The organism is Rhizobium sp. T1470, from assembly GCF_042140505.1.
In the GTDB taxonomy this organism is placed as follows: Bacteria; Pseudomonadota; Alphaproteobacteria; order Rhizobiales; family Rhizobiaceae; genus Rhizobium; species Rhizobium favelukesii.
Window position 1 is genome coordinate 4,078,203 of the sequence record NZ_CP148091.1, and the last position, 113,539, is coordinate 4,191,741.

Sequence of the window (113,539 nt, forward strand, 5' to 3'; positions counted from 1 at the left end):
AGCCGCATCATTCTCACCGGAAAAGCTCGTCGTCGCCAGGATTTCGACCGACGGATCGTAGTGCAGGTAGTATTGTTCTGACCGATAGTCGAAATCGGGAATACCCTCCATCACAGGGTCATGCTGGCGCGTGACGTTGACGCGAAAATCGATGATGTTGCCGGGATGGGCGACCCAGGTCACGCCGGAAACATAGCGGAACGGAGCACTCTCTTTGAACGAGGTCGCAAGCGCGCCGTGATGCCCGCCGAGGCCGAGACCGCCGCGCACGGCCTCCACCAACGCATTGGCATGCGCCTTCTCGATCTTCTGGCCAGTGATAACAGGTACCAGCAGATCGGCGGTCGCGATCGCTGCTGAGCCGAAGATGCCAAGGTCGCCGGTCACCTCGACGGCAAAGCCATCCTCCTGCAACAGTTCCCCGACGCGGTGCGCGCACGCTTCAGGCTCGTGGCCGCTCCAACCGCCCCAGACGATGATCGCTTTGCGCATGCGCACCTCCCTTACCGAACGTACTGGGCCGCCGAAAATGGCCAACTCTTCCTTACGACAAGACTGCCGGCATAAGCCAGTGCGAGCCTTTGCCGATCACATTTTCTGGCGGCGGTCGGAAGACGGAACTTTTCCAACCGACACGGCGTTTGTTTGACGGAAAAAGAGGAGTGCTTGCCATGCGCATAAAACTGACGGTGCTTGCATTCGCATATCTCATTGTCAGCGGCCTGCTGCTCGCAACCGCCTATAAGTCGACGGGACCGATCACCACGCCAAAGACAGACAGGGTCGCAGGTTCGACCTTCCTGATGGAACGCTTCGCCGGCTGATCGGATAACTACGCCACCCGAATATCATTGCGCACAGGCTTCCCCCCGGCGATAGCCTGCGCAACCGCTGTTGCGCGTTCGATTTCAGGCGCGGTTGCCACAACGCCTGTCAGCACAACGGCATGGTCCTCAACCATCACCTTCACATCCGCCGCATCGATGCCGCCTGCCACCGCCAGAGCATTCGCCACGGCCTCCTCGAGCGAAGCATCCTCGTCGCCTGTTTCCGGATCAAAGGGTTCGCCAAAGAAGGTTGGTTGCTTGAAAACCATTGCACTTCCTCCTGTTTCGACTTCAACAAAACGCGGCGATCGCCAGTTGGTTTCGCGCAGGGTCATCGAACCTGATCTGCGAAAGCAGCGAACGCCTAGCCAGCTGCCGGATTTCTGCTGCGCGGCACACTTGCCGCTCATTTCAATCCCCTGTACAGCCAGAGCCAATGCAAGAGTTTTGGCGAAATCACCGATGATGGCACGCGAACGTGCGCCCAGGCGCCTCAGTATTTTTGGCTCAACCGGCTCGATCGGACAAAATACGCTCGACGTTATCGAGCAACTGGGCGGACGGGACGGCTATGAGATCTCGGTCGTAACCGGCAACGAAAACGTCCAGCTTCTGGCGCAGCAGGCCAAGTCGGCGGGCGCCAAGCTTGCGGTCACGGCTAGCGAGGACAAATATCACTCGCTGAAGGACGAACTCTCAGGCAGCGGCATCGCGGTGGCCGCCGGCGTGTCCGGCCTGGCGGAAGCTGCCGACCTCGATGCGGATTGGGTGATGGCCGCCATCGTCGGCACGGCCGGACTGGCGCCGACACTGGCTGCCGCCCGCAAGGGCGCCACGATCGCGCTCGCCAACAAGGAATGTCTGGTTTCGGCTGGCGATCTTTTCGTCGATGCCGTGGCGAAGGGCGGCGGACGACTGATCCCCGTCGACAGCGAACACAGCGCAATCTTTCAGTCTCTTGACGAGGACCAGCGGCATGCGGTCGAACGGATCATCCTAACGGCGTCCGGCGGTCCGTTCCGCACCTGGTCGCGCGCCGACATGGCGAATGTGACGGCAGCTACAGCGCGCGCGCACCCCAACTGGTCGATGGGACTGAAGATCTCGGTCGGAAGTGCCTCGATGTTCAACAAAGCGCTGGAGATGATCGAGGCAAAGCATCTCTTCGGTGTTCGCCCGGACCAGATCGAAGTGATCGTTCACCCGCAGTCGATCGTCCACTCCATGGTCGGCTACACGGATGGATCGATCATAGCTCAGCTCGGCAGCCCCGACATGAGGACGGCGATCGGCTATGCACTCGACTACCCGCGCCGGCCGACGCTGAACGTCGAGCGGCTGGATTTTGCCAAGCTCTCGCGCCTGGACTTCGAGGCCCCTGATGAAGAGCGCTTCCCGGCGCTAAGATTGGCGCGTACCGCGCTGGAACGCGGCGGCCTGCAGGGTGCCGTCATGAACGCGGCTGAGGAAATTGCCTTTCACGCCTTCGTCGAGGAACGGATCGGTTTCCTGATGATGGCCGATATTGCCGAAGCGGTCATGGACAAGATGATCAAAACGGGCGAAGCGCGGACGATGGACGACGTGTTTGCTGCCGATGCCGAAGCCCGAAGGCTCGCTGCGGAACTGATCGCTCTTAGCGAAAAGGCCGCCTGACGGCGGCCAATCTTTTCGCAAACCAAGAGCGGCGTTAAGCAACGTGCCGGGCGAGCGCGCAGCGCGACCAGAGCGCATGCAGCGCATCCACGAGATGCTCGATGTCGGCATCGCTGTGGAGCGGCGTCGGGGTGATGCGCAGGCGCTCGGTCTTCTTCGGCACCGTCGGGTAGTTGATCGGCTGCACATAGACACCGCAATTGTCGAGCAGCAGGTCGGAGATCCACTTGCACTTTGCCGCATCGCCAACCATGACCGGAACGATATGGCTTGGGTTTGGCATGTGCGGGATGCCGCGCTGATCGAGCAGCGCCCGCAGCTTGCGGACACGATCCTGGTGACGCCCACGCTCGAAGGGACTGACCTTCAGATGCTGGATCGAGGCGACCGCACCGGCCGCCAGTGCCGGCGGCAGCGCCGTCGTGAAGATGAAGCCCGATGCGAAGGAACGAATGAAATCGCAAAGCGCCGTCGAGGCAGCGATGTAGCCGCCCATGACGCCGAAGGCCTTGCCGAGCGTGCCTTCGATCACCGTCAGACGATCCATCAGGCTTTCGCGCTCGGCAATGCCGCCGCCGCGCGGTCCGTACATGCCAACGGCATGCACTTCGTCGAGATAGGTCATGGCGCCGTACTTGTCGGCCAGGTCGCAGATTTCCTTGATCGGGGCGATGTCGCCATCCATCGAATAGACGGATTCAAACGCGATCAGCTTCGGCGCCTTCGGGTCGGCGGCCGCCAGCTTGGCTTCCAGATCGTGGATGTCGTTGTGCTTCCAGATCACCTTCTCGCACTTGGCATAGCGGATGCCTTCGATCATCGAGGCATGGTTCAGCGCGTCGGAGAAGATGATCAGGCCGGGGATCTTGGCGCCGAGCGTGCCGAGTGCCGCCCAGTTGGACACATAGCCAGACGTGAAGATCAGCGAGGCTTCCTTGCCGTGAAGATCGGCAAGCTCGCGCTCGAGCAGAACGTGGTAGTGGGTGGTGCCAGAGATATTCCGGGTGCCTCCCGCACCCGCGCCACAGTGATCGATGGCATTCTTCATCGCCTCGATCACCTTCGGGTTCTGGCCCATGCCGAGATAGTCGTTGGAGCACCAGACCGTCACTTCTTTCGGACCGTCTACCGTATGGCGCGTGGCGCGCGGAAAGCTGCCGCGGTGACGCTCAAGATCGGCAAAAACGCGATAACGGCCTTCGCTGCGAAGCCCGTCCAACTCGTTTTTAAAGAACGCTTCGAAATCCATCATCTGCTCCAGTTTCGTGCGGGCGTTTGTTGCCAACAGACGCGCGCACGTCAACCCTTTGCCCTCGCTTTACCATCAACTGCGGCAAAAGGCCCATAGTCTTGAATTATTTTAATTAGAAATTGTCTGTTTTGGCCAGACGCAGCGAAAATCGCGAGGCAGAGCTGCCTCGCGATCGGGTGGGTTTCGTCAGCCTGCCACGGCAACGGCACGCTTGGCCATCACTTTGATCAGGTTGGCGCGGTATTCCGCACTGGCATGCAAGTCCGACATCAGCCGAGCAGGGTTGACATCGATGCCAGCGACAGAGCCGGAGGACCAGTTCGCGCTGAGCGCGGTTTCCATGGCCGTCTCGCGAAAGACGCCGTTGGATCCAGCCCCGGTGACGGCAACCCGCACGCCGCCGGCACCTTTGGCAACGAAGACCCCCGTCATCGCATAACGCGATGCCGGATTTGGAAACTTCGAGTAGCCGGCTTTGTCGGGCGCATCGAAACTGATCGCAGTCAGCAGTTCGCCATCCTCCAATGCCGTCTCGAAAAGACCGGTGAAGAAGTCGTCAGCGGCGATCTCGCGCTTGTTGGTGAGGATGCGCGCATTCAGCGCCAGCATCGCCGACGGGTAGTCCGCCGCAGGGTCATTGTTGGCGATCGAACCGCCGATTGTGCCCATGTGGCGGACATGCGGATCGCCGATCATGCCGGCGAGGTCGCAGATCGCGGGACAGACCGCGCGCAGAGCCGCCGACGCAGCGACTTCGGCATGCGGCGTGGCCGCCCCGATGGTCACCTTGCGACCATCGATCCTGATGCCCTGCATCGCGGGAATATGCCTGAGATCGACAAGGTCGCTCGGCGCCGCGAGGCGTTGCTTCATCGTTGGGATCAGTGTCATGCCGCCGGCAACGTATTTGCCTTCCGATGTTCCCGAAATCATCCTGACGGCTTCATCGACCGAGGATGCGCGGTGATAGTTGGTCTGATACATCGTCGTTCCTCCTCAATGAGCCGCGCGCGCTGCCATCCACACCTTCTGCGGGGTGGCGGGCATCGTCAGCATGTTGTTGCCGATGGCATCGGTGATGGCATTGATGAGTGCCGGCGGAGACCCGATCGCGCCGGCCTCGCCGCATCCCTTGATGCCGAGCGGATTGCTCGGGGATGGCGTCACCTGATGCGAGACCTTGAACGAGGGCAGATCGTCGGCGCGCGGCATGGCATAGTCCATGAAGCTCGCCGTCAGAAGCTGGCCGTTTTCGTCATAATGGACGGCCTCGAGCAGAGCCTGACCGATACCTTGTGCGATACCGCCATGCACCTGGCCTTCGACGATCATCGGGTTGATGATGTTGCCGAAATCATCTGCCGCAACGAACTGGATGATCTCGGTCTTGCCCGTTTCGGGATCGACCTCGACTTCGCAGATGTAACAGCCCGCCGGGAACGTGAAATTCGACGGGTCGTAGAAGGCGGTCTCCTTCAACCCGGGTTCCATGCCGCCCGGCAGATTGTGCGCGGTGTAGGCGGCGAGCGTCACCTGGAACCAGGGAAGGCTCTTATCGGTACCGGCAACCTTCAGCTCGCCGTTCTCGATGACGATATCGCCCTCGTCGGCTTCCATCAGATGGGCGGCAATCTTTTTGGCCTTGGCTTCGACCTTGTCCAGCGCCTTGACCACCGCAGACATACCGACGGCGCCTGAGCGTGAGCCATAGGTGCCCATGCCCATCTGCACCTTGTCGGTATCTCCATGCACGATCGACACGCTCTCGAGCGGAACGCCGAGACGGTCCGAAACGAGCTGGGCGAAGGTCGTCTCGTGGCCCTGCCCGTGGCTGTGCGACCCGGTGAGCACTTCTATCGTGCCGACCGCATTGACCCGCACCTCCGCAGATTCCCACAGGCCGACGCCTGCGCCAAGCGAGCCGACCGCCTGCGAGGGGGCGATGCCGCATGCTTCGATGTAGCAGCTCATGCCGAAACCGCGCTTCATGCCGCGGTTCGCCGCTTCGGCCTTGCGCGCCTGGAAACCGTTCCAGTCGGCCGCCTGCATGGCGGCATTGAGCGATGCTTCGTAGTCACCCGCGTCGTAATTCATGATCACGGGTGTCTGATGCGGGAAGGAGCGTATGAAGTTCTTCCGCCGCAGCTCGGCCGGCGAAATGCCGAGTTCGCGCGCTGCCGTTTCCATCGTCCGCTCGAGCAGGTAGGTGGCCTCCGGGCGACCGGCGCCGCGATAGGCATCAACCGGCGCGGTGTTGGTGTAGACCGTGCGCACATTGGCGTGGATGGCCGGGATATCGTACTGGCCCGACAGCAACGTCGCGTAGAGATAGGTCGGAACCGCCGACGAGAAGAGCGACATATAGGCGCCGAGATTGCAGATGGTGTCGACCTTCAGCCCGATGATGCGGTTTTCGCTGTCAAAGGCCATTGTCACCTTCGAGACGTGGTCGCGGCCATGTGCGTCCGTCAGGAAGGCTTCCGTGCGATCGGAATTCCATTTCACCGGCACACCCGTCTTCTTGGAAGCCCAGAGACAAACGATCTCTTCGGGATAGATGTAGATCTTCGATCCAAAGCCGCCGCCGACGTCCGGTGCGATCACCCGCAGCTTGTTCTCGGGCGCGACGTTGTAGAAGGCGCTCATCACGAGACGGGCGACGTGCGGGTTCTGGCTCGTCGTATAGCAGGTGTAATGATCTTCAGCGGCGTCGTAGATACCGAGCGCAGCGCGCGGTTCCATCGGATTGGGCGACAGGCGGTTGTTGTGAATCTCGATCTCGGTGACGTGTGCCGCTTCGGAAACCGCCTTGTCGGTTGCGGCTGCGTCGCCAAGTTCCCAGTCGAAAATCAGATTATTCTGAGCTTCCGGGTGAATCTGGGGTGCGCCTGATTTCAGCGCGTCGACCGCTTCGACGACAACCGGCAATTCCTCGTAGTCAATCACGACGGCTTCTGCCGCGTCCCGCGCCTCGGCAAGCGAATCCGCGACCACCACTGCGACGGCATCGCCGACGTAGCGGACGGTCTCTGTCGCAAGCGGGCGCCAGGCGCCCATCTTCATCGGCGAACCATCCTTCGAATGGATCATCCAGCCGCAGATGAGGTTGCCGATTCCGTCGGCGAGCAACTCTTTGCCGTCGAGCACGTCGATGACGCCCGGCATCGCCTTTGCCGAGGCTGCATCAATCCCCCCGATTTTGGCGTGTGCATATGGACTGCGGATGAAATAGGCGAATTTCATGCCCGGCACGACCATGTCGTCCGTGTAACGGCCCTTGCCGGTCAGGAACCGCTTGTCTTCCTTTCGCGCAACGCGTGCACCAATTCCTTCAACACCCATAATGTCCTCCCAATGGGGTTTCGGGCCTGGCATTCCGCCAAAGACAATCGTGTTCGGCAGTCAGCCAGACAATTCCTGAGAGCTATTCGGCCGCCTGCTTGGCAGCGCCATGCATCTGCTCGTTGGCAGACAGGACGGCTTTGACGATGTTGTGGTAGCCGGTGCATCGACAGATATTGCCGTCGAGCTCATGGCGAACCGTCTTCTCGTCCAGGTGACCGCTGTGGCGCGCAATCATGTCGACGGCCGTCATCACCATGCCCGGCGTGCAGAAGCCGCATTGCAGGCCGTGATGCTCCTTGAAGGCAGCCTGAACCGGATGCAGTTCACCGTTGGTGGCGAGCCCCTCGATGGTGGTGATCGTCGAACCCGACGCCTGGACGGCAAGGATCGAGCAGCTCTTCACCGACTTGCCATCCATGTGAACGACACAGGCACCGCATTGATTGGTATCACAGCCGACGTGCGTTCCCGTCAGACCGAGTTTTTCGCGAATAAAATGGACAAGAAGCGTACGCTCTTCACAGTCGCCGCTGACTGCCCGGCCGTTCACCGTCAGTTTCACTTTCGCCATGATTTCCTCCTCGCGCCTCCTCCAGGCACGAGCGGTATCATTTGACGTTTTCGCTTTGGGATCAACCACTACTTTAGGGAGGCTCATTAAATTCGGCGTGTTCGGTTGCGCCGAATTTGGGCGAACGTTGCAACAGCAATTGTGTGAAAAGCGAGCATCGAAAACCAGCGCTGCTTTTTTTGCGCCACAGTTTGACGACTAGCATGACAAAAACAAGAATCAGGGACGGCCAGCGCTCTTTGAGAGCGACCAACCTAGGAGAAGAATTTGATAAAGAAGATTGTCGCATTCGCCTTGATCGGCCTGTCGATCGCAAGCTGCACGCCAACCCAGCAGGGCGCTGGCATCGGCGCAGCATCTGGGGCCGTGATCGGCGGGGTGGTCACCGGCAATGTGCGTGGAGCTGCCGTCGGTGCAGCGATCGGCGGTGTTTCTGGCGCCCTCATCGGCCGCGTCGCTGAGCAGCCAGGACAGTGCTACTATCGCGACCAGTATGGTCGACGTTACATCGACGATTGCCGCGGCGGCTATTGAGGCCCGAGCAAAATCATCTCGAAATCCTGGGTTCGCAGCCCAGGATTTCTCATTTTTTCCACCATTTCAGCGGCTAAGCGATTTAAAACGGTACACGCCGAAGAAATTTGCCGCTAAGGTTGCCGCCGGCCGGGGGGCACGAAGCTTAATTCCAATGTAACCAAAAGCGGCGGATGCAAATTAGAGGGAAGGCACCGAAACCGGGTATAGCGTATCGGCGCGCAGGCACCATGTTGGTGATCGCGGCTGCATTTGCGTTTTCGCCGGCTCTCATCTCAGAGGCTTTCGCCTTCAAGCTTTTCGGCATCACTTTGTGGGGCAAGGATGACGAATCGGCCAGCGATCAGGTGCCCGACCCGGTTCGCTACAACGTGACTCTGACGACCGACGCGGACGATCCCGATCTCAAGGAAGCACTCGAAAACAGTTCCCGCCTGGTGGGTGACAAGGACCGACCTGTTTCCGGTGATCTTGGCGTCGTCGTCAAGGCAAGGGACGATCGCGACCGACTGATCGCCGCCCTCTTCGAGAAGGCCCGCTACGGCGGCGTGGTGACGATCAGGGTCGATGGCCGAGATATAGACACCCTTCCACCCAATCCGACCTTCAATCGCTCGCGCCCGATCCCGGTGACGGTCAGTGTGGCGGCAGGCCCCGTCTTCAAGGTCCATGAGGTGCAATTCGGCGGCGACGCCGCGCGACGCGATCCGGCAGATTACGATCTTGCTCCAGGTGAGACGGCCGGTTCGCTGACGATCATCAAGGCTGGCGACAAGATCGTCGAGCAGCTGAAAAGCGAAGGCCGCCCGCTGGCGACGTTGACGACCCGCAAAGTCATAGCCGACCACAGGACGAACACGGTCGACATCGTGCTCGCCGCCGAGGGTGGTCCGGTCGCGCCGATCGGCGACGTCGGCGTCGCGGGTGAGAAAACCGTTCGACCGGGCTTCATCCAGCGCTATTCCCGGTTGAACAAGGGCGAGCAGTATTCGCCGGAGGCATTGAAGAAAGCCGGTGAACGACTGCGCGCATTGGGCGTCTTCTCGAGCGTCACCATTCATGAGGCAGACGCTCTGGCGCCGGACGGAACATTGCCGATGACGATCGAAGTATCGGAGGGCAAGCAGCGCTACCTCGGCGTTGGCGCCCAGTATTCGACAACCGACGGCTTCGGCGTCAACGGCTACTGGGGTCATCGCAATCTCTTCGGAGAGGCCGAAGCGCTGCGCGTCGAAGGGTCCGTGGGCCGATTGGGCGAAACGACCAATATCGGCGATCTCGACTATTCAGCCGGCGTCACCTTCACCAAACCTGGCGCGTTCTTGCCGGCCGCGACGTTACGGGCCAGTATCCTTGCCAAAACCGAGAACCCGGACGCCTACACTGCAAAGCTCGTCACTGCCTCCCTCGGCCTTTCCTACGAGCTGTCAGATCTGGATACGATCACCGGCGCCGGCGAAGTCAGCTGGGAACGGGACGACGATGCCTTCGGCAACAACAGCTACCTGACCTTCGCGCTGCCCTTTCAGTACGATCGCGACGCCCGCGACAACAAGTTCGATCCGACCGAAGGCTATCGGGCGACGCTCAAGGCAACGCCAAGCTACGAGGCCTATAACGGGACCTTCTTCTCCGGTTTCGAGGGCTCGATCACCGGATATCAGGGCCTGGGGGCGGAGGACCGCATCGTTCTTGCCGGCAAGCTTTCCGCAGGTTTTCTCCTCGGAGCAGACGATCTCCAGAACATTCCCGCCACACGCCGTTTCTTTGCCGGCGGTGGTGGCTCGGTTCGCGGCTACGGCTACCAGGAGATCTCGCCTCGCAACGCTGACAATGAAGAGACCGGTGGCGCCTCTTACGTCACTGCCTCGTTCGAGACCCGGGTAAAGGTCACCGATACGATCGGCATCGTGCCCTTCATCGATGTCGGGACGGTTTCAGCCGACATAGCACCGGACTTTTCCGACATTCGGGCCGGTGCGGGTATCGGCATCCGCTATGCGACACCATTTGGTCCGCTGCGGCTTGATTTTGCCGTACCGCTGAACAAGTACGAGGATGGCACGGATTACGGCATCTATGCCGGCATCGGACAGTCATTCTAACATACTCGCAGCTCACTGCGCTCGTGCGCCTTGAGCCGCCATAGAAACGGAGTAATGTCCGCGACCATGCAGACACTGGCGAAAATCTTGAACTGGATCGTGCGGCTGCTCGGTTTTTCCATCGGCGCCCTCCTGGTCCTGCTTGCCATCGCCATCGGTGTCTTCGGCTTCACGTCTTTCGGCGCACGCATCGTCACCGACAGGGTCGCCTCGAGCCTCTCAAACCGGGATATGACCATCAAGGTTCAGGACCCCGAGGGGCTGCTGACTGGCGGACTACGCGCCAGCCAGATCGTGCTCTCCGACACCAAGGGCGTCTTCGCACAGGTCGACGGCCTTGCCATAAGTTGGAATCCCCTAGCGCTCTTCACCGGCAGGTTCCACGCCAGAAGCGTCGAAGCTGCGGCAATCCACGTCCTTCGGCAACCGGTGCGCACGCTCCCGTCGCGTCCGGCCGCAGCAGGCGAAGCCGACAGCGGCTTTTCACTGCCGCTCAAGATCGACATCGACAAGATCGCCTTGCCGGAAATCAACCTTGCCCAGCCTCTGATCGGGCGGGCCTTCTCGCTTGCCGCGGACGGCAGCGTGCGCGCCGACAACGAAGGTGGGAACGCATCGATCAACGTCCACCGTCACGATGCTCCGGATGCAAAGCTGATCGCCGATGTCGCTTTCATGCCGGATCGCAATCAGTTGCGACTGAAGGCAAAACTGACGGAACCGAAGGGCGGACTGCTCGCAGGTGTCCTGGCGCTGCCCGGCAACCCGGCTGTGGAAATCAGCCTGACGGGTGACGGACCGATCTCGGACTGGCGAGGCCAGTTGCAGGCCGCTCTCGACGGACAGCAACGCGCCTCGATCGAGGCGCACCACACCCTGACACCTGAGAGCCTTCACCACCTTGACCTCAAGGGCGGCGGCGACCTTAACTCACTGTTGCCGGCTGCCTTCCGCCCGCTCTTTGCGGGGCAGACGAACATCGACGTCGCCGCGAACTTCGATAACAAGGGCAAGATCGACATCCAGACCGGCAATCTGGCAACCGGCGCCGTTGTTATCGCCGCATCAGGCACCTTGGATCCGAAGGGCAAGAACAGCCTGAACGCCAATCTTTTGGGAACGTCGGGACCGGTTGATTTCCGTTGGCCGCTGGCCGAGGGTGAAGTCCGCTTCCTGATCTCCGGCGTCAATCTTTCGTTGACCGGCGATGCCAAGGCCTCTCGCCTCAACGCCAGCGCCTCGCTCGATTCCGCCGTGCTGCCGCAGGCGACGATGGGCAACGTGAAGCTGACAGCAAAGAGCGACAACTTCAACCTCTCCGGCCGCTCGGGAAGCGTTCAGATTACGCTCGCCGCAGGTGACACATCGTTCGTCAATCCCGACATCAACCGGGCAATCCAAGGCCCCGTCACGATCACGCTGCCGCTGCAGATCTCGCCGGATGCGCTTGGCTTCAATGGCGCCACAATCGAAAGCGCCGCTGCCAACGCAAGCCTCAACGGTTCCTATAAATTGAGTGCCAGTTCGTTGACCGGTAACGTCAAGCTGACCGTCCAACCGGCGGCGCTGCCGCCTGCGGTCGCAACGCGTTTCAATTCGCCGATCGTGATCGAGAGTCAGGTTGCGGGAACGGTTCCCTCGAAATTCAACATGTCGAATCTCTCCATCAAATCCAACGCTCTGGAGGCCACAGGAGGAGTGCTGCTCGATGATGACACGCTCGATGCCAATCTCTCCGGTCGCGTCCCAAATGTTCAGGCGCTGCTTGAAAGCGCGACAGGCGAGCTAACCTACCAGCTGAGCGCAAAAGGCAATGTCTCGGCTCTTGCGGTGGCGGCTGATATCAAGGGCCCGTCACTCGTGATGGCCGGCCGGCCGGTCAGGCAACTCGAGGTCAACCTTTCCGCAACAGCGGACCCGAAGGCGCCACGGGCCGAAATCACGGCCAAGGGCACGATCGATGACCATCCAATCAATGTCAGCACTGCTGTTCAGGTCGTGGATGGAAAAGTGCAGCTTCCATCGATCGCTGGCGACGTCGGCAACAACCGCCTGACGGGCCACGTCGAACTGTCGGCGGCTTTCCAGCCGACCGGAGAGGTGACCTTTGATTTCCCCGATCTCGGCCTTCTTGCGGCGCTCGGTGGACAGAAGGCGGAGGGCGACCTCAACGGTTCGATCGATATTGCCAACGACAACGGCAAGATCGCCCTTAAGGTCGTCGCATCTGGCAGCGGCCTGAAGCGCGATACGTTTGCCGTGGTCAGACCAGACATCAACGTCGCGGTCACCGACCTCCAGGCTTTTGCCGCGACCGGCACGATCAAGGCGGACGAGCTTGCTTCCGGGCCAAACAAGGCGCAAGGCCTGGCGCTGAGTTTCACGCAGCAACAGAACCGGACGAACTTCGATCTCAGCGCCACCTATGATGCCAATCCCTTGGTCGCGTCAGGCAATGTCGAGGTGAATGCCGGCACGACGCTGCTTCGCCTCGACCGCTTGTCGGCGAAGCCGCGCAGCATCCTCGTAGAACTTGCGTCGCCGTCGGAGGTATCGATCAGTGGCGGCACCGTGACGCTGAGCGCCGTGGAACTGAAGGCCGGCGACGGCTCGGTTCACGTCAGCGGTTCGGCCGGCGAAACTCTTGATATCAAGGCCGACATACGCAATCTGCCCGCAAGCCTTGCCAATAGTTTCGTCCCAAAGCTCGATGCCGCCGGCACGATCTCCGGCAAGGTCGCCGTGACCGGCACACCGGCAGCGCCGATTGCCAACTTTGACCTGGATTGGAAGGACGCGGCCACCAGTCAGACAAAGGGCGCCGGCCTTTCGCCACTGGCGATCGATGCAAACGGGAAATTCGCCGACAACACGCTCGACTTTGAAGCCAACGCCAGCGGCAAGGGCGGCGTATCGCTGAAGGCCGGTGGCAGTGTCGTGACCGGCCCGACTGCCCAGTCGCTGAACGTCGACGCCAATATCGTCAACATCCCGGCCGGATTGGCGAACGCATTTGTTCCGGATCTTGATGCCGAAGGTTCGATCTCGGGCAATGTCACAGCCGCCGGAAAGCTGCCGGCGCCTGCGCTCGACTTCAAACTGAATTGGAAGAACGCCGCAACAAGCCAGACCAGAAGTGCCAAGCTCTCATCGCTTGGTGTAACGGTGAACGGCAACCTCAAAGACAATATTCTCAGCTTCGATGCCAACGCGCGCGCTAGTGGCGGCATGTCGCTAAAAGCCGCTGGCAACTACGTCGTGACAGGCGCCGACGCCCAGACGCTGAAGCTGGATGGGCAGCTCGCCAACATTCCGGCTGCTCTTGCCAACAGCTTCGTCCCGAATCTCACCGCCGAGGGCGTGATATCGGGAACCGTATCGGCTTCCGGCAAATTGCCGAGGCCCACCGCAACCTTCGATCTTACGTGGAAGGATGCAGCAACCAGCCACACCAAGGCGGCCCGCCTTTCCGGGATCAGCTTGACGGCAAAGGGCAGCTTCGCAGATGAAAAGTTGACCGTCCAGAGCGACCTTGCGGCGAACGGCGGCGTGGCACTGAACGTCTCCGGCAACGTCTCGCTGGCGGGAACGAAAATCGAGAACCTCACGGCAGATGCGACGATACACAACGTTCCCGCGAGCCTGGCAAACGCCTTCGTTCCAAACCTCGGCGCCAGCGGCACGATCGCCGGCACGGCCTCCGCTTCCGGAACGCTGCAACAGCCGACGGTAAGCTTCGACCTCACCTGGACGGACCTCGCAACCACGCAGACGAAGGCGGCACGCCTCTCTGCCCTCGCACTCGGTGCAAAGGGCACATTCGCCAACAACACACTGGACTTCGAGACCAATCTCGACGGCGATGGCGGCTCCGCCCTGAAGGCGAAGGGAAAGGTTACGGTTGAAGGAACGGTCGTGAAGGGCCTGCAGGCGGATGCGACGCTGAGCAACCTTCCCGCCGCGTTGGTCAACAATTTCATGCCGGATCTCGGTGCCGAAGGAACGATCTCGGGGACGGCGACCGCGTCCGGCTCGCTCCCGGTTCCTGCTGTCGACTTCAAGCTCGACTGGAACAATGCCGGAACCCGTCAGACCAAGGCTGCCGGCCTTTCGAACCTCCGGCTGAACGCGGCCGGCAAACTCGCCGACAACAAGATCTCGTTTGACGCGACGCTGAACAGCAGTCGCAATACGCTGCTGAAGGCAAAGGGAACGGCCAATCTGCAAGGCGCCAGCGTCCAAGGTCTCTCGGTCGACGCCGACATTTCGGATCTGCCTGCAAGCCTCGCCAATGGCTTCGTCCCGAACCTCGGCGCCGAAGGAACGATATCAGGCACGGCGAAGACGTCAGGGACGCCGACCAATCCGATCATCGATTTTAAGCTCGACTGGAAAGACGCCGCAACGAAGCAGACGAGGGCATCCGGCATCCGGCCGCTTTCGGCAAACGCGAGCGGGAAGCTTGCGGACGGCAGGCTCGACTTTACAACGAATTTGAGCGGTAGCGGCGTGTCGATGAAGGCCGGTGGCAACTTCGTCATCGCTGGGCAGAATGCCCAATCGCTCGCGGTCGATGCCGACATCTCCAGCCTGCCTGCCGGCCTTGCCAACGCGTTCGTGCCTGGACTGGCCGCCGAGGGCAACATTTCGGGCTCGGTCAAGGCATCAGGCAAGCTGCCTTTGCCCGCGGTCGACTTCAATCTTGACTGGAGGGGTGCCGCCACCAGCCAGACCAGAAGCGCCGGGCTTTCGCCCTTAACCATCGCCGCAAACGGAAGACTGAAAGACGATCGCTTGACGATCGACACCAATCTGGCCGGCGATAGCGGCCTCTCCCTGAGAGGCGGCGGCAGCGTCACAGTCACAGGCAATCGCGCGCTGGACATGCGCTTTTCCGGCAATCTGCCATTTTCCGTGCTCGGCACGCAGCTTGCCGCCCAGGGCTTCGTCGCCGACGGCACGGCCAATCTCAATCTGCAGATCAGCGGAACCGCCGCGGCACCGTCCGTCAACGGTACGGTGACGACCAGCGGCGCAAGGGTCGTCGATGTCCGCCGCAACCTTGCGATCAACAATCTGACGGCAGATATCCGCTTCACCGGCAACGAGGCCGTGATCTCGCGCCTTACCGGTCAACTCGCCAGCGGCGGCAGCGTCTCGGCGTCCGGTAGCGTCGGGATCCAGCCGGCTTCCAACTTCCCTGCCAACATCGACGTCAAGCTCGACAGGGCCGTCTATGTCGATGGGACGCTCGTAGTAGCAACCGTCGACGGGACGCTCGGTTTGCGTGGTCCGCTGCTCGCGAACCCCACCCTGAATGGCAGGCTGCGGCTGGAGAGAGCATCGATCACCGTCCCCGAGAGACTGCCAACCTCGCTGCGAGAAATCGACATCAGGCACGTCAACGCCCCGAAGGCGGTTCTCTCGCAGCTCCGAGACGAGACACAACAGGGCGCGCGCGCGAAATCCAACACCATCAATCTCGATCTTCAACTGGATGCTCCCTCACAGATCTTCGTGCGTGGTCGCGGTATCGATGCCGAACTCGGCGGCAGCGTCACGATCAGGGGAACGGCGGCAGAGCCGATCGTTTCGGGCGGCTTCACCATGCGGCGCGGTCGCCTGACGATTTTGAACCGGCGCCTCGATTTCACCAACAGAAGCCGTATCACCTTTGCCGGCGATCTCACGCCTGCCCTTGAGATGGAAGCCAGCTCGACCTCGGGCTCCACGACGCTGACCGTCGATGTAACCGGGCTCGCAACCGATCCCTCGATCACTTTCTCTTCGTCACCCGCACTGCCGCAAGACGAGGTTCTGGCGCAACTGATCTTCGGACAGTCGATGTCGAGGCTGTCGCCGGTCCAGATCGCTCAGCTCGCCGATGCCATCAGTCAGCTGGCCGGCGGTCGTTCCGGGTCACTGTTCCAGGGCCTGCGTAACCAGCTTGGCGTAGACGATTTCGACATCAGTACCGATGCCAAGGGCCGCACCAACGTCAGCGTCGGCCGCTATCTCAACGACCGGACCTATTTCGAACTGCAGCAGACCACCGGCAAGGGCGGCGCGAAGGCGATTATCAATCTCGATGTCGGCCGCGGTGTGAAGCTGCGCGCCGGCGCGGGCGGCGACGGCGCCGGGGAAGCCGGCATCGTTTACGAGCACGAATACTAGAAGCTGGCCTTCCTGGTCTTCAGCAGGATGTTGGTTTCTGTCGTATTGATGCCATTGATCAGCCGGATGCGGCGCAGCGTTTCGTCGAAGGAGACGAGATCGCGGTCCTCAAGTTCGGCAATGAAATCCCATTTCCCGTTGGTGCTGTGCAACGCACGCACCTGCGGCAGACCGCGAAGCTGATCGGCGACCTTGTCCGCAAGCTTGCCCAGCACCTCGATCATGACGATCGCGCGCACGCCGGCGGCGCGGGTTTCATGGCCGGTGCGGACGGTGAATGCAGCAATGGTGCCGTTGGCAACCAGCCGGTCGATGCGCGCCGCGACCGTCGCACGGGATGCACCGGTCATTGCCGCCAGCGAAGAAACCGGGATGCGCGCATTGTGCCGCAAAGCACTGAGAAGTTCCTGATCAAGATCGTCCATGGCTTTCACTTTGTCAAAATGCGCTTATCAAACTGATCGATGATAGCGCATTATTGGCACTTTTTCATCTATTTGTCGCCGTGCCGATATTTCAATATGTCTTCCGAAACGCAAGCTGGAGAAAAAGCATGCAGCCACAGGCAAGATCGGTCACGCTCATCGGAGCACCGCTGGAAGAGGGTTCGGGACGCAGAGGCGCCGCCATGGGGCCGACTGCGCTTCGCATTGCAGGCGTCGATCAGACGCTGGTCGATCTTGGTTATGATGTGGTCGATGCCGGCGACGTGCATGTCGTTCCGGCACGCGACCTGCCGAACCATCCGAAGGCGCACAATCTGCGCATCATAGGCGCATTTACCCGCGCGCTCGAGGCAGGTGTCTACGAAGCGGCCGCCGCCGGCCGCTTTCCGCTGATCCTCGGCGGCGATCACAGCCTGTCGATGGGCACCGTATCCGGCATGGCGCGCTACGCGGCCCAGCAAGGCCGGCCGCTCTTCGTTCTCTGGCTCGACGCTCATTCGGATTTCAACACGCCCGCCACGTCGCCCTCCGGCAACATCCATGGCATGCCGGTCGCCTATTTCTGCGGCCAAGCCGAACTTGCCGAGATCCTGCCCAAGGAACGTCCCCTGGTTGATCCGCGCAACGTCTTCCAGGTCGGGATCCGGTCGGTCGATGCGCCGGAGCGCGAGCACATCAAGGAGCATGGGATCAATGTCTTTGACATGCGCTGGCTCGACGAACAGGGCGTCGCGGCAACGATGCGTCAGATCCTTGGCATCGTCTCCGATGCAAACGGCCTGCTGCACGTAAGCCTTGATGTCGATTTCCTCGATCCGGAGATCGCGCCCGGCGTCGGCACGACGGTGCCCGGCGGCGCGACCTTCCGTGAAGCGCATCTCATCATGGAAATGCTCTGCGATAGCGGTCTCGTCTCCTCACTCGATCTCGTAGAACTCAACCCCTTCCTCGACGACCGCGGCAAGAGCGCCCGGATCCTGGTGGAGCTGACGGCAAGCCTCTTCGGCCGTCGCATCTTCGACCGCCCGACCCGCGCCGCCTGAGGAGAGTCGACATGAGCAATTCCAAGAACCTGATCGATACCGAACAGCGCCTCGGCGCGCACAACTACAAGCCGCTCGACGTCGTATTGACCCGGGGCGAAGGCGTCTATGTCTGGGATACCGACGGCAAGCGGTATCTGGACTGCCTGTCGGCCTATTCGGCTGTGAACCAGGGGCATTGCCATCCGAAGATCCTGGCCGCCATGGTTGAGCAGGCGGGCAAGCTGACGCTCACCTCGCGCGCCTTCCGCAACGACCAGCTCGCCCATCTCTATGAAGAACTGGCAGCGCTGACTGGCTCGCACAAGATCCTGCCGATGAACTCGGGCGCCGAAGCCGTCGAGACCGCGATCAAGGCCGTGCGCAAGTGGGGCTACGAAGTGAAAGGCGTGCCGGAAGGCAAGGCCGAGATCATCGTTTGCGCCGACAATTTTCACGGCCGGACGCTGAGCATCATCAGCTTCTCGACGGACCCCGATGCACGCACCGGCTTTGGGCCCTATACGCCTGGTTTCCGGACGGTTCCATTCGGCGATGCCGACGCATTCGCGGCCGCCATCAATGAGAACACGGTCGCAGCGCTGATCGAGCCGATCCAGGGCGAAGCAGGCGTCATCATCCCGCAAACCGGTTACTTCAAGCGCGTGCGCGAACTCTGCACCGACAACAAGGTGACGCTGATCCTCGACAAAATCCAGACCGGCCTCGGCCGCACCGGCAAACTACTTGCAGAAGAGCACGAGGGGATCGAGGCCGACGTGACGCTGATCGGCAAGGCGCTATCCGGCGGTTTCTATCCGGTCTCCGCCGTGCTCTCCAATTCCGAGGTGCTCGGTGTCCTGAAGCCCGGCCAGCACGGCTCGACGTTCGGCGGCAATCCGCTTGCCTGCGCGGTGGCGCGCGCGGCATTGAGGGTGCTGACGGAGGAAGGCATGATCGAGAACGCAGCCGTCATGGGCGACTATTTCCTGGAGGGGCTGCGCTCCATCCGTTCCAACATCGTCAAGAACGTGCGCGGTCGCGGGCTGATGATGGCAGTCGAGCTCGTGCCGGAAGCCGGCGGCGCCCGCCAATATTGCTATACGCTCAAGGATCGCGGCCTGCTTGCCAAGGACACGCACGAGAACACGATCCGCCTCGCCCCGCCGCTGGTCATCACCAAGAGCCAGGTCGACTGGGCCGTGGAGCAGATCGAAAAGACCCTTGCCTGAGGCGACAAACGGATAGGACTGCGGAAGCGGCATCCTGGCGTTTCCGCCGGAGTTGCTGGCGATTGTGGGGTCATTCGGCTCTGCGCCTAGCCAAAAGTCAGCTGCCTCAATTTAGATTTGGGCAACACTCTTCCATTAAGGTCTGGAGCAACCGTATCGATACTCCTCCTCGGGAAGAGCACGCGCGGTTTGAAGGCAAAGTCCATCCGCGCCAATGGTGGCGCGGTTGCTTCTGCCCTGGCTTTCGACGGTTGGGACAATACTCATGGCTACGATCAATTCCACGAACTTCAGCGGCGATATGCTGGAGATCATTGCCTTCAGACTGCACGATCAGGAATTCTGCGTTAAGACGACGACGATCCGCGAAATCCGCGGCTGGGCACCGTCGACGCCAATCCCGCATGCACCGGCGGACGTCATCGGTGTCATGAACCTGCGAGGCTCGGTGATCCCGATCATCGACCTCGCCTTCAAGCTCGGCATGAAAAGCACGGTCGCCAACGAGCGCAGCGCCATCGTCGTGGCCGAAGTCCACAACATGGTCATCGGCATGCTGGTCGATCGCGTCTCGGACATCCTCACGATCTCCTCCAGCCAGGTGCAGCCGGTCCCGGAAGTCACGGCTTCCTTCGACCGCGCATACTGCGAGGGCATCATCGCCTCCGAAAACGGTATGATCTGCTTCCTCAACCTCGCCAAGATGTTCAAGGAAGGCGAAACCGACGACTTGGCCGCCTAACGCCGGGCCAACTGATGCTAAAAAGCCGCCTTCTATGGTTAATGCAGTTCACTTAGGTTTGCTTACGGCTCTTATCGGGTATCTGGCAGGCAGTTTTTTGACGACACGGGGGCATGATCGCCCCCGTTTTTCTGTCAGCAGCAAGTCTGCCAATCTGTTTCTCAATCTGGTGAGGTGGGCGGGGATTTTGCCGGGTGCTTCGATCGCCATCCATCCCCATTCGTGACGCAGGTAATGCAGGGCTGTGATAAAGCTTAGTCGGGTTGGCTCGACTTGGGCTTCGGTCGCGACCTCTGCCATTTCGAGCCGCACCAGATTGTAGGCCAGCAACGCGCCCCAGACCTCCTGATAGACAGTCTCCGGCGTGCCGCTTCGCAGGGTCAGTTCGCTACCGAGAAGCTCCTGCTTGAGTTCGCGATAACTTGTCTCGATGCGCCATCGCTCTTCATACTGATGGACGATTTCGCTTGCCGGATAAGTTTGTCTGTCCATCAGCGATGTCAACAATATGCGCTTTTTGCCATGGCTGGTGGTCGTCTCGATGGCCCTGACCTCCCAGAAGGCCGGCAAGTCCGGTTCTGCCTGCCGCGCCTGGGGCGAGACCTTCATGCGCACCCGATAATCGGTGGGGTGCGGATCCAGTCGTTCCCATGTGCTGTTGGCTTTGGCCGGAATCAGCCAGTGACGCTCATGTCCCTTCGTCTGCAATTGCAAGAGAAGGCTGGCACTGAAGAAGCCCTTGTCGAAGACCGTCAGCGAATGGTCCGGAACCCGGTCGAGCAGGCTTTTGGCATAGAGCATCTCGTTTGTGCCATAGGCTCCGAACACCGCATCACGCACCAGATGCGTCGCCAGCGCCGTCAGCGTCAGCAGCCGCAATTGCGGATAGCTTGCGACAACACCAGACGCGTAGGCCTGCGCTCCAAAATGCGCCCGGTTCTCCGGGCTGTCGGACGTCCGCAGCGTGCTGCCGTCCACGGCATAACGACAAAGACCCCGCCAGGCACGCCCGGATTGGTGGCGTTCATCCCAGCATGATGCACTCATTGCAAACAACTGCGCCAACGGTGCCTGACCCAAGCGCTGCCGTGCCTGTGTCAACGCGCTCTTGGCAATATCCGCGTTGACCTCATCGGGCAAAACCAGATCAAGATGGGCCACCACCTCCGGGATCGACTGATGACGATAAAGGGCCAACGCAATCACCAGCCAGACGACCTGCTCGGCTGGCAGCTTGCGCTTGCGGATGCTCGCCTTGCCTGTCGTGGCGAGAGCCTGAGCGATCCAGTCCGGGTCGATCGCCTGCGAAAGAGCCGATAATTCGGCCGAATGTCCAAGGGTGCGTGACATCACAAACAAAAACAGGATGGGAAAACGAATCCCCATCCTGAACCATCAAACTTGCCCGCAGCTCACTAAGTGAACTGCATTACCCTTCTATGGTGGCTTTTTTGTTGATGGATATAATCGTCGGAAATCCGTGGCGGCTCCAGACTGGCCAGGCAGCGTCGTGGATGTCGGTTGACCATCGGTGGCCGACCCCGGATGCAACCGATTTGCCCGGTTCGACAGACTTCGGCAATGCAGCGGAAGTCGGACCCCGAGACCCACCAAAAACTCTTGTCGCTATCGAGACATGTCTGCGACGCTAGCGCCCATGCCACCGAAGTCTTAGTGAGGCACGCTCGCTACAGGCTCCGGCCGCTTGATCAGCGGTGCTGCGCTGACAACGAGTGGGTTGAGACCGTGGCCTTCCCTCTCCATGATCTCGAACAGCTGACGCCGCATCCGCGGCTCCCAGAACTTGTTGATATGCGTCGCCACACCTTCCGCAGCTTCGTTCTCCGGCTGGCTCTTGAAGAACGTCGCGATCTGGTTGGCCATGTAGACGAGTTTGGACTGCGTATCATGCGACATCGGAGATGGTTCCCGGCTGAATGCGCTGCGGATGCGTGAAAATCTCGAAATCCTCGCCACGCACCAAGGCGACGAGGGTCATTCCCGCCTCATCGGCCGTGCGAATTGCAAGGGCGGTCGGCGCGGAGATGGCAACGAGGACGGAAGTGCCGAGGATTGCCGCCTTCTGCACCATCTCGACGGACAGGCGGCTGGTAACAGCGACAATGCCGTCGGCTCCGGATTGCCCTTGACCAATAACCGCGCCACAAAGCTTGTCGAGCGCATTGTGCCGGCCCACATCCTCGCGCACCCCAACCAGCCCCTTGCCCGGCAGGTAGAAACCAGCTCCGTGCACGGCGCGCGTCTCGCGATGCAGCGGCTGCGCTCCGTTCAACAGCAAAACGGCCTCGACGATGTCGCGACAGGTCACATTGAGCCACACCGCAGCCACATCCGGAACCTTGCGAACGGCCTGTTCGATCGACTCGATCCCGCAGAGCCCGCATCCGACCGGACCTGCCATGCTGCGGCGGCGTGCCGTCAGCGCAGCGGCGACCTCGTCGACGAGCGCGATCTGCACATCGATGCCTTTCTCACCATCGACGATCTCGATTGCCGCGATCTGCCCGACATCGGAAATGATCCCTTCCGTCAGGCTGAAGCCGACCGCGAAATCCTCGAGATCATCCGGCGTTCCCATCATCACCGCATGGGTGCTGCCGCCATAGGAAAAGGCGATCGGCACCTCCTCCGGAACGATTCGCACGCCGGACGTCACGACGCCGCCGCTGCGGGCGGTGCGCTTCACGGCAATGCGGGCCGGACGATCGATCATCACTCAGCGGGCTCCAGCTTGCCGACGATTCGCCGGCTCTGGCGCGACTGCTCGTCGTAGACGCGCTGCCAGTCGGTCGGACCGTTGGAGGGTGAAACCTGCACGGCTGTCACCTTGTATTCCGGGCAGTTCGTCGCCCAGTCGGAGAAATCGGTGGTGATGACGTTCGCCTGCGTGTCCGGGTGATGGAAGGTCGTGTAAACGACGCCAGGCGCGACGCGGTCGGTGATCAGCGCACGCAGCGCCGTGTCGCCCGAGCGGCTCATCAGCTTCACCCAATCGCCGTCGCGGATGCCGCGCTGTTCGGCGTCATGCGCATGGATCTCCAACCGGTCTTCCGAATGCCAGACGACGTTTTCCGTGCGGCGCGTCTGAGCGCCCACGTTATACTGGCTGAGAATGCGCCCGGTCGTCAGCAGCAGCGGGAAGCGCGGTCCCGTTCGCTCGTCTGTCGCGACATATTCCGTCCGGATGAACTTGCCTTTGCCGCGCACGAAGCCATCGACATGCATGATCGGCGAACCCTGCGGATGAGCCTCGTTGCAGGGCCACTGCACGGAGCCCATCGTGTCGAGATAGTCGTAGGAGACGAGCGCGAAGCTCGGCGTCGTCGCTGCGATTTCGTCCATGATCTCGGAGGGATGGTTGTAGTTCCAGGCAAGCCCCATGGCCTGCGCCATCTTCTGGGTGACCTCCCAGTCGGCGTAGCCGTTCTTCGGACTCATGACCTTGCGCACCCGGTTGATGCGGCGCTCGGCATTGGTGAAGGTGCCGTCCTTTTCGAGGAAGCTGGATCCGGGCAGGAAGACATGCGCGTAATTCGCCGTCTCGTTCAGGAAGAGATCGTGGACCACGACGCATTCCATCGCGGCAAGACCCGCCGCAACATGCTTGGTGTCTGGATCAGACTGCAGGATATCCTCGCCCTGGACGTAGAGCCCCTTGAAGGTGCCATCGACCGCCGCATCCAGCATGTTCGGAATGCGCAAACCCGGCTCATTGCTGATCTTGACGCCCCAGAGCTTCTCGAAGATGTCGCGTGTCGCGTCGTCGGAGATGTGGCGATAGCCGGGCAGTTCATGCGGGAACGAGCCCATGTCGCACGAACCCTGCACATTGTTCTGGCCGCGCAGCGGGTTCACGCCGACGCCGGGCCGCCCGATATTGCCGGTGACCATGGCAAGGTTGGCGATCGCCATGACCGTCGTCGAGCCCTGGCTATGTTCGGTGACGCCGAGACCGTAGTAGATCGCGCCATTGCCGCCTGTCGCATAGAGACGCGCCGCACCACGCACCAGATCGGCCGGAACGCCGGTGAACTTCTCCGAGGCTTCCGGGCTGTGATGCGGCTCGGCAACGAAGCTTGCCCAGTCCTCGAACTCGGACCAGTCGCAACGCTCGCGGATGAAGGCCTCGTTGAACAAGCCCTCGGTCACGATCACATGCGCAAGCGACGTCAGGATCGCGACGTTCGTGCCGGGCTTCAGCGGCAGATGATAGGACGCCTCGACATGCGGCGAGCGCACGATATCGGTGCGGCGCGGATCGATGACGATGAGCTTGGCGCCTTGCCGCAACCGCTTTTTCAAGCGCGAGGCGAAGACCGGATGCCCGTCGGTCGGATTGGCGCCGATGATGACAACGACATCGCTCTGCTCGATGCTATCGAAGTTCTGGGTGCCCGCCGAGGTGCCGAAGGCCTGGCCGAGACCATAGCCGGTCGGCGAATGGCAGACGCGGGCGCAGGTATCGACGTTGTTGTTGCGGAAGCCGGCGCGCACCAGTTTCTGCACGAGATAGGTTTCCTCATTCGTGCAACGCGACGAGGTGATGCCGCCGACGGAATCGCGGCCATACTGAAACTGGATGCGGCGGAACTCGGAGGCGACATGCGCGAAGGCCTCGTCCCAGGTGACCTCGCGCCATGGATCGGTGATCTTGTCGCGGATCATCGGATTGAGGATGCGATCCTTGTGGCTGGAATAGCCATAGGCGAAGCGGCCTTTGACGCAGGAGTGACCGCGGTTTGCCTGCCCGTCCTTCCACGGCACCATGCGCACCAGTTCTTCACCGCGCATCTCGGCCTTGAAGGAGCAGCCGACGCCACAATAAGCGCAGGTGGTGACAACGGAATGCTCCGGCTGGCCGATCTCGATCACCGACTTCTCAGTCAGCGTCGCCGTCGGGCAGGCCTGGACGCAGGCGCCGCAAGAAACGCATTCCGACGACACGAAATCCTCATGCATGCCGGCCGAAACACGAGAATCGAAACCCCGGCCTTCGATGGTCAGCGCAAAGGTGCCCTGCACCTCCTCGCAGGCGCGCACACAGCGCGAGCAGACGATGCACTTCGCCGGATCGAAGGTGAAATAGGGATTGGATTCGTCCTTCGGCGCCCACTTGAGATTGAGGTCGCCGTTGTTGCGCGCAGTGACGTGATTGTCGCCATCATAGCCGTAGCGCACGTCGCGAAGACCGACCGCGCCGGCCATGTCCTGCAACTCGCAATCGCCATTGGCCGCACAGGTCAGACAGTCGAGCGGGTGATCGGAGATGTAGAGCTCCATTACCCCACGGCGGACATCCTTCAGTCGGTTGGTTTGCGTCGAGACCACCATATCAGGCGCAACGGGCGTCGTGCAGGACGCCGGCATGCCGGCGCGCCCCTGCACTTCCACCAGACAGAGCCGGCAGGAGCCGAAGGCTTCCATCATGTCGGTGGCGCAGAGCTTCGGGATCTCGATGCCGGCATCCATCGACGCGCGCATGATGGAGGTCCCCTCGGGCACCGTCACCTGATTGCCATCGATGGTGAGCGTCACCATGGTTTCGGAGGTCGAGGCCGGCGTGCCGTAATCGGTTTCGTGGACGAGAGGCATAGTCTTACTCCGCCGCTTCGATGAGAGGTGTGGGAACGAAGTCTTCGGGGAAGTGTGTCATGGCGCTCATGACGGGATAGGGCGTAAAGCCCCCGAGCGCGCAGAGCGACCCGAATTTCATGGTGTTGCAGAGATCGGCGAGCAGCACACGGTTCTTCTCCGGCTCGATGCCACGCGCGATCTTGTCCGCCGTCTCGACACCGCGCGTCGAGCCGATGCGGCAGGGCGTGCACTTGCCGCAGCTTTCGACGGCGCAGAACTCCATCGCGAACCGGGCCTGTTTCAGCATGTCGGCCGTATCGTCGAAGACGACGATGCCGGCGTGACCGATCAATCCATCCTTGGCCGCGAAGGCTTCATAGTCGAACGGCGTGTCGAACAAGGAGCGTGGGAAATATGCGCCGAGCGGACCGCCGACCTGGACCGCCTTCACCGGCCGTCCGGATGCAGTTCCGCCTGCGATGTCATCGACCAATGCGCCAAGCGAGATGCCGAAGGCCGTCTCGAAGAGACCGCCATGCTTCACATTCCCGGCGATCTGGATCGGGATGGTTCCGCGCGACCGCCCCATGCCGAAATCGCGATAATAGGCCGATCCCTTGTCCATGATCACGGGCACGGATGCGAGCGAAATGACGTTGTTGATGACGGTCGGGCAGTCGAAGAGGCCCTTGTGCGCCGGCAGCGGCGGCTTGGCGCGCACGATACCGCGCCCGCCCTCGAGGCTGTTCAGAAGCGCCGTCTCCTCGCCGCAGACATAGGCGCCGGCGCCGGTGCGGACCTCCATATCGAAGGCCTTGCCGGAGCCGAGAACCGAGGTGCCGAGAATTCCGGCGCTGCGGGCAATGTCGATCGCCCGGCTCATCGCCGCAATCGCATGCGGATATTCCGAGCGGGTGTAGACGAAGCCCTTGGTCGCCCCGGTTGCAAGCCCTGCGATTGCCATGCCTTCGATCAGCACGAAGGGGTCGCCTTCCATGATCATCCGGTCCGCGAAAGTGCCGCTGTCGCCTTCGTCGGCGTTGCAGACGATAAATTTACGCTCGCCCGGAGCATCGAGAACCGTCTTCCACTTGATGCCTGTCGGGAAGCCCGCACCGCCGCGCCCGCGCAAGCCGGAATCGGTGACCTGCTTGACGATGTCGGCGGGCAACATCGAAATCGCCCGGCGCAGGCCGGCAAGGCCACCATGGGCTTCATAGTCATCCAGCGAAAGGGGATCGGTGATGCCGCAGCGCGCGAAGGTAAGGCGCGTCTGACGCTTGAGGAATGGCAGCTCCTCCACTTCGCCAAGACAGCGGGCGTGGTCGCCGCCCGATATCAATCCGGCATCGAAGAGCGAAGCGACGTCCTTCGCCTTGATCTGCCCGTAGCCAATCCGCTTGCCGGCGACTTCGACCTCAATCAGCGGCTCCAGCCAGTGCATGCCGCGTGAGCCGTTGCGCACGATCTTGGCGTCGAGACCGCGAGCCGCAATCTGCTCGGAGATTGCCTTTGCAACGCGCTCGGCACCGAGTGCCAGCGCGGCAGCATCACGGGGGACATAGATCCGGACGGTCATCGACGTGCCTCCGAAATCAGCGCCTCGAGATCCGCGGCATCCAGCCGGCCATGAACCTCGTCATCCATCATCGCGGATGGCGAGCACGAACAGAGCCCGAGACAGAAGACCGGTTCGAGGGTAATCGCCCCATCGGGCGTGGTACCGTGCCAATCCACGCCGAGCAGCGCCTTGACGCGCTCGGCCAGCGCATCGCCACCCATCGACTGACAGGCCTCGGCGCGACAGACCTTCAGCACGTGCCGGCCGGCCGGATGATCGCGATAGTCGTGATAGAAGGTGACGACGCCATGCACTTCGGCGCGCGAAAGATTGAGCTCCCCGGCGATAACAGGCAGGGCCTCCTGCGGCACATAGCCGAATTCATCCTGAATCTCATGGAGGATCGGCAGCAACGGGCCTTCGAGATGTTTGAGATGATCGATGATCGCGTAAGTGCGCGTCGCGATATCGCCTTTGGCGACATGAATATTCATCAGCAGCCCTCCCACGGCCTGCAAATTGCACGTCGCAGCCTCGGGCAGGCGGGCTTTCTTTAGAACCCCATGGCCGACAGAACCGCTCGCGTTCGTTCATTATAGAACCTTCTCAGGGATGGACGAAGCGATCAATAATGCTGTTCCGTCAAACGATAGAAGTTTTCTATCAAGATTCCGGGTCGTCGGCGAGGATCCGGGCCTCATGCAGCAGGGCAGAAACCAGCGGCGTAAAGGGCTCACGATGCGTCGCGACCAGACCAACAAGGTGGTGCGCTTTCGGCTCGATGATGGGGATCATTCGGATCTCGGCGGGAAAGCCGAAGGATTTCGCAACATTACGTGGCATGATGCTGGCCCAGCGTCCGGTTCGAACATGCGAGAACAACACGATCATCGAATTCGATTCGAGCGTCGGATGCGCCGTCACGCCGGCTTCGGCCAAATGATGATTGATGATCCGGCGGTTCTGCATGTCCGCCGTCAATAGACAAAGCCGAAGATTACCCACTTCCTTCCATGTGACGCTGTCACGATCCGACAGAGGGCTGCCGGCAGCGGTAATCAGGTTGTAGTGCTCGGCATAGAGTGGCACGCTGGTCACGCGTCCAAGCGGCTCGTTTTCGAGGTAGGTGATCCCGGCATCGATCTCGAGATTCTCCAGCATGCTGAGCACCTGCAGCGAATTGCGCGAGACGATGGAAAAGGTCACATCCGGATGCCGCTCCTGAAATGGCGTTGTGATGCGCGGCAGCATGGCGAGCGCCGTCGGGATCACAGCGATCCTGATATGTCCGGACAGGCCCTTGCGAGCCGCCCGCATCTCTTCGCGCATCGTGCGGGCGTCGCCAACAATGCGCCGCGCCCATTCGAGCACGCGCTGACCCTCGGGCGTCAGCCCCTGGAAACGTGAGCCGCGCTGCACCAGCATGACGCCAAGCTGATCCTCGAGCTGGCGAATGGCAGCAGACAGCGTTGGCTGCGAGATACCGCATTCCTCCGCAGCGCGGCCGAAATGCTTCTCATTGGCGAGCGCGATGAAATATTCCAACTTATCGATCATTCGGCCTCTCTGCCGAACTGCGGCAAGCCGCCATCTTCACGCCAGAGAAAGCGGTCCGCAAGGCCGATTGTCAGTTGTCCTGTGTCCCCGGAAACATCGCGAACAGAAAATGCAGCAGCGAGGTCGTGTGAGGATGAGCTACGCTGTAATAGATGAGACGTCCTTCGCGACGACCGGAGACCGGCCCGTCCAGTCTGAGACGCGCCAACTGCTGCGACACCATCGCTTGCTGAATGCCAAGGCTTTCCTCCAGCTGGCCCACCGTCTTTTCTCCCTCCGTGAGGAGGCAGAGAATGATCAATCGGGTGTGATGGGAGAGTGCCTTGAGAAAGTCGCTGACGTCCCGCGCTGTCGCAGAAAGCTTCTGCAGATCCCGATCGGTCATGCCTGATTTCGGTGCAGGCACGTGCATTCGCATCTCTGGTTGCAAAACAATATGCAGGAAACGAAACCATAACATATTCGCAGCAGCCAGCGGTTTGGATCTGTCAAAATGCCAAAAAAGTCCCCCGCTCAGCAGATGAGCTGGCCGCCGTTGATCTCGAGCACCTGGCCGGTGATGTAGCCGGAGAGGGAAGGTGCCGAAAGGAAGAGGTACGCAGGTGCGCAGTCCTCCGAGGTGCCCAGTCGCTGCAAGGGAATGGTCTTGCGGGTCTGCTCCAGCTTATCCGGCGACGAGTACCGCTGGTGGAAGTCAGTTTCGATCGTTCCAGGCGACACGCAGTTGACGCGAATGCCGTCGGGCGCGAGCTCCCTTGCCAGCGCTTTGGAATAGGTTGCGACAAATGCCTTCGACGCCGAATAGATTGCCGAACCGGGGCTGCCGCCGGTCAGCGCAGAAATCGAGACGGTATTGACAATCGCCGCCTCCTGCGATGCGCGCAGGGCCGGGAGAAGCGCGCGCGTCACCTCGACGACCGAGGTCTGGTTCAGCCGCAAAATCGTTTGATACTGCTCGTCGCTCAGGTCCCCTGCCGGAAAGCGCCGACCATGGTTCCGGCATTGTTGATGAGCACATGGATCCGGTCGAATGTTGCAAGTGCCTTCTCAGCAAATCCGCTGGTGCCGCCCGGCGTTGAAAAGTCGGCGGCAACGAGAACCGCCCGGCGGTCCTCTTCGGCTGTCAGCAGGAAATCAGGCAAATCGCGGTCGGCGCCGCGGCCGAGATGCACCAGCACTCTCGCCCCACAATCGAGAAATTGCCGCGCCACCTCTAGGCCGATACCCCTACCCCCGCCAGTCACGACCACGTTGCGGTTTTCGAACAGCTTGGGGTGAAACATCCAGTCCTCCACGGCGTGATTGAGCCGTTTGCGGCTCCTGCGTTGTTGTGATGCAGCGAGGGGAACGTTGCCTAATCATCGGTTTCCAGCAGACGCGGACCCGGCCCATCCTTTGCCAGCCGGTCATAGGGATTGCGCAGCGGGCAGCTTTCAACCGAGAGGCAACCACAGCCGATGCAATCCGTCAACCGGTCGCGCAGGGCGACGAGGCGATTGATGCGGGCATCGAGGTCCTCCTTCCACAGTACCGACAGCCGCTGCCAATCCGTAGCGGTCGGCGTGCGGCCCTGCGGTAGCGTATCGAAAGCAGCCTGGATCTCCGCCAAGGGAATCCCGACACGCTGCGCGACCTTGATGATACCGAGACGCCGGAGCACATCGCGGCCGAAGCGGCGCTGATTGCCACGCGAGCGGATGCTGGAAATGAGGCCTTTCGCTTCGTAGAAATGCAGCGCAGAGACGGCAAGCCCGCTGCGTTCGGCGACGTCGCCGACCGTGAGCAGTTTCCTGAAGGGATTGGTGAAGCCTTCTTCCACGGCGCAGACCTCAAGTTTGCTTGAGGTAATCTAGTCGCGCGCTTCGCGGGTGTCCACTTGCCATTCGTTCTCGCAACGACCGAGAACGTGAGAACACATAAAAAAAGCGGCCAAAAGGCCGCTTCAGGATGCGAGAGTTTAGCGTGGATCAATCCGGGTTGATCACACCCTGCAGGTGCGTCAGTTCCATGATGTAGTGTTCCAGACGCGACCTGTGCTCATGATGCACAGCGTCTTCGCTTTCTCTCTTCGCCGCGTCGATGCGAAGCGTCAGTTCGTCCTTCGAGAGATCCTGAACGATGACCGCGGACTCAGCCAACAGCGTGCATCCGGTCGGCAGAATGTCGGCGAAGCCGCCAAAAACCACGTAATCCTGCTTCGAACCGTTGGCCGAACGAACGCTGACGATGCCAGGCTTGATCGTCGTCATCGTCGGGGCGTGGTTCGCCATAACGGTCATCTCGCCGTCGGTTGCCGGAATGACAACTTCTGTCACCATCTCCGAAAGGAGCAAGCGCTCGGGAGATACGAGTTCAAAATTGAAATTGTCAGCCATTAGTGACTTACCTTCTCGGCGGCTTCTGTATCTTGTAAATTGGTCCCGCAGAACGGGCAGTGCGCTATCACCTGATCGAGATACCCAAGACCTTCCTCGGTCTGGATCAGTCCCACCACCATCATCAGCTTGCCATCGTCCGATCTATAGATCGTCGGCGCTGCCGGAGCGGGAAGCTCTGCTGCGACTTCCCGAAGGGCGTCGCAGCAGAAGATCTCGTTGAGAGCGTCGCTCATCAGGCAGCTGCGGACAGCTTCTTGGCCTTCTCGATGGCTTCGTCGATCGAGCCGACCATGTAGAAGGCAGCTTCCGGCAGGTGGTCGTATTCGCCGTTGACGAGGCCCTTGAAGCCCTTGATCGTGTCTTCGAGCGCGACGAGCTTGCCCGGCGAACCGGTGAAGACTTCCGCGACGAAGAACGGCTGCGACAGGAAGCGCTCGATCTTACGGGCGCGGGCAACGGCCAGCTTGTCCTCTTCGGACAGTTCGTCCATGCCAAGGATGGCGATGATGTCCTGCAGGGATTTGTAGCGCTGCAGCGTCGACTGAACCTTACGAGCCACTTCGTAGTGCTCTTCGCCGACAACGATCGGGTCGAGCATGCGCGACGTGGAGTCGAGCGGGTCGACGGCCGGGTAGATACCCTTTTCAGCGATCGAGCGCGACAGAACGGTGGTTGCGTCCAGGTGGGCGAACGAGGTTGCCGGAGCCGGGTCGGTCAAGTCGTCGGCCGGAACGTAAATCGCCTGAACCGAGGTGATCGAACCGGTCGTCGTGGTCGTGATGCGTTCCTGCATCTGGCCCATGTCCGTGGCGAGCGTCGGCTGATAGCCGACGGCCGAAGGAATACGGCCGAGCAGTGCCGACACTTCGGAACCTGCCTGCGTGAAGCGGAAGATGTTGTCGACGAAGAACAGAACGTCCTGACCCTGGTCGCGGAAGTTTTCAGCAACCGTCAGACCGGTCAGAGCGACGCGAGCGCGCGCACCCGGCGGTTCGTTCATCTGGCCGTAAACGAGCGCAGCCTTGGAGCCTTCGCCACCGCCGTGCTTGTTGACGCCGGATTCGATCATTTCGTGGTAAAGGTCGTTGCCTTCGCGGGTGCGTTCACCCACGCCAGCGAAAACCGAGTAACCACCGTGCGCCTTGGCGACGTTGTTGATCAGTTCCATGATGAGAACGGTCTTGCCGACGCCTGCACCGCCGAAGAGGCCAATCTTGCCGCCCTTTGCGTAAGGAGCGAGGAGGTCGACGACCTTGATGCCGGTGACGAGGATCTGTGCTTCCGTGGACTGATCGACGTAGGCAGGCGCGTCCTGGTGGATGGCGCGCTTCGAGGCGGTCACCAGCGGACCTGCTTCGTCAACCGGCTCGCCGATGACGTTCATGATACGGCCGAGCGTTTCCGGACCAACCGGAACGGCGATCGGAGCGCCGGTGTCAGAAACTGACTGACCGCGAACCAGACCTTCGGTCGAGTCCATGGCGATCGTGCGAACTACGTTCTCGCCGAGGTGCTGTGCGACTTCGAGAACCAGGCGGTTGCCGCCGTTGCTCGTCTCAAGCGCGTTCAAAATCGCCGGCAGTTCGCCTTCGAAAGCAACGTCCACGACGGCGCCGATAACCTGCGTGACCTTGCCGGCAGAGCCTGCCGCAGTCTTCTTGGGGGTAGCTGCCTTAGCCATCTTCTTACCCTCTTTCCCTAACCTCAGAGCGCTTCCGCGCCCGAAATGATTTCAATGAGTTCCTTGGTGATCTGAGCCTGACGCTGACGGTTGTAGTTGAGCGTCAGCTTGTTGATCATTTCACCAGCGTTGCGCGTTGCATTGTCCATCGCGCTCATCTTGGCGCCCATTTCGCCGGCGACGTTCTCAAGGAGCGCGCGGAAGATCTGGACGGAGATGTTGCGCGGGATCAGATCCTCGAGGATCGATGCCGGATCCGGCTCGTATTCGTAGACTGCGCCGGCGTGCGCCGCATCTTCGACAACGGCCGTAGGAGCCGATGCCGGGATGAGCTGCTGTGCCGTCGGAACCTGCGAAATCACCGACTTGAATTCGGAGTAGAACAACGTGCAGACGTCGAACTCGTCGGCCTCGAACATCTCGATGACGCGCTTGCCGATCTGGTCGGCATTCTCGAAGCCGACCTTCTTCACCTCACGCAATTCCTTGCGCTCGACGATGAGCGAAGCAAATTCACGGCGCAGAACGTCGTAACCCTTCTTGCCGACGGTAAAGATCTTAACCGTCTTGCCTTCGGCGAGAAGCTTGCGAGCGTGATCGCGCGCAAAGCGCGAGATCTGCGAGTTGAAGCCGCCGCACAGGCCGCGTTCGGCCGTGCAGACGACCAGCAGATGAACCTGGTCCTTGCCGTTGCCCGTCATCAGAGCCGGCGCACCGTCGGCCTCCGTCATCGCACCAGCAATGTTTGCCAGAACGGCACCCATGCGCTGCGAGTACGGACGGGCGGCCTCAGCCGCCTCCTGGGCACGCCGAAGCTTCGCCGCGGCGACCATCTTCATCGCCTTGGTGATCTTCTGCGTCGCCTTGACGGAGGCGATCCGGTTTTTCAGATCCTTAAGTGAAGGCATCCGTTATCCGTCCTTTGGGTCCGATTAGGCGAAGGACTTCGCGAAGCTATCGATGGCAGCCGTGAGCTTACCCTTCGTATCGTCGCTGATTGCCTTGTCCGTGCGGATCGTGTCGAGGATAGCCGAGCCTTCCGAGCGAAGGTACGACAGCAGGCCCTGTTCGAACTTGCCGACCTGTGCGACCGGGATCTTGTCGAGGTAGCCGTTGACGCCGGCGAAGATCACCGCAACCTGCTCTTCCGTCTTCAGCGGCGAGAACTGCGGCTGCTTCAGGAGTTCGGTGAGGCGTGCGCCGCGGTTCAGCAGGCGCTGCGTCGAGGCGTCGAGGTCGGAACCGAACTGAGCGAAGGCGGCCATTTCGCGATACTGTGCGAGTTCGCCCTTGATCGAGCCGGCAACCTGCTTCATCGCCTTGACCTGCGCGGCGGAGCCGACGCGTGAAACCGACAGACCGACGTTAACAGCCGGACGGATACCCTGATAGAACAGGTCGGTTTCGAGGAAGATCTGACCGTCGGTGATCGAGATCACGTTGGTCGGAATGAAGGCCGAAACGTCGTTGCCCTGGGTTTCGATGACAGGCAGAGCCGTCAGAGAGCCAGCGCCCTTTTCGTCGGAGAGCTTTGCAGCGCGCTCGAGGAGACGCGAGTGCAGGTAGAAAACGTCGCCCGGATAAGCTTCGCGGCCCGGCGGGCGGCGCAGCAGGAGCGACATCTGGCGATAAGCAACTGCCTGCTTGGACAGGTCGTCGTAACCGATCAGCGCGTGCTGACCGTTGTCACGGAAGTATTCGCCCATCGTGCAGCCGGCGAACGGCGCCAGATACTGCATCGGAGCCGGATCGGAAGCCGTTGCGGCAACGACGATCGAGTACTTCATTGCGCCGCGTTCTTCGAGAACCTTGACGAACTGGGCAACGGTCGAACGCTTCTGGCCGATAGCGACGTAGACGCAGAACAGCTTCTCGCTGTCCGGGCCGTTGTCGTGGATCGCCTTCTGGTTCAGGATCGCGTCGAGAATGATCGCGGTCTTGCCTGTCTGGCGGTCACCGATGACAAGCTCGCGCTGGCCACGGCCGACCGGGATGAGCGCGTCGATAGCCTTGAGGCCGGTCGACATCGGCTCATGAACCGACTTACGCGGAATGATGCCCGGAGCCTTGACGTCGACGCGCGCGCGGCGGGTCGAATTGATCGGGCCCTTGCCGTCGATCGGATTGCCGAGAGCATCGACAACGCGGCCGAGCAGCTCCGGACCAACCGGAACGTCAACGATGGCGCCGGTCCGCTTGACGGTGTCGCCTTCCTTGATGTCGCGGTCCGAACCGAAAATAACAACACCGACGTTGTCCGATTCCAGGTTCAGCGCCATGCCACGGACGCCACCGGGGAACTCGACCATTTCGCCTGCCTGAACATTATCCAGACCGTAAACGCGAGCGATACCGTCACCGACGGAGAGAACCTGACCGACTTCCGAGACTTCTGCCTCTTTGCCGAAGTTTTTGATCTGGTCTTTGAGAATTGCGGAAATTTCCGCAGCGCGGATATCCATCAGCCGACCTCTTTCAATGCAAGCTTAAGGGTAGAGAGTTTCGTACGAAGAGACGTATCAATCTGACGGGACCCGACCTTCACGATCAAACCACCAAGAATTGACGGATCAACCGTGACGGCAATCGCCACGTCTTTGCCGGTGACGCCCTTGAGCGCCGCCTTCAATTCGGTTTCCTGCGCTGCATCAAACGCACGGGCCGAGGTGACCTCGGCAGTAATTTCGCCACGCTGGTTTGCAGCAATGATGCGGAAGGCCTTGATCATGCCCGGGAGGGCAAAGAGGCGGCGGTTACGCGCCACGACCTTCAGGAAGTTCGCGAAGAGGCCGCTGATTCCAGCCTTCTCGCTGATGGCAACGATCGCCTTGAGCTGGTCGTCGGCCGAGAAAACAGGGCTCGAAACGAAACGCTTCAGGTCGTCGCTCTCGTCGAGCATCGCCTGAAACTGGTCGAGGTCCTTGGTGACGCTTTCGACGGCGCCCTGCTCGAGCGCCAACTCAAACAGCGACGAGGCATAGCGCTCTGCAACACCAGAAGTAAGCTGGGATGTGTCTGCCACTGGCCCAAATTTCCCTGATTTCAACTCAAGAATCCGGTCCCCGGCGGGCGCCTGACCTAGGATCTTGAATTCGTTATGATTTCCCCCAGAAATCGCAAGAGAAGCCTCTTGCTTCTTCCGAAATTCGGGGTCCGTCTAACATAGGATGTTCGGACTCGCAACACGCGTAACGCCCGAATACGGCTTTCGTCTCGATTTCTAACGCAAAAATGCTCAAAGCCCGGCAAACAAAAGCTCAACGGGAGAAATATCCACTCAACTCAAGCGGAAAAGAAACCGAAAACATAAGCGAGCGGAAGAGCTGCCAGAACGATCTGCACAACCAGAAGTAAATAGTTGAGAATCGTGCTCCCCTTATCTGAAAGGAGCGAGATGATGCGCGCAAATGCGGCCATGGCGAAGGAGACGCCAAGGGCCATGTAGATCCAGTCCTGTGCCAGCATGATGGCCGAGAGACCGAAGCCGAGATAGAAACCGCCAACGGAGCGTTGTTCGGCATAGCCGTCGCGCCGGCCCTCGCGTGGCATCACGCCGACCAACCGCATCGCATAGCCCGGCGCAAACATGATGATGAAGCCCGCCAACGCGGTAAATGCGGCTGCTGCGAAAGCGAGCTGTTCGCCCAGTTCCGTTGGAAAATAAAAGTCCATGACCGACCCCGAATCCCCTGTTTCGCCGTCCTTATGCCATGATTGCCGTACCGGGCAAAAGCCCGTAGGACAGCGATCTACAGGAAGCTTTGCGGGTCCACGTCGAGCTGCACATGCACCGACCCGCGCTCCTTTGGCGCTTGCGCAAGCATGGCCCTGAGAAATGCCTGCATGTCGGAGTTTCGCCGGCCATGCACGAGAAGCCGGAAGCGATAGCGGCCGCGCACCAGCGCAAGCGGTGCTTCCGCAGGTCCGAGCACGGAGATGCCGGAGACATCCGGTGCGGCGTTTCTAATGCCGCGGGCATGGTTTTCCGCATCGTGGCGCGTTTCCGCCGAGACGATGATCGACGCCAGCCGTCCGAATGGCGGCAGGATCGCCCGTTCGCGCTCGGCAATCTCGCGTTCGTAGAAGGCGCTCGCATCGCCTGACACGATCGCCTGCATGACGGGATGTTGCGGCTGGTAGGTCTGCAACAGGCCGTGGCTCTTCAGGCCGGTACGGCCGGCGCGGCCCGTCACCTGCGACAGAAGCTGAAAGGTGCGTTCGGCGGCGCGCGGGTCGCCATTGGCAAGCCCGAGATCGGCATCGACGATGCCAACCAGCGTCATCAGCGGGAAGTTATGCCCCTTTGCGACGAGCTGCGTACCGATGACGATATCGGCCTCCCCTTTTGCAATGGCCTCGAGCTCGAACCGCAACCGCTTGACGCCGCCCATGATGTCGGACGAGAGCACGATCGTTCGCGCCTCGGGGAAATGGCGCTCCACTTCTTCAGCGATGCGCTCAACACCGGGCCCGCAGGCAACGAGATGATCGAGGGTGCCGCATTCCGGACAGGCTTCCGGCGTGCGTTCGGCATGACCGCACTGATGACATTGCAACTGTCTTTTGAACCGGTGCTCGACGAGCCAGCTGGAGCATTGCGGGCACTGGAAGCGATGTCCGCAGACGCGGCAGAGCGTCAGCGGCGCATAACCCCGACGGTTGAGGAAGAGAAGCGCCTGCTGCTCTTTCTCGATCGTCTTGCCGATCGCGCGGATCAGGACCGGCGACAGGAAGCCGCCGCGCTCAGGCGCATGACGGCGCATGTCGATGAGGTGTAGATCGGGTAACGCCGCGTCGCCGAAGCGGGTCGGCATGTGAACGGTACTGTAACGTCCGCTCTGCCCATTGACCTGGCTTTCGACCGAGGGCGTGGCGGAGACGAGAACCACTGGAAAATCAGCGATCCGTGCGCGCACGACGGCCATGTCGCGGGCATTGTAATAGACCCGATCTTCCTGTTTGTAGGCAGGATCATGCTCTTCATCGACAATGATAAGGCCTAAATCCTCGAACGGAAGAAACAGGGCCGAGCGAGCACCGGCAACGACGCGCACCTCGCCCGTGACCGCCTGACGCCAGACCTTCTCGCGGGTGCGCGGCGCCAGGTCGGAATGCCATTCGGCGGGCTTTGCGCCGAAGCGATCCTGAAAGCGCTCCAGAAAGCTCGCCGTCAGCGCGATCTCCGGCAGGAGGATCAGCACCTGCTTGCCCCGCTTCAGCGTTTCCGCGATCGCTTCGAAATAGACTTCCGTCTTTCCCGAACCGGTGACACCATCGATCAGCGATACGGCAAACTCACCCTTTCGAACCTCGGCCAGAATCTCGTCTGCCGCGTCCCTTTGCGGGCCTTCGAGCCGCGCGGCCGTGAAGTCGGGATCGGGTTTGGCAACCAAGGGCGGCGGTGGCAGGAATACGGTTTCGAAAATGCCCTGACTTACCAGACCGTCGACCACGCTTGTCGATACGCCGGCGGCATGGGCAAGCCCGCTTCGCGTCCAGGAGAGCCCATCACCGGCGATATCGAGCACACGGGCGCGCGCTGGCGTCATCCGTTCCGGTTCGCCGCCGACGAAGCGCAGGCCCTCAACCATCGGCTCCGGCTCAAAGGCATTTGGCGCCCGCAGCGCCATGCGCGCCACGAGACCGGGCGGCGAGAGCGTATAGCTTGCCACCCAATCGACGAAGTCGCGCATCTCCTTCGTAAGCGGCGGGCAATCGAAGACATGGCTGATCGGCCTCAGCTTCTTCGGATCGACCCCGTCCTCGTCGCCATCCCAGACGACACCGATCACCTGCCTCGGGCCGAGCGGCACCTGCACGACCGAGCCCGGCTCGACGGCCATTCCCTCGGGCACGGCATAGGAATAAGGCTTCGGCGCAGGCATGGGAACGAGAACCGGCACCGTGCGGTTGGCCGGCGGCGTCTTAAACAGCGCCCCAAAGAGATCGGACGAATCGGTGCTCATCGGGCGAGACCATGCCCGGATCGGCGTAAAAAGAAAACCTGGAAGACCCTGCGCACCGACTTACTCGTCCTCGTCGATGACGCCGGTGAGCCGCATACCCTCGATCCAGGTGGCGCCGTCCTGCCGCACGACATGGCGTGCGCGTGCACCGCACCGCTCGCGCACGGCCGCCGCCAGCGGTTCGGAATGGGTGACGATCCAGATCTGGCTGCTCTGCGCCGCGTCCGCGATCATGTCGGCGAGCGGCGGCAGCATATCCGGATGCAGGCTTGCCTCCGGTTCGTTCAGCGCAATCAGCGGCGGCAGGCGGTAGGACATCAGCGCCGCGGCTAGGCCGAGGAAACGAACCTGTCCGTCCGACAGCTCGCGCGGCTGAAACACCCGGTTCGGAAACTCCGGGAAGGAAAGGCCGAACTCCGCCGTCTCTTCAGGTAGCGGCACGACGAGCCCAGCACCGCCGAGGGCCGCGGCGATCGCCCGATCGAGGTCGACAGTGTCCTCCCGCGTATGCACCAGCGTTGCAAAAACCGCGGCGATATTGTTACCGTCCTCGTCCAACAGCGGCGCCGTCACGGCAAGGCAGGGCGCACGCAGCGGTGAGAGCCGATCCGTCCGGAAACCGTGAAAGAAACGCCACCCATCGATCGCGCGGCGAAACGTTCCAATCTCGGGGTAGTGCCCTGCATCGCCAAGAAGCGCGATTGCCGTTTCCGAGGTCAGCGCCTGCTCCGGGTAATCTTGCATCCGGCCATTCGGCCCCCGAACGGCGATGGCAGGGCCAGCGCGCTTCATCATCGTCACCGGTCGCGTCCCGGTCTCGACCGAGAGCTCTTCGGCCTTGATCTGTGGTTCGAAGGGAAAGCCCGCCGCAGCCGTGGGCGGCCGCAAACCGGCCTCGACGCGATAGCGGAAGGTGATCGCCCTTTCCTCGTCCAGAAGCTCGGTTTCCAGGCGGATCCGAAACGCCCCCTCAGCGTCCCGGCGCGGACCGGACCACAGCGCCGAGAACATCCCGCCTTCGGCCGCGATCTCATGTGCCAGCCGCCCGCGCGTTGCCGCCTGAATGAGCTGCAGCGCGCGGTAGATATTGGATTTCCCGACCCCGTTCTCGCCGATGAAGAGGTTGATGGCCGAGAGATCCATGCGGATCGATCGCAGGGATCGGTAGTTCTGGGCAAACATCGAGCGGAGCAGCATGCCTTGCTTTAGCCGATCCGATCAGGGAATTGAATGGGCACTGGCCAGTTCCGGCTCCGCCGGCGGTACCAGCGGCAGGAATTGCGCGTCGTCATCCATATCGAGGGCGCGCACCGTATGGTCTTCCAATGCCTTGGTCACCTCGTTGATATCGCCCTCGAGATTTCCCACCGGGATCAGATTGCCGACCACGAAGTCGAAGCGGTCACCCCGCTTGTTCAAAAGCTCGTGAAAGACGGTCATGTCCCTGAGCTCCGTCGACCACTTTGCAAGCCAGTAGAAAAGGCCGGAATTGCGCGCCGTCATGTGCACCGGCAGGATCGGGAGATTGTACTTGCGGGCAAGACCAACGGCGGAGGTTTTCCAGGGACGTTCGTTCAGCCGGCCATTCGCCCAATAGGCAATGCGCCCGGACGGAAAAAGCACAGTTGCCTTGCCTTCCCTGACCGCACGGTTGGTGATCTGCAGCGTCTCGCGGGTCTTGAGCTTGCTTTTATACTCTTCACGCCATTCGACCGGAATGATGACCTCGGCAAAGCGCGGATTGACGCGTATGGCATCGCGGTTGGCAAACACCATGATGTCGGGCCGCTTGCTCTTCAAGAGATCGAAGACGGCCACCCCGTCGGCAATGCCGGTCGGATGGTTGCTGACGAGGATGAAGCCGCCGGCATCAGGAATGCGTTCGCCATGCCTGACATTGATCTCGAGCTTCAACAGGTTGCTCATGTACTCGAAGCACTGAAAGCCGGGCATGTTCGCGACGTCGTTGGCGAAGCTGATGGCCCTGTGGTAGCGCAGGAGCGTGTGGAGAAAGGGCCGCATAATCGGCCAGAGCGGGTGTTTGACGATTCTCTGTCCGCGCTCGGCGATCAACGTATCAACGATATGTCCCGGCTTGCCATGGGAGACGAGGGCAATCACTTCCGCGAATTGTCCGAAAGCGGTCGTGGGATGGCGCCGTGGCATGCAAGATCCTGCGTCGTTGGGAAACCAGTTACGTCGATTAATATGATGGAACCATGACAACCACTTGGGCGGTATTAGCAATTCCATAACTGTCGTCCTTCAGAATTGGCAGCCGGATTGGCAAATTCAAGGGCCAGACACGTGAACGAACTCCTGATCATCGCCGACCCGCGCCTGATGGCGGAACGCACCGCCTGGCTCGACAGCCTGGCCCACGAGCGTCGCTTTTCGAAGCACACGCTGGATGCCTATGAGCGCGACACCCGCCAGTTCCTGACCTTCCTGACCGGTCACCTCGGCGGTCCTGCGACGCTCAAAGATATCCACGCGCTGCGGCCTACGGACTTCCGGGCATTCCTCGCCGCCCGCCGCAAGGAGGGATTGGGAGCGCGCTCGCTTGGCCGCAATCTTGCCGGGCTACGCTCACTGCTGCGTTACCTCGAAAAGAAAGGGCTGGTGAATGCCGCCGGCGCCGGTGCGATCCGCTCGCCAAAGCAACCGAAGTCGCTGCCGAAGCCACTTTCCGATCGGCAAGCCATCACCGTCGTCAGCACCGAGGCGCAACTGCACGAGGAACCCTGGATTGCGGCGCGCGATGCCGCCGTTTTTGCCTTGCTATACGGCTGCGGCCTGCGCATTTCCGAAGCACTCGACCTGACACCTGATGATTTCAACCGCGGCGCGGCAACGCTGCGCATCACCGGCAAGGGCAACAAGACCCGCCTCGTGCCGCTGCTCACCGTGGTCTTCGAGGCGGCCGAAACATATCGGTCTCTGTGTCCATACCATCTCGAAGGCGAGCAGCCTCTCTTCCGCGGCGCGCGCGGCGGCAAGCTGCAGGCGGCGATCATCCAGCGTACCATGCAGAAGATGCGAAGCGCCTTCGGACTGCCGGAGACGGCGACGCCGCACGCCCTGCGACACTCCTTCGCGACCCACCTGCTGGCCGGTGGTGGCGATCTCAGAACCATCCAGGAACTCCTCGGCCATGCCAGTCTTTCGACCACCCAGGTCTACACAGGCGTGGATTCCTCACGTTTGCTTGAAGTTTACGACCGTGCCCATCCGCGGGCGTAATCTTTTGTTAACAGCTTCTCTTAAAGGAATATCCGCACGCGAAGCGTAGAACTTAGCGATCCATAGTGACCGGAATACCATCATGACGATCTCCATCGGCCACCGCAGCCTGCACATCGCATCGCCGGGCAATCTCCTGCTCTGGCTGATCGCTGCATTTCATATGCTGCTTGCGGCAACGCTGATCGCAGTTCTGTTCTCGGTCTCGCCGGCAGCGGCTGCAGATGACGACGCCTGCACCGGCCGCAATGTCCTGACCGATCTGAAGCAAAGCGACCCGGCGCGCTACGCCGAGGCGGTCAAGGAAGCGGACGCCGTGCCAAACGGCAAGGGCATTTTCTGGAAGATCGAAAAGCCGGGCGTGAAACCATCCTGGTTGCTCGGCAGCATGCATGTCACCGATCCGCGTGTGCTGCAACTTCCGCCACGCACGCAGGCAGCCCACGATGCTGCCGACACCATCGTGATCGAATCAGACGAGATCCTCGACGAGAAAAAGGCCTCCGCCGCTCTATTGATGAAGCCGGATCTGATGATGTTCACGGACGGGACGACGATTGAAAAGCTTCTATCCCACGGAGACTACATCCGCCTGGAAGAAGGACTGAGGCAGCGCGGAATCCCGCTTGCCGCGGTCTCGCGCATGCGCCCCTGGATGATATCGAGCGTCGTTGCCCTGCCCGGCTGCGAAATGGCCCGCAAGGCAAAGGGCGTACAGTTCCTCGACCAGAAGATTGCCGCCGACGCCGTTGCCGAGGGCAAGCAGGTCAAAGGCTTGGAAACGCTCGCCGAGCAGCTGCAGGCGATGGCCGACCTGCCGACCGAATTCCACATGAAGTCGCTGATTGAAACGCTGGCTTTGGGATCGAAGATGAACGATGTCGTGGAAACGATGACCGATCTTTATCTCTCCGGTGATATCGGCATGACCATTCCGATGCTGAAGACCGTCTCGCCCGACGGCAAGGACGAGGATAGCGATTATGCCGCCTTCGAGCAGCGCATCATCCTCGACCGCAACAAGGTGATGGCCGAGCGAGCAGCCCCGATCCTTGCCAACGGCAACGTCTTCATGGCCGTCGGTGCGCTCCATCTTCCCGGCGAAGGCGGCGTTATCGAGCTGCTGCGCAAAAAGGGTTTTACGCTGACGGCCGTGAACTAGCGCCCAATCGTCATCCGTCGAAGAACGTTGCTCTTCCAGTAGAATTGGTGGACGAGGGCACCGGCTACATGTGCCGCGATCAAGGCCCACAGGACAACCTTCAGCACGTCGGCGTGCAGCGATCCCGCCGGATCGACCCCGAAGTAATAGGCAGCAATCCCGGTCACCGGCATCGCGAAGATGAACGCATACAGGCCGATATGGACGACCTTTGCCACAAGGCGGAGGATTGCCGGTTCCTGGCTGACCACCGGCGGCGCACCCTGGACGAGACGCAGACACACACGAACAATCGCAAGTGCCAATATGGCGATGCCGACATAGGCGTGAATGTTGGCCGCCGAGAGCTGGTCGGGGGACGCAATGGCGCCGCGACGCATCGCCCGATGCCATTCGTTCATGCCATCGGGAAACAGCAGATTAAAGAAGATGAGCAGAGCCCCCCCCCAGTGAAGGAGGCGCTGCGGCAGGCTGTATGCATCGACAGGTGTGGACTGCATAGGCTTCCCCTCGAACGATTTTAGAATCATTTGAAAGTAAAACGGCCACCTGTCCGGGGACAAGCGGCCGATCGCATATTGCCGAAATTTAAGATTACATGTGGATCGGCTTGAAGAACGCGGCGAGAGCGGCTTCCTTCACCGCTTCCGACATGGTCGGGTGAGCATGGCAGGTGCGGCCAAGATCTTCTGCGGAACCGCCGAATTCCATGAGGACGGCAATCTCGTGGATCATCTCGCCGGCTCCGAAACCGACGATATGACCGCCCAGGACACGGTCGGTTTCCTTGTCGGAGAGGATCTTCACGAAACCGTCGATCGCCAACATGGCGCGGGCGCGACCGTTCGCTGTGAAGGGGAACTTCCCCACCTTGAAGGTGATGCCGGCAGCCTTCAGCTCTTCCTCGGTCTTGCCGACGGAGGCGACTTCCGGCTGCGTGTAGACGACGCTCGGGATGACGTCATAGTTCACATGGCCATGCTGACCGGCGAGGATTTCTGCCAGCGCAACGCCTTCATCTTCGGCCTTGTGGGCCAGCATCGGCCCCTTCACCACGTCGCCGATCGCGTAGATGCCGGCAACGTTGGTGCGGAAGCGACCGTCGATTTCGACGCGGCCACGGTCATCAAGCTTTACGCCTGCTTCTTGCAGACCAAGGCCTGCCGTGTAGGGGGTGCGGCCGGTCGCGATCAGAACGACCTCGGCTTCGAGTGTCTGCGCATCGCCGCCCTTGACCGGCTCGAAACTCACCTTGGCACCTTTGCCGCCCTTCTCGACGCCCGTCACCTTCGAGCTCAGGTTGATGGCGATGCCCTGCTTGACGAGCATCCGCTGGAATTGCTTGGAGACTTCGCCATCCATGCCGCCGAGAATCGTATCGAGATATTCGACCACGGTGACCTTGGCACCGAGGCGAGACCAGACGGAGCCGAGCTCGAGGCCGATGACGCCCCCGCCGACGACGATCATTGTCTCCGGCACCTTCTCGAGCGCGATCGCGCCCGTCGATGAGATGATCACCTTCTCGTCGATATCCACCTTCACGCCCGGAATGCCGGCGACGTCGGAGCCGGTGGCGATGACGATGTTCTTGCCTTCGATTTCCTGCACCTTACCGTCTTCGCCGGCCACGGAAACCTTGCCTGCCGACACAATCTTGCCGGCGCCCTGGAAGGCATCGATCTTGTTCTTCTTGAAGAGGAAGGCAACGCCGTCGACGTTCGACTTCACCGTCGCATCCTTGTGCGCCAGCATCTTTCCAAGGTTCAGCTTCGGCGCAGCGACTTCGATGCCGAGCGCGTCCATGCCGTGGCCAGCCTGATGAAACATTTCGGAGGCATGAAGCAGCGCCTTGGACGGGATGCAGCCGACGTTCAGGCAGGTGCCACCGAACGTTGCACGCTTTTCAACGACAGCGACCTTGAGGCCGAGCTGCGCAGCCTTGATGGCAGCGACGTAGCCGCCAGGGCCGGTTCCGATAACGATTACATCATAGGACATTGTTCTTTTCCTTTTCGTTATTTGCTTAGTCGGCCGCGCGGGCGAGCGCGAGGCGGAAACCGAAGCCGACCAATGCGGCGCCGGTGATGCGGTTGAACCATTTGCCGCTTGCGATGAAGCGGTCGCGAATGGGCTTGACGGTGAAGAAGGTGGAAACGCCCGCAAACCAGGCGACGAGCGCCGTTGCCATGCCGATGCCGTAGCTAAACTGGATGAGCGCCGGGGTGTCGTGATGCACCAGTGTCGAAAACAGCGACAGGAAGAACAGGACGGGTTTCGGATTGAGCGCATTGGTGATGAAGCCCATGCCGAGGCACTTGAGTGCCGAGATTGGCTTACGGTCCTCATCGGAAATTTCGATCTCGTTCACCTTGAAGCCCGGCTCGCGGAACGACTTGATGCCGAGGTAGACGAGATAGGCGACGCCCGCCCATTTGATCATCGCAAACATCATCAGCGATTGGGAGACGATGAGGCCGAGACCTAGGATGGTGTAGCTGATGTGGAAGAGCAGCGAAAAGCCCATGCCGAGGCCGGTCATCATGGCTGCCCGGCGGCCATGCACGATGCTCTGGCGCAAGATGACGGCGAAGTCGGCGCCGGGTACGACGATGAAGATCGAAAAGACGGCCATCAGGCCCAAAAATTCGAAGAAGTATTGCATGGTGATATGGTCTCCGCGTCCTAACGGCCGCCGCTTACATTGAGTATGGCGCCCGTTATATAGGAAGCCGTCGGCGAGAGAAGGTAGAGGACCGCATCGGCGATTTCCTCCGCCGTGCCGGGCCTCTGCATCGGGATGCTCGGCGCCAGGTCGCGCGCGCGGTTCGGCAGGCCGCCGGATGCATGAATATCGGTATCGATGACGCCGGGACGGATGGCGTTCACGCGCACGCCCTCGTTCGCCACTTCTCGAGACAGACCGATGGTGAAGGTATCGATCGCGGCCTTCGACGCGGCGTAATCGACATATTGCGATGCCGAACCCAGAACCGCTGCCATAGACGAAATGTTGACGATCGCCCCGCCTTTGCCGCCGTGCCTCGACGACATCCGCCGAACGGCTTCGGCCGCGCATAGAATCGAGCCGGTCACGTTGATCCGCATCATCCGCTCAAGGCGCTCGACGCTCATCTCATCGACGCGCTGCTGCGCATCGACGATACCGGCGTTGTTGACCAGCCCGTCGAGCCGCCCGAAATGCTTGTCGACCGCCTGGAACATCGAAACGATATCCTTCGCGCTGCCGACATCGCCCTTGATCGCGATCGCGTCGCCGCCCTCTGCCTTGACCTCCGAGACGATCGCATCGGCCGCCGTGCGGTTCGCGGCATAGTTCACCGCCACGTTCCAGCCCTGCCGGGCAGCGAGGCGGCAGACCGCAGCGCCGATACCCCGGCTGCCGCCGGTGACGAGAAGAACCGGTCGTTGTGTCATTTCGCGCACTCCTTGAATGCCAGGACATCCCACGGCGCAACCTTAGCCTTGTCGTTGCCCCAGATCTGCGATTGGCGGATCGCCGGACCGAGACCCGGCAGAAAGACGCTGTCGGCCGCGACTGCCGCTTCCGGCTGAAGGTTGTCGATCTCGCCCTTGGCATTCGCGCCGTAGATCGTGCCCTGCCAGATCGTGCAGGCGTCCAGATCCGCGCCTGTCAGGTCACCGCCGGGGCATTTAAACATCACGATACCGACGGCACGCTCCGGATCGTCCGAGGGCATGACATAGCCGTCGAGTTCGATCGAGGTTTTCAGCACTTTCAGCATGAACCGGTTGCTGGCAGCCGCCGCTTCCGAATTGATCGGCGTGAAACGCAGTTCGTAGGCGCCATCCCGGTCGGCATAAACGGCGCTCGCCTGCCTGCAGTCGGGAGTGCCGACAGCGGCCGCGGGCAGTGCCAGCAAAAACGCGAGCGACGCCCCGATCCTGCCGATGGCAAGGAGAGGCATCATGGTCATACGCCCTGTGGAGATTGCCAGCGACATCGCGCGCCCCGCTGAGGTGGAAAGGGCCGCTCACGCGGCCCAGTCGATTGCTTAGAGATCGAGAACCAGACGCTCCGGATCTTCCAGGCTTTCCTTGACGCGGACGAGGAAGGTCACGGCTTCCTTGCCGTCGACGATGCGGTGGTCGTAGGAGAGCGCGAGATACATCATCGGACGAATGACGATCTGGCCGCCGACGACGACGGGACGGTCCTGGATCTTGTGCATGCCGAGGATACCGGACTGCGGAGCGTTGAGGATCGGCGAGGACATCAGCGAACCGTATACACCGCCATTGGTGATGGTGAAGGTGCCGCCCTGCATATCGGCCATCGACAGCGAACCGTCGCGAGCAGCCTTTGCCAGGCGCGCCAGTTCCTTCTCGACTTCGGCGATCGACATCTGGTCGGCGTCGCGGATAACAGGGACGACGAGCCCCTTGTCCGTGCCGACGGCCATGCCGATGTGGCAGAAGTTCTTGTAGATGATGTCAGTGCCATCAATCTCGGCGTTGACAGCCGGAAGTTCCTTCAGCGCGTGGGTGATGGCCTTGGTGAAGAAGCCCATGAAGCCGAGCTTCACGCCATGCTTCTTTTCGAAGACGTCCTTGTACTTGGCGCGCAGATCCATGACCGCCTTCATGTCCACCTCGTTATAGGTGGTGAGCATGGCAGCGGTGTTCTGGGCGTCTTTCAGGCGCTTGGCGATCGTCTGGCGCAGGCGCGTCATCTTCACGCGCTCTTCGCGGGCCGCATCCTCGACCGTTGACGGGCCGCGGGCAGCAGCCGGCACGGCAGGGGCAGCAGCGGCAGCCGGGGTGGAGATGCCCTTGGCAACAGCGGCGATCACGTCACCCTTCAGCACCTGGCCGCGCTTGCCGCTGCCGTCGACCTGATCGGCCGACAGGTTGTTCTCGGCAAGCATCTTGGCGGCAGCCGGTGCCGGCGGCATGGCGGATACGGACGCAGCCGGCGCAGCGGCAGCGGGTGCCGGTGCAGCGGCTGCGAGCTCGGCAACCTTCGCGGGGGCGGCAGCAGCAGCCGGGGCAGCGGCAGCACCAGCGCCTGCGGCGATCTGGCCTAGCAACGCACCGAGACCGACGGTTTCGCCTGCCTGCGCAACGATTTCAGACAGCGTACCCGAAGCCGGCGCCGGCACTTCGATGGTCACCTTATCGGTTTCAAGCTCGAGAATCGGCTCGTCGGCCTTGATGGCGTCGCCAACCTTCTTGAACCAGGTGCCGACGGTTGCCTCGCTGACGGATTCACCGAGAGTTGGAACGCGGATTTCTGTGGCCATTGTTCAAATCCTGATTTGCTTGTGTTCGTTTATTCGTTTCCGGCTGCAGACGGCCGGAGAATGATCGAGGGCATTGGCAATATGTCAAAGCGAAAGCCGTGACCGGACTGGATGATCGGATCGGCATCGGCGAGCGCCTGCGCCGCCTGCTGATCCAGCGCCGAAACGAGTGCCATGCCCCAGGCTCCCTCGCCTTCGAAGACGGGACCGACGGCAATGGCCGATCCGTCTTCTGCGTTGCGGTGCCAATAGGCGACATGGTGCTTCATCGCGGCCATTTCCTCCCCGGTCGCGTCATGCGGAAAAGCGGGGACGAGGCGGCACAAGTCTGAAGAAGAAGTATGCCATCGCCCCGATCCCTTAGCCGCCCAGCGCGTCCTCGAGGAATGCGGCGAGCTGCGATAGATGCTTGGACATCAGACCCGTTGCCGGCGAAGCGGCAGCTGGGCGGCCGGTGTAACGGACGCGCTGGTACTTCGCATCGATATGGGCGAGAACCCACTCCAGATACGGGTCGATGAACGACCATGCGCCCATGTTCTTCGGCTCTTCCTGGCACCAGACCATCTCGGCGTTCCGGAAGCGCGAGAGCTCGTTGATGAGCGCCTTTGCCGGGAACGGATAGAGTTGTTCGACGCGCAGCAGGTAGATGTCATCGATGCCGCGCTTTTCGCGCTCTTCCAGAAGATCGTAATAGACCTTGCCGGTGCACATGACGACGCGGCGGATCTTGTTGTCCTTCTGCAGCTTGATCGGGCCGTCCTTGATGACCTCCGCATCGTCCCAGAGCAAACGATGGAAGGAGGATTCGCCGGCGAGTTCCGCAAGGCTGGAAACAGCCCGCTTGTGACGCAGCAGGGACTTCGGCGTCATCAGCACGAGCGGCTTGCGGAAGTCGCGCTTCAGCTGACGGCGCAGGATGTGGAAGTAATTCGCCGGCGTCGTGACGTTGGCGACCTGCATGTTGTCTTCAGCGCAGAGCTGCAGGAAGCGTTCGAGGCGGGCCGAGGAGTGCTCAGGCCCCTGCCCTTCGTAGCCATGCGGCAGCAGGCAGACGAGACCGGACATGCGCAGCCACTTGCGTTCTCCCGACGAGACGAACTGGTCGAAGACGACCTGCGCGCCGTTGGCGAAATCACCAAACTGGGCTTCCCAAAGGGTCAGCGCGTTCGGGCGAGCCAGCGAATAGCCGTATTCGAAGCCGAGCACTGCTTCTTCCGAGAGCATCGAGTTGATGACTTCGTAGCGGGCCTGGTTGGACGACAGGTTCGCAAGCGGGATAAAGCGCTCTTCCGTCTCCTGATCGTAGAGAACCGAATGACGTTGCGAAAACGTGCCGCGTTCGCAATCCTGACCGGAGAGACGGATCTTGTGGCCTTCGACCACCAGCGAACCGAAGGCAAGCGCTTCTGCCATCGCCCAGTCGAGGTTCTCACCCGTCTGGATCATGTTGGCGCGGTTTTCCATGAAGCGCTGTATCGTGCGATGGGCACGGAAGCCTTCCGGAATTTCCGAAAGCTTGCGGCCGATATCCTTGAGCGTCTTCATCGGTACGGCGGTCTTGCCGCGGCGCTGTTCGTCGGCGTTGTCAGCCGTGCGCAGACCCGACCACTCGCCATCCAGCCAGTCAGCCTTGTTTGGCTTGTAGCTCTGGCCGGCGTCGAATTCCTGTTCGAGATGCACGCGCCAGTCGGCCTTCATCTTCTCGACGTCGCCGTCGGTCAGCAGGCCCTCGGCAACGAGACGATCCGCATAGATCTGCAGGACGGTCTTGTGGGCGCGAATGACCTTGTACATCTTCGGCTGCGTGAAGGACGGTTCGTCGCCTTCGTTGTGGCCGTAGCGACGGTAGCAGAACATGTCGAGGACGACAGGCTTATGGAACTTCATGCGAAATTCCATTGCGATCTTGGCTGCGTAGACAACGGCTTCCGGGTCGTCACCGTTCACATGCAGGATCGGCGCTTCGATCATCTTGGCGACGTCGGACGGATAAGGCGACGAGCGTGAGAAGGCCGGATTGGTGGTGAAGCCGATCTGGTTGTTGATGATGACGTGCATCGTGCCGGCAACGCGGTGACCGCGCAGGCCCGACAGGCCGAGGATTTCGGCAATCACACCCTGGCCGGCAAACGCCGCGTCACCATGGATGAGCAGCGGCAGAACCTTCGCGCGCTCGGAGAGCGGAATGGTGTCGCCGTCCCAGACGGTGGCGCCCATGTCCTGCTTGGCACGCGCCTTGCCCATGACGACAGGGTCGACGATCTCAAGGTGCGACGGGTTGGCCGTCAGCGACACGTGGACCTTGTTGCCGTCGAACTCGCGGTCGGAAGAGGCACCGAGATGGTACTTGACGTCGCCCGAACCCTCGACCTCGTCAGGCGCGTAAGAGCCGCCCTTGAACTCGTGGAAGATCGCGCGATGCGGCTTGCCCATGACCTGGGAAAGGACGTTCAGGCGGCCGCGGTGGGCCATGCCGAACACGGCTTCGCGAAGGCCGAGATGACCGCCGCGCTTCAGGATCTGCTCCAGCGCCGGGATGAGCGATTCACCGCCATCGAGACCGAAACGCTTGGTACCCTTGAACTTCACATCTAGGAACTGCTCATAGCCTTCGGCTTCGACCAGCTTGGCGAGAATGGCCTTCTTGCCTTCCGGGGTGAAGGCAACACCCTTGTCCGGACCTTCGATGCGTTCCTGGATCCAGGCTTTTTCTTCCGGGTTGGAGATGTGCATGAATTCGACACCGAGGGTCGAGCAGTAGGTGCGCTCAAGGATCTCGATCATCTCGGGCAAGGTGGCGTATTCGAGGCCGAGAACGTTGTCGATGAAGATCCTGCGGGAATAGTCGGCCTCGGTGAAACCGTAGGCTTCGGGCGACAGTTCCTTGTAGTCGTCGACGGGTGCCGCGATACCGAGCGGGTCGAGCTTGGCGTGCAGGTGACCGCGCATGCGGTAGGCGCGGATCATCATGATGGCGCGAACGGAGTCGCGCGTCGCCTGCAGGATGTCGGCGCCATCGGTCGGCTTGCCGGCGGCTTCCGCCTTGCCCTTGACCTTGGTCTCGATGATCTTCTCAACGGTACCCCAATCGCCATCGAGCGCCGAAACGAGGTCGCTCTTGGGCTGCAGCGGCCAATCCTTCTTGCGCCAGGATGCACCCTTGGCCGCCTTCTTCACATCTTCCGGATTGTCTTCCAGCGCCTTGAAGAAAGACCGCCATTCCTCGCCGACCGAGTTCGGGTCTTCCTCATAGCGCGCATAGAGCTGCTCGATATACGCAGCATTGGCGCCATCCAGAAACGAGGTAATCTGAAACTGCTCGTTGGCTTCTTGCCGTGCCATGGTTTTACGCGGACGCTTTCGTCCGCCTCCTGACTTGTGATTCCGCCGGATACTCGACCGGCTTGCCGCATCTGTCGTTAGCCGCCTGTCCGCGGCTCATTCCATTTCGAAGTCGAGACCCGGGCAGACGGTGAGAACCGGTGCCCGGGGTATAGATTGGATCAGCCCTTGAGGACTTCAACCAGCGTCTTGCCAAGGCGGGCCGGCGACGGCGAGACGCGGATGCCAGCCGATTCCATCGCCGCGATCTTCGATTCTGCGTCACCCTTGCCACCGGAAACGACGGCACCGGCATGACCCATCGTGCGGCCCTTCGGGGCCGTACGACCAGCGATGAAGCCGGCCATCGGTTTCTTGCGGCCCTTCTTGGCTTCATCCTTGAGGAACTGTGCTGCGTCTTCTTCTGCCGAGCCGCCGATTTCGCCGATCATGATGATCGACTGGGTGGCTTCGTCAGCGAGGAACATTTCCAAGACGTCGATGAACTCGGTGCCCTTGACCGGATCGCCGCCGATGCCGACAGCCGTCGTCTGGCCGAGGCCTTCGTTCGAGGTCTGGAACACGGCTTCGTAGGTGAGCGTGCCCGAGCGGGAAACGATACCGACTGAACCCTTGCGGAAGATCGAGCCCGGCATGATGCCGATCTTGCACTCTTCCGGCGTCAGGATGCCCGGGCAGTTCGGTCCGAGCAGGCGTGACTTGGAGCGGTCGAGGCGAGCCTTGACGCGCACCATGTCCAAAACAGGGATGCCTTCGGTGATGCAGGTGATGAACGGGATCTCGGCGTCGATCGCTTCGATGATCGCGTCGGCTGCGCCTGCCGGGGGAACGTAGATCACGGTCGCGTCGGCGCCGGTCTTTTCCTTGCCTTCGGCAACGGTTGCGAAGATCGGCAGGCTTTCGCCCTTCGAGCCCGTCCAGGTTTCGCCACCCTTCTTCGGGTGGATACCGCCGACCATCTGCGTGCCGTAGTAGGCAAGCGCCTGTTCGGTATGGAAGGTGCCGGTCTTACCGGTCAGGCCCTGAACGAGGACCTTTGTGTCTTTATTGACGAGAATGGACATTTATTTCCGGTCCTTCAAAATTAGGCGTTGATCGCCGCGACGATCTTCTTGGCCGCATCGTCCAAGTCGTCAGCTGCCGTGATCGCGAGACCCGACTCGTTCAGGATCTTCTTGCCAAGCTCGACATTGGTGCCTTCGAGACGCACGACGAGCGGAACCTTCAGGCCGACTTCCTGCACAGCCGCGACAACGCCTTCAGCGATGACATCGCACTTCATGATGCCGCCGAAGATGTTGACGAGGATGCCTTCGACCTTTGGGTCCGCCGTGATGATCTTGAAGGCCGCAGCGACCTTGTCCTTGCCGGCGCCGCCGCCGACGTCACAGAAGTTCGCCGGCTCCTTGCCGTAGAGCTTGATGATGTCCATCGTCGCCATGGCGAGGCCGGCACCATTGACCATGCAGCCGATGTTGCCGTCGAGCGCCACATAGGCGAGGTCCCACTTCGAGGCCTCAATTTCCTTGGCGTCTTCTTCCGTCTCGTCGCGCAGCGACTTGACGTCGTCGTGACGGAAAATCGCGTTGCCGTCGAACGACATCTTGGCGTCGAGGACGCGCAGGTGGCCGTCCTTCATCACGATCAGTGGATTGACCTCGAGGAGAGCCATATCCTTTTCGCCGAAGGCCTTGTAGAGCGCCGGGAACAGCGACTTGGCGTCTTCTGCGGCAGCGCCATCGAGCTGCAGCGCCTTGGAGATCGCGGCAACATCGGCGGCCGTGACACCGGCCTCAGGATCGATCGCAATCGTGTGGATCTTTTCGGGCGTGTCGTGCGCGACGGCCTCGATGTCCATACCGCCTTCCGTCGAGACGACGAAGGCAACGCGGCCGACGGAGCGATCGACCAGCAGCGAGCAATAGAGCTCGCGAGCGATGTCTGCGCCGTCTTCGATGTAGAGGCGGTTGACCTGCTTGCCGGCTTCACCCGTCTGCGCCGTTACCAGCGTGTTACCGAGCATTTCCTTGGCGTGGGAAACGACTTCCTCGATCGACTTGGCGAGGCGAACGCCACCCTTGGCGTCAGGGCCGAGTTCCTTGAACTTGCCCTTGCCGCGCCCGCCGGCGTGGATCTGGCTCTTGACCACGTAGAGCGGGCCGGGGAGCGACTTGGCGGCAGCTTCGGCCTCCTCGACCTTGAGGATCGCCACGCCTTGCGCGACCGGCGCGCCATAGCCCTTCAGCAGAGCCTTGGCCTGATATTCATGAATATTCATGGGTCTATTCCTGTTTGGATGACGTCAGCGCGCGGTCCGATTACTTGAGCGCAGGCGCAATGTTGATGCAGGCTTCGCATAGGCCGGCGACAGCGCCGACAGACTTGTCGAAAGCTTCCTTCTCGGCCTTGTTGAGGTCGATCTCGATGATGCGCTCGACGCCGCCAGCACCAATGACCGTGGGAACGCCGACATACATGTTTTTGACGCCGTACTGGCCGGTCAGCTGTGCTGCGCAGGGCAGAACGCGCTTCTTGTCCTTGAGGTAGGATTCAGCCATTTCGATCGCCGAGGCAGCGGGTGCGTAGTAGGCTGAGCCGGTCTTCAGCAGGCCGACGATTTCGGCGCCGCCGTCACGGGTGCGCTGGATGATTTCTTCGAGGCGCTCCTTGGTGACCCAGCCCATGGTCACAAGGTCAGTAAGCGGGATGCCCGCTACCGTAGAGTAGCGAGCCAGCGGCACCATCGTGTCGCCATGGCCGCCGAGCACGAAGGCGGTGACGTCCTGTACGGAAACGTTGAATTCCTTGGAAAGGAACAGACGGAACCGCGAGCTGTCAAGCACGCCGGCCATGCCGACGACCTTATTGGCCGGGAGGCCGGAGAACTTCTGCAGCGCCCAGACCATCGCGTCGAGCGGATTGGTGATGCATATGACGAAAGCGTTCGGGGCGTACTTCTTGATGCCGGCGCCGACCTGTTCCATGACCTTGAGGTTGATGCCGAGAAGATCGTCGCGGCTCATGCCCGGCTTGCGGGCGACGCCTGCGGTGACGATGCAGACGTCCGCGCCTTCGATCGCAGAATAGTCGCTGGCGCCTGTCAGGTTGGCGTCAAAGCCCTCGACCGGAGAGGACTGAGCAATGTCGAGGCCCTTACCCTGAGGAATACCGTCGGCGATATCGAAGAGAACGATGTCACCCAGTTCCTTCAGGCCGGCGAGATGCGCCAGCGTGCCACCAATCATGCCAGAACCAATGAGTGCGATCTTGTTACGCGCCATTTCGCTGTTTCCTTTGCGATCAAAATTCGTCAGGCGACGCGCGGAGGGGGGCATCGCCCAATGCCGCCATCGCATAGCCCCAAAGCCAAAAAATGGCAAACGATTATTTTTGAGCGAGGAATTTCAATCGTTTAGATCATTAAATTCTTACGTAAACGTAAGATAATTCGCCACCAAATCGTTACTCTGCAGCCCGTCGCTCGTGGTGCAATGCGAGATACTCGGCACTGCGCATTTCGAAAAGGCGCGAGACAGTGCGGTCGAATTCGAAGCCTTCGATACCACGCGCTTGTGTCAACAAATTTTCAGGCATCGCTGCAGCGGACACATAGAGCCGCACCGCGTGATCGTAAAGCGTATCAATCAGAATGATGAAGCGCTTGATCTGGTTTCGCTTATCAGGCCCCAGCAATGGTACACGGTCGACGAAGATGGCGTCAAAGCGCTCGGCAACGGCGAGAAAGTCGGCCGCGCCCAATGGCCTTTCGCAGAGATCGGCAAATGAGAAGCGCGCCAGGCGATCGACTGCCAGCGGCACATGGATCGACCGCCCCCTCATCGGAATTTCCAGCGGCTGTGCCCTGCGGCCATGCAGTGCCTGCATCCAGGATGCATCCATGGCCATGTCGGTCCGGTCATCGAGCGGCGTCAGATAGACCGGCTGGCTGTCGAGCTTCTCCATCCGGTAGTCGGTCGGCGAGTCCAGGGTCACGATCTCGACGTGTTGCTTCAGAAGATCGACAAACGGCAGGAACAGGCTTCGATTGAGGCCGTCCTTGTAGAGATTGCCCGGCTCGACATTCGATGTCGCGACCAGCAGGCATCCGCGCCGGAAAAGTTCGGAGAAAAGCCGCGACAGGATCATCGCGTCGGCGATGTCAGTCACGGTGAACTCATCGAAGCAAAGCAGTTCGGCCTCGTCATAGAGCGCAGCAGCGACGACCGGAATAGGATCGGCCTGCTTGGTCTCGCCCTGCTTGAGCTTCAGTCGGTGCGCCGCGATGCGGTTGTGCACGTCGGTCATGAATTCATGAAAATGCGCGCGCCGCTTCTTCGCGCAGGGTGCCATTGCGAAGAACATGTCCATCAGCATCGTCTTGCCGCGGCCGACGCTGCCGTGAATGTAGAGCCCCTTGACCGATTCCGACGGCTTCTTCTTGTTGGCGAACAGCCAGCCGAGGGCGCTCGCCTTTGCCGCCGGCCGCCGCTGCTTCAACCCCGACAGTACCCGATCCAGGCATTTGGCAACATGCATCTGGGCTGAATCGATTTGAAGCGCGCCCGAAGCCGTCAGCGACTTCAACTGCTCGCTGACGCTAAGCGTGTAGTCTGGCATGGGTTGCATAAAGGAGGTCCGCCTATGCAGGATCGGCGGCCTTCGCCGCCCAATCTTTTAACGGCTGAGGCTGATCGCCTGCCCGGTATTGGTCTGGCCGCTAAAGGCGTTGTCGGCAGTCTTGTAGACGCTGCCGATCTGGTTGCCGCTGCGGTCTTTCAGGATGACCTGCTTGCCCGTGACTTCCCAGGAGCCCATCGCCGTCAGTTCGCCGACGCAGCCGCGCGTACCGCCGCGCGAGCCGCTGCCGAGATTGGTAAGCGTCAGGAACATGTCGCAGGACCCGTTGACGCGCCAGCTGCCGACCATCGATTCCTTGGTGACATCCATCGCATTCGCAGCCATCGCGCCGGGCTGGCCACCGGCGACGGGCGCCGCAGTCGTCGGGGCAGCGGGGAACTGCGAAGAGCCGGAAGGCGGCGGAAGCTGCCCGCCCTGAACCGAGGGAACCGGCTGCGCTGTCAGCGGCGACGGGGCAGAATAGCTTGCATCATTATATGCGGTGCGCTGGCAGCCAGCTAACGACAGAATAACCACGAGACCTGTCGCCATATGTCTGAACTGCATCATGATACTCCTGATTTTTCCAGTATTGTCCTGAAGCTGCCGCTCAATCACGGCGGAATTATCTTGAAAGGCTGTATTGAATCAAGCCAGCGCGAGGAGAAATTGTGTCGATGTGGGAGCAACGCCGTAAAACCGAGACAAATTTGGCGCAATCCCGGGCAAATCAAGGTTTCGTGATCGGATAAAGAAAAGGGCCGCATCTGCGGCCCCCTTGCTGGATCGATCAGACGCGACGCTCGACCATCATCTTTTTGATTTCGGCGATTGCCTTGGCCGGGTTCAGACCCTTCGGGCAGGTCTGCGCGCAGTTCATGATCGTGTGGCAACGATAAAGGCGGAACGGATCCTCGAGATTGTCGAGGCGCTCGCCGGTCGCTTCGTCTCGGGAGTCGATCAGCCAGCGGTAAGCCTGCAAGAGAACGGCTGGGCCGAGGTAACGGTCACCGTTCCACCAGTAGCTCGGACAGGAGGTCGAGCAGCAGGCGCAGAGAATGCACTCGTAGAGGCCGTCGAGCTTCTGGCGATCCTCGTGGCTCTGCTTCCACTCCTTGGCCGGTGTCGGCGAGACTGTCTTCAGCCACGGCTCGATCGAGCGGTGCTGGGCGTAGAAGTTGGTCAGGTCGGGAACCAGGTCCTTGACGACAGGCAGATGCGGCAGCGGATAGATCTTTACCGCGCCCTGGATGTCGTCGAGGCCCTTGGTGCAGGCCAGCGTATTGGTGCCGTCGATGTTCATCGCGCAGGAACCGCAGATGCCCTCGCGACAGGAACGGCGTAGCGTCAGCGTCGGATCGATCTTGTTCTTGATGTATAGCAGGCCGTCGAGCACCATCGGGCCGCAATCGTCGACATCGATGTAGAAGGTGTCGATCGACGGGTTCTGGCCGTCATCCGGGCTCCAGCGGTAGACGCGGAATTCGCGGGTGTTCTTCGCACCTGCCGGCTTCGGCCACACCTTGCCTTCGCGCATCTGGGAATTCTTGGGAAGAGCGAGTTCAACCATGTCCAGTTCCTCTTAGTACACGCGAGCCTTGGGCGCGATCTTCTTGGGATCGATGCCCTCTGCGATGAGCTCGGTGTGAACCGGGCGGTAGTCGAGCTTGACGTCGCCGGCGTCGTTGACCCAGGCGAGCGTGTGCTTGCGCCAGTTGACGTCGTCGCGCCCGGCGAATGCGCCTTCCGTGTAGTCTTCGCGTGCGTGGGAGCCGCGGCTTTCCTTGCGGGCCTCGGCGCCATAGATCGTGGTGATGGCGTTGGCCATCAGGTTCTGTAGCTCGAGCGTTTCCACGAGGTCGGAGTTCCAGATCATCGAGCGGTCGGTGACCTTGATATCACGCATTTCCTGCCAGATGGCCGAGATGCGTTTGCAGCCCGATTCCAGCGATTCCTGCGTGCGGAACACGGCAGCGTCTTCCTGCATGGCGCGTTGCATCTTCTCGCGCAGCACGGCCGTCGGCGTGCCGCCGCTGGCATGGCGAAGATCGTCAAAGCGATCCATGATCTTGTCGCAAGCGGCGACATTCAGATGCGGCACCGGTGCGGCACGGTCTATCACCTCGCCGGCGCGGATTGCCGCGGCGCGGCCGAAGACCACGAGGTCGATCAGCGAATTCGAACCGAGACGGTTGGCGCCATGCACCGAGGCGCAGCCGGCTTCGCCGACAGCCATCAGGCCGGGGATGATGCGTTCCGGATTGGCGCTGTCGGCGTTCAGCACTTCGCCCCAGTAGTTGGTCGGAATACCGCCCATGTTGTAATGGACCGTCGGCAGGACCGGGATCGGCTCGCGGGTGACGTCGACACCGGCGAAGATCTTGGCGCTCTCGGAAATCCCCGGCAGGCGCTCGTGCAGAACGGCCGGATCGAGATGGTCGAGATGCAGGAAGATATGGTCCTTGGCCTTGCCGACACCGCGGCCTTCACGAATCTCCAAGGTCATGCAGCGCGAGACGACGTCGCGCGAGGCAAGGTCCTTGGCCGAAGGCGCATAGCGTTCCATGAAGCGTTCACCTTCGGAATTCACGAGGTAGCCGCCTTCGCCGCGCGCGCCTTCGGTGATGAGACAGCCCGAACCGTAGATGCCGGTCGGGTGGAACTGCACGAACTCCATGTCCTGCAGGGGCAAGCCGGCGCGGGCCACCATGCCGCCGCCGTCGCCGGTGCAGGTATGGGCAGACGTTGCCGAGAAATAGGCGCGGCCGTAACCGCCGGTCGCCAGCACCACCATCTTGGCGGCGAAGCGATGGATCGTGCCGTCATCGAGGCACCAGGCGACGACGCCGGTGCAGCGGCTGCCGTCTTCCGACATGATCAGGTCGAGCGCGAAATACTCGATGAAGAATTCCGCGTTGTTGCGCAGCGACTGGCCGTAGAGCGTGTGCAGGATGGCGTGGCCGGTACGGTCGGCAACGGCACAGGTGCGCTGTACCGGCGGGCCTTCGCCGAAGTTCTGCATGTGGCCGCCGAACGGCCGCTGATAGATCTTGCCTTCCTCATTGCGCGAGAAGGGAACGCCGTAGTGCTCCAGCTCATAGACCGCCTTCGGCGCTTCCATGGTGAGATACTGCATGGCGTCGACGTCGCCGAGCCAGTCGGAGCCCTTGACGGTGTCGTAGAGATGCCACTGCCAGCTGTCGGGCGTCATGTTCTGCAGCGAGGCGGCGATCCCGCCCTGGGCTGCGACCGTGTGCGAGCGGGTCGGGAACACCTTGGTGATACAGGCCGTGCGGAAACCCTGTTCGGCCATGCCGAGCGTGGCGCGAAGGCCGGCGCCACCGGCGCCGACGACGATCACATCGTATGAGTGATCGACATACTTGTAGGCCTTCCCATTCTGAGCGGGTGAAGTCGGTGCCATGATACGGTTATCCTACGAATGCAATTTTCAGAATGGCGAAGAGACAGAACCCCGCCATCAGGATCGAAAAGAAGGTGTTCAGCATCAGCAGGGCGAGCTTGGCGAATTCGCCATGCACGTAGTCCTCGATGATCACCTGCATGCCGAGACGCATATGAATGGTGCCGGAAATGACCATCAGGCCCATGACGACCGCAACAAACGGGCTCGACAGCGCGTGAACCACGTCCGCGTAAGGCTCGCCAGCGTGAACGATCATGAAAATGATAAAGAAGAGAAAGAGCGGCACATTGGCAACCGCAGTGACGCGCTGACGCCAGAAATGATCGGTGCCTTCCTTGGCCGAGCCAAGGCCGCGAACCTTACCCAGAGGGGTGCGCATATCCATGAGAACAACCTTCAGAAGCGAATGAGGAAGCCGATCACCCAGACCAGCACGGTCAGACAGAGCGATATGACGATCGAAGCCTGGGCCATCTTGGTCGAGACGTCCTTATCGAGGCCGTAGCCGAGATCCCAGACGAAGTGACGGAAGCCGCCGACCATGTGGTGCAGCAGTGCCCAAGTATAGCCGAGCAACACGAGCTTGCCGATGATGCTGCCGAGTATCCAGTTGACCCAATCATAATAGGCCTGGCCGGTTGCAGCTCCGATCAGCCACCAGGCGACCAGCAGCGTGCCGACATAAAGTGCGCCACCAGTAATGCGGTGGACGATCGACATGACCATCGTGGGGATAGGCTTGTAAATTTGCAAATGCGGCGACAGGGGCCGTTTATTTGTGACATTCGCCATCAGAACCTCGCGGCGTCTTCTCTGCGCTCCCGGATTTCGGAGCATTCAAGGCAACCACACGAATGACAAATTTGTTTGTGTGCGTCGCATCAATGGCGACGTTTAATCACGGAAGCCCCTAACGACAAGTATAATTGCACCCCCAATTTAATTTAATCGATTTGCGTCTCTGGGTGGCGTGAACTGCGCTTGACGGCGCGGCGGCCCCGCTGCGCAAGCGGCATGGCCAGACGTCTTCTGGACAAGCGGCGGCTTTTGGCGCATTTTGCGGTTAACGCTTTGTTAACCATCTCGTTTCCGGAGATCCGCACGATGCTGAAGACCCTATCCATGCTCGTTTCTCTCGCGGCAGCGGCTCTGATCGCGCTGCCGACCTCAGCAGGCGATTTCGGCCAGAATTCGTTCTCTCGCCACGGTGGCAAGCAATTCATGAGGCATCACGCGCCGACGATCGTCGGCCGACCCTTTCGTGGATGGAACGATGGACGCGTCCGCTTCTCAGATGGATACGGCCGGTTCGGCCATCGTCCCGGTCGCGCGGCTCTGATCAAGCGCGCCTCATGGCCGTATCGCGGCTACAATGGTTATAGCGGCTATGGCGGACGCAACGTCATCATCTTGGTTCAGCCGCAGCCAGGTGGAGGGGTCAGCGGCACCTATTCGGGATCGTCATACGTCTATGATGCCGACGGTGGGACCTATGTCGCCAGCAGCGGCTATGGCTTCCCTGCCCCGCAGCGAACCACCAACCTCGCGCCAATGGCCAAGGTGATCAACGTCACCGCCAAGAGCAGCAGCTGTTCATACGAGGCTGGCGTCTGCGTTATCAGGCCATGAGGCGCCAAACGGTCGTTTTCTTCACCTCGCTGTCTTCCAACGCCCGGGTAACGGGAACCTGATAGATTGCGCAGAATTCCAAGCGCTTCTTGGGAAGATAGGCGCGTCCCGGATCCCCAACGAGGACTGCGATACCCTGACGGCTGAGCGTCTCGAACCATGGAACGATCGCTGCCGCAAAGTCGCTGTCGTAGAAGACGTCGCCCGCGACCAACATATCCGCCTCGACCTTGTCGCCGATCAGATTAGCACCGGTAAAATCGACCTCGACCTGGTTCAGGCCGGCATTCAGTCGTACCGCGGTTTCGGCCCACGGGTCGATGTCGGCGGCAACGACCTTGGCCGCTCCCGCCATCTTTGCCGCAATCGCCACCAAGCCAGAACCTGTGGCGAAGTCGAGAACGCGCTTGCCGGCAACGATATGCGGATGATCAAGTATGTAGCGCGCCAGCCCCTGACCACCCGCCCAGGCGAAGGCCCAGAAGGGTGGCGGCAGACCGATCTCGGCAAGCTCCTCTTCCGTCTTCAGCCACAACCCATGCGCTTCGTCCGCTAGATGCAATCGAATTTCCGGCACATGCGGCGGCGCCATCGGGCTGGTGTTGGCGCGGATGAAGATCTCGGGATCGGTTTTCAACGGCGTCTCAACGCGGCGGATTATCGAGGCCACCTAGCCGGCAAATCTCCAGATACTCATCGTCAGTCACCGGCTGGACCGAAAGCCGCATGGAGGTGACGAGCGACATCTTGGCAAACCTCTCGTTGGCCTTGATGTCCTTCAGCGAAACCGGTTTGGGAATGTCGCAGACGGCGCGAATGTCAACGCAATCCCAGCGGTCGTCGCCTTTGGCTGTCGAGTCCGGATGCGACAAGACACACACCTCGACGATGCCCACGATCTCGAGACCTTCGTTGGAGTGATAGAAGAAGCCCTTGTCGCCAAGCTGCATCGCCCGCATGTTGTTGCGGGCGAGATAGTTGCGGACACCCGTCCACTCGATGCCCTTCTCGCCGGCCACCTTTTGCTGCTCCCAGGACCAGGAAGCCGGTTCTGATTTGTAAAGCCAATGCGCCACGCTCATGCCTCCGGATTGTTGAAGACCCAATTGAAGGGCTTGATCTCGACGCTCTCAAAAAGCCCGGCCCTCGTGTAGGGGTCGCTGTCCGCCAGCGCCTTGGCCGCTTCGATCGTATCGGCATGAATGATGACGAGGCTGCCGCATGGCTTGCCCTCACCGTCGAGAAACGGGCCGGCCATCTTCAACACGCCCTCAGCATTGAGCTTGTTGAGATGTTCCACGTGAGCGGGCCGGGCCTCCATGCGGACGCTGAGATGATCGGGCTTGTCCTTGCAGAGAAGAGCAAAGAGCATATCGAAACTCCTATTCTGTGGTAATCGGGCGCGTCATGAGCTGATCGATCGCCTCGGCAATGCCGAGCTTACCGTCGATGATAGCGGAAACGGCATCGGTGATCGGCATGCTAACAGCGAGCGACTGCGCCAGGCGCGATGCAACAGCGGCCGCAAAGGCGCCTTCGACGAGCTCGCCGTGGGCAGGATCGACTGTCTCGCCGCGGCCGAGTGCAATCCCGAAGCGCAGGTTGCGCGATTGGTGGCTGGTAGCGGTCAGCACCAGGTCGCCGAGGCCGGACAGCCCGCGCACGGTATCCGCCTGTCCACCTTTGGCGACGACGAAACGCGACATCTCGGCAAGCCCGCGTGCAATCAGCGCCGCACGCGCGGAGTCTCCAATGCCGGCCCCCTCGACAATGCCGCATGCAATCGCCAGAACATTCTTCAGTGCGCCGCCGAGCTGCACGCCGACCCGGTCGGACGAGGCATAGAGCCGGAAAGTTCGACCGGAGATTGCATGTGCCAGCCTTTCGGCAACATCCATATCAGCCGCAGCAATCGCCATCGCCGTCGGCAATCCCTTGGCGATATCGGCGGCAAAGCCGGGTCCCGACAGGGCAGCAACCGCATGACCGGGTATTTCGCGCTCCAGCATGTCGGTCAGCAGATTGCCCGTCGCCCTCTCGATGCCCTTGGCGCAGGTCACGACGATGGCACTGCTCCCCAAATAGGGTCGGTACTGTCTTGCGGCATCCGCCTGCGCCTGCGAGGGCATCGCGAAGAGCACGATATCGGCATCGCCGATCGCATCGGGTTCGGCGGAAAAGGCGAGAGACTCCGGCAACGCGATGCCCGGCAAGACCGCATCGTGCAAACGCTCAGCTTTCAGGTCCGCGATCAGTTCAGGATCCCGACCGACCAGCGTCACCGCGTTGCGCTCCGTCAGGGCGATCACCGCGGCAAGCGCGGTTCCAAAAGCACCAGCTCCGACGACGGCAATCTTTTCGCTCATGCTTTCGCTCCCCGTTTGCCGAAGCCAAGCAAGGTTTCGGCGTTGGAATCCAGCGGCCAGCGCGAGCGCGGCTGCACATCGAGGTCATCAGGCGCCACGCCTGTCGCCATCCGCTCCAGACCAGCCCAGGCAATCATCACGGCGTTGTCGGTGCACAGCCGCAGCGGCGGCGCGACGAAACGAAAGCCGTGCTTGCCGCAAAGCGACTGCAGCGTGCTGCGAACCTCCAGGTTGGCAGCCACACCGCCGGCCACCACGAGGGCCGGTCTGCCGTCGACATGAAGGGACTCGGACTTGAAACGCTCCAGCCCGCGGCCGATGCGATCCTTCAGCGTCCGTGAGATCGCCTTCTGGAATGAGGCGCAGATGTCCGCCACATCCTGCTCCGTCAACGGCGCGATTTCGGTCGCGGCCTGGCGCACGGCCGTCTTCAGGCCGGAAAACGAGAAGTTGAGCTTGGCCTCTCCCACCAGTGGCCGCGGAAAATTGAAGCGATCCGGGTTACCACTCTTGGCCGCGCGCTCGACCGCCGGCCCGCCGGGATAAGGCAGACTCAGCAGTTTCGCCGTCTTGTCGAAGGCTTCGCCGAGCGCGTCATCAATGGTCGTGCCCCAGCGCTCGTATTGCCCGACACCACGGACAAGAATAAGCTGCGTATGGCCGCCAGAAACGAGCAGCATCAAGTATGGAAATGCGAGCCCATCCGTCAGCCGCGCTGTCAATGCATGCCCTTCAAGGTGATTGACGGCGTAGAGCGGCTTTCCGGAGGCCTTGGCAATCGCCTTTCCGGTCATGAGGCCGACGAGCAGACCGCCGATAAGGCCAGGCCCGGACGTTGCCGCGATGGCATCGATATCCGAGAGCGACACATTGGCACGTTTCAAGGCTTCGTCGATCAGCGTATCGAGTGCCTCGACATGGGCGCGAGCGGCGATCTCAGGCACAACGCCGCCATAGGCGCTGTGTTCCTCGAGTTGGCTCAGGACGACGTCGGAACGCACCGTCGGCCGCCCGTCGACGGCTCGCTCGACCACTGCCGCCGCAGTTTCGTCGCAGCTTGTTTCGATGCCGAGGATGCGTAGAAAGGGCGCCATGAAACCTGATCGTTGATTGCGATGGGTCTTAAACCTGTTTACGAGGAACTCCGGTAACAACGGATCAATGCGGATGCAAACAAAACCTTTCCGGATCGGCACCCGAGGCAGCCCGCTGGCACTCGCCCAGGCTCACGAAGCCCGCGACAGGCTGATGGCGGCGCACGGACTGCCGGAAGAGATGTTCGAAATCGTCGTGCTGAGCACCAAGGGCGATCGCATCACCGATCGCTCGCTGGCCGAGATCGGCGGCAAGGGCCTGTTCACCGAAGAACTGGAGCAGCAGCTTGCGAGCGGCGACCTCGACATCGCGGTGCATTCGGCCAAGGACATGCCGACACGGCTTCCGGAAGGGCTCTGTCTTTCTGCCTACCTGCCGCGCGAGGATGTCCGGGACGCGGTGATCGGACGCACCGCGCCAAAGCTGATCGACCTGCCCCACGGCGCGACCGTCGGCTCCTCGTCGCTTCGCCGCCAGGCGCTGATCCGCCGCATGCGTCCCGATATCAAGGTCATCACCTTCCGTGGCCTCGTCGATACACGGCTGAGAAAGCTGCAAGAAGGCCAGGTCGATGCCACTCTGCTTGCGATCGCCGGATTGAAGCGGCTCGGCAAGGTCGACGTGATAACCGATATCCTCGCCGCGGAAACCTTTCCGCCCGCACCGGCCCAGGGTGCGATCTGCATCGAAAGCCGCATTGGTGACGCACGCATCGATGCACTCCTTGCCCCCATCAACGATACGGCGACCTTCGACACGGTCTCCTGTGAGCGCGCCTTTCTCGCAGCCCTGGACGGCTCCTGCCGCACACCGATCGGCGGCTATGCCATCTGTGAAGGCGACCAGGTACGCTTCTCCGGCTTGATCATCACGCCGGATGGCCGCAACCAGCACGCCGTCAGCGTTGACGGTCACAGGCGCGATGCGGCTGCGTTGGGCACGCGTGCCGGGCAGGAGATTCGGGCGCGCGCCGGCAGCAGCTTCTTCGACGACTGGAGCTGATGTCCTGATGCGTGTCCTCGTGACCCGTCCTCAGCATTCGGGCGAGCGCACCGCCGAGCGTCTTCGCGAATTGGGGCACGAACCGATATTGCTGCCGCTGTCGCAGCCGGTTCACGATGGCGATGCGGCGGTGCGCGGCCTCGAGACGACCGAAGGCGGTATTGTGATCACCAGTGCTGAAACGATCAGGGCGCTTGCAACGCATAGCGCCGAGCTCGCGGTGCATCTCACGCGGCCTGTTTTTGCAGTCGGGGATGCGACGGCCGAGGAGGCGCGGACGATCGGTTTCACCGCAGTCACGGCGTCCGGCGGCAGCGGCACCGAGCTCGCCGAGACAATCGCGGAAAGGGCAGGCGGCGGCTTTGTTCTCTACCTTGCCGGCCGACCAAGGGCCGAGACCTTCGAGAAGCGCGCGCGCGAAATCGGCCTAAGGATCACCGTCGTGGAATGCTACCGGATGGAACCGACATGGATTGCGCCGCAAACACTGCAAACGATCGTCGCGCATCAGCGGCCGGACGCGATCCTCTTTTTCTCGCGCCAGACAGCGGAAAACTTCTTTCGCGTGATCGAGGCGCACATGAGTCCCGACGGGCTAGCTGGAATGCGCTTTCTCTGCCTTAGCAAATCCGTTGCAGAAGCAGTCCCCATACCGCTGCAGGGCGCAGTAAGCATCGCCAGCGTGCCGGAGGAGCGCAGCCTTTTGTCGCTCCTTTGAACGCTTGCCCGCCCAAATTTGATCTAACCTCTTTCCTTGACTGGCATCACTGACTACTTTCGTTGCATTGCATAAATATGAGGATCTCATGGCACCAGGAAATCCGCCTCGCCACTCGAAGAGCACCGAAGAGCCGGTCACTGTCGATCTGGACGCGCAGGAATTTGCTTCTGCCAGGGACGCCGAAACGAAAGCCGATGAACCGGACGCGAGCCCCTCGGATGAGGCCCGAGCGCAGTCCGAATCGCCCAACGGACCGCCGCCTCACGAAGCGCCGACAGCTGCTGCCGACCCCGCGGCCGATGAGCCGGTTCCACCGGCGCCGCCTGCCCCGCAGCGCGGCAGCACGTCGGCTCTGGTCGCCGCCGGTATCGTTGGTGGCCTGATAGCACTTCTCGGCGCCGGGGCCATTCAATATGCAGGCTACCTGCCCGGCTCATCCGCTCCTGTTACAGCATCTGCCGATGTCACCAATCTCTCCGCCGAAATTGACGGGCTGAAGCAATCGCTCGCCAATCTCGCCGCTGCCCCCTCCACGTCCGATAACAATGCGCTAGAGCAGCGTATCGCTGCGTTGGAAACGACGGCCAAAGCACCGCCGCCTGCTGCCACCGACACGACTGCGGTCGATGCCCTCAATCAGAAGATCGCCGACCTGAACGGCCAGATCGATCAGCTGCGTGGCGCCATCTCTCAAGCCGCGGATCAGAAAACCTCCGACGGCGCCGATATCGAGCAACGTCTGACTGAGGCGGAGAAGAAGCTGAACGAACCGCGGCAGGACGTTGCTGTTGCCAAGGCGATCGCCGCCGCCGCGCTGAAAGCAGCAATCGATCGCGGCGGGCCGTTCGTTGCCGAGCTTGACACTTTTGCCAGCGTCTCCCCTGATGACCAGGCTGCCGCGGATCTGCGCAATTTCGCCGAGACCGGCGTTCCCTCACGCGCCGAGCTGATCCGCCAGCTACCGGATGTCGCAACGGCGATCGTCGATTCCGTCAATCAGGCCGACCCCAACCAGAGCTGGTCCGACCGATTGATGGCAAGCGCCAAATCGTTGGTTAAAGTTCGCCCCGTCGGCAATATCGAAGGCGAGAGCGTTGAGGCGATCGCCGCCCGTATAGAAGACAAGGTGAAGAACGGCGACCTACAGGGGGCCGCAACCGAATGGATCGATCTGCCGGCTCAGGCCAAACAGGCATCGGCCGCCTTCAAACAATCGCTGGAAGCCCGCATCCGCGTCGAGGATCTCGTGGGCAGCGCCTTGTCCAAGGCCGTTTCCAACGCCGGCAAGGAGGGCTGAGGCATGGTCAGGCTCGTCATATTTGCCTTCCTGGTGCTGGCTCTTGGCTACGGATTTTCCTGGCTAGCCGATCGCCCCGGCGATCTTTCGCTGATCTGGGAAGGGCAGCTCTACCAGACCCGGCTCATCGTTGCGGCGAGCGCCCTGATTGCACTCATTGCAGTCGTGATGATCCTGTGGCGGCTGCTGCGGATGATCTGGATGTCGCCCTATTCCATCACCCGCTATTTTCGTGCCCGCAAGCGCGATCGCGGCTATCAGGCACTATCAACAGGCCTGATCGCAGCGGGCGCCGGCAATGCGCTGATGGCGCGCAAGATGGCCGCCCGCTCCCGCGGTCTGATCCGCGCCGATCAGGAGCCGCTGATTGCCCTGCTGGAGGCGCAGGCTGCTTTGATCGAGGGTCGCCACGACGAAGCCCGCGCCAAGTTCGAGGCGATGACCAACGATCCAGAGACCCGCGAACTCGGGTTACGCGGACTGTATCTCGAAGCCAAGCGGCTCGGCGCCAATGAGGCCGCGCGTCAATATGCGGAAAAGGCTGCCGACAACGCGCCCTATCTTCCGTGGGCTGCCCAGGCGACGCTCGAATATCGGAGCCAGGCAGGTCGCTGGGACGACGCCCTACGGCTGCTGGAACAGCAAAAGGCCGGCCGCGTCGTCGAAAAGGCACAGGCCGAGCGGCTTCGCGCCGTACTGCTGACCGCTCGCGCAACCGAGAAGCTAGAGAACGATCCAGCGGGAGCGCGCGACGACGCCACACATGCGCTCAAGCTCGCCGCCGACTTCGAGCCTGCCGCCATCATCGCGGCGAAGGCGCTGTTCCGCGAAGACAAGCTGAGGAAGGCGGCGTCGATCCTCGAGCAGGCGTGGAAGTCGGCCCCGCACCCGGATATCGGCCGGACCTATGTGCGAGCCCGCAGCGGCGACTCTGCTGCTGACCGCCTGAAGCGTGCCGAGCGCCTGGAGGGGATGCGGCCAAACAACGTCGAATCCCTGCTTCTCGTGGCGCAGGCCGCTCTCGACACGCAGGATTTCGCGAAGGCCCGCGCCAAGGCGGAGGCTGCTGCCCGTGTCGAGCCACGCGAATCCGCCTTTCTGCTGCTCGCCGACATCGAGGAGGCCGAAACCGGTGATCAGGGTCGCATTCGCCATTGGCTTGCCCAGGCCCTCAAGGCGCCGCGCGATCCGGCATGGGTGGCAGATGGCTTCGTTTCCGACAAATGGCTGCCGCTCTCGCCCGTCACCGGCCGACTGGATGCTTTTGTCTGGAAGGCTCCGTTCGACCATGTGGAGAAGGCGGCCGATGAAAGCACGACGATCTCGATCGACAGCGCGCTGAGAACGCTGCCGCCGGTGCGCGAAGCCCGTTCAGAAAGCCCGGCCAACGACCACCGCATCATCGAACTCGAGCGGGCCGCCACGATCGCTGAGGCGGCGCGTCCATCTCCAAAACCGCCTGCACCAACCAAGCGGGCGGCAGAAGCTGCAATTTCACCCGAACCGCGCCCCTTCTTTGGCGGCCTGCCGGACGATCCCGGCGTTCGCAATCCAGCGGCAGAGCCAGAACCCAAGACACGGCTTCGCCTTTTCTAGACAAACAGGACCTAAATGTTCGAACGCTTCCAGGAATTTTTTCAGAATCTGACTTCCGACAATGCAAAGAAAGGCTTCGCCCCCGATGATCCGCGCATCGCGGTGGCCGCGCTCTGCATGCAGGTCATGGAGGCGGACGGTCAGGTCAAGGACAGTGAGACGAAGCGGCTTCGTAAGCTGCTCAAGGATCAGTATGGGCTCGACCGCAAGCAACTCGATGCGCTGATGGCCGCCGGCCAGGAGGCGGAAAGCGATGCCGTCGACTACTACCGCTTCACCTCGGATCTCAAGCGCCACCTCAACACGGAACAGCGGCTCGAACTGATCGGAGTCCTCTGGGACATCGTCTATGCCGATGGCGAGCGCAGCGAGATGGAGGATGACGCGATCTGGCGTATCGCCGAACTTCTTGGCGTTTCGGCTCGTGAGCGCATCCAGAAGCGGCAGGAGGCAGCGCGACGGGTCACGGATACCGAGGTAGTGCAGGACGATGCCGACTGACCGCTTTCCGGAGACGGGCGAACATCCCGTCCTGATTGTTCTGCATCAGGAGCGTTCCAGCCCTGGCCGGGTCGGTCAGCTTCTGGTCGAGAAGGGATATCGCCTCGATATCCGGCGCCCGGTTCTCGGCGATAGACTGCCCTCCACGCTCGCCGAACATGCGGGCGCCGTTGTCTTCGGTGGCCCTATGAGCGCCAACGATACAGATGATTTCGTCAAGACGGAGATCAACTGGCTCGATGTGCCGCTGAGAGAGAAACGCCCGTTGCTCGGCATCTGCCTTGGCGCACAGATGCTGGTGAGGCAGCTCGGCGGCAAGGTTCAGGCGAATGCCGACGGTTCCACCGAGATCGGTTGGTATCCGCTACGTCCCACCGAGAAGGGCCGCCTGCTGATGCACTGGCCCAAGATGGTCTATCACTTCCATCGCGAAGGTTTCGACCTGCCGCACGGTGCCGAGCTGCTCGCGGAAGGCGATACCTATCCCAATCAGGCCTTCCGCTATGGCGGCCATGCGTGGGGTCTGCAGTTCCATGCCGAGCTGACACGCGCGATGATGCACCGCTGGGTGGTTCACGGCGCCCATCGCTTCATTCTTCCGAACGCGCAGCAGGGTCGCGAGCATCTGGAAGGACGCATGCTCTTCGACGCGCCGCTGAAAGCGTGGCTGAACGAGTTCCTTGATATTGTTTTCGAGGGCAAGACGTCCAAATCCGTCGCAACATCCAGGGCCGTCCTTCCCGCTTAGCAGCGTGCGCCCGGCACAGCGTCGTGCTAGAATCGCGCACACCACCACTCTGGTAATATTCACAAGCAAAATTGCGTTCCGAGCCAAGATTAGATCTTTGAATTGCCGTGCCCGAGCAATGACGACCAAAGCTATCTCCGGAGGAATTCCATGGCTAATACCAACGAGCGCTAATCAAAACCGGTGCGCCCAGTCACGCATTCCAATCGACATGATCTTCCACGGCTGAGCGACCAGCTTGTTCCATGCGTCGCAGCAATGGGCGACGATGTCCTCGTAATCTTTGAAGATCCGGTTGGACAACCAGTTGTCACGCAGAAATTGCCACACGTTCTCGACGGGATTTAATTCGGGCGAGCGTGGCGGCAGGAAGAGCAGTGTGATGTTGTCGGGCACATCGAGCTTCGGCGTGACATGCCACCCCGCCTGATCAACGATCAGCACGGCATGAGCGCCGTCATCGACGGCCTGGCTGATTTCGATCAAATGCTGGTTCATGGCGCTGGTGTCGCAGTAGGGAAGAACGAGACCCGCACCTTTGCCCTTCTTGGGGCAGATAGCGCCGAAGATATAGGTCCACATCGTGCGTTGATCGTGTGGTGCCGAAGGCCTTGTTCCCCTGCGTGCCCATCGCCGGGTGATCTTGTTCTTTTGGCCTATCCGAGCTTCGTCGGCCCACCAGAGCTCAATCTCGACGTTCTTCGGGAGCCTGCCTTTGATGGCTGCCAGTGTGGCGGGGAACTTTTTTTAAAACTCTCCAGGTCGCCTTCGTTCTGGGCGTAATGGCGCGGGCGGGCAGACAGCTTTGCAAAGCCGAGCGCCTTCAATTCGCGGCCAATGGTCGTTTCATCGACGGATATCCGATATTCTTGGAACAGCCATTGAGCAAGATCCTTGCGCCGCCAGCGCACAACGCCATGCACCGCCGGTATCGGGCCACTTTCGACGATCTTTGCCAAAGCCTGGCGATGCACGTCGGAAAGCTTTCCTTGATTGCCGGGTGCTTTGCCATTGATGAGCCCCGACGGGCCACGCGCATTGAAGCGAATAACCCAGTCGCGGACAATTTGCAGGGTCACGCCTCCGATCCTGGCCGCATCGCTGCGGGAATGGCCATCATAGATTTCGGCAAGGGCAAGAAGCCGCCGAGCCTGTGCCGCATCCTTCGTGCCTTTGGCCAACGCCCGAAGAGCGAAGCCGTCGAAGTCATCGCGCAGTGGAATTCCTGATGTCATCCGCAAACCTCCGTTTGCGGTATTGATTCAGAACTCAACTGATTTGGAAACCTCAAAAAGAGTCAGAGATCGCTCACGCTGGTATAACTACGAACAGAGACTTGCCGCGATGGGATTGGTTCTACCGCAACCCCTGAAACTGCCTTCCAACATGGTCCTTCCGTTTCCGTGGGTGAATGTGCGCGGCAATCGCGCATTCGTCTCAGGCCATGGTCCGCAGAATACCGATGGTACGCCCGCCGGCCCATTCGGAGCCGTTGGCGAGAACATCTCCATTGAGGAGGCCAAGGCATCCGCGCGGAAAGTAGCTCTTTCCATGTTAGGCAGCCTGAAGCGGGAGTTGGGCAGCCTTGATCGCATTACCGGCTGGTGCCGCGTGCTCGGTATGGTGAATTGCGCGCCGCGCTTTGCCAATCCGCCAGCCGTAATCAATGGTTTTACCGAACTGATCATCGAGGTGTTCGGGCCGGAGGTGGGCAGTCACTCCCGATCCGCGATTGGCGTTGCCGGCCTGCCGCTGAACTTTCCGGTCGAAATCGAAGCAGAGGTCATCATCTCGGCCTGAGGGCCGTCACACTTTTCCTAGCCGCTCCGGCGCATCAAGCGTGTCGATCTTGCGGAGCTTCGGAAAGCTCGTTGCCCAAATCGCCGCCACGGCAAGCGTGCCAATATCGCCGATGATAACCGCAGGGACGGCGCCAAAAATGGAAGCCATCGTGCCTGCTCGAAATTCGCCGAGTTCGTTCGAGGCGCCCACGAAGACCATGTTGACGGCATTGACCCGACCGCGCAGTTCGTCCGGCGTCCAGAGTGCGATCAGGCTCTCCCGCACATAGACGGAAATCATATCGGCCGCACCCATGATGGCCAGCGCCGCGATCGATAGCTCCGTGCTGGTCGAGAACCCGAAAACGACGGTGCCGATGCCGAATAGGGCGACGCCGACGAACATGGCGACGCCGGCACTATGCCTGAGCGGATAGGCGGCGAGAAAAATTGCCATGGCGATCGCGCCAACCCCGGGCGCCGAGCGTAGAAGGCCGAGCCCCCAAGGACCGAGGGTCAGGATATCGCGGGCGAAGATCGGCATCAGTGCCGTTGCGCCGCCCAAGAGCACCGCGAAGAGATCGAGCGAAATCGCTCCAAGCACGACTTTCTCCGCCCGAATGAAGCGGAAGCCGCCGAGGATCATGTCCCAGCTTTTGGCTTCACCAGTCGTCTTCTGCGGTGGCTTGGGGATCATATAGAGCAGTGCTGCACCAAGGGCCGCGAAGATAACAGCGACCGTGTAGGCCGTATGAGGGCTGACGCCGTATAACAGGCCGCCAAGAACGGGGCCTGTGATCGCCGCGAGTTGCCATGAAGACGAATTCCAGGCAATGGCGTTCGACAAATCCTCTGTTGGCACAAGGTTCGGCGCCAGCGACTGCACTGCCGGCGACATGAAGGCGCGCTCGATGCCGAAAACCAGCAGAACGGCAAATACAGGCAACGGCGAGAACGTGCCGGTTATCGTCATCAATAGCAGCGCCAGCGTACACATGGCGCTGACGAGCGAGCAGATGGCGGCGATCGCACGTCGATTGTGCCGGTCGGCGACGGATCCTGTGACAAGGATCAGGACCAGCGATGGCAGAAATTGTACGAGGCCAATCAGTCCGAGATAGATGGCGCTGCCGGTCTGGTCATACATCTGCCAGCCGACGGCAACACTGACGATCTGCTGCGAGAACGACAGCAGAAACCGTGCAAAGAAGAACCGGGTGTAGGACGAATGCCGGAACGCAGCAAAACGATCTCCGGTTGGCGAAAAGGACATGAAGGCTTTCCAAGGCAACAGGCCAGACGCCAACGCACGACGCCGCTGTTAAACATGATTTACAATGCGTTTCGAGACAGCACTTGCTCGTTTAGTCGTCAATGTCTACATGTCTGTCAACAACGAACTGGAGATTGCAATGCTTGCGCTTTTTCAAACCATTGATTTGGCTTTGAATCTCTACACTTGGGTGCTGATCGCCAGCGCTATCTTTTCCTGGCTGTATGCTTTCAACGTGATCAACTCCAGCAACCAATTTGTCAATTCGGTCGGCATGTTCCTCTACAACGTGACCGAACCGCTGCTGCGACCGATCCGCCGCGTGCTGCCGAACCTCGGCGGCATCGACATCTCGCCGATCATCCTGTTGCTGATCATCTTTTTCGTGCGCTCGCTGATGTGGAATTCAATCTTCCCGCTGGTGGCATGAGCCAGCCCTGGGCTGCATTCACCGACCACATCTTTCTTGCAGTTCGCCTGACGCCCAATGGCGGGCGCGACGCAATCGACGGCGTGGACACCGACGCCGAGGGCAAGTCCCACCTCAAAGCCAGAGTGACTGCCGTTGCTGAAAAGGGAAAGGCGAACAAGGCGCTGATCGCGCTCGTCGCCAAGTCGCTTGGCGTCGCGAAATCATCGATCAGCCTCGCCTCAGGCGATACGTCGCGTAAAAAAACCCTCCGGATCGAAGGCGACCCGGAGGATTTGATCAGGACATTGGGTGCTCTCGTCGAGAGCTGATCAGGCCTTTTCCTTCTTGGCGCGTTCGATCGCCTCAAGGATCAGGGCGCCGGCTTCCTTGGAATCACCCCAGCCGAAGATTTTCACCCACTTGCCGGGCTCGAGATCCTTGTAGTGCGAGAAGAAGTGCTCGATCTGCTTCAGCGTGATCTCCGGAAGGTCGGTATAGTCCTTTACCTTCTCGTAGCGCAGGGTCAGCTTCGGCGACGGTACGGCGATGATCTTCTCGTCCTTGCCGGAATTGTCTTCCATCTTGAGAACGCCAATCGGGCGCACGTTGATGACGCAGCCCGGAACGAGCGGACGCGTGCTAGCGATAAGAACGTCGATTGGATCGCCGTCTTCAGATAGCGTGTGCGGCACGAAGCCGTAATTGCCCGGATAGGTCATCGGCGTATAGAGGAAGCGATCAACGACCAGCGTCCCGGCCTCCTTATCCATCTCGTACTTGATCGGGTGGCCGCCAACGGGCACTTCAACGATTACGTTGACATCTTCCGGCGGGTTCTTGCCGATGGAGATCGCGTCAATGCGCATAGAGCTTCCCTCTAAAGGTTAAGTCGATGGTTGCCAGATACTGGGAATCATCCCGCAACGCAACACGCCCGTGCGGATTTGAGGCTGTCTTAAAACGACGGTCAAGGCAATACGCGGCTTGCGGGTCGTTGCCGCGCAAGCGCCGCACCGGATCCGAGCAACGTCCCTCGTCGTCTGATGAGATGCGGCGCAGGTACCGGCCCAGCTGCCTCAGCCTTCTCCAGAGGTGGAGACCAAGCATGACCCGACGCTGCAGCCGGTCGGCGACTATGCCCGTCACCAGCCCCGCCTATCGAGATCATGACCGGCAACGTCGCCGTAATAAAGGTCACGGGATTGCCGTTATCGCCGTGAGGCCACCGGCTCATACTGTAAGAGGAAAAACGGAGAGACCGGCCTCAACCCCAGATGAAGCCGATTTTCTTTAGCTGCTTCTGGTCGAAAGTTTCCATGCCCTCGCAATAGTCGACGCCACCGTGGCTGCGATAGAACTGCGCTCCGGTCTCGTTTTCCTCGAGGCACCAGACGACCAGTCCATTGCAGCCGAGCGACTTCAGAAGCCGTCTTGCTTCGCCGAAGAGCATGTGCCCGAGGCCAATCCCCTGGTACTCCGGCCGGAGATAGAGTTCGTAGATCTCGCCTTCCTGCGGCAGCGCACGGGCACGATTGAGGCCAAGTGTCGCGTAGCCTGCGACCATGCCGGCCACGTCGAGAACGAGTAGTGTTGCGGGTCCGCGGGTCGCCTTGCGCCACCAGTTCTCCCCGCGACGCTCGATCATTTGCCGCAACGCACGATGCGGAATAATCCCCGCATAGGTGTGCTGCCACGCAAGCCGATGCACTTCCGATATAGCTCGGGAATCCTGCGGTTCGGCCCGCCGAACATCGATCGACAACGTCTTCATAACGCTTACTCTGGTCCCATTGTCGGCAATTAACCATATGCGCCCAACGCATTCAGGTCGCTTGCCCACAGACTTAACGTGTGGACGACGGCTGAAATTTAACGCTTTTTTAACTATTGCGACAAGCCGGATTCGACGCAGCACACAATAAAAAACCCCGGCACGATGGCCGGGGTTGAAAGACTTCAAGGCGTCTGGATGGCTCAGGCGATCTTTGCCTTGCTGAAGCGCTTGCGATCGTTTGCGTCGAGATACATCTTGCGCAGGCGGATCGACTTCGGCGTCACTTCCATCAGCTCGTCGTCCTGGATCCAGGACAGAGCGCGGTCGAGCGTCATGCGGATCGGCGGCGTCAGCTTTACGGCTTCGTCCTTGCCGGCAGCGCGGATGTTGGTCAGCTGCTTGCCCTTGAGAACGTTGACTTCAAGATCGTTGTCGCGGGAGTGGATGCCGATGATCATGCCCATGTAGACCTTTTCGCCCGGCTCGATCATCATCGGGCCGCGATCTTCCAGGTTGAACATGGCATAGGCCACAGCTTCACCCGCAGCGTTTGCGAGCAGAACGCCGTTGGTACGGCCACCGATTTCGCCCTTGTAAGGCTGGTAGTCCTTGAACAGACGGTTCATCACGGCGGTACCGCGCGTGTCGGTCAGGAGTTCCGACTGATAGCCGATCAGGCCGCGCGTCGGCGCATTGAACACCAGGCGAACACGGTTGCCGCCCGAAGGACGCAGCTCGGTCATTTCGGCCTTGCGCTCGGACATCTTCTGGACGACGACGCCGGAATGCTCTTCGTCGACGTCGATGACGACTTCTTCGATCGGCTCCATCAGCTGATCGTTCTCGTCGCGGTGCATCACGACGCGCGGACGCGATACGGCGAGCTCGAAACCTTCGCGGCGCATGGTTTCGATCAGAACGGCAAGCTGCAATTCGCCACGACCCGACACGTAGAAGGAATCCTTGCCTTCTGCTTCCTCGATCTTCAGCGCGACGTTGCCTTCGGCTTCCTTGTAGAGACGATCGCGGATGACGCGCGAGGTCACCTTGTCGCCTTCGGTGCCGGCCAGCGGGCTGTCGTTAACGATGAAGGACATGGTGACGGTCGGCGGATCGATCGGCTGTGCGGTCAGCGCCTCGGTAACAGCCGGATCACAGAAGGTGTCGGCAACCGTGCCCTTTGAGAGACCGGCGATGGCCACGATGTCGCCTGCATGTGCTTCCTCGATCGAGGTGCGCTCGATGCCGCGGAAAGCGAGGATCTTCGAGATACGGCCGTTTTCGATCAGCTTGCCGTCTTGGCTCAGAACCTTGACGGCCTGGTTCGGCTTGATCGAACCGGAATTGATGCGGCCGGTGATGATGCGGCCGAGGAAGGGGTTGGCTTCGAGGATCGTGCCGATCATCGTAAACGGGCCCTCGTGGACTGTCGGCTCCGGAACGTGCTCGAGCACCAGGTCGAGAAGCGGTGCCAGACCCTGGTCCTTCGGACCTTCCGGGTTGACGTTCATCCAGCCATCGCGGCCCGAACCGTAGAGGATCGGAAAGTCGAGCTGCTCGTCGGTCGCGTCGAGGTTCGCGAAGAGGTCGAAGACTTCGTTGATGACTTCTTCGTGGCGACCATCAGGACGGTCGATCTTGTTGATCGCGACGATCGGGCGAAGGCCGACCTTCAACGCCTTGGAGACGACGAACTTCGTCTGCGGCATCGGGCCTTCGGAGGAGTCGACCAGAACGATCGCGCCGTCCACCATCGACAGGATACGCTCGACTTCGCCACCGAAGTCGGCGTGGCCGGGGGTGTCGACGATGTTGATGCGAACACCCTTCCACTCGACGGACGTTGCCTTGGCAAGAATCGTGATGCCGCGCTCTTTTTCCAGGTCGTTGCTATCCATGACGCGTTCTGCAACGCGCTGGTTCTCGCGGAACGAGCCGGACTGTTTCAGAAGCTCGTCAACCAGTGTCGTCTTGCCATGGTCAACGTGCGCGATAATCGCGATGTTGCGAAGTGCCATATGTCTATATCTCTGAGGCTGGGGCGCCGCGCTGGGAGAAGGCGCCAATTTCATTTGGGCGGCTCATACAGTGTTTTTCGCTTCTGCGAAAGGGGGGAAAGCCGATTGCCTGCCACCCATGGCGTCAACTCGATATCTGCGGGTCGATGGTCGTCCGCCACAGTTCCGTGTCGTTCCGGTCTATCAGCCGCACCCTCAGTTGCTCGGTCTGCCCATCGATATCGATCAGCCCGAAAAATTGCATGCCGGCCGATGGCGGCAGGTTCTGCTCCGGGCCGCCGGGTGCTGCCTTCATGAACTTCACCTGCGGCCGAAGGTCATGTCGAGTTGTTGCGGGCCGTAGGTTCCGGAATGGAGAGGTCCAGCCACGAATTCCCAGAACGGGAGGAACTCGCGGAACGTCGCCTTGCCGGGATCGTAGGAGTGCGCTGCCGTATAGTGCACGTCGGCCGTCAGCCAGACCATGTTGGATATGCAGGCATCGCGGACGAACCGCAGCAGGTCGGCAAACTCCAGCTCGCGACCGAGTGGCGCGCCATTGTCGCCGTTCGAGATTGACTCGCTTCCCCGCCGATGTCCGTAGTCGTCCCAGATCACAAGCCCGATCGGCAGATCGCAGGCAACCTTCCACGTCGCCGTCGAGCAAGCAGCGCCAGCGTCTTGCCCTTGGAAAGCGAAATGCCGATGCCCTTCAGAACAGGCGTTGCACCATAGTGCAATTCGACGCCGGCCCTCGAAACGGCAGCACTCGTCTATGAAGGCTGAGAGGTCATGAAAAAACCGGCATCGGTTAAGGTCGATGCCGGTTGCTTATTAACCTTCAGTGACAGTCATGTGACGAAGCGGTCAGATGTTGTCACCCGCCAATACTTTAGCTTTTGCGCATCCAAGATGCGCAAAACATGACTTGTCAGGCGTCGCTGCCGGACAGTTCTTCGAAGGTCGCAAGTCCCTTCTTCACCAGCATTGCATCCGGGCTCGGCAGCTTGCCTCGGAAGGCCTTGTAGGCATCCTCGGGATCGATGGCGCCACCGACGGAATAGATGTTGTCCTTCAGCTTGGCTGCCATTTCCCGGTTGAACGCGTCGCCCGTCTCCTCGAAGGCGGCGAAGGCGTCCGCATCAAGCACCTCGGACCACATGTAGGAATAGTAGCCGGCTGAATAACCGCCGGAGAAGATGTGCTGGAAGTGCGGCGAGGCGTGACGCATGACGATCGATTTCGGCATGCCGAGCTCCGAGAGCACCCCGGCCTGCACCGCCATCGGGTCCTCGACCTTGTCGCGCGTGTGGAACGCCATGTCGACAAGCGCGGAGGAGGTAAACTCGACCGTATTGAAGCCGGAATTGAAAGTGCGGGCCGCCAGAACCTTGTCCAGCAGCGCCTGTGGCATCGGCTCGCCGGTTTCGAAATGCACCGCATACTGCTTGAGGATCGCTGGCACCGTCAGCCAGTGCTCGTAAAGCTGCGACGGCAATTCAACGAAATCGCGCGAGACGCCCGTGCCGGAGATCGAGGGATAGGTGACGTTCGAGAGCATTCCGTGGAGCGCATGGCCGAATTCGTGGAACAGCGTGCGCGCATCGTCGAGCGACAGAAGCGCGGGCTTGCCTTCGGCAGGCTTGGCGAAATTGCAGACATTGTAGATGATCGGCAGCTCGCCCTGTCGTCCGTCCTTCAGCGGCAGCTTGTGCTGCGACTGGAATGAGCTCATCCAAGCGCCGGAGCGCTTCGAGCTGCGAGCGAAATAATCGCCAAGGAAGAGCGCCACCAGCGTGTCCTCTCGGTCGCGGATCTCGAAAACGCGAACATCGGGATGATAGGCGGGAACGCCTTTCTTCTCGACGGCACGAATGCCGAACAGCCGGCCGGCGACGTCGAAGCAGGCATCGATGATCTTCTCGAGCTGGAGATAAGGCTTCAACTCGGCTTCGGAGAAGTTGAACCGCTGTGCGCGGATCTTCTCAGCATAGTGCCGCCAGTCCCAGGGCATCACCTCATGGTTCTTGCCCTCTGCGGCGATCAGCTTGGCGATGTCGGCCTCTTCTTCGCCGGCCCGCTTGACAGCTTTCGCCCACACCTGTCGAAGTAGGTGGTTCACCGCACCGGGCGTCTTCGCCATCGTGTTGTCGAGCTTCAGTTCCGCGAAGTTACCATAGCCGAGGAGCTTCGCCACCTCGTCGCGAAGCGCAAGCATATCGCGGATGATGCCGCGATTGTCCGTCACACCATCGTTCTCGCCGCGCGCTACCCAAGCCTCGAAGGCCTGCTCACGCAGATCGCGCCGCTCGGAGAAGGTGAGAAACGGTTCGATGATCGAGCGCGACAGGGTCACGGCAAATTTGCCCTCTTCGCCTCGCTCGCGTGCAGAAGCCGCCATCGCATCCTTCAGGAATTCGGGAATGCCGTCGAGATCGGCGCCGTCGGAAAGGATCAGCGCCCAGTTCTTTTCATCGGCAAGCACGTTCTGCCCGAACTGGGTGCCGAGGCCGGCGAGCTTTTCGTTGAGGCCCGCAAGCTTCTCCTGCTCGGGCTTCGGCAGCTTCGCGCCGGATTTGACGAAACCCTTCCAGTGCCGCTCCAGCACCCGTGTCTGCTCCAGCGACAGACCAAGGCTTTCGTGCGCTTCCCACAGGGCATCGATGCGGGTAAAGAGGGCCGCATTCATGCCGATCTTGGAGTAGTGACGCGACATCTTCGGCGAAATGTCCCGCTCCAGTGTTTGGATTGTGTCGTTGGTGTGAGCGCCTGCCCGGTTCCAGAACAGTGCGGATACGCGCGACAGCTGATCGCCTGCAATCTCTAGAGCAGCGACCGTGTTCTCGAATGTCGGCGCTTCCGGATTTCCGGCGATCTCATCGATCTCCTTCTCGTGTGCGGCGAGTGCGGCATCGAAAGCGGAAGCGAAGTCACCGTCGTTGAGCGCATCGAACCGAGGCAGGCCGTGAAGGCCGTTCCATTCGAAGAGTGCCGGATTGAATTGTGGTGTGGAAGGCATGCGGACATCCTTTGTGGCAGGCAACTGAACAGGCAATATAGGGATGCCCGTACGCAATTGGTATTGCCGATCGGACGCTCTTTCCGCCGCCTGACTGTGAAAAGTTCACGGCAAGAAATGATGCATGAGAATTAACCAATCGTTAACGATTGACGCGGCTTCGGCGCGCGCGATAGCTTTGCTCGTCATCTTCTTGCAATTGGATATGGGCCATGGAAATCCTTTCTGTGCGGTCTTCGCCGAATTTCCTTTTCAGAAGAAATTCCGATAATTCTAATAGTTACAATGAATTAGAAGCCAAAATCGGCACAGCTGCGAAGCCTTCGACGGCATTCCACATTGATGAAACTGGCGGCGATACGCCGGATTTCTCCGCGATCAGCGCCAGCGAACTGCGCCAATATGCAAGGCAGAGCTTCGATGCGGGCGCGATCAATCAGGATACATTCGCCGCCATCTCCGAACCGCTGCCGATGCGAACGATCGACCCAGCCGGCAACATCCTCGACCTCTCCGATATCACCGATGCGACGAGCTTCAATTTCCGGGACTACTACAAAGATCAGCTGCAGATCGCGACGTCGATCGGCGACCCGGAAACGGTGGCAACGCTCAATTCGGTCGTCAGTTTCCTCGACCCTGATCTCAGGCTTTCCGCCACCCGAGCAGGCCCGGTGTCGCGTGCCAGAGCGCCTGCGCTGCGAAACCCATGAACAAGACACCGGAGCAGCGGACGATCAGCCGCTCGTGCGAGCGATAGAACCGCCGCACCGTGCCGGCGCCAATGATCGTGATCAGGATCATATCGGCGACAATAAAGCCCAGAAACGAAACCGCAAGCAGGACCGGCAACGTGTGAAACTGCAACGCGCTCGCCGAGCCGGCAACGAGAGCCGTGAACGTTGCGAGCGCCACGGGATACCCTTTCGGGTTGGTGACGCCGAAGATCAGGCCACGGCGGAACGGCCGTTCGACGACCAACAAAGCCTGTCCGTCTCCTTTCGGCTTTGCCCTCACAGCATTCCAGCCGATCCAGGCAAGGTAGAAGCCACAGAGAAGACCGAGCGCGTCGAAGACAAAGGTCCCGATCGTCTTTGCGCCGATGATTGCAATCAGCGCCAGTGACGCCCACAGCAGATCACCGACCAGATGGCCACCGACGAACAGCGCGCCGGCGCGACGTCCCTGCCCCGCACCGATGCCAAGCAACGCGAGGAACGCCGGACCGGGAATCAGCACATAAAGAAGGGCAGCCAGAAAGGCGCCCGCAAGCAACGATTGGGTCATCGAAAGAACTCCGGAAGGAACCATCGCAGCTTATGCGCCAATCGAGGCCCGTCAAGCGATGATGGCGACCCATAAGATTTTTGAATTGCCGGATCACGCAGCTTCCGACAGAAGGAAGGGGTCGCCCTTTGGGCGGCTTCGCACATGCCACCAAGAGCGAGTACCCCTATGCCCCCATTCCGGATGAGCCAACGGCGAACCAGCATGCTCGGCGCGCTTCTCGCAACAATCGGCCCGATCTCGATGTCGATCTATACCCCTGCGATGCCCGAGCTCGTGCAGGCATTCCGGACGTCCGACTCGGCAATCAAGATGACGCTCTCCGTCTATTTCGCCGGTTTCTCGGTTGCGCAATTGCTTGCGGGCCCGCTCTCGGACGCCTTCGGCCGGCGCGCGGCGACGCTCCTCTTCATCGGTATCTATGTCGCCGGTAGCCTGCTTGCCGCCTTTGCGCCTGGCATCGAATGGTTGCTCTCCGGCCGTCTCATCCAGGGCATCGGCGCCTCCGTCGGGATCACGGTCGCCCGCGCCATCGTGCGCGACCAGTTCACCGGAACCGAGGCCTCCCGTATCATGAACCTGATTGGGATCATGATCGCCATTGGGCCGGCCGCGGCACCGACAATCGGCGGTTTGGCGCTTGCCGCCTTCGGCTGGCAGTCCGTCTTCTTCCTTCTCATCGGTTTCGGTCTGCTGATCTGCCTTTCGGTGGTCGTCTTCATGCGCGAAACCAGCGTGCCCGATCGCCGCCGTGCCCTGCCCGGACCGCTTCTGGCCGCGTATACCGAGCTTGCACGTGAAAGCCGTTTCGTCTCCGCCTCGCTCGTGCTCGGCGGCTCGATCGGTGCCCTCTATGCGCAGGCCACGCTGCTCCCGTTCATCCTCATCAAGGTCGTCGGCCTCTCGCCGACAGCCTTCGGCCTCGGAATGCTGCTGCAGTCCGGCTCCTACTTCCTGGGCTCCATCTGCCTGCGTTATGCGGCGCCGCGCTTGGGCGGTGACGGTTCCGTGCGCGTCGGGCTCGGGTTGCTCGGGTCCGCGGGCATCATGATTGCGCTCTCTGTCCACTTCGTGACGCCCACCTATCTCTCGATTATGGGGCCGATCGCGTTCCTGGCCTTCGGACTTGCCTTCCTGACGCCGCACATGACAACCTCGGGCCTCTACCCCTTCCCGCATATTGCCGGCTCGGCGTCCGCAATGATGGGCTTCATCCAGATGGGTGGCGGCTTTGCAGGCGGCGTCGCGGGTTCGTTGATCGGCATGCCGCTTCTGGCGTTCGGAACCGTGATCCCGACCATGGCACTGATCTCCATTGCGAGCTACGTCTGGTTCGTCCGCGCCTCACGGCGCGCTGCAAAGGTTTCCCACGCCACGATTGGCGCATGAAAAGGCCCGCCGAAGCGGTAATGCAGTTCACTTAGTGAGCTGCGGGCAAGTTTGATGGTTCAGGATGGGGATTCGTTTTCCCATCCTGTTTTTGTTTGTGATGTCGCGCACCCTTGGACATTCGGCCGAATTATCGGCTCTTTCGCAGGCGATCGACCCGGACTGGATCGCTCAGGCTCTCGCCACGACAGGCAAGGCGAGCATCCGCAAGCGCAAGCTGCCAGCCGAGCAGGTCGTCTGGCTGGTGATTGCGTTGGCCCTTTATCGTCATCAGTCGATCCCGGAGGTGGTGGCCCATCTTGATCTGGTTTTGCCCGATGAGGTCAACGCGGATATTGCCAAGAGCGCGTTGACACAGGCACGGCAGCGCTTGGGTCAGGCACCGTTGGCGCAGTTGTTTGCAATGAGTGCATCATGCTGGGATGAACGCCACCAATCCGGGCGTGCCTGGCGGGGTCTTTGTCGTTATGCCGTGGACGGCAGCACGCTGCGGACGTCCGACAGCCCGGAGAACCGGGCGCATTTTGGAGCGCAGGCCTACGCGTCTGGCGTTGTCGCAAGCTATCCGCAATTGCGGCTGCTGACGCTGACGGCGCTGGCGACGCATCTGGTGCGTGATGCGGTGTTCGGAGCCTATGGCACAAACGAGATGCTCTATGCCAAAAGCCTGCTCGACCGGGTTCCGGACCATTCGCTGACGGTCTTCGACAAGGGCTTCTTCAGTGCCAGCCTTCTCTTGCAATTGCAGACGAAGGGACATGAGCGTCACTGGCCGATTCCGGCCAAAGCCAACAGCACATGGGAACGACTGGATCCGCACCCCACCGATTATCGGGTGCGCATGAAGGTCTCGCCCCAGGCGCGGCAGGCAGAACCGGACTTGCCGGCCTTCTGGGAGGTCAGGGCCATCGAGACGACCACCAGCCATGGCAAAAAGCGCATATTGTTGACATCGCTGATGGACAGACAAACTTATCCGGCAAGCGAAATCGTCCATCAGTATGAAGAGCGATGGCGCATCGAGACAAGTTATCGCGAACTCAAGCAGGAGCTTCTCGGTAGCGAACTGACCCTGCGAAGCGGCACGCCGGAGACTGTCTATCAGGAGGTCTGGGGCGCGTTGCTGGCCTACAATCTGGTGCGGCTCGAAATGGCAGAGGTCGCGACCGAAGCCCAAGTCGAGCCAACCCGACTAAGCTTTATCACAGCCCTGCATTACCTGCGTCACGAATGGGGATGGATGGCGATCGAAGCACCCGGCAAAATCCCCGCCCACCTCACCAGATTGAGAAACAGATTGGCAGACTTGCTGCTGACAGAAAAACGGGGGCGATCATGCCCCCGTGTCGTCAAAAAACTCCCTGCCAGATACCCGATAAGAGCCGTAAGCAAACCTAAGTGAACTGCATTACCGCACGAGGCGGGCCTTTGATCTCTATCGAGCTGTTCTCGCTTACTTCGTGATATTGCGCTTTGCGAGCGTGCGCAGACGCAGTGCGTTGAGCTTGATGAAGCCGGCGGCATCCTTCTGGTCGTAGGCGCCCTGGTCGTCTTCGAAGGTGACGAGCTTGTCGGAGTAGAGCGACTTCGGGCTCTCGCGGCCGATGACCATGACATTGCCCTTGTAGAGCTTCAGCGTCACTTCGCCCTCGACATGCTCCTGGCTCTTGTCGATCAACGCCTGCAGCATCTCGCGCTCCGGCGAGAACCAGAAGCCGTAATAGATCAGCTCGGCGTAACGCGGCATCAGCTCATCCTTGAGGTGCGCGGCACCGCGGTCGAGCGTGATGGATTCGATTGCGCGATGCGCGGCAAGCAGGATCGTGCCGCCGGGCGTTTCGTAAACGCCGCGCGACTTCATGCCGACGAAGCGATTTTCCACGAGGTCGAGGCGTCCGATGCCGTTGTCGCGGCCGTAATTGTTAAGGGTTGCAAGCAGCGTCGCCGGGCTCATGCGAACGCCGTTGATCGAAATAGCATCGCCCTTCTCGAAACCCACCTTGACGATCGTTGCCTTATCTGGAGCGGCTTCCGGCGAAATCGTGCGCATATGCACGTATTCAGGAGCTTCCTGCGCCGGATCTTCCAGAACCTTGCCTTCGGACGAGGAGTGCAGCAGGTTGGCGTCGACGGAGAACGGCGCCTCTCCCTTCTTGTCCTTGGCGACCGGGATCTGATGCTGCTCAGCGAATGCCAGGAGATCGGTACGGCTCTTGAAGGCCCAGTCGCGCCACGGCGCGATGATCTTGATATCCGGGTTCAGCGCATAGGCGGAGAGCTCGAAACGAACCTGGTCGTTGCCCTTGCCGGTTGCGCCATGCGCGATCGCATCGGCACCGGTCTTGCGGGCAATGTCGATCAGGTGCTTGGAGATCAGCGGACGCGCAATCGACGTACCGAGCAGATAGACGCCCTCATAGACGGCATTGGCACGGAACATCGGGAAGACGAAGTCTTTCACGAACTCTTCGCGCACGTCCTCGATGTAGATTTCCTTGATGCCGAGCATCTCGGCCTTCTTGCGCGCCGGCTCCAGCTCTTCGCCCTGGCCGAGATCGGCCGTGAAGGTCACGACTTCGGCGCCGAGCTCCGTCTGCAGCCACTTCAGGATGATCGAGGTATCGAGGCCGCCGGAATAGGCGAGCACGACTTTCTTCACGTCTTTCTTAGATGCCATGATGATGAGGTCCGTTGCAAAAGGGCGGCGGCAAACCCGCCAAGCCCGGTATGGCTGGGCACTTTTAGCGAGATTGACGCACGACGCAAGGGCAACGGCGACCATAGACGGCGCGGATAATGTTTGACAGGCCGAAAGCGCAACCCATATCTGCCAGCGTCCTGACAATGCTGAGGAGAGGCTGGCCGTGACAAGAATCCAAGACATCATCAAGAAATCCAATGTTGCCGTCATCACCGGCGGAGCCTCCGGAATCGGGCTTGCCGCGGCAAAGCACTTTGCCCGAGCCGGCATGAGCGTCGCCATTGCCGATCTCGGCGGCGAACGGCTGGCAGAGGCCGCCAAGCAGCTGAAATCGATCTCTGGAGAGGAGCACGTGCTGGCCGTTGAAACCGACGTTGCGCAGAAGGACTCCCTGGACGCTCTGGAACGGACCGTGATCCAGCGCTTCGGCCGCGTGCATATTCTTATGAACAATGCTGGCATCGGCCCCGAGACGTCGATGTTCAGCGCCCAGGCCGATTGGGACAGCATCCTCGGCGTCAACCTGCTTGGCGTCGTCAACGGAACGCGCACCTTCGGCCAGCACATGCTCTCGCACGGCGAACCGGGCCTTATCATCAACACCGGTTCGAAGCAGGGCATCACCACCCCGCCCGGCAATCCGGCCTACAATGTTTCGAAGGCCGGCGTGAAGGTGTTCACCGAAGCGCTGGAGCACGAATTGCGAAACACAGAGGGCTCGACGATCTCTGCCCACCTGTTAATCCCCGGCTTCGTCTTCACCGGCCTGACAAAGGGCGATCGTGCCGAAAAGCCGGCCGCTGCCTGGACGCCGGAACAGACCGTCGACTTCATGATCGAAAGCCTGGAACGCGGCGAGTTCTACATCCTCTGCCCCGACAACGACGTGGCCCGCTCGGTGGACGAACGCCGCATGGCCTGGGCGATTGGCGACATCATCGAGAACCGTCCGCCGCTCTCGCGCTGGCACAAGGACTATGCCGACAAGTTCAAGGCCTACCTCGAACGCAAGGAATAGGTCGCATTAGAACGTTTGATTAGACATTTTCTGAAAGCCGGATATGACGCTAAGCTTTCATCCGGCTTTCGGAGTGTACCATGGACTTCCTGCCCAGCTTTCCGACGCTTCTCGCCTTTGCCGCTGCGACCCTTCTGCTTGCGGCGACACCCGGCCCCGATATGACCCTGTCCATCAGCCGGGCGCTGGCGCAGGGCAAGAAGGCGGCGTTGTTCGTCGTTCTCGGCACGAGCCTTGGCATCGTCGTTCACAACATGCTGGTCGCCTTCGGCGTTTCGGCCTTGATCACCGCATCGCCCGCGGCCTTCCTGATCCTGAAGACAGGCGGTGCAGCCTATCTGCTCTGGCTTGCCGTCCAGGCAATCCGGTACGGCTCGAAGTTCTCGGTCAACAAGGTTGAAGCGTCAAAGGGCACGCCGCTTGCCAACATCTCCTCGGGCTTCTGGGTCAACCTGTTGAACCCGAAGGTTATCATCTTCTTCATGACGTTCTTGCCGCAGTTCGTCAGCGCCGGCGACCCGACAGTGACGCAGAAGCTGCTGTTTCTCGGGTTCTGCTTCATCGTCATCGGCATGCCGGTCAATGCTGCCGTCGTCTTCGCGGCCGACTGGCTTGCCGGCTGGCTGCAGAACAACAAGAAGGTTCTGCGCGGCATGGATTTTACCTTCGCCGGCGTGTTCTCGGTTTTCGCGGCAAAGATCCTGCTGACGCAGGCGCGCTAAGCGCCCCGCGGCTCAACCGATCAGCAGCGCGTAGTCATCCAAGGTCTGGCCGCGCATTTTGCGGAACATGGCGATCAGGTCTTCGACCTGCAGCGTCTTGCGGCTGTCACCGCTGACGTCGAGAACGATCTCCCCACCATGCAGCATGATCGTGCGGTGCCCATAATCGAGCGCCTGGCGCATGGAGTGTGTGACCATCAACGTCGTTAGCTTGCGTTCCGAGACGATCTTCTGCGTGAGGCCCATGACGAATTCGGCCATGCCAGGATCAAGCGCCGCCGTATGCTCGTCGAGCAGCAGCACTTCGGAGCCGGCAAGCGTCGCCATGACTAGCGACACCGCCTGCCGCTGACCGCCGGAAAGCAGGTCCATGCGGTCCTTCATCCGGTTTTCGAGGCCGAGGTTGAGCTCGGCAATGCGATCACGGAAATGCTCGCGGCGCTGCGGTCCGAGCGCCGAGACAAGGCCGCGCCGCTCACCGCGACGGGCTGCCAGCGCAAGGTTCTCCTCAATCGAAAGCGAGCCGCAGCTCCCCGTTAGCGGATCCTGGAAGACACGGGCGACGAGGCCGGCGCGGGCCGCCGTGGACTTGCGCGTGACATCGGCGTGGCCAATCAGAACCTGGCCTTCGCTGGCAAGCACATCGCCGGCCAGAACGCCAAGCAGCGTCGACTTGCCGGCTCCGTTCGAACCGATGACAGTGACGAACGAACCTTCTTCGATAGTAAGGCTAACGCCGTTCAGTGCCTGCTTCTGCAGCGGCGTCCCCTTGCCGAAGATGACCTTGATATCCTTGAGGGTTATCACGATGCGGCACCTCCGCGGCGAAGGCGGGGAAGAATGAGCGCAACGGTAACCAGGACGGCCGTCACGAAATTGAGGTCGGATGCCTGCAGCCCGATGACATCGGTCGAGAGCGCCAGCTGGATAGCGATACGGTAGAGGATGGAGCCGAGGACGCAGCCGATCAGCGCGATCAGCAGACCCCGCCGGCCGAGCAGCGTTTCGCCGATGATGACCGCCGCAAGACCGACGACGATCGTTCCGACACCCGAGGTGACGTCGGCAAAGCCGTTCGTCTGCGCAAACAGCGCACCCCCGAGGGCGACCAGCGCATTCGAGATCGCCATGCCGAGATAGATCTGGCGGCTGGTATCGACGCCCTGCGCGCGGGCCATGCGGGCATTCGCACCAGTCGCGCGCATCGCCAGACCCGAGTCGCTCTCGAGGAAGCGCCAGACGAGGACGACGGCGACAACGACGAGGACGCCGACGAACAGCGGACGAACGTAGAAATCACGCAGCCCATGACCGAAGAACGGGCTGATCATCGTATCCGCATTGATCAGCGCGACGTTCGGCTTGCCCATGACGCGCAGATTGACCGAGAAGAGCGCGATCATCGTCAGGATCGAGGCCAGCAGATTGAGGATCTTGAATCGTACATTGAGCATCGCCGTGACGAGACCAGCCGCAGCACCAGCGACCATGGCAACGAGAGCAGCAAGCCAGGCGTTGACGCCGGCGACAATCAGCACCGCTGTCACGGCAGCACCCAACGGGAAGGAGCCGTCGACGGTCAGATCCGGAAAATCCAGCACCCGAAATGCGAGGTATACGCCGAGCGCTACGAAGGCATAGACCAACCCCAGCTCCACGGCTCCCCAGAATGCGATCTGACTCACGGCTCCTGCCCTTTCTTCTGACCTGTCCCGCCTCTTAGCGGACCCGAGCTTCTAATGCCATCAGCCGCCCCCGCATAAAACGGGAGCGGCTGGATGGTTGGTTATGAAATCTACTTCGATCAGTCGATGGTCTTCGTCGCGCGCTTCAAAACGCTTTCCGGCAGTGTGACGCCCATCTTTGCTGCCGCACCCTTGTTGATGACGAGATCGCTGCCGGCAGCAACCTTCACCGGAATGTCCCCTGGGTTTTCGCCCTTGAGGATGCGAACGACGATCTCTCCGGTCTGCTTGCCGACGTCGTAGTAATTGAAGCCGAGCGCAGCAATCGCACCGCGCGAGACGGAGTCTGTGTCTGCCGTGAAGAGCGGCAGCTTGCTTTCTTCGGCAACGGCAACGGCACCTTCGAGCGCAGAGATGATGGTGTTGTCAGTCGGGATATAGATGGCATCGGCACGGCCGACGAGCGCGCGCGCAGCGCCCTGCACTTCGGCGGACTTGGTGGCGGCCGACTCAACGACCGTCAGGCCGGCCTTCTCGGCCTCAATCTTCAGGACGGCAAGCAACGATACGGAATTGGCTTCGCCGGAGTTGTAGAGGTAGCCGATCGTCTTGGCGTTCGGCAGGATTTCCTTGATGAGTGCAACATGCTCCGCAACCGGCGACATGTCGGACAGACCGGTGACGTTACCGCCGGGCTGGTCCATGTTCTTCACGAGCTGCGCGCCGAGCGGATCGGAAACGGCGGTGAAGACAACCGGAATGTCGCGCGTTGCGGAAACGACGGCCTGCGCGGAAGGGGTGGAAATCGGCACGATGACATTGGGGCCTTCGCCGGCGAACTGGCGGGCGATCTGCGCTGCCGTTGCCGGATTACCTTGGGCGGACTCGAACATGAACTTCAGGTTCTCGCCGTCCTTGTAGCCTGCGGCCGTCAGCACATCGAGGACACCCTTGCGTGCGGCGTCGAGAGCCGGATGCTCGACGATAGCCGTGACCGCGACGGTCACATCTTCCGCCTTGGCAGGCAGGGTGAGAGCCAGCGTGGCCGCGACAGCAAGCAGAATTGAACGCATTGGGTATCCTCCAGACATGATTTTGGCCTGCTTCTAGGAAAAGCAGGCCATGAAATCAATCATCCGGAGGTGTTTGAAGGATCAAACTTGCTGATCAATCATCCGCGCCGTGGTTGGCGATCATCATAGCCTCGAAAGCCAGCCGTTCGGTCTTGCGCATGCGCTCCGATTCCGACTTCAGCTGGCCGCAGGCTGCGAGAATGTCGCGGCCGCGCGGCGTGCGGATCGGCGAGGCATAGCCGGCCGAGTTGATGAAATCGGCAAACTTCTCGATCTGCGCCCAATCGGAACACTGATAGTTGGTGCCCGGCCATGGGTTGAACGGAATGAGGTTGATCTTGGCCGGCACGCCCTTCAGCAGCTGGACGAGACCCTTGGCATCCTCGAGGCTGTCGTTGACGTCCTTCAGCATCACATATTCGAAGGTGATGCGGCGGGCGTTCGACAAGCCCGGGTACTTCCGACAGGCGTCGATCAGTTCCTTCAGCGGGTACTTCTTGTTGATCGGTACGAGGATGTCGCGCAGGTCGTCGCGCACGGCATGCAGCGAGATTGCCAGCATCACGCCGATTTCATCGCCGGTGCGGAAGATTTCAGGCACGACGCCCGACGTCGACAGCGTCACGCGACGCTTCGACAGCGACAGGCCGTCGCCATCGGTGGCGATCAGCAACGCCTGCTTCACGGCATCGAAATTGTAGAGCGGCTCGCCCATGCCCATCATCACGATGTTGCTGACCTTGCGGCCTTCGGCTGGCATGATGGTGCCCTGCGGCGCTTCACGGTCCGGGAAATCGCCCAGGCGATCGCGGGCCAGTAGAAGCTGCGAGAGAATTTCTTCCGCCGTCAGGTTGCGCACCAGACGTTGCGTTCCGGTATGACAGAAGGAACAGGTCAGCGTGCAGCCCACCTGGCTTGAGATGCAAAGCGTTCCACGGCCCTCTTCCGGGATATAGACAGCCTCGATCTCGACCGGACGTCCGGCACCGCGCGGCGGGAAGCGCAGCAGCCACTTGCGGGTGCCGTCGTTTGACACCTGCTCCTCGACGATCTCGGGGCGCGCGATGGTGAAATGCTGCTTCAGCATCTCGCGCATGTCCTTGGCGACATTCGTCATGTGATCGAAATCGGAGACGCCGCGCACGTAGAACCAGTTCCAGAGCTGGGCCACGCGCATCTTGATCTGTTTTTCGGCCACGCCCCTTTCGCGCAGCGCAGCGCCCATTTCTTCTCGGCTCAGGCCGATCAGCGAAGGCTTCAGCGCGGCATCGGCACTGCGCATCGGGGCGCCGGCAGGCTTGGTAACGGTCATCGCATCCATGACGGACATAATCTCTAATCCCGAATTCAACATGCGATCCTCCCAGTAAGCCGGATGACTTGGGGCACGGAGGGCATGATGGCAGAGTTGAATGCGGAGTACGGCGGCAAAGCCGCGATCTATCCGCTGTTGTGCGGGCCTTTAGCATCATTTTTGCCGCGCGTCACTAGAGATGGAAAACGACGAAGGCCGGCGCAAGGCCGGCCTTCGAATTCAATGAACAGTCACGAAGCGCTTATTTGCAGCCTTCAACCTGTTTCAGCGCGGCCGAAATGCCGGAGAGCGAATAGCTGTAGGAGGTCGACGTGCCTTTGCGAGACGTAGCGTTGACGGTCATCGCGTGACCGTTCTTCATGGCCGCGACGAGTGCCGGCTCCTGAGCTGCGTTCTCAACCCAACCGGCCTTGTCCTTGGTGAACATCACAAAGGTCTTGTTGTCGATAACGACATCGATCTTCGAGTTCTCCTTGACCGTGTAGCCCATCATTGCCTGCGGCTCGTAGGAAATGTTCTGGCCGGGACGCTGCGACACGATGAAGAAATTGTCACCGTGATCGATGCCCGCCGGCTTCTTTTCCGTCGGCACAGACAGCACGTAGCAGACGGTGCTCGCGCCGGACTTGTACGAATAGGCGCCCCAGGCCTGGAACTGCTGGATACGTGTCGGCGCCGTCGAAGCCGGCGTTGCCTGCTGCTGCGCTGCCGGCGCTGCAGGCTGCGACTTCTTGGACTGAGCGGATGCAATGCCGGCGCCGGTGAGAACAAGGGAAAGGGCGATTGCGGTACTTCTTACAAACATGGATATCCTGCCGGTTCTTGCGATTCGAGCCCGAAGCGAACGGGCGGCGCATAATCACGATCTGCTTTATTTTGACTTAATTCAGGTTACCAAAGCGTCAACAGGGACTGCGAGAAGTCCCTGCCTGTGTCATTTTCGCCCAAGTGTCAACGTCGGGCGCTGGCGCCTCGCCGGTGATGGCGTGATGCCGCGTGCGCACGCAGACCATCGTCATGAATGATTTAAGACATAAAGATTCAGGCAAGAGTTTGACCTTTTCAGAAACCGTTGTACGTCAGTAAGCGTTGGAAATCCGTTGGAGAATTCGCTGAGCCAGGGGACTTTGCACGGAACATGAATGCCGAGGAGAAACAGCGCTTCGCCGCCCTCGCCAGGGCCGTTGCGGAACGCCGCGACCAGGAGGCATTCGCCGTGTTATTCGACTACTTCGCACCGCGCCTCAAATCTTGGTTACTACGGCAAAGGATGGCAAGCAGCGAGGCAGAAGAACTGGTTCAGGACGTGATGATCGTGCTTTGGCACAAGGCCGGACTCTACGATGCAACCCGATCGTCTCTGTCGACCTGGCTTTTTCGCATTGCCCGCAACCGGCGGATCGATCTTCAGCGTCGGGCCAGAGCGCGTGTCTTGGATCGGGCAGACCCGGCATTGCAGCCGGTCGCTGAAAGCGGCGCCGACGAGATCCTCGCAAACGACGATCGCGACGCCCACGTGCGCGCCGCTGTCAGCCAACTCCCGCAAGAACAACGGGAAATGCTCCGCGCCGCCTTCTTTCTCGGCCAATCCCATTCGCAGATCGCGGAGGCGACGGGCTTGCCGCTTGGGACCGTAAAGTCCCGCATCCGGCTTGCCTTCGGACAACTCAGGAAGGTTCTTGAGGCCGAGAGCGCCTGACGTACCGACGCGGCTAGATCGTCTTCATGCCTTCAGGCTTGTCGGCGAGCGCCCGGTCTGCTGCTTCATAATGCCTCGGCTGCAGGTGCCTGCTGACCATCGCGAAGGCGGCGGAGAGGACTGCTACGTCGTCCGAAAAACCGATCACGGCAAAAACATCAGGGATCATGTCGATCGGCATGACGAAATAGGCAAGCGCCGCCAGAAGCACGCCGCGCACCCTCGTCGGCGTCTGCGGATCCATCGCGCAGTAGAATGCGGCAACGACATCGCGCGCGAATGGAATCTGCCGCACGGCCTTCTTGAAGGTCGGCCAGAATTTCTTGCGTACAGTCTGCTCGCGCCGGCTCTGCGTATCATCGTCACCCGGCAGAAGGATCTCACCGAATTTGACGTCGTCCATCCCGATTGGTCCTTTCGTACACGCGCACATATGGTGATGGCTGCACCGGATTCAATCAAGCCGGCATGCTGCCGCCTTCTCCATCGCCGTCGCTAGCCGGAAGTCAAGCTCGGTCAGGCCGCCAGCATCGTGGGTGTTGAGCTTCACCTCGACGCGCGAATAGACATTGAGCCACTCGGGATGATGATTGAGCCTTTCGGCCGCGAGCGCCGCTTCGGTCATGAAGCCGAAAGCCTCGACGAAATTGCGAAACTTGAAGCTTCGCGATATCGACGTGCCGGTGTCATCGAGCGACCAGCCATCCAGCTTGGCGAGCTCGGCAGTGATAGCTTGCCGTTCCAGTTTTTCCCGTTTCATGCGATTGTCCCTCCTCTTTCCATCATGGACCACAGATGAAACGCATAAGCATCCTGTTTGTTTGCATGGGCAACATCTGCCGTTCTCCCCTTGCCGAGGGCATCTTCTCGCATCTTGTCGACGCGGCCGGCTTTGCTGATCGTTTCGAGATCGATTCTGCCGGCACCGGTGGCTGGCACCAAGGCGAGCATCCGGATCAGCGTTCGATCGCGACGGCCAGAGGTCACGGGATAGACATCTCCCGGCAAAGCGCCCGTCGGATAACGACGGAGGATTTCAGCGACTTCGGTCTGATACTCGCGATGGATCGCACAAATATCGCCGAACTGCATCGGATCCGCCCGGAAGCCACAAACATCCACCTATTCGGCGATTTCGCATTGGCGAGCGGCGAGGATATACCCGCCCCTATTACGGCGGCAGGGACGAGTTCGAACATGTCTACGCCAGGCTCTTCACCGGCTGCAGGAAGCTGCTCGAGACGCTGGGAACGGATAATGCCTCGTGGAGCGGGAAGATCTCTTCCGTCAAATAGGGACCGCCGCCGACCGATTCCCTTGACGACAGCAGGACGAAGCGGGGAACAGTGAAGGCCGAGGTCTGGAAGTTTCCGCGACCGGCCAGATAACGCACCACATCGTCGACCCGCGACGATTTCAGCCGCGCGAGCGTGACATGCGGCGTGAACTTACGGGGATCCGGCGGCAATCCGATACGCTGGCAGATCCGCTCGATTTCTGCCTGTAGCGCATACATCTCGGGCGAAGGCGAGACGCCGGCCCAGACCGAATGCGGCTTCTTGGACCCGAATGCGCCGATACCATCGAGACGGATCTGGAATTCGGGCCGGTCGATGCGGTCGAGCCGATCGACAATTTCGTCTGCCGTTCGTCCATCGACATCGCCGATAAACCGCAAAGTGATGTGGTAATTTTCCACATCGATCCATCTTGCACGAGGGAGACCACCGCGCAGCAATGAGAGGCTCATCGCGGCATTGCGCGGAATTTCGAGGGCGGTAAACAGTCTCGGCATAACGAGCACTCCCCGAATCTTTTGCAGGTGCTCACACGGAATCACGCATTGGGCACCTGTGCAAGCCCTTAATTCTTCACAGTAGAAATCGTTGCCAAGAATTGCGTGATAGCCGGCTCCATCTTTTCGACCATCACATCAACCCCCTTGCTGTTGGGGTGCATCCCATCCTCAAGCTGCAGACCGGCATGAAGGACTACGCCTTCGAGAAAGAAGGGATAGAGCGCAACGCCATGTTTTTGCGCGAGTTTCTGGTAGATCGGGTTGAAGCGCGCCGCATAGTCCCCGCCCATGTTCGGCGGCGCCAGCATACCCACGAGAAGGACGGCAATCCCACGTTCCTTTAGCCGGACAATCATCTGATCGAGGTTTTTTTCACTTTCTTCGGGAGGGATGCCGCGCAGCGCATCATTAGCACCTAGTTCGAGAATCACGCCATTGGTGCCGTCAGGAATCGACCAGTCGATCCGCGCAAGACCGCCGGTCGTCGTGTCGCCGGACACTCCCGCATTGGCGATTGATATGTCGACCCCTTTGGCTTTCAGTGCTGCTTGCAGTTTTTCTGGAAAGCCATCTCCGGGAGGGAGTTGGTAGCCCGCCATCAGGCTGTCTCCAAAGCCGACCAGGCTGATTGTCCTTGCGCTAGCCGCGACCGCAAAGAGCAGCGAAGCAACAATGACGGCGATGTGAAGGCCGGCAACTTTAAATCTCATTCCGCTTTCCCTAGATTGGCAAGACGATCGGCATCTATATAGGGCGAATACTGTTGGCAAAAACCATCATCGAGTTGAAGCGCGCCGATTTGACGCTTGGCAGCGCCGCCGCCTCTGTCCATGTGCTGAAGGGCATCGACCTGACGATTGCCGCCGGCGAGTCGGTCGGCATCGTAGGGCCGTCGGGCTCTGGCAAATCGACATTGCTGATGGTGCTTGCAGGGCTTGAGAAACTCGATAGTGGCGAGATCAATGTCAGCGGCACACCATTGCATGCCCTGAGTGAAGACCATGTGGCCGACTTCCGTGGCCGCAACATCGGCATCGTCTTCCAATCTTTCCACCTGATTGCCAACATGACGGCGCTGGAAAACGTTGCTGTGCCGCTGGAGCTTGCCAACCTTCCCAACCCCTTCGAAATCGCACGCCGCGAATTGAAATCCGTCGGTCTTGGCGATCGATTGAACCACTATCCCGGCCAGCTTTCCGGCGGCGAACAGCAACGCGTGGCAATTGCCCGCGCCCTCGCACCCTCGCCGGCATTGCTGATTGCCGACGAACCGACCGGCAACCTCGACACCGACACCGGCCGCCAGATTGCAGATCTCCTGTTTTCGAAGCAGGCTGAGCGCGGCATGACGCTGCTGCTTGTCACCCATGACACCGCCCTTGCCAAACGCTGCTCCCGGCAGATTCGGGTTCGTTCCGGCCAAATTGAGGGCGATAGTGCGCCAGCGCAGCCCGAGGCGGCGATTGCATGACATTGCTGACCCCGCGCGCCTCCCTTGCCTTTCGTCTCGCGCTCCGCGAGCTTCGCGGCGGGCTCGGCGGCTTCTACATCTTTCTGGCCTGCATCGCCCTCGGCACCGGTGCCATTGCGGCGGTCAATTCGGTTTCGCAGTCGATCACCGACACGATCGCCACGCAGGGTCAGGAGATCCTTGCCGGCGACGTGCGCTTCGAGCTCAACAACCGCGAGGCGACGGAAGCCGAAATGGGCTTCCTGCGCGGCTTCGGAAAGGTGTCGGCGTCGACCGGCCTGCGCTCGATGGCGCGCAAGCCCGACGGCTCGGATCAGGCCCTGGTCGAAGTCAAGGCGGTCGACGGCGCTTACCCACTCTTCGGTACCTTCGAAGCCGAACCGAACTATCCGTTGCACGCGCTTCTATCCGGGCAGAGCGGCACCTATGGCGCAGTGGCCGCGCCGCTTCTGCTCGAGCGGCTCGGCCTCTCCATTGGCGACGAGATCCTGCTCGGCAATGTCATCTTGAACATCACCGGCACGATCAAGACTGAACCCGACGCGGTCTCGGAAGGTTTCGGCTTCGCACCCCGCCTCCTCGTGAGCAGGGACGGGCTCAAGGCATCCGGCCTCATCCAGACCGGCAGCTTGGTCGAACACGTTTACAAGATCCGCATGGACGACCCAGCCGAGAGATCCACGATCCGCGATCGGGCTACGAAGGACTTTCCGTCCGCCGGCTGGTCAATCCGCACGAGCGATCGGGCAGCGCCTTCGCTAACCGAAAACATTGAGCGCTTCTCGCAATTTCTAACGCTGGTCGGACTGACGGCCCTGATCGTCGGTGGTGTCGGCGTCGCAAACGCTGTGCGTGCTTTCCTGGATTCCAAGCGCACCACGATTGCAACGTTCAAGTGCCTTGGCGCGCCGGCAGCGACTGTGGTCCTGATCTACCTGTTCCAGATCGCGATCATTGCCTTGGGCGGCATGGTCATCGGCCTCGTCATCGGAGCGCTGGCGCCAATCGTGGCGTCGCAATTTCTGGCGCAATTCCTGCCTGTTTCGACCGATCTGACGTTCTACCCCGGGGCCCTGTCCCTCGCCGTCCTTTTCGGCATTATGACAACGCTGGCCTTTGCCATCATGCCGCTCGGACATTCCCGCGAGGTTCCGGCGACAGCTCTCTTCCGTGAACAAGGTTTCGAGGCGCGGGGTCTGCCGTCGTGGCCCTACATCCTTCTTGCCGCGGTATTTCTCCTTGCCCTTGCCGGTCTCGCCATCGCAACCGCTCACGATCGCTTCATCGCGATCGTCTTTGTCGGGGCGATCGCCTTCTCCTTCGTGATCTTGCGGCTTGTCGCTGCCGGTATCGCTTGGCTCGCGCGTCGCAGCCCACGGGTGAATTCACCCGCCCTGCGGCTCGCAATCGGCAACATCCATAGGCCCGGCGCGCTGACGCCCTCCGTCGTCCTGTCTCTCGGTCTTGGCCTTGCACTGCTCGTCACCCTCACCCTGATCGACGGCAACATGCGGCAGCAATTGACCGGGCGCATGGCCGCCGGCGCGCCGAACTTCTTCTTCGTCGACATTCAGGGTTCGGAACTCGAGAAATTCCGTAGCGTCATCAAAGCCAGTTCCCCGGATGGCCACTTGGTCGAGGTGCCGATGCTGCGCGGCCGCATCCTCGCCTTCAACGGCGAGGATGTGACGAAGCGGAAAGTCCCGCCGGGCGGCCAGTGGGTACTGCGCGGCGACCGCGGCATCACGTATGCGCAAACACTGCCGGAAAATGCATCGTTGACCGAGGGTTCATGGTGGCCGAAGGATTATAGAGGTGAGCCGCTTGTCTCCTTTTCTGCCGAGGAAGCGAAGGAACTCGGTCTGAAGATCGGCGACACCGTCACCGTTAACGTGCTTGGGCGTAACATCACAGCCAAGATTGCCAATCTGCGCAAGGTCGAGTGGGAAACGCTTTCCATCAACTTCGTGATGGTGTTCTCGCCGAATACGTTCCGCGGCGCCCCGCACGCCTGGCTGGCGACGCTCACCGACCCGGCCGCGACCACTACCCAGGAGGCCGCGATTCTCAAATCCGTGACAAATACCTATCCGACGATCACCAGCGTGCGGGTCAAGGATGCGATCGATATCGTCAACACACTGGTGGCGCAGCTTGCGACGGCGATCCGCGCCGCCGCCTCCGTTGCACTTATCGCCTCGGTGCTCGTTCTTGCGGGCGCTCTGGCTGCCGGCAACCGCGCCCGTACCCATGATGCGGTCGTCCTCAAGACACTGGGCGCGACGCGACGAATGCTGATCCGCGCCTTCTGCTACGAATACCTCATTCTCGGGGCAGCAACCGCAGTCTTCGCCCTCTTTGCCGGCGGCGTCGCGGCCTGGTTCATCACCGCCCGGATCATGCGCATCCCCTCCCACTTCCTGCCCGACGTCGCCGGCCTGACACTCATAACGGCGCTGGTGCTCACCGTCGGCATTGGGCTCATCGGTACCTGGCGCATCCTCGGCCAGAAAGCGGCACCCGTTTTGCGCGAGCTTTGATTGACCAAACGGAGAAATTCCCTTCACCTTATACCAGCGTGAGCGATCTCTGACTCTTTTTGAGGTTTCCAAATCAGTTGAGTTCTGAATCAATACCGCAAACGGAGGTTTGCGGATGACATCAGGAATTCCACTGCGCGATGACTTCGACGGCTTCGCTCTTCGGGCGTTGGCCAAAGGCACGAAGGATGCGGCACAGGCTCGGCGGCTTCTTGCCCTTGCCGAAATCTATGATGGCCATTCCCGCAGCGATGCGGCCAGGATCGGAGGCGTGACCCTGCAAATTGTCCGCGACTGGGTTATTCGCTTCAATGCGCGTGGCCCGTCGGGGCTCATCAATGGCAAAGCACCCGGCAATCAAGGAAAGCTTTCCGACGTGCATCGCCAGGCTTTGGCAAAGATCGTCGAAAGTGGCCCGATACCGGCGGTGCATGGCGTTGTGCGCTGGCGGCGCAAGGATCTTGCTCAATGGCTGTTCCAAGAATATCGGATATCCGTCGATGAAACGACCATTGGCCGCGAATTGAAGGCGCTCGGCTTTGCAAAGCTGTCTGCCCGCCCGCGCCATTACGCCCAGAACGAAGGCGACCTGGAGAGTTTTAAAAAAAGTTCCCCGCCACACTGGCAGCCATCAAAGGCAGGCTCCCGAAGAACGTCGAGATTGAGCTCTGGTGGGCCGACGAAGCTCGGATAGGCCAAAAGAACAAGATCACCCGGCGATGGGCACGCAGGGGAACAAGGCCTTCGGCACCACACGATCAACGCACGATGTGGACCTATATCTTCGGCGCTATCTGCCCCAAGAAGGGCAAAGGTGCGGGTCTCGTTCTTCCCTACTGCGACACCAGCGCCATGAACCAGCATTTGATCGAAATCAGCCAGGCCGTCGATGACGGCGCTCATGCCGTGCTGATCGTTGATCAGGCGGGGTGGCATGTCACGCCGAAGCTCGATGTGCCCGACAACATCACACTGCTCTTCCTGCCGCCACGCTCGCCCGAATTAAATCCCGTCGAGAACGTGTGGCAATTTCTGCGTGACAACTGGTTGTCCAACCGGATCTTCAAAGATTACGAGGACATCGTCGCCCATTGCTGCGACGCATGGAACAAGCTGGTCGCTCAGCCGTGGAAGATCATGTCGATTGGAATGCGTGACTGGGCGCACCGGTTTTGATTAGCGCTCGTTGGTATTACGGCGATTTAACCCGATCGCGGGTTGCAAGGGCCTTGTTTGCGAAAGGCGAAAGGCTCATATTGTGTGCAGGCATGCTGGGCTCCGCAGCGGCGCCCGGGTTACGCACCCGCCACCGTGTCCACACCGGAGCTTATAAGAGGAAACTATGGCTGACCTTCGTAATTACCAAGGCCGCGTACAAACTGGCGAGATGATCGACCAGGGCCTACGCAGCTATATGCTCAGGGTCTACAACCTGATGGCGCTGGGCCTGGCGATCACCGGTGTGGCCGCCTATCTCGGCTTCAATTTCGCCGTCCAGGACAATCAACTGACGCAGTTTGGCGTGGTGCTCTTCCAGTCGCCGCTCCGTTGGGTGGTCATCCTTGCCCCGCTGGCCGCCGTGTTCTTCCTGAGCTTCAGGATTAACCGCATGAGCGTTGCCGCCGCGCAGACGACCTTCTGGGTCTATGCCGCGCTGGTGGGTCTGTCGCTTTCGTCGATCTTCCTGGTCTACACGCAATCGAGCATCACGCAGACGTTCTTCGTGACGGCGGCCTCCTTTGGCGCGCTCTCGCTGTATGGCTACACGACCAAGCGTGATCTCTCCGCGATGGGCTCGTTCCTGATCATGGGCCTCTTCGGTCTGATCATCGCGTCGGTCGTGAACATCTTCCTGGCGTCGTCTGCCCTGCAGTTCGCGGTCTCTGTGATCGGCGTGCTGATCTTCGCAGGCCTGACCGCCTACGATACGCAGCGCATCAAGGAGCTGTATTACGAAGCCGACGGCGCAGAGGTTGCCGGCCGCAAGGCGATCATGGGTGCACTGACCTTGTATCTCGACTTCATCAACCTCTTCATGTTCCTCCTGCAGTTCATGGGTGACCGCAAGTAAGGAACAGGGATGTTGTCGAAAAAGGCGGCTTCGGCCGCCTTTTTTGTTGCCTGGTCCTACGGAGAGTGATTTCTGGAATGGTCCATTGTTCATATCCTCCCGGCCGACCGAATGCCCATCTTCCTCCGCGACGCTTCCTCATTCGACCTCCCCACCATCACGGCCATCTATCGCGAATCCGTCCTGAATGGTGTCGCAAGCTACGAGATCATCCCGCCGGAGCAGAGCGAGATGGCGGCACGATTTTCCGCAATCACGGGCCAGGACTATCCCTACATCGCCGCCATCGATGAGGATGGCAGCCTGCTCGGTTACGCCTATGCCTCAGCCTTCCGGACGCGGCCGGCCTATCGCTGGATGGTCGAAGATTCGATCTACCTGGGGCCTGAAGCACGCGGCAGGGGCGTTGGAAGGCTGCTGCTCGCCGAACTGATCCGACGCTGCACGGATCTCGGTATAGCGCGACGATCAGGATGAGACGCGAGCGACAATCTGGATGAGATTCTTATGTCGCGGTTGGAGCGAAGTTATCATGTTGATTGTCGCTGGCAAGAGTTTCATCGTGTTCTGATTGCCGCTCCGCGACAAGCTGGGAAGAGCTTTTGATTGTCGCGAATGAGGCGGGTCTGCCGCGCTGGCGTTTGGCTTCCATGGCCGAACGCCGCCGGTAGCTTTCGACATTCATCTCGAAGATTGTTGCGTGATGGACAAGTCGGTCCACCGCGGCAAGCGTCATGGCCGGGTCTGGAAAGACGCGGTTCCATTCTCCGAAGGGCTGATTGGCGGTGATCATGATGGAACGCCGCTCATATCTTGCGGAGATGAGTTCGAAGAGCACGCTCGTTTCGGCCTGGTCCTTGGTGACGTAGGCCAGGTCGTCGAGGATGAGAAGATCGAACTTGTCGAGCTTTGCGATGGCGGCTTCGAGCTGAAGCTCCCTCCGCGCGACCTGAAGCTTCTGGACGAGATCGGTCGTGCGGGTGAAGAGCACGCGCCAGCCGTTCTCGATTAGCGCGAGGCCGACGGCTGCGGCGAGATGGCTCTTTCCGCCGCCGGGCGGACCGAACATCAGGATATTGGCGCCTTTGGCGAGCCAGCTATCGCCGGCTGCAATCGCCATGACCTGGGCCTTGGAGACCATGGGAACAGCGTCGAAGGCGAAGCTGTCGAGCGTCTTTCCGGGTGGCAGGTGGGCCTCGGCGAGGTGTCTTTCGATCCTGCGATGGGCGCGTTCGGCCAATTCATGCTCGGCGATGGCCGAGAGGAAACGGGCAGCAGGCCATCCTTCCCGATCGGCCTGCTCGGCAAATTGGTGCCAGAACGTCTTGATCGTCGGCAGCCTCAGTTCGTTGAGCATGATGCCGAGGCGGGCTTCATCGACTGTGTGGATGTTGCTCTTCATGCGACCTCTCCCGCATAGGCCGTGCCGATCAGGGCTTCATAACCATTGAGCGACGCGAGTTGCACATGAACGATCGGCAACTGATCCGGGTCCGGGCTGAAGACCGCTCTCAAAGCCGCCAGATCAGGCAGTTTGTGGGCGTCGAGCGTTTTGGCAAGCTCCTCGGCCAGTTCACGCTCGCAACTGCGATCGTGAGCCAAGGCAAGCAGTTCCACGGTGATCTTGCAAGCCTGCCGCTCGGGCAGTTGCTCGATGAGCGCGTCGAAAGTCCTGCGATATTCCGGCCTGGGGAAGAGCTTGTCGCGATAGACGAGCCCCAAAAGCGCCATCGGCTTTTTGCGCAGGGAATGAATGACGTGATGATAGTTGACGACTTGATCGTGCTTGCCACTCGCATGGGCGCGGCCTCGGGGTAATGTCAGCAGATGCGTGCCGCCGATGAAGACGTCGAGGCGATCGTCGAACAGACGCACCCGCAGCCGGTGGCCAATCAGACGGGAAGGCACGGTGTAGAAGACCTTGCGCAAGGCGAAGCCGCCGGTGCTCGATACGGTGACGATGACCTCTTCGAAGTCGGTGGTGCGACGATCGGGAAGAGCTTGCAGATGCGTGCGCTCGGCATCGATGCGCTTGCCATGTGCGGCATTGCGGCGGCTGACGATCTCATCGATGAAGGCGCGATAGGATCCGAGGTCGCCAAAGTCCCTGGTTCCGCGCATCAGCAGAGCATCGCGGATCGCATTCTTGAGATGGCCGTGGGAACTTTCGATCGAGCCGTTCTCGTGCGCGACGCCCTTGTTGTTGCGCGTCGGCGTCATGCGATAATGGGCGCACAGTTCGTCGTAGCGATGCGTCAGATCGACCTTGGCGTCGGCATCGAGGTTGCGGAAGGCGGCCGATAAGCTGTCGCTGCGATGATAGAGCGGCGAACCGCCAACCGACCACAGGGCGTTCTGCAGCCCCTCGGCCAGAGCGACGAAGCTCTCTCCACCCAGGATGACATGGGCATGCTCGAAGCCCGACCAGACCAGCCGGAAGTGATAAAGCAGATGATCGAGCGATTGGCCGGCGATCGTCACGCCGAGGCTGCCCATGTCGGTAAAATCCGACAGTCCTAACCGACCGGGTTCGTGCATCTGACGGAAGATCACTTCCTGCTCCTGACCGTGAACAGCCCGCCATGATCGGATACGACGCTCAATCGTACGGCGAACACCTTCTGACAGCTCTGGATGACGCCGCAGCATCTCGTTGTAAACGGCGACCGCTCGGATGCCGGGCGCGGCCTTGAGGAGCGGAACAACCTCGGCGTCGAAGATGTGCTCAAGGGGATCGGGGCGACGCCGGTCGCGCGGCGGCTTGGTCTGCGATGGAAGACGCGCATCCTTCTCGATGCGGTAAGCCGTCGCCCGGCTGATCGACGCCTTGGCGGCAGCGACCTCAATGGGGTTGTTTTGTCGGTACTTCATAAAAAGCCTCGTCTGATGATCGGTTACATGGCGACCCGGCACAAAGGTGATTCTCCATTCTCAGAAAATCACCGACGCTACCGGGCCAACCGCGATCATGAGACGCCGAAAAATTGCGCCGCGGCGGGGGTGTAACTCCAGTCGGGCTACGCCCTCCCTTCGTCACACCCCCGCCGCCGAGTCTCATCCTGATTGACGCTGAGTCTCACCTTGTTTGTCGCCGCGCAGATCTCGGCTTTCGCCAGATGGTGGCCGTGATCGGCGGCGCACATCCGGCATCGATTGCCCTGCATCGCGCATTGGGCTTTGAGGAAACCGGCCGCCTGAGAGCAACAGGTTACAAGCATGGCCGCTGGCTCGATACGATGATCATGCAGCGAGCCCTTGGTGAAGGCGCAGCCACGGACCCCGATGCCTCGACTTATCCCGGTACCCTTTTCAAAGCTTGAGCCGAGCTACTTCTCGACCAGCTTCAAGGCCTTATTGAAGACCTTCAAAACCTGCTGCAGCTCGTGGCCGCGCTTCAGGATGACGCCGTGAGTGTTGAAAACGGAATAGGCACCCTGCTTGGTGGCAAGCTTCGGATTCTTCTCGATGCGAAAAAGCGGCATTTCGCCCGATCGCTTGAAAACCGAGAAGATGGCGCAGTCTCTCAGATGATCGATCGCGTAATCTCGCCACTCACCCTCGCCGACCATGCGGCCGTAAATCCACAGGATCGCGTCGAGCTCGCGACGGTGAAAGGTGACCGGCGGTGGGTCCTTGCTCTGCTTGTACTCCTTGAGATCTACGACGACTGAGGAACTGTTCTCGGCGGACCGGCTTTCGCCGCGCCGCAAATCCGGCTGATCTGTCATCAGTCTCCCTGTGCCTCCGCTCGTGACAGGAGAATGACAGTTTGCCTTAGCGTTTATAAATTGCAAGCAGGTGATCAGTCACATTAATCATAGTCTGTGCAATCTCCCGAGCGCCGCAATTCAGTCAAAACAGCGCCTCATTTGCAAGGGAAATTCCCTCACGACTGCGCCGCGGGGCCATTCGGACCCGTCGTCGCACCCGAATTGCGCATGATCTTTTGCCAGATTTGGTCTGCTGAAACGGTTGTGTGTGAGTTTGGCGCCAGCGCGCCAAAGGGCCCGGCTGACCGTATCGACCTTAACCCCAGCCCCGAATACGATCAGCCGGGCCACCCCGTTTTCCATCCGCAGAAGCAGATGAAACGGTCAGATGTTCTTCCCGGCCATGACAACCGTCGCTCCGAGGATCGCAGATGGATTGCCATCGGCGGTGGAGGATTGAAGTAGAATCGCGCAGCCCTCAAGGTCCGGCTTCTGCATCACGCTGGCCGGCAGCGTCAAGCTCGTTTCCTTGCCCTCCCACATGCCGACGGTCTCAACATCGGCAACGCTGTTGAGGTATGCAATCTTCTGTCCGCTGTTTTCGCCCTTCTCGACGTCGATGGTCTTCTCGCGATTGAAGTAGACCATGACGACATTGGCCTTGCCCTGTCCTGCGCCGATCTTGATCTCGAGTTGGTCGTCGCGCATCTGCGCAGTCACCGGCACTGACAACCCCATGCCTTCGGCTGCATAGCCATCGATCTTCTTATTGATCGCGCCGAGATCGGCTCCCGCTACGTGGTCGCGGCCGTTGACGATGACCTGCGGCGTATAGACGTTGGCGCGTCCCATCGTCTGCGCGTAGCCATACTGCCGCTCCGTATTCTCCTTGGAACTCAGCGTATCGGCCCATCCCATATAGTTCCAGTAATCGACGTGATAGGCGAGAGCGATAACGCCGCCGGCCTCGACGAGCTTGCGGAAAGCCGCATCGGCTGGAGGACAAGAAGAACATCCCTGCGAGGTGAAGAGTTCAACCACACCTTTCGGCGCGTCCTGGGCAAAAAGTGGGCCGGCAAGCGCCACACCTGCAACCATGGAAATCAGAAACCGCGGGGACATTCACTGCACCTTTTTATTCAGTACCTACCGCCACCTTCGCCGCAGGTTCCGATGTATGAACGTAGAGATAGTGGTTCTCGCTCCAAACGGAAAGTCACGAACGGGTGAGACCAAGCTTCGTGGAAGCCAAGCTGAAACACATCGTCGTGACCGGGCATCCAATATCTCGCGCTCAAACAAAAACCGCCGGAAATCTCTTTCCGGCGGTCATTGTCACGGAAGCCCGTTAACAATCAGGCAGCGAGATCGCGCAGAACCGTCTGCAAGATGCCGCCGTTGTTAAGGTAGATCACTTCATCGAGCGTATCGACACGCGACAGCAGTGGAACGTCCTTCACGGTGCCGTCGCCATAGGTGATCTTGGCGATCTTCTTTTCGCGCGGCTTGATGTTTTCAAGGCCTTCGATAGTGACGATTTCGTCGCCCTTCAGACCGAGGCTTGCCCAGGTCGTGCCTTCTTCGAACACAAACGGGATGACGCCCATGCCGACCAGGTTCGAGCGGTGGATACGCTCGAAGGACTGCGCGATCACAGCCTTGACGCCAAGCAGGTTGGTGCCCTTCGCCGCCCAGTCGCGGGACGAGCCGTTGCCGTATTCGACACCTGCGAAGATGACGAGCGGAACGCCCTCGGCCTTGTACTGCATGGCCGCGTCGTAGATCGATTCTTCTTCCTTGGAGGGATAGTGGATCGTGTAGCCGCCTTCCTTGCCGTTCGGGCCGAGCATGTGGTTGCGGATGCGAATGTTGGCAAATGTGCCGCGCATCATCACTTCATGGTTGCCGCGGCGCGTACCGTACTGGTTGAAGTCCGCGACGCCGACATTGTGCTCGAGCAGGTAGGCACCGGCCGGAGACGCCGCCTTGATCGAACCGGCCGGGGAAATGTGGTCGGTGGTGATCTTGTCGCCGAACAGGCCGAGAACGCGGGCGCCCTTGATGTCGGAGATACCGGAGCCGGACTTGCCCATGCCCACGAAGTAAGGCGGGTTCTGAACGTAGGTCGAATCGTCGTCCCAGGCATAGGTCTGGCCAGGAGGAACCTGAACGGCCTGCCAGTTCTCGTCGCCCTTGAAGACGTCAGCATACTTCGTCTCATAGAGCTCGCGCGTAACGTACTTCAGGATGAATTCCTGAACTTCGTGCGAAGTCGGCCAGATATCCTTGAGGAACACCGGATTGCCGTTCTGGTCTTCGCCGATCGGCTCTTTGGTCAGGTCCTTCTGGACCGAACCGGCAAGCGCATAGGCAACGACCAGCGGCGGGGACGCCAGGTAGTTCGCCTGAACATCAGGAGAGATACGGCCTTCGAAGTTACGGTTGCCCGACAAAACGCCCGAAACGATGAGCCCCTTGTCGTTGATTGTCTTCGAGATCGGCGCCGGCAGCGGACCGGAGTTGCCGATGCAGGTCGTGCAGCCGAAGCCGACGAGGTTAAAGCCGAGCTTGTCGAGGTCAGCCTGCAGGCCGGACGTCGCAAGGTATTCGCCGACCACCTGCGATCCTGGAGCGAGCGAGGTCTTGACCCACGGCTTGGACTTCAGGCCCTTGGCAACGGCGTTACGGGCGAGAAGGCCGGCAGCGATCAGAACCGACGGGTTGGAGGTGTTGGTGCACGACGTGATGGCGGCAATCGCAACGTCGCCATGGCCGAGATCGAAGTCGGTGCCTTCGACCGCGTAGCGGTTGGAGAGCTGGCCCGGCTTCTTGTAGTCGGCGTCCATCGAACCAGCGAAGCCGGCCGCGATGTTTTCGAGCGGGATGCGGCCTTCGGGACGCTTCGGGCCGGCCATCGCAGGCACGACGTCGGCGAGGTCGAGTTCGAGCGTGTCGGTAAAGACGAGGTCCGAACCGTCGCCGTCGCGCCACATCCCCTGAGCCTTCGAATAGGCTTCGACGAGCGCGATGCGGTCCTTGGTGCGGCCCGACATGTTGAGGTAGTTGATGGTTTCGCCGTCGACCGGGAAGAAGCCACAGGTCGCGCCGTATTCCGGACCCATGTTGCCGATCGTCGCGCGGTCTGCCAGCGGCATGTTGTCCATGCCCGGGCCGAAGAATTCGACGAACTTGGAAACGACGCCCTTCTTGCGCAGCATCTGCACGACCATCAGCACCAGGTCAGTCGCCGTGACGCCTTCCTTGAGCTTGCCGGTGAGCTTGAAGCCGATGACTTCAGGCAGGAGCATCGAGACCGGCTGGCCGAGCATGGCCGCTTCGGCTTCGATACCGCCAACACCCCAGCCGAGAACGCCAAGGCCGTTGATCATCGTCGTATGGCTGTCGGTGCCGACGCAGGTGTCGGGATAAGCGATCGTCTCGCCGTCCTCTTCCTTCGTCCAGACGGTCTGGCCGAGGTATTCGAGATTCACCTGATGACAGATGCCGGTGCCGGGAGGAACGACGCGGAAGTTCTTGAATGCCTGCTGGCCCCACTTCAGGAAGCGGTAGCGCTCGCCGTTACGCTGGTATTCCAGCTCGACGTTTTTGGCAAAAGCCTGCGGCGTGCCGAATTCGTCGACGATAACAGAGTGGTCGATGACGAGGTCGACCGGAACCAGCGGATTGATCTTCTCCGGGTCGCCACCGAGGGACACCATCGCGTCACGCATCGCGGCCAGATCGACGACGGCGGGAACGCCGGTGAAGTCCTGCATCAGCACGCGCGCCGGGCGATAGGCGATTTCGTTTTCGACAGCACCCTTGTTATCAAGCCATTCGGCAACCGCCAGAATGTGTTCCTTGGTCACCGACTGACCGTCTTCGAAGCGCAGCAGGTTCTCGAGCAGAACCTTCATCGAGTAAGGAAGCTTCGAAACACCCGGCAGGCCATTCGCCTCAGCCTTGGGCAGGCTGAAATAGACGTAGTCCTTACCGTTCACGGTGAGCGTGGAACGACAATTGAAGCTGTCAAGAGATTTAGACACGAGAGACCCCGTTTCTGATAGCGAACACAATCGTGCGGACGCCTATGCACGTAATGCACATCAGGATGCGGGTACGGCCATTTCCGCTGTCCGCACGTGGAGCAAAGCCCATGTTCGGCGCAAGGATGAAATTCACGCCGACCGCTGGCGTGGTTGCGGGTCTTATAGATAATTTCTAAGAAAGGTGCCAGAGAGAGCGTGGCCCATTTCGGATTTTTTTGCATTGCGATGACTGAAAAATTAAACGACGGAAAAGTCATGTATCTCGAGGCCGCCAATCTGGCCGCGCGCCGGGGAGAAGAGCTCATTTTCGAGGGCGTATCCTTTCGCCTGGAATCGGGCGAAGCGCTGGTTTTGACAGGCAAAAATGGATCGGGAAAGTCAACTTTGTTGCGCGTCGTCGCCGGTTTGCTGCATCGGGAAAGAGGCTCGGTTGGCTTCACCGATTCGCATGGCAACACTCACCGGCGCGTCGGCGAAATCAGCCACTATCTCGGCCACCGCAATGCGATGAAAAGCGAGTTGACGGTCGCCGAAAACCTCGACTTCTGGCGTTGCTTTCTGGGAGATACGCACGGAGGTTCGACCGTTTCCATCGATGAGGCAGCCGAGGCGGTCGGGCTCGCGGGAATAACGCAGCTTCCCTTCGGCTACCTTTCGGCTGGCCAGCAACGTCGCTTTGCCTTCGCCAAGCTGCTTGTCGCCTACCGGCCGGTCTGGATTCTCGATGAGCCTACCGCTGCGTTGGACACAAGCGGCGACCGCCTTTTTGCAGAGCTTATCGAGGCGCATCGGCGCAGGGGCGGGATCGTGCTTGCCGCAACCCACCAGCCGTTGGGCCTTGAGGGTGCGCAGGAGCTGCGGATGGCGGGATTTTCTCACACTGGTCCGGGAGTGTGGGCATGACGGCCCTTCTGCTGCGTGACCTCAAACTTTCCATTCGCGCCGGCGGCGGCGCGCTGATCGGCGTTCTCTTCTTCCTGACCGTTGTCGCGGTCATCCCCTTCGGCGTCGGGCCTGACCTCGCACTTCTGTCTCGCATCGGTCCGGCGATCGTGTGGATCGGTGCGCTGCTTGCCGCGCTTCTCGGCCTCGACCGCCTGTTTCAGGCCGAACGCGACGATGGCTCGCTCGATCTCATGCTGATGCACGAACATCCGCTTGTTCTGACGGTGCTGGTGAAGTGCCTGGCACACTGGATCGCCACCAGCCTGCCGCTGGTCATCGCCTCGCCGCTGCTTGGCCTCTTCATGAATATGAGTGAGACGGCGATCGGCGCGACGATGCTGACGCTCCTCGTCGGCTCGCCCGCGATTACCTTCATCGGCGCCGTCGGCGCAGCCGCTGCTGTCGCCTTGCCGCGTGGCGGACTGCTGGTCTCGATCCTGGTGCTGCCGCTGACCATTCCGGTGCTTATTTTCGGCGTCAGCGCCACTTATGCGGCGGTCGAAGGCCCATCGCCCTTTCTGCCGCCTTTCCTCATTCTGATCGCACTCACTCTGTTCTTCGCCGTCATCGGCCCGGCCGCGGCCGCACTGGCACTACGCAACACGTCGGATTGATGGGGCGCTCGATTGCGGCATCGGGCATATCGCGGTAAGGAAACGGCATGAGCGAAACGAGCCTAGCCATCACGAAATTCAGCGATCTCGCCAACCCGACGCGGTTTCTGGCGCTGGCGGCACGCATCATTCCCTGGATGGCCGGTTTCACGGCCCTCTGTTTTATCGTGGGGCTGTCTCTCAGCTTCACGACCGAAGGCGACTATCAGCAAGGCGAAACGGTTCGTATCATGTATGTCCACGTGCCGGCGGCCTGGCTGGCGATGATGGGCTATACGATCATGAGCCTCTCAGCGATCGGTACGCTGGTCTGGCGCCATCCGCTGGCGGATGTATCGGCAAAGGCTGCCGCCCCGCTCGGCGCCGCTTTCACGCTGATTGCCCTGGTGACAGGTTCGCTCTGGGGTAAGCCGATGTGGGGCACCTGGTGGGTATGGGACGCCCGGCTCACCTCCGTCTTCGTCCTGTTCCTGATGTATCTCGGGCTCATCGCCCTCAATCGCGCGATCGACGACCCGTCAAAAGCCGCCCGCGTCAGCGCCGTCCTGATCCTCGTTGGCTTCGTCAACATCCCGATCATCAAGTTCTCCGTCGAATGGTGGAACACACTGCATCAATCCGCGAGCGTACTGCGCCTCGACGGCCCAGCCATCGATCCGGAGTTCCTGCGGCCACTGCTGGTGATGGCCGTTGCGTTCACCGCGCTCTTCTTCACGCTGCACATCATGGCCATGCGCAACGAAATCTGGCGACGCCGCGTCACCGCACAGCGCCGCTTGGCAGCACGCTTGGCGAGCCGCGAGGGACAGTCATGACGCATGCTTTCTATGTCTATGGCGCCTATGGCTTTGCGGCCCTCGTCACCATCGCAGCCACGCTTTGGACGTGGGCGGACGGCCGTGCGCGCCGCAGCGAGATGGCAACCCTCGAAGCCGCCGGAATCCGCCGCCGCTCCGCGCGGACAAAGGATGGCGAATGAGCACCACACCGGAAACGAGCCGTGCCAAGCGCGGATTTGGGCGCTATGCCGTCGCCTTGATCCCGTTGATCGTCTTTGCCGGCATTGCAGCCACCGCGGCAAAGATGCTTTACGACCAGGACGTCCACGGCAAGGATATCTCGGAAATCCCCTCTGCACTGATCGGCACGAGGGCGCCGGCACTGAACCTTGCGCCGCTTGAGGGTACCAACCTGCCGGCGCTGACTGACAGCGCCATCAAGGGCAAGCTGACCCTCGTCAACGTCTTCGCCTCCTGGTGCATTCCCTGTCGCGAAGAACATCCGATCTTGAAGGAACTGGCAAAGGACGGCCGCCTCAACGTGGTTGCGATCAACTACAAGGACAGGAACGACAACGCACTTCGCTTCCTCGGCGAACTCGGCAATCCCTTTGCCGCCATCGGTGTCGATCCCAAGGGGCAGGCAGCCATCGATTGGGGTGTGTACGGCATCCCGGAAAGCTATCTCATCGCTCCCGACGGCACGATCCTCTACAAGCGGGTCGGCCCGTTCGACGAGGTCAGTCTGAAGGAAGGGCTTTTCCCCGCCATGGAGATGGCGCTGGCCAAGCCGGCGTCCTGACTAGATCCCGCCTTGCCAGGTCTTGATCGCCTCAATCGGCCAGATCAGCATCAGCACGTTGAGCGTCAGGTTGTCGCGAATGAGGTAGCCGGTCAAGAGCTCGAAGAAAATCGCGATCGCGACCGTTAGTGCGACGGGCGCTCGCGAGGCGAACAAGAACCCGACCACCATGAACACGGTGTCCATCGCGGAATTCAGAATGCTGTCGCCGTAATAGTCGAGTGAGATCGTTGCCGTCCGATAGCGGTCGATGATCAAGGGTGAATTTTCCAGCAATTCCCAACCGGACTCGATCATGAGCGCCAAAAGCAGCCGCACGGCGATCGGCTTTCCGCGCATAAAGAGGTGTGCGATGCCGTAGAAAATGAAGCCGTGGATGATGTGGGAGGGCGTGTACCAGTCGGAAATATGCTGCGAGTTACCGCTGGAATTGACGGTGCCTTCCCATAGCTTGACATATCCGCAGGTGCAGATGGGTGTGCGACCCATCATGTATTCGGCGATGATCTGGACGAGCAGAACGGCAACGCACGCAGCAAACCAGAAGGTCTGATGCTTCTCCCTGTCTGCCGTATTCAGTGTTGTCAATTCTCGGTCTCTCCCGCCGGCGTGACCGTATGCTTCATGATCAGTGGCATCTGTGCAAGCGTGAAGATGATGGTGATTGGCATTGTGCCCCAGACCTTGAAGGCGATCCAGAAATCATCGGAGAAATTGCGCCAGACGACCTCGTTCAGCACCGCGAGGAAGAGGAAGAAGATGCCCCAACGGATCGTCAGCTTGCGCCATCCCTCCGCATCGAGCTGGAAGGCCGCGTTGAAGACGTAGCCGAGCAACGATTTGCCGAAGGCGAGGCCGCCAAGCAGAGCAACGCCGAAGAGCGCGTTGACGATGGTCGGCTTCATCTTGATGAAGGTCTCATTCTGCAAATAGATCG

106 protein-coding genes and 6 pseudogenes (2 of these 112 only partly in view) are annotated in these 113,539 nt (G+C 60.8%); 38 read left to right on the top strand and 74 right to left on the bottom strand.

The window, feature by feature from the left end; all coding sequences use genetic code 11:
• Positions 1-492: the 5' portion of a ThuA domain-containing protein gene (locus WGT02_RS20470; RefSeq protein ID WP_208249548.1), read on the bottom strand. 153 nt of this gene lie to the left of the window's left edge; the window shows 492 of its 645 coding nt (coding positions 1-492); it begins with the start codon at positions 490-492; the stop codon falls past the left edge of the window.
• A gap of 179 nt (positions 493-671) precedes the next feature.
• Here WGT02_RS20470 and WGT02_RS20475 point away from each other — a divergent pair, with 179 nt between their 5' ends.
• Positions 672-824 carry a hypothetical protein gene (locus WGT02_RS20475; RefSeq protein WP_167546212.1) on the top strand — a complete coding sequence of 51 codons (153 nt, stop codon included), beginning with the start codon at positions 672-674 and terminating at the stop codon, positions 822-824.
• Positions 825-832: 8 nt separating this feature from the next.
• On the opposite strand, the gene WGT02_RS20480 is transcribed toward WGT02_RS20475, so the two are convergent.
• On the bottom strand, positions 833-1,096 hold the full coding sequence (locus WGT02_RS20480) for a BON domain-containing protein (RefSeq protein WP_208250548.1): 264 nt from the start codon (positions 1,094-1,096) through the stop codon (positions 833-835).
• Between the two features lie 193 nt (positions 1,097-1,289).
• Here WGT02_RS20480 and dxr point away from each other — a divergent pair, with 193 nt between their 5' ends.
• Entirely contained in the window at positions 1,290-2,483 is a 1,194-nt protein-coding gene (gene dxr, locus WGT02_RS20485; protein WP_024316148.1) for a 1-deoxy-D-xylulose-5-phosphate reductoisomerase, read from the top strand.
• 34 nt (positions 2,484-2,517) lie between these two features.
• Here dxr and hemA read toward each other — a convergent pair whose 3' ends face one another.
• The 4 genes from hemA to WGT02_RS20505 form a co-directional block, all read right to left on the bottom strand.
• Positions 2,518-3,732 (bottom strand): 5-aminolevulinate synthase, encoded by a 1,215-nt coding sequence (gene hemA, locus WGT02_RS20490; RefSeq protein ID WP_208249547.1) that lies wholly within the window; start codon positions 3,730-3,732, stop codon positions 2,518-2,520.
• Positions 3,733-3,921: 189 nt separating this feature from the next.
• A complete protein-coding gene (locus tag WGT02_RS20495; RefSeq protein ID WP_024316146.1) occupies positions 3,922-4,719 on the bottom strand; it encodes a xanthine dehydrogenase family protein subunit M in 798 nt (265 codons plus the stop codon).
• A gap of 12 nt (positions 4,720-4,731) precedes the next feature.
• The gene (locus WGT02_RS20500; RefSeq protein WP_208249545.1) at positions 4,732-7,077 is read right to left on the bottom strand and encodes a xanthine dehydrogenase family protein molybdopterin-binding subunit; all 2,346 of its coding nucleotides are present in this window, start codon (positions 7,075-7,077) and stop codon (positions 4,732-4,734) included.
• Positions 7,078-7,159: 82 nt separating this feature from the next.
• A complete protein-coding gene (locus tag WGT02_RS20505; RefSeq protein ID WP_024316144.1) occupies positions 7,160-7,651 on the bottom strand; it encodes a (2Fe-2S)-binding protein in 492 nt (163 codons plus the stop codon).
• Positions 7,652-7,921: 270 nt separating this feature from the next.
• Between WGT02_RS20505 and WGT02_RS20510 the strand changes: the two genes are divergently transcribed.
• From WGT02_RS20510 to WGT02_RS20520, 3 genes are all read left to right on the top strand, one after another.
• Positions 7,922-8,185, top strand: a complete 264-nt coding sequence (locus WGT02_RS20510) for a YMGG-like glycine zipper-containing protein (RefSeq protein ID WP_024316143.1) — start codon at positions 7,922-7,924, stop codon at positions 8,183-8,185.
• 173 nt (positions 8,186-8,358) lie between these two features.
• On the top strand, positions 8,359-10,290 hold the full coding sequence (locus tag WGT02_RS20515) for an autotransporter assembly complex family protein (protein ID WP_024316142.1): 1,932 nt from the start codon (positions 8,359-8,361) through the stop codon (positions 10,288-10,290).
• 66 nt (positions 10,291-10,356) lie between these two features.
• On the top strand, positions 10,357-16,464 hold the full coding sequence (locus WGT02_RS20520; RefSeq protein WP_208250546.1) for a translocation/assembly module TamB domain-containing protein: 6,108 nt from the start codon (positions 10,357-10,359) through the stop codon (positions 16,462-16,464).
• On the opposite strand, the gene WGT02_RS20525 is transcribed toward WGT02_RS20520, so the two are convergent.
• Positions 16,461-16,889 (bottom strand): Lrp/AsnC family transcriptional regulator, encoded by a 429-nt coding sequence (locus tag WGT02_RS20525; RefSeq protein ID WP_024316140.1) that lies wholly within the window; start codon positions 16,887-16,889, stop codon positions 16,461-16,463. The genes WGT02_RS20520 and WGT02_RS20525 overlap by 4 nt on opposite strands.
• A gap of 128 nt (positions 16,890-17,017) precedes the next feature.
• Between WGT02_RS20525 and rocF the strand changes: the two genes are divergently transcribed.
• From rocF to WGT02_RS20540, 3 genes are all read left to right on the top strand, one after another.
• Positions 17,018-17,953, top strand: a complete 936-nt coding sequence (rocF, locus tag WGT02_RS20530) for an arginase (RefSeq protein ID WP_208249543.1) — start codon at positions 17,018-17,020, stop codon at positions 17,951-17,953.
• Positions 17,954-17,964: 11 nt separating this feature from the next.
• The gene (gene rocD / locus WGT02_RS20535) at positions 17,965-19,164 is read left to right on the top strand and encodes an ornithine--oxo-acid transaminase (RefSeq protein ID WP_208249541.1); all 1,200 of its coding nucleotides are present in this window, start codon (positions 17,965-17,967) and stop codon (positions 19,162-19,164) included.
• Between the two features lie 265 nt (positions 19,165-19,429).
• On the top strand, positions 19,430-19,906 hold the full coding sequence (locus WGT02_RS20540; RefSeq protein ID WP_024316137.1) for a chemotaxis protein CheW: 477 nt from the start codon (positions 19,430-19,432) through the stop codon (positions 19,904-19,906).
• Between the two features lie 48 nt (positions 19,907-19,954).
• Here the strand turns inward: WGT02_RS20540 and WGT02_RS20545 are convergent, their stop codons facing one another.
• From WGT02_RS20545 to WGT02_RS20640, 20 genes and pseudogenes are all read right to left on the bottom strand, one after another.
• Positions 19,955-21,292: an IS4 family transposase gene (locus WGT02_RS20545; RefSeq protein ID WP_197901934.1), complete on the bottom strand. Its 1,338-nt coding sequence runs from the start codon at positions 21,290-21,292 to the stop codon at positions 19,955-19,957.
• Positions 21,293-21,577: 285 nt separating this feature from the next.
• A complete protein-coding gene (locus WGT02_RS20550; protein ID WP_024316849.1) occupies positions 21,578-21,823 on the bottom strand; it encodes a formate dehydrogenase subunit delta in 246 nt (81 codons plus the stop codon).
• A complete protein-coding gene (fdhD, locus tag WGT02_RS20555) occupies positions 21,813-22,640 on the bottom strand; it encodes a formate dehydrogenase accessory sulfurtransferase FdhD (protein ID WP_208249539.1) in 828 nt (275 codons plus the stop codon). Before fdhD ends, WGT02_RS20550 begins: the two co-directional genes overlap by 11 nt.
• Positions 22,640-25,519, bottom strand: coding sequence for a formate dehydrogenase subunit alpha (gene fdhF, locus WGT02_RS20560; protein ID WP_208249537.1), 2,880 nt, complete (start codon positions 25,517-25,519; stop codon positions 22,640-22,642). The genes fdhD and fdhF overlap by 1 nt, the downstream gene beginning before the upstream one ends.
• A 4-nt stretch (positions 25,520-25,523) precedes the next feature.
• Positions 25,524-27,080 (bottom strand): NADH-quinone oxidoreductase subunit NuoF, encoded by a 1,557-nt coding sequence (locus WGT02_RS20565; protein WP_024316846.1) that lies wholly within the window; start codon positions 27,078-27,080, stop codon positions 25,524-25,526.
• Positions 27,077-27,556, bottom strand: a complete 480-nt coding sequence (locus tag WGT02_RS20570; RefSeq protein ID WP_024316845.1) for a formate dehydrogenase subunit gamma — start codon at positions 27,554-27,556, stop codon at positions 27,077-27,079. The genes WGT02_RS20565 and WGT02_RS20570 overlap by 4 nt, the downstream gene beginning before the upstream one ends.
• Positions 27,557-27,725: 169 nt before the next feature.
• Positions 27,726-28,619: a LysR family transcriptional regulator gene (locus tag WGT02_RS20575; RefSeq protein WP_024316844.1), complete on the bottom strand. Its 894-nt coding sequence runs from the start codon at positions 28,617-28,619 to the stop codon at positions 27,726-27,728.
• A gap of 70 nt (positions 28,620-28,689) precedes the next feature.
• Positions 28,690-29,031: a metalloregulator ArsR/SmtB family transcription factor gene (locus tag WGT02_RS20580; protein WP_208249535.1), complete on the bottom strand. Its 342-nt coding sequence runs from the start codon at positions 29,029-29,031 to the stop codon at positions 28,690-28,692.
• 101 nt (positions 29,032-29,132) lie between these two features.
• Positions 29,133-29,902 (bottom strand): annotated as a pseudogene (locus WGT02_RS20585) (SDR family NAD(P)-dependent oxidoreductase).
• A gap of 71 nt (positions 29,903-29,973) precedes the next feature.
• The gene (gene soxR / locus WGT02_RS20590; RefSeq protein ID WP_024316841.1) at positions 29,974-30,438 is read right to left on the bottom strand and encodes a redox-sensitive transcriptional activator SoxR; all 465 of its coding nucleotides are present in this window, start codon (positions 30,436-30,438) and stop codon (positions 29,974-29,976) included.
• Between the two features lie 148 nt (positions 30,439-30,586).
• Positions 30,587-30,994, bottom strand: coding sequence for a F0F1 ATP synthase subunit epsilon (locus WGT02_RS20595; RefSeq protein WP_024316840.1), 408 nt, complete (start codon positions 30,992-30,994; stop codon positions 30,587-30,589).
• Positions 30,994-31,230 (bottom strand): hypothetical protein, encoded by a 237-nt coding sequence (locus WGT02_RS20600; protein WP_024316839.1) that lies wholly within the window; start codon positions 31,228-31,230, stop codon positions 30,994-30,996. Before WGT02_RS20600 ends, WGT02_RS20595 begins: the two co-directional genes overlap by 1 nt.
• Positions 31,230-32,678, bottom strand: coding sequence for a F0F1 ATP synthase subunit beta (gene atpD, locus WGT02_RS20605; RefSeq protein ID WP_024316838.1), 1,449 nt, complete (start codon positions 32,676-32,678; stop codon positions 31,230-31,232). Before atpD ends, WGT02_RS20600 begins: the two co-directional genes overlap by 1 nt.
• A gap of 23 nt (positions 32,679-32,701) precedes the next feature.
• The gene (locus tag WGT02_RS20610) at positions 32,702-33,586 is read right to left on the bottom strand and encodes a F0F1 ATP synthase subunit gamma (RefSeq protein ID WP_024316837.1); all 885 of its coding nucleotides are present in this window, start codon (positions 33,584-33,586) and stop codon (positions 32,702-32,704) included.
• 24 nt (positions 33,587-33,610) lie between these two features.
• Positions 33,611-35,140 (bottom strand): F0F1 ATP synthase subunit alpha, encoded by a 1,530-nt coding sequence (atpA, locus tag WGT02_RS20615; protein WP_024316836.1) that lies wholly within the window; start codon positions 35,138-35,140, stop codon positions 33,611-33,613.
• Positions 35,140-35,700 (bottom strand): F0F1 ATP synthase subunit delta, encoded by a 561-nt coding sequence (locus tag WGT02_RS20620; protein ID WP_024316835.1) that lies wholly within the window; start codon positions 35,698-35,700, stop codon positions 35,140-35,142. The genes atpA and WGT02_RS20620 overlap by 1 nt, the downstream gene beginning before the upstream one ends.
• Before the next feature lie 260 nt (positions 35,701-35,960).
• Positions 35,961-36,350, bottom strand: coding sequence for a hypothetical protein (locus WGT02_RS20625; RefSeq protein WP_024316834.1), 390 nt, complete (start codon positions 36,348-36,350; stop codon positions 35,961-35,963).
• 77 nt (positions 36,351-36,427) lie between these two features.
• Positions 36,428-38,644 (bottom strand): primosomal protein N', encoded by a 2,217-nt coding sequence (locus WGT02_RS20630; RefSeq protein WP_208249533.1) that lies wholly within the window; start codon positions 38,642-38,644, stop codon positions 36,428-36,430.
• Between the two features lie 60 nt (positions 38,645-38,704).
• The gene (locus WGT02_RS20635) at positions 38,705-39,841 is read right to left on the bottom strand and encodes an AAA family ATPase (RefSeq protein WP_208249532.1); all 1,137 of its coding nucleotides are present in this window, start codon (positions 39,839-39,841) and stop codon (positions 38,705-38,707) included.
• 21 nt (positions 39,842-39,862) lie between these two features.
• On the bottom strand, positions 39,863-40,810 hold the full coding sequence (locus WGT02_RS20640) for a GNAT family N-acetyltransferase (protein WP_024316831.1): 948 nt from the start codon (positions 40,808-40,810) through the stop codon (positions 39,863-39,865).
• Between the two features lie 141 nt (positions 40,811-40,951).
• Here WGT02_RS20640 and WGT02_RS20645 point away from each other — a divergent pair, with 141 nt between their 5' ends.
• On the top strand, positions 40,952-41,887 hold the full coding sequence (locus WGT02_RS20645) for a tyrosine recombinase XerC (protein WP_024316830.1): 936 nt from the start codon (positions 40,952-40,954) through the stop codon (positions 41,885-41,887).
• An 82-nt stretch (positions 41,888-41,969) separates the two neighbouring features.
• Positions 41,970-43,049, top strand: coding sequence for a TraB/GumN family protein (locus WGT02_RS20650; RefSeq protein WP_208249531.1), 1,080 nt, complete (start codon positions 41,970-41,972; stop codon positions 43,047-43,049).
• Here WGT02_RS20650 and WGT02_RS20655 read toward each other — a convergent pair.
• The 17 genes and pseudogenes from WGT02_RS20655 to sdhC form a co-directional block, all read right to left on the bottom strand.
• On the bottom strand, positions 43,046-43,549 hold the full coding sequence (locus WGT02_RS20655) for a cytochrome b (protein ID WP_208249530.1): 504 nt from the start codon (positions 43,547-43,549) through the stop codon (positions 43,046-43,048). The two genes, WGT02_RS20650 and WGT02_RS20655, sit on opposite strands and share 4 nt — an antisense overlap.
• 94 nt (positions 43,550-43,643) lie before the next feature.
• Entirely contained in the window at positions 43,644-45,050 is a 1,407-nt protein-coding gene (gene lpdA / locus WGT02_RS20660) for a dihydrolipoyl dehydrogenase (protein ID WP_024316827.1), read from the bottom strand.
• Positions 45,051-45,075: 25 nt separating this feature from the next.
• A complete protein-coding gene (locus WGT02_RS20665) occupies positions 45,076-45,714 on the bottom strand; it encodes a LysE family translocator (RefSeq protein ID WP_024316826.1) in 639 nt (212 codons plus the stop codon).
• A 20-nt stretch (positions 45,715-45,734) separates the two neighbouring features.
• The gene (locus tag WGT02_RS20670) at positions 45,735-46,487 is read right to left on the bottom strand and encodes an SDR family oxidoreductase (RefSeq protein WP_024316825.1); all 753 of its coding nucleotides are present in this window, start codon (positions 46,485-46,487) and stop codon (positions 45,735-45,737) included.
• Positions 46,484-47,008, bottom strand: a complete 525-nt coding sequence (locus WGT02_RS20675; protein WP_167546221.1) for a hypothetical protein — start codon at positions 47,006-47,008, stop codon at positions 46,484-46,486. Before WGT02_RS20675 ends, WGT02_RS20670 begins: the two co-directional genes overlap by 4 nt.
• Before the next feature lie 78 nt (positions 47,009-47,086).
• Entirely contained in the window at positions 47,087-48,334 is a 1,248-nt protein-coding gene (gene odhB, locus WGT02_RS20680) for a 2-oxoglutarate dehydrogenase complex dihydrolipoyllysine-residue succinyltransferase (RefSeq protein ID WP_208249529.1), read from the bottom strand.
• Positions 48,335-48,363: 29 nt separating this feature from the next.
• Positions 48,364-48,682, bottom strand: a pseudogene (locus WGT02_RS20685) (YciI family protein).
• Positions 48,683-48,694: 12 nt separating this feature from the next.
• Positions 48,695-51,679 (bottom strand): 2-oxoglutarate dehydrogenase E1 component, encoded by a 2,985-nt coding sequence (locus WGT02_RS20690; protein WP_024316822.1) that lies wholly within the window; start codon positions 51,677-51,679, stop codon positions 48,695-48,697.
• A 161-nt stretch (positions 51,680-51,840) separates the two neighbouring features.
• Positions 51,841-52,743 carry a succinate--CoA ligase subunit alpha gene (gene sucD, locus WGT02_RS20695; RefSeq protein ID WP_024316821.1) on the bottom strand — a complete coding sequence of 301 codons (903 nt, stop codon included), beginning with the start codon at positions 52,741-52,743 and terminating at the stop codon, positions 51,841-51,843.
• Between the two features lie 20 nt (positions 52,744-52,763).
• Positions 52,764-53,957, bottom strand: a complete 1,194-nt coding sequence (gene sucC / locus WGT02_RS20700) for an ADP-forming succinate--CoA ligase subunit beta (RefSeq protein WP_024316820.1) — start codon at positions 53,955-53,957, stop codon at positions 52,764-52,766.
• 40 nt (positions 53,958-53,997) lie between these two features.
• The gene (mdh, locus tag WGT02_RS20705) at positions 53,998-54,960 is read right to left on the bottom strand and encodes a malate dehydrogenase (RefSeq protein WP_208249528.1); all 963 of its coding nucleotides are present in this window, start codon (positions 54,958-54,960) and stop codon (positions 53,998-54,000) included.
• A gap of 181 nt (positions 54,961-55,141) precedes the next feature.
• Complete coding sequence (zapE, locus tag WGT02_RS20710) at positions 55,142-56,305, bottom strand: cell division protein ZapE (RefSeq protein WP_024316818.1); 1,164 nt, start codon at positions 56,303-56,305, stop codon at positions 55,142-55,144.
• 48 nt (positions 56,306-56,353) lie between these two features.
• Entirely contained in the window at positions 56,354-56,863 is a 510-nt protein-coding gene (locus tag WGT02_RS20715; protein WP_024316817.1) for a protease inhibitor Inh/omp19 family protein, read from the bottom strand.
• Positions 56,864-57,086: 223 nt separating this feature from the next.
• Complete coding sequence (locus WGT02_RS20720) at positions 57,087-57,866, bottom strand: succinate dehydrogenase iron-sulfur subunit (protein ID WP_024316816.1); 780 nt, start codon at positions 57,864-57,866, stop codon at positions 57,087-57,089.
• Between the two features lie 12 nt (positions 57,867-57,878).
• Positions 57,879-59,720 (bottom strand): succinate dehydrogenase flavoprotein subunit, encoded by a 1,842-nt coding sequence (gene sdhA / locus WGT02_RS20725; protein ID WP_024316815.1) that lies wholly within the window; start codon positions 59,718-59,720, stop codon positions 57,879-57,881.
• Positions 59,721-59,727: 7 nt separating this feature from the next.
• Complete coding sequence (gene sdhD / locus WGT02_RS20730; protein ID WP_024316814.1) at positions 59,728-60,108, bottom strand: succinate dehydrogenase, hydrophobic membrane anchor protein; 381 nt, start codon at positions 60,106-60,108, stop codon at positions 59,728-59,730.
• An 11-nt stretch (positions 60,109-60,119) separates the two neighbouring features.
• A complete protein-coding gene (gene sdhC, locus WGT02_RS20735) occupies positions 60,120-60,515 on the bottom strand; it encodes a succinate dehydrogenase, cytochrome b556 subunit (protein ID WP_024316813.1) in 396 nt (131 codons plus the stop codon).
• Positions 60,516-60,827: 312 nt separating this feature from the next.
• On the opposite strand from sdhC, the gene WGT02_RS20740 reads away from it, so the two are divergent.
• The gene (locus WGT02_RS20740; protein WP_024316812.1) at positions 60,828-61,352 is read left to right on the top strand and encodes a hypothetical protein; all 525 of its coding nucleotides are present in this window, start codon (positions 60,828-60,830) and stop codon (positions 61,350-61,352) included.
• On the opposite strand, the gene WGT02_RS20745 is transcribed toward WGT02_RS20740, so the two are convergent.
• Genes WGT02_RS20745 through tsaD form a run of 5 tightly spaced genes read right to left on the bottom strand, consistent with a single transcriptional unit; the run spans position 61,342 to position 64,812 of the window.
• Positions 61,342-61,989, bottom strand: coding sequence for a methyltransferase (locus WGT02_RS20745; RefSeq protein ID WP_208249527.1), 648 nt, complete (start codon positions 61,987-61,989; stop codon positions 61,342-61,344). The two genes, WGT02_RS20740 and WGT02_RS20745, sit on opposite strands and share 11 nt — an antisense overlap.
• Positions 61,990-61,996: 7 nt before the next feature.
• On the bottom strand, positions 61,997-62,428 hold the full coding sequence (locus WGT02_RS20750; RefSeq protein WP_208249526.1) for an EVE domain-containing protein: 432 nt from the start codon (positions 62,426-62,428) through the stop codon (positions 61,997-61,999).
• Positions 62,429-62,430: 2 nt separating this feature from the next.
• Positions 62,431-62,724 (bottom strand): YciI-like protein, encoded by a 294-nt coding sequence (locus WGT02_RS20755; protein ID WP_024316809.1) that lies wholly within the window; start codon positions 62,722-62,724, stop codon positions 62,431-62,433.
• A gap of 10 nt (positions 62,725-62,734) precedes the next feature.
• Complete coding sequence (locus WGT02_RS20760) at positions 62,735-63,718, bottom strand: NAD(P)H-dependent glycerol-3-phosphate dehydrogenase (protein ID WP_024316808.1); 984 nt, start codon at positions 63,716-63,718, stop codon at positions 62,735-62,737.
• Positions 63,715-64,812, bottom strand: a complete 1,098-nt coding sequence (gene tsaD, locus WGT02_RS20765; protein WP_024316807.1) for a tRNA (adenosine(37)-N6)-threonylcarbamoyltransferase complex transferase subunit TsaD — start codon at positions 64,810-64,812, stop codon at positions 63,715-63,717. Before tsaD ends, WGT02_RS20760 begins: the two co-directional genes overlap by 4 nt.
• Before the next feature lie 73 nt (positions 64,813-64,885).
• Here tsaD and hemC point away from each other — a divergent pair, with 73 nt between their 5' ends.
• The 6 genes from hemC (at position 64,886) to WGT02_RS20795 (ending at position 70,678) form a co-directional block, all read left to right on the top strand.
• Positions 64,886-65,815, top strand: a complete 930-nt coding sequence (gene hemC / locus WGT02_RS20770; protein WP_208249518.1) for a hydroxymethylbilane synthase — start codon at positions 64,886-64,888, stop codon at positions 65,813-65,815.
• Positions 65,816-65,822: 7 nt separating this feature from the next.
• Positions 65,823-66,533: a uroporphyrinogen-III synthase gene (locus WGT02_RS20775; protein WP_024316805.1), complete on the top strand. Its 711-nt coding sequence runs from the start codon at positions 65,823-65,825 to the stop codon at positions 66,531-66,533.
• 88 nt (positions 66,534-66,621) lie between these two features.
• Positions 66,622-67,833, top strand: coding sequence for a COG4223 family protein (locus WGT02_RS20780; RefSeq protein ID WP_024316804.1), 1,212 nt, complete (start codon positions 66,622-66,624; stop codon positions 67,831-67,833).
• 3 nt (positions 67,834-67,836) lie between these two features.
• Positions 67,837-69,429, top strand: coding sequence for a heme biosynthesis protein HemY (locus tag WGT02_RS20785; protein WP_024316803.1), 1,593 nt, complete (start codon positions 67,837-67,839; stop codon positions 69,427-69,429).
• Between the two features lie 15 nt (positions 69,430-69,444).
• Positions 69,445-69,930, top strand: a complete 486-nt coding sequence (locus WGT02_RS20790; RefSeq protein ID WP_007794220.1) for a TerB family tellurite resistance protein — start codon at positions 69,445-69,447, stop codon at positions 69,928-69,930.
• Positions 69,920-70,678: a glutamine amidotransferase gene (locus WGT02_RS20795; RefSeq protein WP_024316802.1), complete on the top strand. Its 759-nt coding sequence runs from the start codon at positions 69,920-69,922 to the stop codon at positions 70,676-70,678. The genes WGT02_RS20790 and WGT02_RS20795 overlap by 11 nt, the downstream gene beginning before the upstream one ends.
• A 174-nt stretch (positions 70,679-70,852) precedes the next feature.
• Here WGT02_RS20795 and WGT02_RS20800 read toward each other — a convergent pair.
• A protein-coding gene (locus WGT02_RS20800; RefSeq protein WP_208245220.1) for an IS630 family transposase occupies positions 70,853-71,913 on the bottom strand; the annotation gives its coding sequence in 2 pieces (ribosomal slippage) (positions 70,853-71,421 and positions 71,421-71,913; 1,062 coding nt in all).
• A gap of 109 nt (positions 71,914-72,022) precedes the next feature.
• On the opposite strand from WGT02_RS20800, the gene WGT02_RS20805 reads away from it, so the two are divergent.
• Positions 72,023-72,478, top strand: a complete 456-nt coding sequence (locus WGT02_RS20805; RefSeq protein WP_208249516.1) for a RidA family protein — start codon at positions 72,023-72,025, stop codon at positions 72,476-72,478.
• A gap of 6 nt (positions 72,479-72,484) precedes the next feature.
• Here WGT02_RS20805 and WGT02_RS20810 read toward each other — a convergent pair whose 3' ends face one another.
• Positions 72,485-73,732, bottom strand: coding sequence for an MFS transporter (locus tag WGT02_RS20810; RefSeq protein WP_208249514.1), 1,248 nt, complete (start codon positions 73,730-73,732; stop codon positions 72,485-72,487).
• A 139-nt stretch (positions 73,733-73,871) separates the two neighbouring features.
• On the opposite strand from WGT02_RS20810, the gene WGT02_RS20815 reads away from it, so the two are divergent.
• Together WGT02_RS20815 and WGT02_RS20820 are read left to right on the top strand one after the other, a co-directional pair.
• Complete coding sequence (locus WGT02_RS20815; RefSeq protein WP_016556606.1) at positions 73,872-74,162, top strand: YggT family protein; 291 nt, start codon at positions 73,872-73,874, stop codon at positions 74,160-74,162.
• A complete protein-coding gene (locus WGT02_RS20820; protein ID WP_024316799.1) occupies positions 74,159-74,473 on the top strand; it encodes a DUF167 domain-containing protein in 315 nt (104 codons plus the stop codon). Before WGT02_RS20815 ends, WGT02_RS20820 begins: the two co-directional genes overlap by 4 nt.
• On the opposite strand, the gene ppa is transcribed toward WGT02_RS20820, so the two are convergent.
• The 5 genes and pseudogenes from ppa to WGT02_RS20845 all read right to left on the bottom strand — a co-directional run bounded on the left by ppa (position 74,474) and on the right by WGT02_RS20845 (position 80,934).
• Positions 74,474-75,010, bottom strand: a complete 537-nt coding sequence (gene ppa / locus WGT02_RS20825; RefSeq protein ID WP_208249512.1) for an inorganic diphosphatase — start codon at positions 75,008-75,010, stop codon at positions 74,474-74,476. It abuts the gene before it with no gap.
• Positions 75,011-75,408: 398 nt separating this feature from the next.
• On the bottom strand, positions 75,409-75,915 hold the full coding sequence (locus tag WGT02_RS20830) for a GNAT family N-acetyltransferase (RefSeq protein WP_024316797.1): 507 nt from the start codon (positions 75,913-75,915) through the stop codon (positions 75,409-75,411).
• Positions 75,916-76,118: 203 nt separating this feature from the next.
• Complete coding sequence (gene typA / locus WGT02_RS20835; RefSeq protein ID WP_024316796.1) at positions 76,119-77,936, bottom strand: translational GTPase TypA; 1,818 nt, start codon at positions 77,934-77,936, stop codon at positions 76,119-76,121.
• A gap of 124 nt (positions 77,937-78,060) precedes the next feature.
• Positions 78,061-78,584 (bottom strand): annotated as a pseudogene (locus tag WGT02_RS20840) (alkaline phosphatase D family protein); the annotation flags it as partial.
• 262 nt (positions 78,585-78,846) lie between these two features.
• On the bottom strand, positions 78,847-80,934 hold the full coding sequence (locus WGT02_RS20845) for a M3 family metallopeptidase (RefSeq protein WP_208249509.1): 2,088 nt from the start codon (positions 80,932-80,934) through the stop codon (positions 78,847-78,849).
• A 212-nt stretch (positions 80,935-81,146) separates the two neighbouring features.
• On the opposite strand from WGT02_RS20845, the gene WGT02_RS20850 reads away from it, so the two are divergent.
• Positions 81,147-81,647, top strand: coding sequence for a hypothetical protein (locus WGT02_RS20850; protein ID WP_375678805.1), 501 nt, complete (start codon positions 81,147-81,149; stop codon positions 81,645-81,647).
• Here WGT02_RS20850 and WGT02_RS20855 read toward each other — a convergent pair.
• On the bottom strand, positions 81,580-82,221 hold the full coding sequence (locus WGT02_RS20855) for a LysE family translocator (RefSeq protein WP_024316792.1): 642 nt from the start codon (positions 82,219-82,221) through the stop codon (positions 81,580-81,582). The two genes, WGT02_RS20850 and WGT02_RS20855, sit on opposite strands and share 68 nt — an antisense overlap.
• Positions 82,222-82,425: 204 nt before the next feature.
• Here WGT02_RS20855 and WGT02_RS20860 point away from each other — a divergent pair, with 204 nt between their 5' ends.
• Positions 82,426-83,610, top strand: coding sequence for a multidrug effflux MFS transporter (locus WGT02_RS20860; protein WP_208249507.1), 1,185 nt, complete (start codon positions 82,426-82,428; stop codon positions 83,608-83,610).
• A gap of 64 nt (positions 83,611-83,674) precedes the next feature.
• Positions 83,675-85,012: an IS4 family transposase gene (locus WGT02_RS20865; RefSeq protein WP_208249505.1), complete on the top strand. Its 1,338-nt coding sequence runs from the start codon at positions 83,675-83,677 to the stop codon at positions 85,010-85,012.
• A 51-nt stretch (positions 85,013-85,063) separates the two neighbouring features.
• Here the strand turns inward: WGT02_RS20865 and WGT02_RS20870 are convergent, their stop codons facing one another.
• Positions 85,064-86,287: an argininosuccinate synthase gene (locus WGT02_RS20870; RefSeq protein WP_024315286.1), complete on the bottom strand. Its 1,224-nt coding sequence runs from the start codon at positions 86,285-86,287 to the stop codon at positions 85,064-85,066.
• 187 nt (positions 86,288-86,474) lie between these two features.
• On the opposite strand from WGT02_RS20870, the gene WGT02_RS20875 reads away from it, so the two are divergent.
• Positions 86,475-87,329 (top strand): SDR family oxidoreductase, encoded by an 855-nt coding sequence (locus WGT02_RS20875; RefSeq protein ID WP_024315287.1) that lies wholly within the window; start codon positions 86,475-86,477, stop codon positions 87,327-87,329.
• Between the two features lie 80 nt (positions 87,330-87,409).
• Positions 87,410-88,051 (top strand): LysE family translocator, encoded by a 642-nt coding sequence (locus WGT02_RS20880; protein WP_208249503.1) that lies wholly within the window; start codon positions 87,410-87,412, stop codon positions 88,049-88,051.
• 12 nt (positions 88,052-88,063) lie between these two features.
• Here the strand turns inward: WGT02_RS20880 and WGT02_RS20885 are convergent, their stop codons facing one another.
• The 5 genes from WGT02_RS20885 to WGT02_RS20905 all read right to left on the bottom strand — a co-directional run bounded on the left by WGT02_RS20885 (position 88,064) and on the right by WGT02_RS20905 (position 92,929).
• Positions 88,064-88,858: an ABC transporter ATP-binding protein gene (locus WGT02_RS20885; RefSeq protein WP_208249501.1), complete on the bottom strand. Its 795-nt coding sequence runs from the start codon at positions 88,856-88,858 to the stop codon at positions 88,064-88,066.
• Positions 88,855-89,736: an ABC transporter permease gene (locus WGT02_RS20890; RefSeq protein WP_208249499.1), complete on the bottom strand. Its 882-nt coding sequence runs from the start codon at positions 89,734-89,736 to the stop codon at positions 88,855-88,857. Before WGT02_RS20890 ends, WGT02_RS20885 begins: the two co-directional genes overlap by 4 nt.
• A 119-nt stretch (positions 89,737-89,855) precedes the next feature.
• On the bottom strand, positions 89,856-90,809 hold the full coding sequence (locus WGT02_RS20895) for an ABC transporter substrate-binding protein (RefSeq protein ID WP_024315291.1): 954 nt from the start codon (positions 90,807-90,809) through the stop codon (positions 89,856-89,858).
• A 94-nt stretch (positions 90,810-90,903) separates the two neighbouring features.
• A complete protein-coding gene (gene rlmN / locus WGT02_RS20900; RefSeq protein ID WP_208250539.1) occupies positions 90,904-92,139 on the bottom strand; it encodes a 23S rRNA (adenine(2503)-C(2))-methyltransferase RlmN in 1,236 nt (411 codons plus the stop codon).
• Between the two features lie 226 nt (positions 92,140-92,365).
• Positions 92,366-92,929, bottom strand: a complete 564-nt coding sequence (locus tag WGT02_RS20905; protein WP_024315293.1) for an invasion associated locus B family protein — start codon at positions 92,927-92,929, stop codon at positions 92,366-92,368.
• Between the two features lie 333 nt (positions 92,930-93,262).
• On the opposite strand from WGT02_RS20905, the gene WGT02_RS20910 reads away from it, so the two are divergent.
• Complete coding sequence (locus tag WGT02_RS20910) at positions 93,263-93,823, top strand: sigma-70 family RNA polymerase sigma factor (RefSeq protein WP_208249497.1); 561 nt, start codon at positions 93,263-93,265, stop codon at positions 93,821-93,823.
• Positions 93,824-93,836: 13 nt separating this feature from the next.
• On the opposite strand, the gene WGT02_RS20915 is transcribed toward WGT02_RS20910, so the two are convergent.
• On the bottom strand, positions 93,837-94,226 hold the full coding sequence (locus WGT02_RS20915) for a YkvA family protein (protein ID WP_007794295.1): 390 nt from the start codon (positions 94,224-94,226) through the stop codon (positions 93,837-93,839).
• A gap of 51 nt (positions 94,227-94,277) precedes the next feature.
• Entirely contained in the window at positions 94,278-94,583 is a 306-nt protein-coding gene (locus tag WGT02_RS20920) for a 4a-hydroxytetrahydrobiopterin dehydratase (RefSeq protein ID WP_024315295.1), read from the bottom strand.
• A gap of 35 nt (positions 94,584-94,618) precedes the next feature.
• Here WGT02_RS20920 and WGT02_RS20925 point away from each other — a divergent pair.
• Positions 94,619-95,118 (top strand): annotated as a pseudogene (locus WGT02_RS20925) (low molecular weight protein-tyrosine-phosphatase).
• Here the strand turns inward: WGT02_RS20925 and thpR are convergent.
• Positions 95,025-95,618 carry an RNA 2',3'-cyclic phosphodiesterase gene (gene thpR / locus WGT02_RS20930; RefSeq protein WP_024315297.1) on the bottom strand — a complete coding sequence of 198 codons (594 nt, stop codon included), beginning with the start codon at positions 95,616-95,618 and terminating at the stop codon, positions 95,025-95,027. The pseudogene WGT02_RS20925 and the gene thpR sit on opposite strands and share 94 nt — an antisense overlap.
• 68 nt (positions 95,619-95,686) lie before the next feature.
• The gene (locus tag WGT02_RS20935; RefSeq protein ID WP_024315298.1) at positions 95,687-96,331 is read right to left on the bottom strand and encodes an arylesterase; all 645 of its coding nucleotides are present in this window, start codon (positions 96,329-96,331) and stop codon (positions 95,687-95,689) included.
• Positions 96,332-96,384: 53 nt separating this feature from the next.
• On the opposite strand from WGT02_RS20935, the gene WGT02_RS20940 reads away from it, so the two are divergent.
• The 5 genes and pseudogenes from WGT02_RS20940 to WGT02_RS20960 all read left to right on the top strand — a co-directional run.
• The gene (locus tag WGT02_RS20940; protein ID WP_024315299.1) at positions 96,385-97,092 is read left to right on the top strand and encodes an ABC transporter ATP-binding protein; all 708 of its coding nucleotides are present in this window, start codon (positions 96,385-96,387) and stop codon (positions 97,090-97,092) included.
• The gene (locus tag WGT02_RS20945) at positions 97,089-99,632 is read left to right on the top strand and encodes an ABC transporter permease (RefSeq protein ID WP_208249496.1); all 2,544 of its coding nucleotides are present in this window, start codon (positions 97,089-97,091) and stop codon (positions 99,630-99,632) included. Before WGT02_RS20940 ends, WGT02_RS20945 begins: the two co-directional genes overlap by 4 nt.
• A gap of 115 nt (positions 99,633-99,747) precedes the next feature.
• A protein-coding gene (locus tag WGT02_RS20950; RefSeq protein WP_208245220.1) for an IS630 family transposase occupies positions 99,748-100,808 on the top strand; the annotation gives its coding sequence in 2 pieces (ribosomal slippage) (positions 99,748-100,240 and positions 100,240-100,808; 1,062 coding nt in all).
• A 166-nt stretch (positions 100,809-100,974) separates the two neighbouring features.
• The gene (locus tag WGT02_RS20955; RefSeq protein ID WP_024315301.1) at positions 100,975-101,703 is read left to right on the top strand and encodes a Bax inhibitor-1/YccA family protein; all 729 of its coding nucleotides are present in this window, start codon (positions 100,975-100,977) and stop codon (positions 101,701-101,703) included.
• A gap of 111 nt (positions 101,704-101,814) precedes the next feature.
• A pseudogene (locus tag WGT02_RS20960) lies at positions 101,815-102,159 on the top strand (GNAT family N-acetyltransferase); the annotation flags it as partial.
• 49 nt (positions 102,160-102,208) lie between these two features.
• Here WGT02_RS20960 and istB read toward each other — a convergent pair.
• Positions 102,209-103,105 (bottom strand): IS21-like element helper ATPase IstB, encoded by an 897-nt coding sequence (gene istB, locus WGT02_RS20965; RefSeq protein WP_208245168.1) that lies wholly within the window; start codon positions 103,103-103,105, stop codon positions 102,209-102,211.
• Positions 103,102-104,574 (bottom strand): IS21 family transposase, encoded by a 1,473-nt coding sequence (istA, locus tag WGT02_RS20970; RefSeq protein WP_208245170.1) that lies wholly within the window; start codon positions 104,572-104,574, stop codon positions 103,102-103,104. Before istA ends, istB begins: the two co-directional genes overlap by 4 nt.
• 224 nt (positions 104,575-104,798) lie before the next feature.
• Between istA and WGT02_RS20975 the strand changes: the two are divergent.
• Positions 104,799-105,023: pseudogene (locus WGT02_RS20975) on the top strand (GNAT family N-acetyltransferase); the annotation flags it as partial.
• A gap of 6 nt (positions 105,024-105,029) precedes the next feature.
• On the opposite strand, the gene WGT02_RS20980 reads toward WGT02_RS20975, so the two are convergent.
• From WGT02_RS20980 to acnA, 3 genes are all read right to left on the bottom strand, one after another.
• Complete coding sequence (locus WGT02_RS20980) at positions 105,030-105,431, bottom strand: DUF2794 domain-containing protein (protein ID WP_024315303.1); 402 nt, start codon at positions 105,429-105,431, stop codon at positions 105,030-105,032.
• Positions 105,432-105,797: 366 nt separating this feature from the next.
• Positions 105,798-106,535, bottom strand: coding sequence for a thioredoxin family protein (locus tag WGT02_RS20985; RefSeq protein ID WP_024315305.1), 738 nt, complete (start codon positions 106,533-106,535; stop codon positions 105,798-105,800).
• A 233-nt stretch (positions 106,536-106,768) separates the two neighbouring features.
• Positions 106,769-109,459 carry an aconitate hydratase AcnA gene (gene acnA, locus WGT02_RS20990; protein WP_024315306.1) on the bottom strand — a complete coding sequence of 897 codons (2,691 nt, stop codon included), beginning with the start codon at positions 109,457-109,459 and terminating at the stop codon, positions 106,769-106,771.
• 258 nt (positions 109,460-109,717) lie between these two features.
• Between acnA and ccmA the strand changes: the two genes are divergently transcribed.
• Genes ccmA through WGT02_RS21015 form a run of 5 tightly spaced genes read left to right on the top strand, consistent with a single transcriptional unit; the run spans position 109,718 to position 112,602 of the window.
• Positions 109,718-110,365, top strand: a complete 648-nt coding sequence (gene ccmA, locus WGT02_RS20995) for a heme ABC exporter ATP-binding protein CcmA (RefSeq protein WP_024315307.1) — start codon at positions 109,718-109,720, stop codon at positions 110,363-110,365.
• Positions 110,362-111,021 (top strand): heme exporter protein CcmB, encoded by a 660-nt coding sequence (gene ccmB, locus WGT02_RS21000; protein WP_024315308.1) that lies wholly within the window; start codon positions 110,362-110,364, stop codon positions 111,019-111,021. The genes ccmA and ccmB overlap by 4 nt, the downstream gene beginning before the upstream one ends.
• Positions 111,022-111,068: 47 nt before the next feature.
• Positions 111,069-111,836: a heme ABC transporter permease gene (locus WGT02_RS21005; protein ID WP_024315309.1), complete on the top strand. Its 768-nt coding sequence runs from the start codon at positions 111,069-111,071 to the stop codon at positions 111,834-111,836.
• Positions 111,833-112,000, top strand: a complete 168-nt coding sequence (gene ccmD, locus WGT02_RS21010; protein ID WP_024315310.1) for a heme exporter protein CcmD — start codon at positions 111,833-111,835, stop codon at positions 111,998-112,000. Before WGT02_RS21005 ends, ccmD begins: the two co-directional genes overlap by 4 nt.
• Entirely contained in the window at positions 111,997-112,602 is a 606-nt protein-coding gene (locus WGT02_RS21015) for a DsbE family thiol:disulfide interchange protein (RefSeq protein WP_024315311.1), read from the top strand. Before ccmD ends, WGT02_RS21015 begins: the two co-directional genes overlap by 4 nt.
• Here WGT02_RS21015 and WGT02_RS21020 read toward each other — a convergent pair whose 3' ends face one another.
• Both WGT02_RS21020 and WGT02_RS21025 read right to left on the bottom strand, forming a co-directional pair.
• Entirely contained in the window at positions 112,603-113,181 is a 579-nt protein-coding gene (locus WGT02_RS21020; RefSeq protein WP_024315312.1) for a DUF2585 domain-containing protein, read from the bottom strand.
• A 5-nt stretch (positions 113,182-113,186) separates the two neighbouring features.
• Positions 113,187-113,539, bottom strand: the 3' portion of a protein-coding gene (locus WGT02_RS21025) for a septation protein A (RefSeq protein WP_208249495.1). It continues 292 nt past the right edge of the window; only the last 353 of its 645 coding nucleotides appear in the window; its start codon lies beyond the right edge, outside the window — the gene reads right to left on this strand; it ends in the stop codon at positions 113,187-113,189.

Excerpts from the sequence above, each read along its gene's own strand:
- WGT02_RS20955 (WP_024315301.1), top strand. The coding sequence starts at position 100,975 with ATGGCTGACCTTCGTAATTACCAAGGCCGCGTACAAACTGGCGAGATG.
- WGT02_RS20690 (WP_024316822.1), bottom strand. The coding sequence starts at position 51,679 with ATGGCACGGCAAGAAGCCAACGAGCAGTTTCAGATTACCTCGTTTCTG.
- WGT02_RS20775 (WP_024316805.1), top strand. The coding sequence starts at position 65,823 with ATGCGTGTCCTCGTGACCCGTCCTCAGCATTCGGGCGAGCGCACCGCC.
- WGT02_RS20650 (WP_208249531.1), top strand. The coding sequence starts at position 41,970 with ATGACGATCTCCATCGGCCACCGCAGCCTGCACATCGCATCGCCGGGC.
- WGT02_RS20880 (WP_208249503.1), top strand. The coding sequence starts at position 87,410 with ATGGACTTCCTGCCCAGCTTTCCGACGCTTCTCGCCTTTGCCGCTGCG.
- WGT02_RS20610 (WP_024316837.1), bottom strand. The coding sequence starts at position 33,586 with ATGCCTTCACTTAAGGATCTGAAAAACCGGATCGCCTCCGTCAAGGCG.
- WGT02_RS20480 (WP_208250548.1), bottom strand. The coding sequence starts at position 1,096 with ATGGTTTTCAAGCAACCAACCTTCTTTGGCGAACCCTTTGATCCGGAA.
- WGT02_RS20500 (WP_208249545.1), bottom strand. The coding sequence starts at position 7,077 with ATGGGTGTTGAAGGAATTGGTGCACGCGTTGCGCGAAAGGAAGACAAG.
- atpD (WP_024316838.1), bottom strand. The coding sequence starts at position 32,678 with ATGGCTAAGGCAGCTACCCCCAAGAAGACTGCGGCAGGCTCTGCCGGC.
- tsaD (WP_024316807.1), bottom strand. The coding sequence starts at position 64,812 with ATGGCGCCCTTTCTACGCATCCTCGGCATCGAAACAAGCTGCGACGAA.
- WGT02_RS20740 (WP_024316812.1), top strand. The coding sequence starts at position 60,828 with ATGCTGAAGACCCTATCCATGCTCGTTTCTCTCGCGGCAGCGGCTCTG.
- istB (WP_208245168.1), bottom strand. The coding sequence starts at position 103,105 with ATGAAGAGCAACATCCACACAGTCGATGAAGCCCGCCTCGGCATCATG.
- sucD (WP_024316821.1), bottom strand. The coding sequence starts at position 52,743 with ATGTCCATTCTCGTCAATAAAGACACAAAGGTCCTCGTTCAGGGCCTG.
- WGT02_RS20945 (WP_208249496.1), top strand. The coding sequence starts at position 97,089 with ATGACATTGCTGACCCCGCGCGCCTCCCTTGCCTTTCGTCTCGCGCTC.
- WGT02_RS20830 (WP_024316797.1), bottom strand. The coding sequence starts at position 75,915 with ATGAAGACGTTGTCGATCGATGTTCGGCGGGCCGAACCGCAGGATTCC.
- hemA (WP_208249547.1), bottom strand. The coding sequence starts at position 3,732 with ATGGATTTCGAAGCGTTCTTTAAAAACGAGTTGGACGGGCTTCGCAGC.
- WGT02_RS20570 (WP_024316845.1), bottom strand. The coding sequence starts at position 27,556 with ATGAATATTCATGTCGCCAAAGGCGATATCGCGACGCGCACTTACGCG.
- WGT02_RS20820 (WP_024316799.1), top strand. The coding sequence starts at position 74,159 with ATGAGCCAGCCCTGGGCTGCATTCACCGACCACATCTTTCTTGCAGTT.
- WGT02_RS20920 (WP_024315295.1), bottom strand. The coding sequence starts at position 94,583 with ATGAAACGGGAAAAACTGGAACGGCAAGCTATCACTGCCGAGCTCGCC.
- WGT02_RS20785 (WP_024316803.1), top strand. The coding sequence starts at position 67,837 with ATGGTCAGGCTCGTCATATTTGCCTTCCTGGTGCTGGCTCTTGGCTAC.
- mdh (WP_208249528.1), bottom strand. The coding sequence starts at position 54,960 with ATGGCGCGTAACAAGATCGCACTCATTGGTTCTGGCATGATTGGTGGC.
- WGT02_RS20515 (WP_024316142.1), top strand. The coding sequence starts at position 8,359 with ATGCAAATTAGAGGGAAGGCACCGAAACCGGGTATAGCGTATCGGCGC.
- WGT02_RS20550 (WP_024316849.1), bottom strand. The coding sequence starts at position 21,823 with ATGTCGCATGATACGCAGTCCAAACTCGTCTACATGGCCAACCAGATC.
- WGT02_RS20760 (WP_024316808.1), bottom strand. The coding sequence starts at position 63,718 with ATGAGCGAAAAGATTGCCGTCGTCGGAGCTGGTGCTTTTGGAACCGCG.
- WGT02_RS20790 (WP_007794220.1), top strand. The coding sequence starts at position 69,445 with ATGTTCGAACGCTTCCAGGAATTTTTTCAGAATCTGACTTCCGACAAT.
- WGT02_RS20980 (WP_024315303.1), bottom strand. The coding sequence starts at position 105,431 with ATGACAGATCAGCCGGATTTGCGGCGCGGCGAAAGCCGGTCCGCCGAG.
- WGT02_RS20780 (WP_024316804.1), top strand. The coding sequence starts at position 66,622 with ATGGCACCAGGAAATCCGCCTCGCCACTCGAAGAGCACCGAAGAGCCG.
- WGT02_RS20985 (WP_024315305.1), bottom strand. The coding sequence starts at position 106,535 with ATGTCCCCGCGGTTTCTGATTTCCATGGTTGCAGGTGTGGCGCTTGCC.
- WGT02_RS20865 (WP_208249505.1), top strand. The coding sequence starts at position 83,675 with ATGGGGATTCGTTTTCCCATCCTGTTTTTGTTTGTGATGTCGCGCACC.
- zapE (WP_024316818.1), bottom strand. The coding sequence starts at position 56,305 with ATGCAACCCATGCCAGACTACACGCTTAGCGTCAGCGAGCAGTTGAAG.
- WGT02_RS21015 (WP_024315311.1), top strand. The coding sequence starts at position 111,997 with ATGAGCACCACACCGGAAACGAGCCGTGCCAAGCGCGGATTTGGGCGC.
- WGT02_RS20595 (WP_024316840.1), bottom strand. The coding sequence starts at position 30,994 with ATGGCTGACAATTTCAATTTTGAACTCGTATCTCCCGAGCGCTTGCTC.
- WGT02_RS20855 (WP_024316792.1), bottom strand. The coding sequence starts at position 82,221 with ATGACCCAATCGTTGCTTGCGGGCGCCTTTCTGGCTGCCCTTCTTTAT.
- odhB (WP_208249529.1), bottom strand. The coding sequence starts at position 48,334 with ATGGCCACAGAAATCCGCGTTCCAACTCTCGGTGAATCCGTCAGCGAG.
- WGT02_RS20905 (WP_024315293.1), bottom strand. The coding sequence starts at position 92,929 with ATGTTTGTAAGAAGTACCGCAATCGCCCTTTCCCTTGTTCTCACCGGC.
- rocF (WP_208249543.1), top strand. The coding sequence starts at position 17,018 with ATGCAGCCACAGGCAAGATCGGTCACGCTCATCGGAGCACCGCTGGAA.
- WGT02_RS20630 (WP_208249533.1), bottom strand. The coding sequence starts at position 38,644 with ATGAGCACCGATTCGTCCGATCTCTTTGGGGCGCTGTTTAAGACGCCG.
- fdhF (WP_208249537.1), bottom strand. The coding sequence starts at position 25,519 with ATGCCTCTCGTCCACGAAACCGATTACGGCACGCCGGCCTCGACCTCC.
- WGT02_RS20850 (WP_375678805.1), top strand. The coding sequence starts at position 81,147 with ATGGAAATCCTTTCTGTGCGGTCTTCGCCGAATTTCCTTTTCAGAAGA.
- WGT02_RS20915 (WP_007794295.1), bottom strand. The coding sequence starts at position 94,226 with ATGGACGACGTCAAATTCGGTGAGATCCTTCTGCCGGGTGACGATGAT.
- WGT02_RS20545 (WP_197901934.1), bottom strand. The coding sequence starts at position 21,292 with ATGGGGATTCGTTTTCCCATCCTGTTTTTGTTTGTGATGTCACGCACC.
- dxr (WP_024316148.1), top strand. The coding sequence starts at position 1,290 with ATGATGGCACGCGAACGTGCGCCCAGGCGCCTCAGTATTTTTGGCTCA.
- WGT02_RS20565 (WP_024316846.1), bottom strand. The coding sequence starts at position 27,080 with ATGACCGTCCGGATCTATGTCCCCCGTGATGCTGCCGCGCTGGCACTC.
- ccmB (WP_024315308.1), top strand. The coding sequence starts at position 110,362 with ATGACGGCCCTTCTGCTGCGTGACCTCAAACTTTCCATTCGCGCCGGC.
- WGT02_RS20525 (WP_024316140.1), bottom strand. The coding sequence starts at position 16,889 with ATGGACGATCTTGATCAGGAACTTCTCAGTGCTTTGCGGCACAATGCG.
- WGT02_RS20810 (WP_208249514.1), bottom strand. The coding sequence starts at position 73,732 with ATGTCCTTTTCGCCAACCGGAGATCGTTTTGCTGCGTTCCGGCATTCG.
- WGT02_RS20845 (WP_208249509.1), bottom strand. The coding sequence starts at position 80,934 with ATGCCTTCCACACCACAATTCAATCCGGCACTCTTCGAATGGAACGGC.
- WGT02_RS20670 (WP_024316825.1), bottom strand. The coding sequence starts at position 46,487 with ATGACACAACGACCGGTTCTTCTCGTCACCGGCGGCAGCCGGGGTATC.
- atpA (WP_024316836.1), bottom strand. The coding sequence starts at position 35,140 with ATGGATATCCGCGCTGCGGAAATTTCCGCAATTCTCAAAGACCAGATC.
- WGT02_RS20910 (WP_208249497.1), top strand. The coding sequence starts at position 93,263 with ATGAATGCCGAGGAGAAACAGCGCTTCGCCGCCCTCGCCAGGGCCGTT.
- WGT02_RS20805 (WP_208249516.1), top strand. The coding sequence starts at position 72,023 with ATGGGATTGGTTCTACCGCAACCCCTGAAACTGCCTTCCAACATGGTC.
- WGT02_RS20655 (WP_208249530.1), bottom strand. The coding sequence starts at position 43,549 with ATGCAGTCCACACCTGTCGATGCATACAGCCTGCCGCAGCGCCTCCTT.
- WGT02_RS20860 (WP_208249507.1), top strand. The coding sequence starts at position 82,426 with ATGCTCGGCGCGCTTCTCGCAACAATCGGCCCGATCTCGATGTCGATC.
- lpdA (WP_024316827.1), bottom strand. The coding sequence starts at position 45,050 with ATGTCCTATGATGTAATCGTTATCGGAACCGGCCCTGGCGGCTACGTC.
- WGT02_RS20505 (WP_024316144.1), bottom strand. The coding sequence starts at position 7,651 with ATGGCGAAAGTGAAACTGACGGTGAACGGCCGGGCAGTCAGCGGCGAC.
- WGT02_RS20520 (WP_208250546.1), top strand. The coding sequence starts at position 10,357 with ATGCAGACACTGGCGAAAATCTTGAACTGGATCGTGCGGCTGCTCGGT.
- thpR (WP_024315297.1), bottom strand. The coding sequence starts at position 95,618 with ATGCCGAGACTGTTTACCGCCCTCGAAATTCCGCGCAATGCCGCGATG.
- sucC (WP_024316820.1), bottom strand. The coding sequence starts at position 53,957 with ATGAATATTCATGAATATCAGGCCAAGGCTCTGCTGAAGGGCTATGGC.
- WGT02_RS20580 (WP_208249535.1), bottom strand. The coding sequence starts at position 29,031 with ATGCACGTGCCTGCACCGAAATCAGGCATGACCGATCGGGATCTGCAG.
- fdhD (WP_208249539.1), bottom strand. The coding sequence starts at position 22,640 with ATGATCGATCGTCCGGCCCGCATTGCCGTGAAGCGCACCGCCCGCAGC.
- WGT02_RS20540 (WP_024316137.1), top strand. The coding sequence starts at position 19,430 with ATGGCTACGATCAATTCCACGAACTTCAGCGGCGATATGCTGGAGATC.
- WGT02_RS20795 (WP_024316802.1), top strand. The coding sequence starts at position 69,920 with ATGCCGACTGACCGCTTTCCGGAGACGGGCGAACATCCCGTCCTGATT.
- WGT02_RS20870 (WP_024315286.1), bottom strand. The coding sequence starts at position 86,287 with ATGGCATCTAAGAAAGACGTGAAGAAAGTCGTGCTCGCCTATTCCGGC.
- WGT02_RS20815 (WP_016556606.1), top strand. The coding sequence starts at position 73,872 with ATGCTTGCGCTTTTTCAAACCATTGATTTGGCTTTGAATCTCTACACT.
- WGT02_RS20720 (WP_024316816.1), bottom strand. The coding sequence starts at position 57,866 with ATGGTTGAACTCGCTCTTCCCAAGAATTCCCAGATGCGCGAAGGCAAG.
- rlmN (WP_208250539.1), bottom strand. The coding sequence starts at position 92,139 with ATGTCCGTCATGGATGCGATGACCGTTACCAAGCCTGCCGGCGCCCCG.
- WGT02_RS20755 (WP_024316809.1), bottom strand. The coding sequence starts at position 62,724 with ATGCTCTTTGCTCTTCTCTGCAAGGACAAGCCCGATCATCTCAGCGTC.
- WGT02_RS20895 (WP_024315291.1), bottom strand. The coding sequence starts at position 90,809 with ATGCGTTCAATTCTGCTTGCTGTCGCGGCCACGCTGGCTCTCACCCTG.
- istA (WP_208245170.1), bottom strand. The coding sequence starts at position 104,574 with ATGAAGTACCGACAAAACAACCCCATTGAGGTCGCTGCCGCCAAGGCG.
- WGT02_RS20640 (WP_024316831.1), bottom strand. The coding sequence starts at position 40,810 with ATGCCACGGCGCCATCCCACGACCGCTTTCGGACAATTCGCGGAAGTG.
- WGT02_RS20575 (WP_024316844.1), bottom strand. The coding sequence starts at position 28,619 with ATGATCGATAAGTTGGAATATTTCATCGCGCTCGCCAATGAGAAGCAT.
- WGT02_RS20935 (WP_024315298.1), bottom strand. The coding sequence starts at position 96,331 with ATGAGATTTAAAGTTGCCGGCCTTCACATCGCCGTCATTGTTGCTTCG.
- rocD (WP_208249541.1), top strand. The coding sequence starts at position 17,965 with ATGAGCAATTCCAAGAACCTGATCGATACCGAACAGCGCCTCGGCGCG.
- sdhA (WP_024316815.1), bottom strand. The coding sequence starts at position 59,720 with ATGGCACCGACTTCACCCGCTCAGAATGGGAAGGCCTACAAGTATGTC.
- WGT02_RS20665 (WP_024316826.1), bottom strand. The coding sequence starts at position 45,714 with ATGCAATACTTCTTCGAATTTTTGGGCCTGATGGCCGTCTTTTCGATC.
- WGT02_RS20475 (WP_167546212.1), top strand. The coding sequence starts at position 672 with ATGCGCATAAAACTGACGGTGCTTGCATTCGCATATCTCATTGTCAGC.
- hemC (WP_208249518.1), top strand. The coding sequence starts at position 64,886 with ATGCAAACAAAACCTTTCCGGATCGGCACCCGAGGCAGCCCGCTGGCA.
- ccmA (WP_024315307.1), top strand. The coding sequence starts at position 109,718 with ATGTATCTCGAGGCCGCCAATCTGGCCGCGCGCCGGGGAGAAGAGCTC.
- ccmD (WP_024315310.1), top strand. The coding sequence starts at position 111,833 with ATGACGCATGCTTTCTATGTCTATGGCGCCTATGGCTTTGCGGCCCTC.
- typA (WP_024316796.1), bottom strand. The coding sequence starts at position 77,936 with ATGGCACTTCGCAACATCGCGATTATCGCGCACGTTGACCATGGCAAG.
- WGT02_RS20495 (WP_024316146.1), bottom strand. The coding sequence starts at position 4,719 with ATGTATCAGACCAACTATCACCGCGCATCCTCGGTCGATGAAGCCGTC.
- sdhC (WP_024316813.1), bottom strand. The coding sequence starts at position 60,515 with ATGGCGAATGTCACAAATAAACGGCCCCTGTCGCCGCATTTGCAAATT.
- WGT02_RS20715 (WP_024316817.1), bottom strand. The coding sequence starts at position 56,863 with ATGCAGTTCAGACATATGGCGACAGGTCTCGTGGTTATTCTGTCGTTA.
- WGT02_RS20625 (WP_024316834.1), bottom strand. The coding sequence starts at position 36,350 with ATGGACTTTTATTTTCCAACGGAACTGGGCGAACAGCTCGCTTTCGCA.
- WGT02_RS20600 (WP_024316839.1), bottom strand. The coding sequence starts at position 31,230 with ATGAGCGACGCTCTCAACGAGATCTTCTGCTGCGACGCCCTTCGGGAA.
- WGT02_RS20675 (WP_167546221.1), bottom strand. The coding sequence starts at position 47,008 with ATGACCATGATGCCTCTCCTTGCCATCGGCAGGATCGGGGCGTCGCTC.
- ppa (WP_208249512.1), bottom strand. The coding sequence starts at position 75,010 with ATGCGCATTGACGCGATCTCCATCGGCAAGAACCCGCCGGAAGATGTC.
- WGT02_RS21005 (WP_024315309.1), top strand. The coding sequence starts at position 111,069 with ATGAGCGAAACGAGCCTAGCCATCACGAAATTCAGCGATCTCGCCAAC.
- sdhD (WP_024316814.1), bottom strand. The coding sequence starts at position 60,108 with ATGGATATGCGCACCCCTCTGGGTAAGGTTCGCGGCCTTGGCTCGGCC.
- WGT02_RS20635 (WP_208249532.1), bottom strand. The coding sequence starts at position 39,841 with ATGCTGCTCCGCTCGATGTTTGCCCAGAACTACCGATCCCTGCGATCG.